This window comes from Paenarthrobacter sp. NyZ202, assembly GCF_049860755.1.
GTDB lineage: Bacteria > Actinomycetota > Actinomycetes > Actinomycetales > Micrococcaceae > Arthrobacter.
This window is the reverse complement of the sequence record NZ_CP187556.1, coordinates 2170721-2283392: the sequence shown is the minus strand read 5'-3', so window position 1 is coordinate 2283392 and position 112672 is coordinate 2170721. Positions and strand designations below refer to the sequence as shown.

The following is a 112672-nucleotide window of genomic DNA, read 5'->3' as shown; positions in this document are numbered from 1 at the left end:
CCCTGCGCACGCGCTACCTCCGACACCGCCAGCCATTCCTGCCCCGCGAGGGGGCTCGCTGCCGACAGCCCTGCCCTGGTACCGGAGGTCAGCAGGTAGCTGGGGGAACCGGTTCCGGGCACACGGCGGGCAATCCTGTCGGGAAAGGCCAGGGCGACCACGAAGCCAAGGGCCTGCCGTGGAGTTACTGCCGGTTTCGGCCGGTGGTGCCCGACGGCGGCAGCATCCTGGCGTACCATCCCCGCCATGCGCTTGACATCGTCGCTGAAGCGCCGGGCCGCAGCGTCCTTGCCATCGCGAAGTGCCGCAAGCAGCCGGGTGAGATCGGAGTCAGGGGCCCGGTAGTCTCCGGCGACCAACGCCACAGTTTCTGCCGCGGCCTGATGGTCCACCATCGCTGAACCGTCAATCAGTGCCCGCGCCAGACGCGGATCGGCCGGAATCCTGGCCAGGGTTTGTCCAAGCGGGGTGGCAGCCCCGGCGGAGTCAACAGCACCCAGCTCCCGCAGGACTTCCACCGCGTCCTCCATGGCGCCGCGCGGGGGCGCGTCGGGGAGGGCCAGGCCCTTGCCCTCCGGCGTGCCCCAGCAGGCCATGACCAAGGCGGCAGCGGCCAGGTCGCTCACGACGATCTCCGGTGTCTGGTGGTCCGGCGCGGCAGCAAATGCCTGCTGGTCATAGCAACGCACCACCTTGCCCGGTCCTTGTCGGGCAGCACGCCCGGCACGTTGGTCCGCTGACGCCTTGGAGCACGAGACTGTGACGAGCCCTGTCATGCCCCGCGAGGAATCCCTGCGCGGTTCACGGGACAGCCCGGAATCGATGACCAGCCGGACGCCCGGAACCGTCAGCGAGGATTCGGCCAGCGCAGTGGACACGATGATCCGGGGCAGGCCGCCGGGAAGACGCCCGGAAACTGCCTTGTCCTGCTCCCCGGGACGGACCTGGCCGTGCAACTCCAGGACATCGACCGAAGAGCCGAGAGTGTGGCGCAGGGCTGTTGCAACCCCTGATACCTCGCGGACACCGGGGACAAACACCAGGGCATCGGCAGCCGGCTCGTCAACCAGCAGCGCGCTGAGGGCCGAGGCGGCCACCCCGGCCACATGGTCAAGGAAAGCCCGGGTCACGCCGCGTTCGTCCAGCCGTGGCGCGCTGGCCGGGGCCCAGCTGACCTCGAGGTGGTGCAGTGCGGAGGGCGAGTCAACCACCGGAACCGGCGCGCCGCCGTCGTACCTTGACTGTCCCAGCAGCGCAGCGAACCGTGGCGCATCGAGCGTTGCGGACATGGCCACCACGGTGAGGTCGCCGCGAAGTTGGCTGACGTCGGCCACCATTCCCAGCAGGAGGTCGGTCTCAAGGCCGCGCTCGTGGACCTCGTCCAGCACCACGGCGTGGATGTCCTCCAGACCCGGATCGGCCAGCAGCCGGCGGAGCAGGATTCCCGGCGTCACGAACTCCACCACCGTATCCTTGCCCGCTTTGCTCTCACCGCGGACCGTGTAGCCAACACGTCCGCCGAGCCGGCTTCCGTCCAAGGCGGCGAGGCGCCGGGCGGCCGAACGCGCGGCCACCCGGCGGGGCTGGGTGACCACCACACGCGGGCCCCGCCCCGGCCTCATGCCCGCCGCCAGGTTGGCGACCAGGGGCGGGACGAGGGTGGTCTTCCCGCTGCCCGGAGGTGCTTGCACCACTGCCATGCCTCCGTCGCCCTGCTGCTGCAAAGCCTCACTCAAGGTATCCACAGCGGCGCCGAAGGCCAGGCCCTCTCCGATGGTGTCCAGTCCGAATATCACCCCACCATTGTCCCCGGCCTGCGCCGGGCGGGGGGTCAGCCGATGGTGGAGGTGTCGATGACAAACCTGTAGCGGACATCGGAGGCGAGGACGCGTTCGTAGGCGTCGTTGATCCTGCTTGCCGGAATGACCTCGATCTCGGCCCCGAAGCCGTGTTCGGCGCAGAAGTCGAGCATCTCCTGCGTCTCACGGATGCCACCGATCATGGAACCGGCGAACCGGCGGCGGCCACCGATGAGGGCAAACGCGTTCACCGGCAGCGGCTCCGCCGGGGCGCCGACGTTCACCAGCGTCCCGTCAAGGGTCAGCAGCTGGAGGTAGGCGCTGATGTCGAGGGAGGCACTCACAGTATTGATGATCAGGTCGAAGGTACCTGCAAGCTGTTCGAACGTGGCCGGATCGCTGGTGGCGTAGTAGTGGTCGGCGCCAAGTTTGAGGCCGTCTTCCATCTTCTTGAGCGACTGGGACAGGACGGTCACCTCGGCACCCATGGCGTGGGCGATCCTGACCCCCATGTGGCCCAGGCCGCCGAGGCCCACAATGGCCACCTTCTTTCCGGGGCCCGCTCCCCAATGGTTGAGCGGGGAGAACGTGGTGATGCCGGCGCAGAGCAGCGGGGCCGCCACGTCCAGGTCGAGGCCGTCCGGGATGGTGACGACGAAGTCCTCGTCCACCACAACGTGCGTGGAGTAGCCGCCCTGGGTGATGGTTCCGTCACGGTCGACAGCCCCATACGTCCCGATGTTGCCCTGCAGGCAGTACTGCTCTTCGCCTGCCACGCAGTTGGCGCACTCCTTGCAGGAGTTGACCATGCAGCCAACGCCAACACGGTCGCCGGCTTTGTGCCTGGTCACGGCCGATCCGACGTCAGTGACAATGCCGGCAATTTCGTGTCCGGGAACGAGGGGATACTGCTGCGGCCCCCAGTCACCGCGGACGGTATGGATATCCGAGTGGCAGATCCCGGCGAATTTGATGTCGATCCGGACATCGTGCGGGCCCACTTCCCGGCGCTCAATGGTGGTGGGGATCAGGTCGCCTGTTGACGAAGGGGCAGCATACGCGTGGGCGGTAGGCATGTTTCTCCTGCTGGAAGGTCAATGATGGATGGTTCCATTCTTGCCTCATCATTCCGGCGGTAGGGAGTCCCTGCTGTAACTGGTACTGGGAGGACCACCCACAGGACTGTCGGGAAAGGATCCCCTGGATGCCAAGCGCTCCGGGGGATCCTTCCTGCGGCGTACTCAGCCGCCTGGTGCAGCAGCCGTCCTAGCGGCCACCACCACCGATGACCCCGGCCTCGACTGCCTTGGTCACTGCATCCGCTTCAGCCTGCGTGAGCTTGCCGTCCGTAACGGCCTGGTCCAGCCTGGTCTTGAGCGCCGCCGAACGCTCGGCCTTGGCCTCGGAACGGATCTCCTCCAACGCCGTGGTCACCTTCGATTCCTCCACGCCCAGTGCCTCGGCCAGGGACTTGGCCAAGGCCGCGTCCTGCGCCGTGCGGTCAGGCTTGGTACCCTCCGCGGGAGGCGTGGTCGGCTTGTTTGCCTCGCGGAACGCCTGGAGCGCCTCGGTGACCTTTGCTTCGTCCACACCCAGCTTGTCTGCGAGGTCGGCAGCAATCCGGCCACGGTCATGACCGTGACCTCCTCCGGGCCTGCCCTGGCCGTCGGTGGGGGCCGTGGCATCCGTGGACGACGAAGCCGTTGGCGTCGGGGTGGTGGTTGCCGAGGCAACACTGGTGACGCCCATTGCGGCCCCCAGGGCCAATGCGCCGGACGCGATGCCCAACGCGATTCTCTTGGTGGTTGACATGTATCTCTCCTCGATGGACGGTAGGGGCGATCCTGCGCCGCCCTGTACCTACCTTCCAGCGGCCAACCAAGGCACTGCTGTTTCCAGGCTGTCATTTTCCTGTGAAGGCCGGCCGGTCCCGTGAGAGCCGCTGTCCACCGGGAATGTGAGGATCACGTCCTGGCGTCGAGGGCTGCCAGGAGCCGTTTGACCGCGCCTCCCAGGTTCCAGTCCACGGCCAGCTCCGTGAGTTCCTCCCGGGCCCGGCCCGTGACCGGCCGCAATTGCGCTCCTGCTTCAGTAAGGGTGGGAACGTCAAGGTCACGCACAACACCCACGACGGCGGGTGCTGCTTTCAGGTAATCGGCTGCGGCTTCGAGCTTGGCCCGCACGGCAGCGGACAAACCGCCGGCGGGATCGTTTGCCGCCTCGAGCAAGCCTGCAAGTGACCCGTGCCCGGCGAGCAAGGAAGCAGCGGTCTTCTCTCCGATGCCCGCCACTCCGGGCAGCCCGTCCGACGCATCTCCCCGCAAGGTGGCGAAGTCCGCGTACTGCCGAGGGAGCACACGGTACTTGCCGACCACCACGACATCAGTGACTACCTCAAGGTTCTTCATGCCGCGTGCTGTATAGATGACGCGGACATCCCGTTCATCGTCCACCAACTGGAAGAGGTCGCGGTCACCTGTCACCACGTCCACGGGCATGTCCGCTTGGCTCGCGTAGGTCCCCACGACGTCGTCGGCTTCGTGGTCGTCCACGCCCACGGTGGCGATCCCCGCGAGGTCCAGGACGTGGCGGATCAGGGGAATCTGGGCTTCGAGGGGGTCGGGAACGGTTTCAAGGTCCGGTGCACCCGTGACAATCTCTGCCACGCGGTGGGCCTTATAGCTGGGTATCAGGTCCACCCGCCACTGGGGGCGCCAGTCGTTGTCCCAGCAGGCCACCAGATGGGTGGCTTCGTAGTCGGTGACGAGTCTGGCAATCATGTCCATCAGCCCGCGGACGGCATTAACGGACGTTCCGTCCTGCCGGCGGATGGAATCGGGCACGCCGTAGAAGGCGCGGAAGTACAACGAGGCAGTATCCAGAAGCATCAGGCGAGGCATAACTGATCCTGACACGTCCGGCCGGCATGCGGGGGTAGGCAGCGGGTGCCGCGTCGCAAGAAGAGGAGAAGACTTGAACGACGTTGTGACGGGCATTACGATTGTTTGAGCGATAATAGAACTGACCGTTCTATTATCGAACACATCCACAATAAGTGCCCACAAAGAAGTGAGGAAAGCCCGTGCAGTTCCACCACCACGGTTATGTATCCGGTGACCCGCGAGTTGAGCCGGCAGCCGGTGTCGGCGTTGACCGCCCTGCCGACCTTCCGGACGAGGTTGACGTCCTCATCGTGGGCACCGGCCCGGCGGGTATGCTGACCGCGGCCCAGTTGGCCCAGTTCCCTGACATCACCACCCGGATCATTGAACGCAGGCCCGGCCGTTTGGCAATCGGGCAGGCCGACGGTATCCAGGCGCGGAGCGTGGAGACGTTCCAGGCCTTTGGTTTTGCCGAGCGGATCATTGCGGAGGCGTACCGGATCACTGAGATGGCGTTCTGGAAGCCGGACCCGGCGGACCACACCAAGATCGTGCGCAGCGCCCGGGCCGTGGATGATCCTGCCGGGATCAGCGAGTTCCCGCACCTGATCGTCAATCAGGCCCGGGTGCTGGACTATTTCGCCGAGTTCGCGGCCAACTCCCCCGCCCGGCTGAAGCCCGACTACGGGTACGAGTTCAAAGGCTTGCAGGTCACTGGCGAGGGCGAGTACCCGGTCACGGTGACGCTGCTCCACACTGCCGGGCCGAACGAGGGACAAGAGCGCGTGGTCCGGGCCAAGTACGTCGTCGGTGCTGATGGTGCAAGGAGCAAAGTCCGTGAATCCATTGGCTGCCACCTCGCCGGCGACCAGGCGAACCATGCCTGGGGCGTCATGGACGTGCTCGCGGTCACGGATTTCCCGGACATCCGGACCAAGTGCGCCATCCAGTCCGGAACCGGTGGCAGCATCCTGCTGATCCCCCGCGAGGGCGGGCACCTGTTCCGCATGTACGTGGACCTGGGGGAAGTCGCCGCCGACGATCACGGTGCGGTCCGTAAGACGACGATTGAGCAGATCATCGCAAAGGCCAATGACATCCTCCACCCCTACACCTTGGATGTCCGCAACGTCGCCTGGCACAGCGTGTACGAAGTGGGCCACCGCCTGACGGACAGGTTCGACGACGTCCTGCCGGCCGAGCGCGGCACGCGCACCCCGCGGGTGTTCATCACCGGCGATGCCTGCCACACCCACTCCGCCAAGGCCGGGCAGGGCATGAACGTGTCCATGCAGGACGGGTTCAACATCGGCTGGAAGCTCGGCCACGTCCTGGAGGGCCGGTCCCCGGAATCATTGCTGGATACCTACTCCGCTGAACGCCAGGTGGTGGCCAAGAACCTGATCGACTTCGATAAGGAATGGTCCTCCCTCATGGCCAAGAAGCCCGAGGAATTCAAGGACCCCACCGAACTGGAGACCTTCTACACCAGCACCGCGGAGTTCCCTGCCGGTTTCATGACCCAGTACGCACCCTCCATGCTGGTCGCCGAGGCCAAGTACCAGGATCTCGCCACCGGCTTCCCCCTGGGCAAACGCTTCAAGTCCGCGCACGTGCAACGGGTCTGCGATACCAACCCGATGCACCTGGGCCACCACGCCAAAGCCGACGGCCGCTGGCGGATCTACGTCTTCGCCGACGCCAACCCCGCAGGTGCCCCCGGTGCCGTGGCGGACCTGGCCCAGTGGCTCGAAACCGCACCCGACTCACCTCTGGCGGCCACGCCGTCGAACCTTGACCGCGACGCCTGGTTCGACATCAAAGTCATCTACCAGCAAGACCACACCGGCGTGGACATCAACGCCGTCCCCGCGGTGTTCAAACCCACCGTCGGACCCTTCAAGCTCACCTACCTCGAAAAAGTCTTCGCCACCGAACCCGGCAACGACATCTTCGAACAACGCGGCCTCAGCCGCGACGGCGCCATCGTCGTCGTCCGCCCCGACCAGTACGTCGCCAACGTCCTGCCCCTCACCGCAACAGCGGAACTCGGCGAATTCTTCTCGGCACTCAGCCCGGCCCACAGGCCTGCCGCGGACATCTCCACGGACCAGCTGAGCCACGCTTAGACGCAGGAAACGCAACGGGAACCCGGCCGGTCCCTTCACGGGGCCGGCCGGGCGTTTGTGACAAGACCCCGGCACACCACATTGCTACATTGGGGGGCATGCGATCTGCCGGGGGAAGTTCAGGAAAAACGTACGGACGGGCCGTGCAAGGCGTGGCTCTTGCCCACACCCTGCTGCTGGCAGGGACAGTGCTCACCGGCTGCAGTTCACCCCAAAGCCCTGAGGCAGTCCCTACGGGTCCCCCGTGTGTTGTTGCAACGGATCTTGTCCCGGCGACGGGCGTGCTCTCCGGTGTGAACCTCGACTGGCAAAACGGCACCGTTGCCGAGTACGCCTCCAGGCTTGGACGACGCCCCGCCGTCGTGGTCTACTCAACAGCCTTCCCGCTGCCGGAGGACGGCAAACAGAACGTTGATGCCGCCGTCGGGCAGATCAAAGCCAACGGCGGCATCCTGCTGCTGACGCTCGAACCGCATGACGGCCTGGACGCCGTCACCCCCGGCAAGGCCGAAGAACTGGCGCGGCAACTGGCTGGTTACAACAACGCCGGGGTCCCCGTAGTGGTGCGGTTTGGCCAGGAAATGAACGGTGGCTGGTTCCCATGGGGCCAGCAACCCGCCGCCTACATTGCGGCCTTCCGGACTGTCGCCGATGCCGTGCACAGGATCGCACCCGGAAGCGACATGATGTGGGCACCCAACTATGGCGGCGGCTATCCGTTCGACGGCGGCCAGTACCGGGCCAAAGCCGGCACGATGGACGCCGGCTCCCTCGATACCGACGGCGACGGAGCAGTGACCGTGGCGGACGATCCGTACCGGCCCTATTACCCGGGAGACGACGCCGTGGACTGGGTGGGCATGTCTCTTTACCACTGGGGAACCACGTACCTTTCCGGCACCAACGTCGTCCCTGAAGAGGGCAAATTCCTGCAGCAACTCACCGGCACCTACAACGGCGTCGGCGGCGACGAACGGAATGTTCCCGACTTCTACGCCGACTACGGCACGGCACGCAACAAGCCGGTGGCCATTCCGGAAACCGCGGCACTCAGCATCCCATCGCGAGGTGGCGACGACGAACTCGCCATCAAGCAGGCGTGGTGGCGGCAACTCTTCGATCCCGCCATCCCCCGCGACTACCCTGCCCTGAAGATGGTCAACTGGTTCGAGTGGGAAAAACTCGAGGTCGACCTGGACGTCAAGGCCGAAGTCAACTGGACGGTAGCCAAGGAGGACACGGTCCGCGACGCATATATCGCCGACCTTCCCGAATGGTTCACTTCCGCTGCGGAGCCACAGGCCTGCACGCCGGTCGGCTGAAGCCCACGGGCTGCCGGCTGCAGGGCCAACCGTAAGGGAATGGCTATGTGTCCCTATGGAAAAGGCGCGCCGCCAGCGCGAGAATGACTGGGTGGACCGTCCTTCCGCAGGTGCCGGTGACACCCTGAATGATGCCGCCAAAAAGATCCAGCGCGTGTACCTCACGTTGACTCTGGGGAACACCCTGGCGGCGTCCTTCATCTGGGGAATCAACACCCTGTTCCTTCTGGACGCGGGGCTGAGCAACCTTGAAGCATTCGCTGCGAACGCATTTTTCACGGCAGGCATGGTGCTGTTCGAAGTTCCCACCGGAGTTATCGCCGACGGCTGGGGACGGCGCACTTCGTTCCTCCTGGGCACCATTACCCTGGCCGTATCCACTTATCTCTATTACGTGCTCTGGCAGATATCGGCGCCATTTTGGATGTGGGCCGTTGTTTCCGTGCTGTTGGGATTGGGCTTCACGTTCTTCTCCGGAGCTGTCGAGGCCTGGCTGGTGGACGCCCTGCGGTATTCGGGCTATGAGGGAGGCCTGGAGGGCGTCCTCGGCCGCGGCCAAATGGTCCAGGGGGTGGCCATGCTGTTCGGTTCCGTGGCGGGCGGCGTGATCGCGCAGGCCACCGACTTGGGCCTGCCCTTCCTGGTGCGGGTTGCGGTTCTGGGCGCCATGTTCGCGGTCGCCTTTGCCTTAATGCACGACGTCGGGTTCTCGCCTGAGCGCTCCACGCATCCATTACGGGCCACACGGGCCGTCCTGTCGGCGTCGATCGACAACGGCTTGAGGAATCCGCCGGTACGGTACGTCATGCTCGCCGCTCCGTTCAGCGCCGGCGTCGGCTTCTATGTCTTCTACGCCCTGCAGCCGTACCTCCTGGACTTGTTTGGCGACCCAAAAGCGTATTCCGTCGCAGGACTCGCCGCCGCCATCGTGGCCGGTTCCCAGATTGTCGGGGGTTGGCTGGCGCCGCACGTGCGGAAGCTGTTCCACCGCCGAACCTCGGTACTGCTCGTGGCCGGAGGGCTCGGCGGCGCCATCCTGCTGGTCCTCGGTTTCACCCGTATCTTCTGGGTCGCCCTCGCCCTCCTGGCCGTATGGGCGATCGTGGGGGCCGGGGCCATGCCCGTCCGGCAGGCTTACGTGAACGACATGATTCCCTCAAAACAGCGCGCGACTGTTCTCAGCTTTGACTCGCTGATCGGATCCAGCGGCGGCGTTGTGGTCCAACCCGCACTGGGCCGGGGTGCGGATCTCTACGGATACCCGGCGTCGCTGGCCATGGCGGGAGTGATCGAAATGATGGCGTTGCCCTTCCTTGTTGCCAGCCGGCGCCAAGGAGCCGCCGCCGATCAGGCCAGCACGGAATCAGCGGCGTCGGGGGAAGAATCGCTGGCCTGACTGCGTTCCATCAGGGCATCCCGGATGCATGGTTCACGCAGTACGGAGTCCACGGCCTGGCCTCCAGCCGGCCTTCGGGTATCTCCGCCCCGCAGACCGCGCATACGCCGTAGGTTCCCGCCACGATGCGGTCCAGTGCGGCTTGGATCTGCGCCAATCCTGCACGGCTCTGTTCGCGGAGCGTCCGTGCCTGGGACAGCTCAAAGGCGATGGTGCTGCCTTCGGGGTCGTGTTCGTCGTCCACATTGGAGTCCTGCCGGGCAAGGTTCACCGAGGTGATGTCCTTGCCCAGCGCGCGGATCAAGGCTTCCTTGCGGTCCCGTTCCTCCGCCAGAAGGGAACGGAACTTCCCTATATCACGCATGCTCACGGCTCCTGGTCAGGCTTTCGGCGCCATCATATGGCCGGTTCTGCCTATCTTCCACTCCGCTGCATGTCTTCGGGACCGCGGATGACCCGCGGGACGTACTCCAGAAGCTGGGACCGACCATCAAAGGTCCGGCTTTCCACCAGGTCGAGGGCAACGTCCGGGTACCCGTCGAAAATCCGTTCGCTGCCGGTCCGGCCCGTAATCACAGGGAAGATCACCAGGCGATACCTGTCCACCAGCCCGGCGGTCAGAAGCGAGCGGCACAGTCTGAGGCTGCCCAGGGTGCCCAGTGTGCCCGTCCTGGTCTCCTTCAGCTTCCGCACCGCCTCCACGGCATCGCCCCTGACGAGTTCAGTGTTGGGCCAGGCCAACGGTTCCGTGAGCGTTGACGAGAAGACGATCTTGGGCATGTCCTCCAATCCTCCCAGGCTGGCGCCTTCTTCATCGGAGAACCCGGAGCCCTCCGCGGAGGCCTGCCGGGACAGGCTGGACATCACCCGGTAGGTGTTGGCGCCCATGAGGGTGGTGAGGTCCTTCTTGCCTTCCTCCTCCAGCCAGGCCAGGTACTCCGGACCTTCCAATCCCCACCATCCGGGCCATCCCTCACCGGATGCATAGCCATCCAGGGAAATAATCAAGTCGATCATCAACTGCGCGGGTGAGCCCATCATTCACTCCTTCTGTGACGCTGGATTGGCCTGCTTCCCGTCATGCCTTTTCCACCCAGGAAGCACGCCAGTCGGGAGCTTCGAAAGGTTCGCTCCAGTAGGCCGTTTCCCGGGCGATCCGGCCATCCCGGAACTCGAAAATAAACACCGTCTCGTACCGTGGGCCGCCGTAGTCCAGCGTCGCCTCGGCCACCACCAGGTCCCCGTCACCGAGCATTCGGCGTGGAGTGATGTCCGGCAGTTGGGGAAAGGCGCTGTAGATGGCCCGCCGGTTCGCAGCCCCGTGGACTGTTTCTCCGGACTGGGGCCAGTGCATCACGGCATCGTCATGGAACAGCTCGTCCATGACCTCGATGCGGCGTTCATTGATGCATTGGATCAGCCGGTTCACGACGTCCTGGTTCTCCGACACTTCAGCCATGGCCTGGACCTGTTCCGCAGAGGTGGATTGGTACCTGGCATTGTCCTCCACGGCACGCGAAACTTCCACGCCTGCCGGGCGGCATATTCCTGCCGCACCCGGTCCACACGGGAGCGCCACAACAGACGGGCAAAGTACCGGCTTCACATGCCCGCTCCGGGGCGATACTCAGGCCTGGTTTTCCCCGCCTTTTTCGGCATAGGAGGCCGAGACCCGCCGGTAGACCGGCGTCAGGAACGCCAACAAGGCTGCGACGATCAGGATGACGCCGGCTATCAGGAAGACCAGGGCAATTCCCCGTGACGTCCCTTCGCCCAGCAGCGGTTCCAGTTGGGCGGCCCCTTCACTGGACCGCGCATAGGGAATGATCCAAACCTGGGCTATGGGGGCAATCAGGAAGGCGGTGATCGGAGCCGCCGCCGACTCGAAGGCCATGGCGAAGCCGAACACCCTTCCCTGCCTGTTCAGCGGAACCACCTGCTGGATGACGGTCTGTTCAGCGGCCTCCACTACAGGCACCAGGCACAGGTAGAGCCAGATCCCCAGGACGTAAAGCCACGCCCATTCCCGCAGTGTGAAGACCGCCCCCAGCAAGCCCATCAGGACCACAGCGATCAACATGGTCCTGAGCGGGTTGGAGCCGAGGCCGAACTTGCCAATAAGCGCCCCGCCCACAATGAACCCGGTAGCGCCCACGGCAAAGAAGGTTCCCCACAGTTCGACGGGGAACATTTCCAAACCGTAGGGGTCCATCAGTGCCATGTAGACACCGCCGACAAAGTTGTTGAACGTCGAAAACAGGATCAACGCGAAGAGCCCGGAGATGGCCAGCACCGCAGCGAAGGACCCACGAAGGTCGAAAGCTCCATGGGCGTCGCCGGCAGCCGCACGGACTTCCTCCGGCATGCGGAGCGTGAGCAGGTGGAGGAAGGCGGCAGCGGTCAGCACGAGGGAAACAACAATCGTCCAGCCCATCCCCAGCAGCCCTACGGACAGTCCGGACAGCACCGAGGTCACCACGAACATCAGGCCCTGCACCATCCCGACCATGCCGTTGGCATTCGCTCGCCGCTCGGGTTCGATGAGGATCGTCACCGTGGTGGACAGTGCGATGTTCCGCATGTTCTCCACCACGGCACCCACCAGGATGATCACGGTGAACAGCCAGAACCACGGCTGGGTGAGGTCCAGGAGCGAAGCTACAGGAGTCACCAGGAACATCACGCCGGAAATGACGAACATGACCAGCGTGAAGCAGGCGGCGAACCGCATCACGGCGAGTTTCCGGTAGCGGTCAACAAAGGTGCCGAAGCTGATGCTGGACAGGGCGATCAGCAGCATATACGCGCCGCCCACTACACCCGTGGCAATCACGTTCCTGGTTTCCAGGTACACCCAAAAAGTCAGTGCGAACCAGAGGAAGCTGGTGGTGATGTTGGCGGCCGCCGTGTTGACCAGAATGGCTGCGAACGTACGGGACCTTTGCTGCGGGGTACGTAGGGAAGTATCGACGGCGGCAGGATCGGCCAGGTGGACACCATCACCTTCCGGGGCAGTCGCTGATGCGACGCCTCCGTCCTCGTCGGACAGAGCATTATCCGTGGAGGCGCCGGAGTGGGCCGGTTCCTGCTGGGTCATGGGTCCCAGTGTAATGACAGGCCAGGGAACGGTCACTGCCCCACAGCAAAACGCTAGGCCGGGCAGGCATCCTTCAGGGCCTGGACCGATTCCGCCGGAACCTCGTCGCCGGCCTTGGCAATATTGTCCAAGGCCGTGGTGATGTCGCTGGGAACCCCCGCGGTCCGGGCGGCCTCCACAAGGCCTCCCAGGATCCTCTTGTCTTCCACACTTACCAAGCCATCCTGCACTACGGCACAGATCTGGCGGGTCACCTCATCCGCTGCCGCGGTGGCCACCTTCGAGGCGGCCTCACTGGCAGCGTTTCCGGCGGCTTCCTCCACGGCACCGCAACCGGTCATCAAGATCAACAGCGGGACGGCGGACAGGGCTGCAAGACGGCGCTTCATGGTTCAAAGCCTAGCAATCCCACGCCTCCGACGTTTATCCACCGGCCGCCATGGGTATGCAGTTGATAGTGTGCCCCCATCCGGTGCCCGCCGTGGGGCCCTGGCCGGGCCGCCACCGGACCCGGAAGCCACAGGACAGGAGGACTCTTTTGAACACCGACGGACTTAAAGCCGCTGCCCAGGAAGCCGGCGCCGTGGATCTTCTGCTGATCCGGCACGGCGAGAGTGAGGGCAACGTCGCCGCGACCCAGGCCCGGCTGGCCGGGGCGGAAGTCATTCAGGTACCCGCCCGCGACGCCGACGTGAACCTCTCCGGAACCGGCGAAGAACAGGCCCGGGCCCTGGGGTCGTCCCTTGCCCGGATCGCGGAAGAGTTCCGTCCGGACGCCGTAGTCTCCTCGCCCTACGCCCGGGCGAGGCAAACAGCGGAGATCGCCGTGGGCGAGGCAGGTTGGCCCGTGAAGGTCCGGACGGATGAGCGGCTGCGCGACCGCGAACTCGGCATCCTTGACCGGTTGACCCGGCTGGGCGTGGAAAAGCGCTACCCCGACGAAGCCGAACGGCGGCTGTGGCTCGGCAAACTCTACTACCGCCCGCCGGGCGGTGAATCGTGGGCGGACGTTGCCCTCAGGCTGCGCTCCGTCCTGGCCGAACTCAACAACCTGGGGTCGGGCCACCGCGTGATGGTGGTATGCCACGACGCTGTGATCCTCCTCTTCCGGTACATCCTCGAAGGCATGACCGAGAAGGAGGTCCTCGACCTCGCCGCCGGAACGTCGGTCCTGAACGCTTCCATCACCCGCTATGTCAGGCCCTCCGGAGCCGGCCCCTGGACCCTGGAAAGCTTCAACGTGGCCGATCACCTGGCCGAACAGGGCGTGGCCATCACCGAACACGCAGGAGATGCCAGTGTCCACCCCCAGTAGACGTCCCGACCCCACTCCCGTGACCCCATCGCTCCTGCGCGACTGGCCCCTGCCCGCGCCGGGCGAAGACAAGTACTCCCGCGGCGCCGTCCTGGTGATCGGCGGGGCACGCGCCACACCAGGTGCCGCCATCCTGGCCGGAACCGCCGCCCTCCGGGCCGGGGCAGGCAAGATCACCCTCGCTGTGGCCGACTCCGTTGCGCCGCACGTAGGCGTGGCCCTGCCCGAATGCGGCGCACCGGGGCTGCCCGAAAATGCCAACGGTTCGGTGACCGGGGAGGGCCTTGACCGGATTGCCTCCTACCTCGAACGTTCCGATGCGGTCCTGATCGGACCTGGACTCGACGATCCGGCGCTCGCCGTCACTCTGCTGCGCCGGCTGCTGGAACGGGAGGATGCGTCCGGGCGTGGTGGCCCCGAGGCGGGGCCCGCCGTCGTCATCGACGCCTACGCACTAGGCGCCCTGCTGGAGCTGGAAAACCTTCTTGAGCCCTGGCGTGGGCGCATGATCCTCACGCCCAATCCGGCGGAAGCAGGGATCCTGCTGGGCCGTGACGTGCAGGAACTGGAAAGGGACGTCGCCGACATTGCAGGGCGCTTCGACGCAGTGGTCAGTTGCCAGGGCGTCATGGCCCGGCCTTCAGGCCAAGGTGGCGAAGAAGCCGGACTGTGGAAGATCACCACGGGCTACGGCGGCTTGGGAACATCAGGCAGCGGTGATGTGCTGGCAGGAGCCATCGCCGGCCTCCGGGCCCGCGGCACAACCGCTGCGCAGGCGGTCTGCTGGGGGACGCATCTGCATGCCGCGGCCGCGGACAGGCTGGCAAGCACCATGGGCCCCCTGGGCTTCCTGGCCCGTGAAATCGCGGACCAACTGCCCGCGCTCATGGTCGAACTCAACACCTGAACCACCCGGATCACCCGAGTTGGTGATCAGTTGGGCTCCTCCGGTGCCTCAGCCACGCGCTGGTCATTGTGGATGATGCCCAACTGTTCCAGGCGGGCTGACATGCCTGCGCCGTCCGGAGCATAGATCCACGGGATGCCGGGCAGGGGCTGGCCCTCGGACTTGGAGCGGCCACCGGCCAGGACGGCCTCCCCCACCGACAATTGGCGGATGGCGATGGCCCGCACTTTGTCCGGATGGTGCTGGGCGAACTCGGAATAGATGGCCTCGTCGTGCTGGCCGTCGTCTCCCACCAGCAACCATTTGATCCCCGGGAAGTCCTCAGCCAGGCGTTCCAAGGACGAACGCTTGTGCTCCCGGCCGCTGCGGAACCAGCGATCCGGGGTCGGCCCCCAGTCAGTCAGCAGTTTGGGGCCCGCCGGATACAGGTTGCGGGACAGGAAACGTGCCAGCGTCGGCGCTACATTCCATGCGCCTGTGGACAGGTACAGCACCGGCGCGGACGGCACGGTGCGCACGATCCGCTCGTACAGGACTGCCATGCCAGGTGTCGGGGTACGGGCATGCTCATTCAGGACGAACGTGTTCCACGCCGCCAGGAACGGCCGGGGCAATGCCGTGACCATCACCGTGTCATCGATGTCGGACACGACCCCGAAATCCGTATCATCGGCCACGATCTGGACCGGTGCCTCCACCACGGAATCGCCCGAACCCAGGGTGATCATGTGCCAACCCGGTTCCAGCGCCGCAGGAATCCGGGCGTCCACCACTCCGCCACGGTCGGCGCGGACCTCAAAATCCGTGCCCGCAACCGTAACCCGCACCGAAGCGTGGGGAACCGGCGCATTGGTGAAATTCCGCCACCCACGCATGCCCTCATGAAGCGGCTTCAACGGCCCCTCGTTGGTGGGGCCGGACGTTTCAGCGACATCGCGGGGGTCACCCAGCACGATCCGCGCCAACACCCGCACCCAGGACGTACTGCCGTAGCCGGTGTACGGGATCACCGTCTGCACCCGGCCACGCCTCAACGCAAGCCTGGTCTGGAGACCCAGCCACGCGTCGTCGAGCCTTAACGCCAGATGCCGGCGCTTGGCGGCAGACGCCTCGCGCTGGCCGGTGGGGTCGCTGCCGGATTGGTCACGGGGGTTCAGTTCGGGACACATGCGTCCAGTCTGGCACGCCAGGGCCGGCTCAGCGTGTTCATCCTCCAGCCCGGGCGAGGCAGTGGCCGGTCTGGAAGCGACGGGGGTTCGTTGCTAGCGTGTGCGCATGAGCCCGTCGAAGACTCCCCCAGAGATCCTTGACATCGAGGGAACCGAAGTCAGCATCTCGAGCCCGGACAAAATCGTGTTTCCCGACGCCGGCATCACCAAACTCGACCTCGTCAGGTACTACCTCGCCATATCCGACGGTGCCCTCCGCGGCGCAGGGGGCCGCCCCATGGTCCTGAAACGCTTCCCCAAGGGAATCGACGCCGAACCCTTTTTCCAGAAACGCGTGCCCGAAAACCATCCCCCGTACATTGAAACAGCCACGCTGCGGTACGCCTCCGGAACCTCCGCCGAAGAAGCCGTGATCCGCGACGCGGCCGGCCTGGCCTGGGTGGTCAACCTGGGGTGCCTCGACCTCAACCCGCATCCTGTCCGCGCAGAAGACCTCGACCATCCCGACGAACTGCGCATCGACCTCGACCCCATGCCCGGCGTGGACTGGGCCCAGATCATCGATGTCGCCTACGTGGCGCGCGAAGTGCTGGACGACATGGGGCTGGTGGGCTGGCCGAAGACCAGCGGATCCCGCGGACTCCACATCCTGGTGCGGATCGCCCCCCGGTGGAGTTACCGCGAGCTCAGGCTGGCAGCGGAGACCTTGGCGCGGGAAGTGGAAAACCGGGCACCCGGCCTGGCAACGGCCAAGTGGTGGAAGGAAGAGCGCGGCGAAAGCGTGTTCGTGGACTTCAACCAAAACGCCAAGGACCGGACCGTGGCCTCCGCCTACTCCGTACGCCCCCGGCCTGATGCGCGCGTATCCACTCCCCTGGCCTGGAGCGAAGTCGCCACCGCCCGTCCCGAACAGTTCACTGTCGCCACCGCACCCCTGCGCTTCGCAGAACAGGGCGATCCCCACCAGGCCATTGACGACCACCCCGGCTCACTCGACAACCTCCTCGCCCTGGCAGCCGATATGGGACCGGCAGAGAAGGCGCCGCGTGCCGGTGACGGTTCCGGCCGCCGTCGATCCGTCATGCCCCTCATAGAAGTGGCACGGACCAAAACCAAACCCGAAGCGCTCGCAGCCCTTGAGGAATGGAAGGACATGCACTCCGGTGTGGTTTCCCACCTTCACCCGGCGGACGTCCTGGTGGACGGCATGCGCGGGTCGAGTTCCCTCTGGTACCGGGTGCGAGTGAACCTGCAGCACGTCCCGGAAGATGTGCGCCCGCCGCAGGAAGAACTGCTGGCCACCTACGATCCATTGGCCGGCAAGGAGTGGCCCGGCCGTTGACCTGAGAGTTCCCAGCCACCCCGCCACAAATGATAAGCAACCTGTCTATAGTGGGGACAGGAGCATCACGTGGAGGAAGGCGGAGACTATGCGTCGTATGGGAGCAGCATCGGCAGCGCTGGCTGCCCTTGTACTGTCGGGATGCGCCGGGACGATTCCGGCTGACCCTGACGGCACGCTGGACCGGGTGGAGAACGGCATCCTGCGGGTAGGCGCGAGCCCCAACGGGGAATGGGTCACGCTGTCCCCCTCCGGCCAGCCCCAAGGACGGGATGTGCAGCTGATCAGTGACTTCGCCGCACGCCTTGGCGCCCGCGTGGAGTGGAGCACAGGGACTGAACATATCCTGGCCGAACGGGTCGAAGAGGGAGAGTTGGATGTCATGATCGGCGGTCTCCGCAAGGACACCCCTTGGGAAAAGAACACAGGGTTGACCCGACCTTACGCCGAGTCCCTGGACACTCAAGGAAAGAAGCACCAGCACGTCATGCTGGTTCCCAAGGGCGAAAACGCGTTCCTGCTGAAACTGGACACGTTCCTGAAGGACGCACGTGGTGCCCGGTGAAGGCCACCGACATCCGCGCCCGGCAGGCGTCACTGCGTTTCGGACACACCGAACTGCCTGCCGAGCAGCAGGCTGCGCTCCGCAGGGCCGTCCGGTTCGAGTGGATCACCATAGCCTTCCTTGCCGTGTCCACCGGGATGATCTACCTGCTCCTGGGAAATTCACAGGCCATGAAGGCGGCATGGGTGGAAGACGTGCTCTCCTTCCTGCCTCCCTTGGCTTTCCTGGTGGCCGTGCGCGTGATCCGCAGACGTCCAAGCGCCGAACATCCTTACGGATACCACCGCGCCGTCGGCGTTGCCCACCTCGTGGCAGCCGTGGCGCTGGCTGTCATGGGCACCTTCCTGGTGGTGGACTCGGGCATCAGCCTGCTGACCGCCGAGCATCCGACCATCGGCGGGTTCGACTTCTTCGGGCAGACCATCTGGCTGGGCTGGGTCATGATCGTTGCCATGCTCCTCACTGCCGGACCACCTGTGTATCTGGGGCACGTGAAGATGAAACTGGCCAAAGCCCTCCACGACAAGGTCCTCTACGCCGATGCCGACATGAACAAGGCAGACTGGCAGACTGCCGTTGCCGCAGCAGCCGGCGTTGCCGGCATCGGCATCGGCTGGTGGTGGGCGGACGCAGTGGCCGCCTTGATCATCTCAGCCAGCATCCTGCGGGACGGCGTCCGCAACACGAAAGCCGCCATCACGGCCCTGATGGACAAAAGGGCGCGGACCTACGACGACACAGAACCGCACCCGCTGGGCGCCCTGGTGGACGGATACCTTGCGGGCCTGGACTGGGTGGAAGAGGCCAGGTCGCGCGTGCGGGACCAGGGGCATGTCTTCCATGTGGAGGCTTTTGTGGTCCCGGCCCACCGCATGCCCACCCTGGACATGCTGGAGGCTGCCCGGAAGGAGTGTTCCAGCCTCGACTGGAAGCTGAAGGACCTGGTGATCATCCCGGTGCCTGGCCTTCCCGCAGAATTGTTACCCGGTGTTGGCAGCGAAAGAACGGCCTGATACATGGGCCTGGAGCGTGGCCCAGCCGGCGCTTACAAACGCCCCTTGAGGATCATCTTCCAATAGAGCCGTGGAAACAGGTCACGGTCTATCCACCAGGAAAGCCGGCTCTCCTTCCAGGTGGGCACCTTCGGAATTGTGGGCATGGGCCGCAAACGGTCGTCGAACTCGGCGAAAACCACAGTATTGCGCGACACCGTGAAAGGGCAGACAGAGTATCCGTTGTACTTCCGGCCGGGCTCACGACCCTTCAGCACGGCCGACAGATTCCTTGCCAGCACGCTGGTTTGTTTCCGCAACGCGCCGCCGGCCTTGGAGTTGGTGGTGGCTGCCGCGTCCCCGAGTGCCCAGACGTCGGGATACCGCTGGTGGCGGAGCGTCCGCGTGTCCACCTCCACGAAGCCGCCGGCATCCCCGACCGCGGACAAGCCGGTTCCCCTGAGCCACCCGGGCGCCGATTGCGGAGGGACGGCATTGAGGACGTCATAGCCGAGGTCCTCTGTGGCGCCGGTGACAGTGTCCCGGATCGTCGCAGTCCGTCCAGCGGAATCGACCGCTACGAGTTCACTGTTGGTGCGAAGCTCGATGCCGTACTCCGCAATCTTCCGCTCCAGCTCCCGGTCCACCGCGGGTACCCCAAAGACTGTGGGGTAGGGCTGTACCATCACCACCCTTATTTCACTGAGCACCCCTTGTTGCTTCCAGTAGTCGCAGGCCAGGTACATAGGTTTCTGGCTCGCGCCGGCGCACTTGACCGGCCCTGCGGGCATCGTGAACACGGCGGTCCCGGACCTCAGCGCGCTCAGGAGCGTCCAGGCTTTGGGTGCCAGCTCGAAGTCATAGTGGGAGGAGCCGTGGGGTGAATGCACGGCCTCAGCAAGGCCAGGTACGGCGTCCCAACGGTATTCCAACCCAGGACAGACCACCAGGTGCCCATAATCAACGGCGGACCCGGAACCGAGCGCCACGGAGCGCGATTCCGGATCAACGCCCGAAGCCCGGTCCCTGATCCACGTCACTCCCCGGGGGATCACGGACTGCTGGCTGCGGATGGCTTCCTGCGCCCGGGCGCGACCTCCGGCTATGTGGGAAAACAGAGGCTGGTAGAGATGGTGGTCCTTGGGCTCAATGAGGGCGATGTCCTTGACCCCGTACCGAGCCAGCCTGGCCGCCAGCGACACTCCGGCGTTGCCGCCGCCGATGATGACCACCTCATGACGGCGCGCCATGCGCTACTTCTTCTCCGTGAGCGCAGAGGCCTCGTGAGCCGCCCTGGCGCCCGTCTTCTCCGACTCCACTACGTACTGCGGCTCGTCCTCGCTGGCCCGGTGCGTGTTGCCGTCCAATTCAAAGTCGGTGGTCTTCTTCTCCACAATTTTTCCGTGGGTCTTGCCCTGAGAGGTGTTCCATTCGACCTTGGTGCCCTTGCTGAGTGCCATGACTGTCCTTCGTGTGGTGTCCGCTCACGTGCCACTCAATACTAAGCATGGTGATGAATTGGCGGTAGGCTCGTGGAACGCGGAGAGGTGGCTGCGGCACCCTCCCACAGCCGCACACGGAAGCAGGAAGCATTTGACCGCCATCGTCAGTACTGCCAGTCCAGCCGACGACCTCACGGGGCTGCTCGGCATTGCAGCCCAGGTGATCGAGGCCATGGGCGAATGGGGCGTGGGTTTCCTGACCTTCCTGGAAACGGTGTTTCCGCCGGTTCCAAGCGAGGCGATCCTTCCGTTGGCAGGCTTCCTGGCAAGCCAGGGAAGCCTGACCATGATTCTTGTCTTTGTCACCAGCACCCTGGGCGCCTACGCAGGTGCCTTGCTGCTGTACTGGCTTGGGTTCAAAGCAGGACTGGAGCGATCCATCCGACTGCTCTCCAAGCTGCCACTGGTCGACCGCGAAGACTTCGAGAAGGCCGCGGACTGGTTCGAACGCCACGGCAAGTCAGCGATCTTCTTTGGGCGGCTTCTGCCTGGCGTCCGTAGCCTCATCTCCTTGCCTGCGGGCGCAGAGCGAATGAACCTGATGACATTCAGCCTGTTTACCCTGGCCGGAACCAGCATTTGGAACGGCCTGTTAATCGGGCTGGGAGCACTGCTTGGCAAGCAGTACCACCTTGTTGACCAGTACTCGCGCTTCCTCAACTACGCAATCTACGCAGGCCTTGCCGGGTTCGTCGTGTGGCTGTTCGTACGGAGCCGCCGGAAGCGGAAGGAGCGCGCCGGGTAACGCAGAGCGGCCCGGCGGGACGCGTCCCGTTTGCGAAAGAAGAAGCACGACGGCGGGTTCCCGCAGCGACGGACAACCCCTGACATTGACATGTTCCCAAGGCGCGCGTATTGTCAACAATCGTCAATCCCAATCGTCGACAATCGACGTGGTTTCCTTCCCTTTACGTCAGCGTCGACGCTATTGAGCACGAAGGAGATTCAGATGAGCACCACCCACGTGGCAGCCACTCTCATTGCCCCGGACCCCCGGAGCACGCGACAGGCAGACGCAGTTATCCAGTCCATCAGCCTGCCCGGCACCGGCTTGCCTGTCCTGGACCCCGCCACAGCCGAGACTATTGCCTACGTCGAAGACTGTGGCGTCCAGAATGCACTTCACGCTGTTGGAGTCGCCGACACCGCGGGGGCAAGCTGGGCCAGGAGCAGCCTTCGCCAGCGGGCAGACATACTGCACGCCTGGTACGAGATCCTTGTCTCGCGCACCGAGGATCTCGCGCACCTTATTTCACGCGAAATGGGCAAGCCGCTGGCCGAGGCTCGGGGCGAGGTCAGGTACGGCACCGACTTCGTCCGCTGGTACGCAGAAGAAGCGGTACGGCCGGCCGGGAACTTTCGGGACACCCCCGACGGCGGGGCAAGCCTGCTGACGCGGCGCTCTCCCGTTGGACTGGCGGTACTGATCACGCCATGGAATTTCCCCCTGGCCATGGCCACCCGGAAAATCGCGCCGGCATTGGCGGCAGGATGCCCTGTCGTCATCAAGCCTGCAGCCCTCACTCCCCTGACGACGCACTTTGCCGTCCAACTCGCCATTGAAGCAGGTGTGCCCGAAGGCTTGATCCAAGTCATCACGACATCCAATTCCAGGGCCTTCAGCGAAGCCGTCCTGCTCGATCCCAGAGTCCGGAAGGTTTCCTTTACAGGATCAACGCCCGTCGGCCGTCAACTCCTGCAGCTTGCTGCCCGGAACGTACTCCGCAGTTCCATGGAACTCGGCGGCAACGCACCCCTCATCGTTTTCAACGACGCAGACCTTGACCGCGCCCTGGAAGGCACTTTCGCCGCTAAGTTGCGCAACGGTGGACAGTCCTGCATAGGGGCAAACCGCATCTATGTCCAGGACGCAATAGCCGATGACTTTGCGGAAGCCCTGACCGAACGCTTTGCACAAGTCGCCGTAGGAAGCGGGCTTGGACAACAGACCGGCCTCGGCGCACTGATCGACAACCGGGCGGTAGCCCAGATGCAAGCCTACTCCGACAATGCGGTGAATCTGGGCGCCAGCCTGCTGACCGGCGGGCACGGCTACGACTCCCCTGGAAATTTCTTCGCCCCGACAGTCCTGGACCACGTGACCGAAGACTCCGAGGTTGCCCGGTCAGAAATTTTTGGTCCCATCGCCGCAATTCAGCGCTTCAGCACGGAGGACGAAGTGGTGACCCGTGCCAACGCTACGGAATTTGGCTTGGCCGGTTATGTCTTCACAGAGAACCTCGACCGGGCGTTAAACGTCGCGGACCGCCTTGAGACCGGAATTGTGGGAATCAACCAAGGGGTCCCGTCCGACGCCGGCGCCCCCTTCGGCGGCATCAAGCAGTCCGGCCTTGGCCGCGAAGGAAGTGCTGAAGGCCTCGAAGAGTATGAAAACATCCGCTTCTATAACGTAGCGCGGCGCGCCACATCCTAGCGTCTCTGACGCAATGAGACCGGCGCCCTTGGTGGCGCCGGTCTCCACTGTGCCCCGCCAGGGGCAGCGAATCCGCTGGACTCCACTGCAGGTACCAGGACAGCAACCCGACGTGGAAGAGCGAACGCCGCTGCAGGATGTCGAAGAATCGTTGACAATCTACGACTTGGCGCGTATTGTCGACAATCGACGGGGCGCGCTGAACAGAGACCCTGGCCCACAAGAAAATTCTCGTCGACAATCGACTAGATCTACAATTGGAGGAATCGTGGTATTCGAAAACAAGCCAAAATTCGTTACGTTCGACATGAACGGAACGCTCATAAAATTTGCGATCAACGATGCTACGCGCGACGTCTTGGGCGATCGACTGCCCGCAGAGGCATCGGACGAGTACTTGCGGCTTTGCAAGGCGTACCGGATCGATGAGTGCACCGGCGAGTACAAGCCATTCCACCAGATAGTCGCCGACTCCATGGCGCGCGCATCACGCAAGGTGGGCATTGAGTTCCGCGTCGAGGACGCCCACGAGGTCTACGACCGGATTCCCACGTGGGGTCCTTACCCCGGCGTCACCGAAGCGCTGAACCGCTTGGCAGAAGCTGTGCCCCTGGTCATCATCACCAACAGCGACACGGCGGTGGCCGAGCGCCTCGCCGCCAACCTCGAGGCCCCGTTCGAGGTCATCATTACCGCCGAGCAAATGGGCATGTACAAACCGCGGCTCGGTGCCTTCGAGTACATGTTCGACAAGCTTGGGGTCACCCCCGATGAGATCGTGCATGTCTCGGCCAGCCCCATGTACGACCACCGATCGGCAGCAATCTTGGGCATCGGGAAGAAGGTGTACGTCGACCGTGGCTTCGAGCACGACGAGCACTGGCTCGGCTATGAGCGGATCACCGATATCGCCGACCTTCCCGCCCTCTTTGGTCTACCACGTTCCGTTTCCTGAGCGACGGAAGCGAACAGGTGACTTACGGCAGGGCGGCGGGATCATGAGCCTTCCATTGCCTCAAACAGTCCGGGGCGGGACTGCTTCGGAAAGGTTGGCGAACCTGGGATTGGAGCTCCCAGTGCTGGCTGCCAATGCCTACTACGTAGACCACAACCAGGTGGGGGAAAGCATTCACATTTCGGGTCAGCTGCCATTTCGGGATGGTGAGCTGCTGTGCCAAGGCGTCGTCGGCCGGGATGTTGACCTGGAGACAGCCAAGGAGCTGGCCCGTCACGCCGCGTTGAATTGCCTCGCCGCTGCTGTCCAGGCCGTCGGCGACCTTGACAGGGTCCGCGTGGTGCAGATGCTGGTGTTCGTAGCCAGTCCGCCGGACTTTGGTTTGCAGTCCAAGGTTGCCGAAGGGGCGAGTGAATTGCTCATCGAGGTTCTCGGCGAAAAGGGACGCCACTCCCGCACCGCCATCGGAGTCGCCGGCCTGCCACTGAATACTCCTGTTGAGATCCAGATGGTCTGCACCGCCGCCTCTTAGGCGGGACCGGTTGTTCGGGACCCGCCGTCGCGGGCCCCGAACAACATCATTTCGAAGACCACAGAACGATCGGCTTCGAACCTTCACCAAAAGAATCATGAGGAGTAAGCGTGAACCGGCTTCAACGGGCACTGGCCGCACTGGCTGCCAGGATTGACACCCCCGCGCCCATCATTTTGGTCGACGTGATGCAGGACAATATTGACCGCATGCAGGCTTTCGCCAACAAGCGCAACCTCGAAGTGCGTCCGCACGTCAAGACACATAAGTGCGTCGAGATCGGCCGGCGCCAGGTCAAGGCAGGCGCCGTTGGCATTACCGCCGGCAATGTGGGCGAGGCAGAAGTCTTCGCAGCGGCAGGGTTTGAAGACATCTTCATTGCCTACCCGATCTGGCCTTCAGGGACCAAGGGAGCACGGCTCCGGAAGCTTGCCGTCACTACGCGGCTACGGGTCGGGGTCGACAACTTTTCGGCAATCAATGCCATCGCTGAGGCTATGGGTTCTGATGCCGGACGGCTGGAGGTCGTGGTTGAGGTTGATTGCGGTGCCCAACGTTCCGGTGCGCCCCCGGAGTCCGCCGGCGACCTCGCCGTCGCCGCCCGCGAGAGAGGCTTGGTACCAGTGGGCGTCTTCACCTACCCCGGCCATGGAAGCTCCGGCCCTGACGCCCGCAAGCGCGCCGCAATGGACCAGGAAGCAGCGCTGACCGCCGCCGTGCGCAGCTTCAGAGCCGTAGGCATCACTGCCACTGTGGTCAGCGCAGGCTCCACACCCACCATCGAATATGCCACTAGCAGCATCATTACCGAAATCCGGCCCGGTGAGTACGTTTTCAACGATTTGAACAACACCAGGCTTGGCGCCTGCGCCGAGGACCAAATAGCACTGTTCGTCGCCGGCACGGTCGTCAGTGATTGGGTTCCCGATCAAGTCATCCTCGATGTGGGCACCAAGGCATTGAGCCGGGAAGGCAACGCAGAAATCGGCTTCGGTGCAGTGCCCGGCACTCAGGCGATCCTGTCCAAACTCAACGAATATCACGGCTTCCTGCCGTTGCCCTCGGGTTTCCAACCCCCGATAGGCACAGTGCTGCCGGTCATCCCTAACCACGTTTGCCCCGTTGTGGTCAACTTCGAGGAATACATCATCACCGACAGTACGGGTTCCACCTGCGAACGCTGGGCCGTCGACGCCCGCGGCTTCCTCAACTAGGCACGGCGGACAGGAACGACTCGACGGCCTGTCCACAAATTCCCAACCAGGAGAATCAGACATGAGACTAAGCAAAGTTACGGCCCTGGTCACCGGCGCCAACAGCGGAATCGGGCAAGCGGTATGCTCACACTTCCGTCGCGAAGGAGCCCGCCTCATATTGACCGGCCGCAAGGCCCGGATTGACAGCGCACAACCAGACGACCTGTATGTCCCGGGAGACCTTAACGACGAAGACTTCGTCAAATGTCTCGCCCGCGAGGCTGCTGAAACGTACGGCACCGTCGACGTCGTCGTACTGAACCACGGCCTGCAGGTCAGCGGACCCCTGACAGGGATGTCCTACGAAGACGCCAGGAATGTGCTGCACAGCAACCTGTTGAGTTCATTCCTGGTGATGAAGCACTTTGCGCCGTTGATGCCGGCCACCGGAGGATCATTTGTCCTGGTCAGTTCGCGGCTCGGGATGGTGGGCAAGCCGGACGAAGTTCTGTACTCCGCAGCCAAGGGCGGCCTGATCATGCTCGCAAAGGGCGCAGCCATCGAGTGGGCTGAGCGAAACATCCGGGTGAACGTCGTCGCCCCCGGCCTCACGGCTACTCCCGTCATCGAAGCGTCATTCCAGCGAAGGGAGGATCCCGAGGCCTATCGACGCCACCGTGAAGGGCAGATTCCCCTCCAACGTCTGGCTGCTCCCAAGGAAGTGGCCGATGCGGTCCTCTTCCTCGCCTCTGCGGAATCCTCCTACGTTACCGGTGCCACGTTGCCCGTCGATGGCGGATATACCGCGTTCTAATGATCTTCCCCACACAACAAGGACCAAAAATGACAACCGTCGCGGCAAAACCCCGCAATGGGGACCTCGGCTTCTGGATGGCCGGACTCGAAAAGAACAGGCGCCCCTACCCCCGGTTTGCTGGGGAACAGTCTGTTGATCTGGCAATCGTGGGTGCCGGTTACACGGGGTTGTGGGCGGCATACTTCGCCAAGAAGCTCGACCCCTCCCTCTCGGTTGCGGTTTTCGAAGCAGAGCAAATCGGATATGGAGCCTCCGGCCGGAACGGCGGGTGGCTGTCAGCGATGCCCGCAGGAAACAGGGCCCGGTTTGCCCGCGCGTCAAAGGGCGGTATCGAGGCGAGCCGGGCATTGCAACGGGAGTTCGTTGCCGGCGTCGACGCCGTCCTGGAGATCCTGCGGGCGGAAGGCATCGACGCCGATCAACGCAAGAGCGGCGCGCTGGTTGCTGCCCACACGAAAGCCGGGCTTGGCAGGCTCGTGGCCAGACGGGACGCCGACTGGAAATACGGACTGACCGACGACGATGTCTACCTGATCGACCGTGAAGAGTTCCAGGAACAAATCAACATCTCCACTGTCTACGGGGGCCTCGTCTACAAGCACTGTGCCCGGCTTAACCCGGCAAAGCTGGTCCACGGATTAGCAGAAACCCTCACGTCCATGGGGGTCAGGATCTTCGAGGGCAGCCGGGTCGGCAGCATCAACGGAAATACACTGACACTGGACAACGGACGGGTGACCGCTGAAAAGACCTTTATCTGCACTGAAGGATACTCCGGACCACTCCTCGGCAGCAGGAGCCTGATACCCATCAACTCCTCGATGATTGTGACCAAGCCCCTCCCGGACGAAGCATGGCGACACATCGGCTGGAATGGACCGCAGTGCCTCAGCGACTCCGCGCACACGTTCATCTACTCCCAGAGAACAGCCGATGGCCGCATTGCCATCGGAGGCCGAGGCAAACCCTACCGGTATAACTCCGGGACGGGCGGTGCAGGTTCAACGGCCGGGTCCACCGTTGACCTGCTGTCCACCAAGCTTCGTACCTTCTTCCCCGGCATCGACTTCCAAGTCGACCACGCGTGGTCCGGGGTTCTCGGCGTAACCCGTGACTGGAACGGGGGCGTTCAATGGGACCAAGCATCAGGGATCGGTTCGTCAACCGGTTACGCCGGGCACGGCGTCACCGCGGCATACCTCGGCGGCAGGACACTGGTGGAGCTGGCATTCGAACAGAAAACGGAGCGAACATCACTTCCCTGGGTGGGATATCGCGCACCCAAATGGGAGCCCGAGCCCATTCGCTGGTTGGGAGTTCACGGTATGTACAGCCTCTTCGGTTTTGCCGACAAGTGGGAAGAACATCGGGGTTCAACCACAACGTCGCTCCTGGCAAAGTTCGGCAGCAGGCTGGCGGGCCTCCACGAATAACCGCGCCCAGGTATGAGGAACGTTGGACGATATAATCGACAATCGACAGAGAGGTGGCCTGATGGACAACAAATTCGCGTGGCACGAACAGCGCACCACCACGCCTGACGGCGTCTACCGTGTCCTGCGCACTGCCATCCTGGACGGGACGGTGCCTCCGGGGGAACAGTTGCGTGAGACCCACATCGCCGCCGACCTGGGTATCAGCCGCTCTCCGCTCCGTGAGGCATTGACACGCCTTGAAGAGGAGGGGCTGGTGGTGAAGGTTCCGTTCAAGGGATCGTTCGTTGTGGAGGTGAGCGCCCGTGACATCGCCGAAATCGCGTCGATTCGAATGCTCGTGGAGCCTTACGCCGCCGAACTCTCCGCCACAGAACTACGCGGGCCTGGGCGACTGAGGCTAAAGCAGACTATCGAGGAGCTTTATCGCGCCACCGATACCAACGATATTCCTGCGAGCATTGACGCCCACCTCCGTTTCCACAGGCTGTTTTATGAGTTCTCAGGGAACAAGACATTGCAAGCCCTGTGGAACGGCTGGGAGAACAAGCTGCGGCTCTATTTCGCCGCCGACCATCCAACTTACAACGACCTCCATGAACTCGCCGTTGAGCACGAAAGGCTCGCTGAGCATGCCCTCGAAGGAGACGTGGCAGCCTTTCGCCGGGAGATGGAGAAACAGTTCCATAACGCACTCCAAGGCGAAGAAAATACGGACCGCTCCTGAGTGGCTGCGGCCCGGGCCCTCCATGCGTATCAGCTAAGCGGCTCGGATTGAACGTAGGCCTTGGCATGTGAAGGCATTCGGTTTCCTCTCACTCAGAGGGTCGTCGTGGCGCCTTCCATGCCGGCTTTTCGCCAGCATGCGTGGTCCAAGCCGCTGACAGCCCTCCCCCGCCGACCGTCAGGAGCAACAGCCCGCCCACCAGGTTGAATGCACCGTTCGCGAAGACGCAAGTAGCGATACCTGTCATGGCAAGAAATACCATCACGGTCGTGAAGGCACGCACGTCACGCCAGCCTTAGTTGGAGGGGAAGTTGTAGGAGGCGCCGGAGGCGTGGTGGGTTTCGGGCCAGCGGGAGGTGATGACTTTGCCGCGGGTGTAGAAGGAGACGCCTTCGGGGCCGTAGATGTGCTTGTCGCCGAAGAGGGAGGCTTTCCAGCCGCCGAAGGAGTGGTAGGCCACCGGGACGGGCAGGGGCACGTTGATACCGATCATGCCCACGGTGACTGAGCGCTGGAACTTCCGTGCCGCGGCGCCGGAGGAGGTGAAGATCGCGGTGCCGTTGCCGTAGGGGTTGGAGTTGATCAGCTTGATGCCCTCTTCGAGCGTGTCCACGCGGACCACCACCAGGACGGGGCCGAAGATCTCCTCGGTGTAGGCGGTCATTTCGGTTTTGACGTGGTCGATCACGGTAGGGCCGACCCAGAAGCCTTCTTCGTGGCCCGGGACCACCAGGTGGCGGCCGTCCACCACCATGGCAGCACCGGCTTGCTCGGCTTCGGTAACGATCTTCACGATGCGTTCCTTGGAGGCCGGGGTGATCACCGGGCCCATTTCGGCGCCGGGTTCGGTGCCGTTGTTGACCTTCACGGCCAGGGCACGCTCTTGAACTTTCTTCACCAACAGATCGGCAGCGTCCCCGACCGCGACGGCGACCGAGATCGCCATGCACCGCTCCCCTGCCGAGCCGAACGCGGCAGCGGCGAGGTGGTCCGCGGCGTTGTCCAGGTCAGCGTCCGGGAGCACGATCGCGTGGTTCTTCGCCCCACCCAAGGCCTGGACACGCTTGCCGTGCTTGGTGGCGGTTTCGTGGACGTATTGGGCGATCGGGGTGGAACCGACAAAGCTGATGCCGTCCACGTCCGGGTGGGTCAGGAGGCCGTCGACGGTTTCCTTGCCGCCGTGCAGGACCTGGAACACACCATCGGGCAGGCCGGCTTCCTGCCAGAGCCTGGCCAGCAGCAGTGACGGGGACGGGTCCCGCTCGGAGGGCTTGAGGATGAACGCGTTACCGGTGGCGATCGCCATCGGGGCCATCCACAACGGCACCATCACGGGGAAGTTGAACGGGGTAATACCGGCCACCACACCGAGCGGTTCGCGGAAGGAGAACACGTCGATGCCGGTGGAAACCTGGTCCGAGTAATCACCCTTCAACAAAGAAGGAATGCCGCAGGCGAATTCGATCACTTCCAGGCCGCGGCCGATCTCGCCCTTGGCGTCGGAGAGGACCTTGCCGTGCTCGGCCGTGATCAGCTCAGCGAGTTCGTCCACGTGCGCTGCGACCAGTTCGCGGAACTTGAACAACACCGCGGTGCGCTTGGCCAGGGAAATGTCGCCCCAGGAATCAGCGGCTTTGCGGGCAGCGGCGACCGTGGTGTTCAGGTCGGCCTCGTTCGCCAGGCGCAGCTCGGCGGTGACCTGCCCGGTCGCAGGGTTATACACCGGCTGGGTCCGGTCACCCTCACCGGAGGACTCAGCACCGTTGATGAAATGGTTGATAGTGGTCAAAGTGGTCGTCGACATCGACAGTCTTTCGTGATGGCAGGCAGGGTGGGCGTCAGGCCGGCACAAAGCCGAGTTCCTTGTCCACTTGGTTAAGTAGCGGCTTACCGAGGCTGAACCGCTTGAGGTTCTCAACGAAGAGCTTTCCCAGGTCGTCCAGGTAGTTCTCCGTGTCACCGCTCATGTGTGGCGTGATGATGACGTTCTCAAAACTCCAGAGCGGGTGCCCGCCGGGAAGCGGTTCCGGGTGGACGACGTCCAGGGCGGCACCGGCAATGTCTCCGGCGGCCAGGGCACGGACCAGGGCATCTGTGTCCACCAACTCTCCGCGCCCTACGTTAATCAGGTGCGCACTTGGTTTCATGGCCGACAGCACCTCGGCAGAAATCAAGTGTTTGGTAGCCATAGTCAGCGGCGCGGCAAGAACCACGTAATCGAATGCGGGGACCACATCAGCCAGGTCAGCAGAGGAAAAGACGACGTCGAAGGCATCGTCTCCAGCGCGGTTGGTACGGGCTGCGCCGCTGACTTCCATGCCAACAGCACGCAAGAGTCTACCGATCTCCCGTCCGATGGACCCCGTTCCTACAACGAGCACGGACTGGCCCTCGATTTTCCTGGACGTCCGGTGCCGCCACCGCTCCCCCTGCTGGAGCCGGTAGGACCCGTGGGAGTCCTTGGCCAGATCCAGGACGAAACCCAGTGCAAACTCAGCGATGGCCCGGCTGAGGACGCCCCGGGAGTTTGTATAGACGACGTCGCTGGTCACCAGTTCGTCGAACATCAGTTGGCTCACCCCGGCAGCGGATACATGGACCCACTTAAGCGAGGACGCTGCGTGCCAGTTCTCCCGCAGCGCCGGCGAGAACGAATGCCACTGGTAAAGGACATCCGCCCCAACCATCGCTTCGGCCAGTCCCTCAGCGGTGGTGGGGCGCACGTCAGCCAGCTCGCGGACTTCATCCAGGCGGGGTGGCATTGCTTCCCGGTACAGAACAGCAACAACCGGTCGCTTGGGTGCCGGATCCCTGCTCATGATGATGACGACGCCGGTACTGCCGCGGGCGTGCTGGCGATTGCAGCGTCGAAGGACGGAACGGCATCAATGACGTCGATGGCTGCCAGGACCGCAGCCGTGAACTCGGAGGTGGAAGAGGTACCACCAACATCCCGGGTTCCCAGCCCTTCACGGAGGACCGACTCGAACGCCGCCTGCAGGTGCCTGGCTGCTTCCGGGTGGCCGAGGTGTTCCAGCATCATCGCCCCGGACCACATCTGGCCGACAGGATTCGCAAGTCCCATGCCCGCAATGTCCGGCGCTGAACCATGAACCGGCTCAAAGAGCGACGGGAAGTCGCCTTCCGGATTGAGGTTGGCGCTCGGAGCTACGCCTATGGACCCTGTCACGGCGCTGCCCAGGTCCGACAGGATGTCCCCGAGGAGGTTGGATGCCACGATTACGTCGTAAGTCCACGGCTTCAACACCAAGTGGGCGGCCAATGCGTCCACCAGTTCGCTGTTAAGGGTTACTTCCGGAAAGAGCCGTGCCGTCTCTTCAACAATCTCGTCCCAGAACGGCATGGTGTGGATGATGCCGTTGCTCTTGGTGGCGGAAGTCAGTCGTCGGCCCCGTGCGGAAGCCTGGGATGCCGCGTAGTGTGCTGCCCGGGAGACTCCCAGGCGGGTGAAAATCGTCTCCTGTACGGCGGTTTCGTGCGGCTGCCCGCGGTAGATGCGTCCGCCGATTTCCGAGTACTCCCCCTCATTGTTCTCACGCACAATGAGGATATCGATCGGTTCCTTCGACGCCAGCGGCGACTTCACGCCGTCGAGCGTTTTCACCGGACGCACGTTGATGTACTGCTGGAATTCACGGCGTATGGGGATCAACAGCCCCCACAGCGATTCCGCGTCGGAGACCTGCGGTGAGCCGACTGCGCCCAGGAAAATGGCATCATGCTGTGCAAGCTGCTCAAGGCCATCCTCAGGCATCATCCGGCCGTGGCGCAGGTAGTAGTCCGAACCCCAGTCGAAGTGCGTGAATTGCAGGTCCAGGGAATGAAGCCGGGCGATTCGTTCCAGGCACTCCAGCGCGGCGGGAACAACTTCCTTGCCAATCCCGTCACCGGCAATAACGGCAATTTTGTGGGTGGTCATACTGCTCCGATCGTGGTTGCAGCGAACTGCTGCCAGCCTGACGATGATTCAGGCAATTGGATGATGGTGTTCTTTGGTTCGGTCATTTCACGAACCGTATGCTTGACGCCTTCCCTTCCTACGCCGCTGCGCTTGAAGCCGCCGAAGGGCATCGAGTCGATCCGCACATCACTGGTCTCGTTAATAACCACTGATCCCACGTGGAGCTTTTCCGCTATCGCCAGGGCTTCGCTGAACGATTCTGTGAAAACCCCGGCTTGAAGCCCGAACTCGGTGTCGTTGGCCGCACGAACAGCATCCTGGACCTCGATGAATGGGAGAACGCTGACCACCGGGCCGAAGACTTCTTCCCGGATCACACGGCACGCGGACGGTACGTCCGTGAGGACAGTTGGCGCATAGTGCGCACCATGCCGGCGTCCGCCGACGTGGACGGTGGCACCAGCGGCCTTCGCCTCCTCCACCCAATCCTCGACGCGCCGCGCTTCTGCTTCGCTGATGAGGGGTCCGATATCTGTTGTGCGTTCCAGCTTCGGGCCGGACCGCAGCGCTTTGGTTCCGCGCACAACGTCATCAAGGACCCGGTCGAAGAGCGAAATGTGCACGTACACCCGCTGGACGGACAGGCAGTTCTGGCCAGCCACGCCGAAAGCCCCCGCCACGATCGCCTGCGCAGCTTCTCCTGCGTTCGCATCCGCGCAGACGATCGTGGCATTGTTGCCGCCAAGTTCCGAGAGGATTTTCTTGGCGCCGGCGGATGAAGCAATCCTGTCCGCCGTTTTTGGCCCTCCGGTGAAAGAGATCAAGTCCACCTGGGGGTCAGTCACAAGGGCCTCGGAAACGCCCGGGCCCGAAACGATTGCAGCCACCCGCCCGGCGGGTACTCCAGCGTCCAATAACAACTGAATGAAGGCCAGCCCTGTCAGGGGCGTTCGTCCGGAAGGTTTAAGCACGACGCCGTTGCCTCCGATGAGCGCCGGCCCCAGCTTATGCGCCACCAGGTTCAGCGGATCGTTGAACGGCGTGATGGCTGCAACGATTCCCACAGGCTTGCGGTTGTACCAACCAAGCTTTCCCGTGCCTGCCAAGCTGTCTTCGAAAGCCAGGGTCTCGCCCTGGAGCTCTACGGATGCAGCAGCGGAAAGCCGGAGCGTCTCGATGCAACGGAGGACCTCGCGTTCGGCTTCGTTGATGGTCTTGCTGCTTTCTGCAGCAATGATGGTGGCGAAGCGCACCGCCTGTCCGCGAAGCAATTCAGCCGCCTTTTCCAAAGACTCACGTCGCTGGCGCAGGGGCCAATCAACCTCCAGTAAGTGCCGGTGGATGTGGGCAACGGCGCGCCGCACGTCCTCCGGGGTGGACGAACATACGGTTCCCAGCAGGAGCCCGTCTTCAGGGTCCCGGACTTCGACGGTCATGTCCGTCGTTTGCCAGGTTCCTTCATGGAAGGCGCCTCCCTGCAGGTCTGCGACCTGTGTCCGCTGATAGGCGGTCTCTCCTGCGGATTTTGGCCGCAGCCCACCCACGGTTGTCTTTGTCGTCATCCGAAGCCTTACTGGTTGATACTTGCTGTGTTGCCTGAAGGGGGTTACTTCACGCGGTCGATGATCTTGGCTGCCGCGCCGATGAAGGGCAGGAACCACGGCGGGCCGAAGTGGCCCGGCACCGGGGGGTTCTTCAGGTCGCCCCAGACGTTCGCGGATTTGTCCCCTCCCATGTAATGCGCCATGCGCTTGCCCATGTGGGCCGCCATTTGGACACCGTGCCCGCTGTAGTTGAGCGAGTAGAACAGTCCATCGTGCTCCCCGGCGTGGACCATCTGGTCCATGGAAAGGTCCACCAGGCCGCCCCAGATGTAATCCACCTTTGCGTTGGACAGGTACGGGAAGAGTTCGAGCATGGCCTTGCGGAGAATTGTGGCACTCTTGACATCCGAGTCCGGGCTGGAAAGCGCGAACCTGGCACGGCCCCCGAAAAGAAGCCTGTTGTCCGGGGTGATCCGGAAGTAGTAGGTCAGCATCTTGCTGTCGGAAGCCATCCGGCGGTTCGGCAGGATCCGGTTGACCACGTCTTCGGGCAGCGGTTCGGTACAGATGATGAAGCTGCCAACAGGAATCACCCGGCGCTGCAGCCACGGGGTGACGTTGCCCGTGTAACCGCTGGTAGCAACGAGGACCTGCTTCGCCCGTGCGATGCCGCGCGTCGTATGCACGTCATGGACCGTGCCGTTGACCCGCTTGAGTTCGGTCACGCCCGCGTTCTCGCAGATCTGTGCGCCGGCGTTGGCTGCCGCGCCGGCCAGGCCGTGGGCGAACTTGCCCACGTGGAGTCCGGCTCCCAGGGGGTCCATCATGGCGCCCTGGTAGAAGTCGGTTCCGATCTCGCTGTGGATATCCGACTTCGGAATCAGCGTGACATGGTGGTCCACGAGCTTGGCCAGCAACTCCTGGGACTTCCTGAAGCCGTCGTTGTGCGACTCGTGGTAGGCCAGAGAGAGCTTGCCGAAGCGGTTGAAGTCGCAATCGATCGCGTAGTCATGGACCAGCTTCTCGATGCTGTCGATCGCGTCGTTGTACTCGCGGAAGTACTCCGCGGCACGGGCCTCGCCGTACCGCTTGACCGCGGAGCTGAAACCGATGGCGAGCCCGGTCGTGGCCATTCCACCGTTGCGACCGGATGCCCCCCAGCCCACGGTGTGGCGTTCGAAGACCGCGACGCTCGCGCCCTGCCGGGCGAACTCAAGCGCAGCGGACAAGCCTGTAAAGCCGGCACCGATAACCGCGACGTCGACGTTATCCGGCACGGGCGTGCTGCGGTAGTCACCGGAAGGCTCGGCTGTGTCCAGCCAGTAAGGGATGAGTTTCACGGGATGGCCTTTCGCCTCAGGGAATCAGGGTCAGAGACCGAGGTGCTTGTTGATCTCGTCGAGGGACTTCACGCTGAACATGTCGTAGCCCGTAGTGACAGGGTCATAGCCACGGTCGAGCAACACAAGGTTCCGGAAGCCCAGGTCGTGCATCGGATGCACGTCATAGCGGGTGTGCGAAGAAATGTGGAGGAAGTCCTCAGGCTTGGCGTTCAAGGTGTCCAGCATGTACTCGAAGGCCTGGTAGCGCGGCTTGTAGGCCTGTGCCTGCTCCGCGGTCAGCACTGCGTGGAATTCGGCGCCGAGCTTGGGGATGCTGATGTCCAGGAAGCTGTCATCCGCGTTGGAGAGAGCCACCAGCTTGTAGTTGTCGCCCATCAGCTTCAGCGGTGCCGGCACGTCATCGTGAGCAACCCAACCGCGCACGGCATCTGCAAACGCCGCCCCTGCACCTTCAGTGGGTCCGATTCCCCAACGCTTGCACACCCTGTCGAAGGAGTCCTGCAGGATCTGCTCGTACGGCTTGTAGTCACCAAGGACCTCGTCAAACCGGTAGCCACGGAACTGCCTCTTGAACTCCGGCCACTGCTCCTCGGAAATGCGACCATCCAGCAGTCGACGTGTAGTTGGATCGATGTCGAAGTTGATGAGCGTGCCGTAGACATCGAAGGAGATGTACTTCGGGCGGAAGTTGGTCTCTGCCATGGGAATTTCCGTTCATTCGGGAGGCGGGGCGGGTCTGCCCTGGATATGGACATGTTCAACGGGAGCGAACCAGACCGGGCTGGAGCGGCCACGGGGTTGCTGCCGGATATCTCGACTGTAGAAGCCCGAATTGTAAATTGTCAACAGTTTTAGGTGATCCCCGCGGATAGGGATCCCTTTGGGAGAATCGAAGAAAATCTCAGTGTGAATTGTTGACAATCTACCGTTTTGGAGGTTGCATTGCTCTTAGACGCAGGAGAGATCCGCATCACATTCACGCTCCGCCGAACATCGACGGGACCACATAATCCTCCTGGTGACTGTCAAATCCTCCCCCAGCTGAAACCCTCGAAGGGAAGCATCATGAAGACCATATTCAAAGCGCAGACTACGGCTGCAGGCATTGCCCTGCTGCTTGCTTTGAGCGCATGCGGAGGTGCCGCGAGCAGCGACTCGGCGGACACCAGCCAGACCAACAACACCAGTGACATCTCCGAGGGTGTCCAGCCTGACCAAGCCGCGGTGGCATTGTTGCCGCAGTCATACAGGGACAAGGGTGAGCTGACGGTCGCCATGGACCTTCACTACCCACCCACGACGTTCCTGGCCGAGGACAACAGCACGCCGATCGGCTTGAACCCGGACATCGCCAGGCTCATCGCCAAGAAGCTGGACTTGAAACTGAAGTTCGTGGACACGAAGTTCGACACGATTGTTCCCGGCCTGGACGGCGGACGTTTCGACTTCACCGCCACCACGATGTCCAAGACGGAAGAACGACTGAAGGTCCTGGACATGATCGACTACTTCAAGGCCGGCACGTCCGTTGTGGCAGCTTCGGGGAACCCGCTCAACCTCACCGTTGAGACGCTTTGCGGAAAGAACGTTGCAGTGACGCAGGGCTCCACCGGACAGCTCAAGCGCCTTCCGGCACTGAGCGAGCAGACCTGCACTTCCAAGGGTCAGCCGGCAATCAACGCCGTGACGCTTCCCAACGTCCAGGAAGCGCTCACACAGCTGCACTCCAAGCGCATCGACGGCATCCTCTACGACACAACCGCCCTCGGCTGGGCAGCCAAGCAGCAACCGGACGCCTTCACCATGATTGGTCGAGTCAACGTGGGCTCCAGCGACCTCACCGCCGTAGGCCTGAAAAAGGATTCCCCACTGACGCCCGCCCTTCAGGCAGCGATCCAGTCCGTCCTTGAAACCCAGGAATACAAGGAAGCTCTCGCAAACTGGGGCCTGGAATCAGGCGCCATCACCGACGCCAAACTGAACTAGCAGGTTCATCATGAAGCAAGCAACCCTTGACCGAAGCAAACAGACAATGAACGGAATGGATTCCGCCCTGAAACCGCGACTGAAGCGGCGCAGCACGTTCGAGTACGTGGCCTGGGCAGTTTCGATCCTCGTGGGCGCCGGCATGCTCTACTCCGTAGCCACCAACCCGAACTTCAAATGGGGAACGGTAGCGAAGTATTTCACGGCGGAATCCATCCTGCGCGGACTGATGCTTACGATCTTCCTTACGGTGGCCAGCATGGCCCTCGGTACCCTGCTGGGACTGCTCCTTGCCATCATGAGGGCATCAAGCATCAAACCCATCGCCATCGCCGCGGGCGCCTACATCACACTGTTCCGTGGAACGCCTGTGCTGGTGCAGCTCATCTTCTGGTTCAACATCTCTGCCCTTTACCCGAATCTGTCAATCGGTATCCCCTTTACTGACATCGGCACCGCCATTGATACGAACGCCTTGATGGGTCCGATCACCGCAGCGCTGGTGGGTCTGACCCTGAATGAAGCCGCCTACATGGCAGAAATCATCCGTGGCGGATTCTCCGCCGTGGGCAAGGGACAGATCGAAGCCGCAGACTCCTTGGGGATGAGCGGTGCCATGAAGATGCGCAAGGTCATCATCCCCCAGGCAATGCCCTCCATCATCCCCGCCACCGGCAACCAGGTGATCGGCATGTTCAAGGAAACCTCCCTGGTCTCCGTCCTGGGCGTGGCCGAACTGCTCCAGAGCGCCCAGCTGATCTACGCCCGCACCTACGAGACCATTCCGCTGCTGATTGTGGCCAGCCTCTGGTACCTCGTCATGACCCTGGTGTTGAGCTACCCGCAGTCCAAGCTCGAACAGAAGTACTCACACACCTCCGTCCGGATCCCCCGCAAATCCAAAAAAGTCACTTTGACCGCACCGGAAGGAATCGCACGATGAGCACCGCCGGTACCATCCAAGCCAGCCGCATCCGAAAGTCATTCGGACCCAAAACGGTTCTCAAAGACGTGGACCTCGAGGTCGCCAGCGGTGAGATCTGCTGCATTATCGGCCCTTCGGGCTCGGGCAAGTCCACTCTCCTGCGCTGCATCAACGGCCTTGAAACTGTCGATTCCGGCGTCCTGAAGGTCAATGGTGAAGACTTCGGGTACTACGAAACCGATCACGCCTACCACGCACTGCCACCAAAGAAGCTGGCACAGCAGCGCACGCGAGTAGGCATGGTCTTCCAACAGTTCAACCTCTTCCCCAACATGACCGCCGCTGAAAATGTCATGTCCGGGCCTGTGCTGGTCAAGCGGGCGGACAAGAAGGAATCGGCCAAACGCGCACAGGAACTGCTCACCAGCGTTGGACTCGGTCAGTTCGGGGACCGCTACCCGGCAGAGCTTTCCGGTGGCCAGCAGCAACGCGTCGCCATCGCACGGTCACTTGCAATGGACCCCGACATCATCCTGTTCGATGAACCCACCTCGGCGCTGGACCCTGAAAAGGTAGGGGAAGTCCTCAGCGTCATGCAGGATCTGGCCAAGAAGGGCATGACCATGGTGGTGGTCACCCACGAGATGGGCTTCGCCCGCGAAGTCTCCGATTCCCTCATCTTCATGGACGACGGCATCGTGGTTGAACGAGGCGACGCCCGCGAGATCCTCAGCAACCCCAAAGAAGCCCGCACCCAAGCTTTCCTGAAGCAGGTCCTCTAACCATGACAGATGGAAAACTCGCCGTCATCGGTCTCGGCAGCATCGGGAGTATGGCCCTCTGGCAGGCCTCCCGCCTCACGGACTCCGTTACCGGATTCGAAGCGCAACATCCCGCCCATGGACGCAGCGCCGTGGGTGGTGATACGCGCCTGTTCCGCATGATCTACAAGGGGCATCCGGGCTACTACCCCATCATGCAGCGCTCCAAGGAACTCTGGGCTGAACTCGAGGCTGAAACCGGCCAGGACATCCTCATCCGCTGCGGAGGGCTCTCCATCGGAGCGGCCAACGGGGGCTACCTCGCCAGCGTCCTCGAAACCACCGGGATTACGGGAGCAGAGCATCATCTGCTGTCCCACCGGGAATTGGCCGAACGCTACCCCCAGCACAACCTGCGGCCCGACGACGTCGCGGTCTTCGACCCGAATTCCGGCGCCCTGCGAACCGATCGGGCCGTCACCGCAGCCATTGCCGCGGCCCAGGCCAATGGCGCAACGGTCCGCACCAATACGGCAATTGACAGCATCACCGAAACAGAGAACGGCGTCGCCATCACCGCCGGTGAAGAGTCGTGGACATTTGAGCAGGTTATTGTCGCCTCGGGGGGTTGGTCCCGGCAGCTGCTGCCGGCGTACGCAAAGGAACACGTCGAACCACGACGGGTCTTCCTTTCGTGGTTCGTTGCCCGGGAGCCCAAGGAGTTCGCGCCCGAACGCTTCCCTGTTTTCAGCCGCATCTATGAAGACCGCTCCATGTATGGGGCGCCGGCCGTGGATGGGGCCACCGTCAAGGCCACCCTTGACGGGCGCGGCAGGCCGGCCCTGGATCCCGCCGCCATAAACCGCGAACTGTCCGTGGAAGAAATCGCCGAAACCATGGAAACCGTGGCCGAGTTCTTCCCCGGCCTGGTACCCACAGTCGTTCGCTCGGATGCCTTCCCGGAACTGTTCACCAGTGACCGGAATCCGCTTCTGGGATACGTGGGAGACACCGGCAGGGTCTATGCCGCTACAGGCTTCTCCGGGGCAGGATTCAAAATGGCCTCCGGCTACGGCGAAATAGCTGCGACCGAGGCACTCGGCAAGCAGATCTTCAACGGGTTGGAGTTCCTCCGGCCCCAGCGCTTCAACCCCCGCTGAACAAACCCCGCCAAGCAATAGGCTGTGACCTGCATCGCCTATTGTTGACAATCTACAGTTACTAAGAAAGTATGACGACATGGCAACTCTCAGCCCCATCCTGAAGCAGGCGACACCCGTAGTGGTCGACCATGCGGCGGGCAGCTGGATCCACGCTACTGATGGCAAGAAGTACCTCGATTTCACCACCGGAATTGGTGTCACCAGCACCGGTCACTGCCACCCCGATGTGGTCGCCGCAGCCCGCGAACAGGTCGGTAAAATTGTGCACGCCCAGTACACCACCGTGATGCACAAGCCCCTGCTGGAGCTCACGGAACTCCTTGGCGACGTCCTGCCCCAAGGACTGGACAGCGTCTTCTACGCCACCTCCGGTTCCGAAGCCGTGGAAGCCTCCATCCGCCTGGCGCGCATGGGTACGGGCCGACCGAACATCATTTCCTTCCAGGGTGGCTTCCACGGCCGGACTGTTGCTGCGGCGTCACTGACCACGGCAGGAACCAAGTTCCGCTCCGGATTCTCTCCCCTTATGAGTGGCGTCCACGTAGCACCATTCCCCCACTGGTACCGCTACGGCTGGGACGAGGCCACCGCCGTCGACTTCGCGCTGAAGGAACTGGACCACCTGCTGATGACCATCAGCAACCCCAGCGACACCGCAGGCTTCATCATTGAACCGGTACTTGGCGACGGCGGTTACATCCCCACACCGCCGGCCTTCCTGCAGGGCCTCCGGGAAAGGGCAGACCGTCACGGCATCGTGCTGATCATTGACGAGGTCCAGGCCGGCGTCGGGCGCACAGGCAAGTTCTGGGGACACGACTGGGCCGACATTCGCCCCGACGTCGTCATTACGGCCAAGGGCCTGGCAAGCGGCTTCCCTATTTCGGCCATTGCCGCGACATCCGAACTCATGGGCAAGGCCTGGCCTGGATCCCAAGGTGGCACCTACGGAGGAAACGCAGTCGCAGCTGCAGCCGGGGTGGCAACCCTGGGCGTCATTCGGCGCGAGAACCTCGTGGAGAACGCCCTGCTCCGAGGTAACGAGTTGCGGGCAGGGCTGGACAAGCTGCAGACCGAGTTCGCCGTCATCGGCAACGTCCGAGGGCGCGGCCTGATGCAGGGCATCGAGTTCACAGCACCTGACAATATTCCCGACGCAGTAACCGCACTTGCCGTGCAGCAGGCGGCCATCACCGAGGAACTCCTGCTTCTCACCTGCGGTCCCCACGGCAATGTCATCCGGGTGATTCCGGCGCTCAACGTCACCGCCGACGAAATCCAGACCGGTCTCGCCAGGTTCACCCAGGCACTCAAAACGGCCACTTCCTGACCACCTGCTCACCGAAAGAAACGGCATGAATCCTTCCTTTGATCCCAGCAACTTGCGGACAGACTTGTTCATTGACGGGGCCTGGCACAAGGCCACGTCCGGGGCCACGTTTGCTGTGGAGAACCCTGCCACCAACGAGGTCATTGCGCACGTCGCCGACGGAGGCCCTGAAGACGCCGTCCGTGCTATTGAAGCGGCCGGACGCGCGCAGGAAGGTTGGGCCAGGTCCACGCCGCGCGAGCGGGCTGACATCCTGCGCCGGGCCTTCGAACTGGTCACCGCAAACACCGACAAGCTCGCGGCGATCATGACCGCTGAAATGGGCAAACCCCTGGCCGAAGCCCGCGGCGAGGTGGCCTACGGCGCCGACATGCTGCGGTGGTTCTCCGAGGAAGCAGTACGCGTCGGCGGCGACGCTACCGGTTCGGTGGACGGCAACACCCGGATCCTGGTCACGAAAGAACCCGTTGGCCCTTCGGTCCTGGTCACGCCCTGGAACTTCCCGCTGGCGATGGGGGCCCGCAAGATCGCCCCGGCGGTCGCGGCCGGCTGCACCATGGTCTTCAAACCGGCAGAACTGACGCCCCTGACTTCCCTGGCCCTGGTGGAACTCTTCAAGGAGGCCGGATTGCCCGACGGCGTACTCAACGTGGTCACTACCTCGTCCGCTTCCGCTGTGGTCAGGACGTGGACGGACAGCGGAATTGCCCGGAAGATCAGCTTCACGGGCTCCACTGAAGTGGGTAAGGTACTGCTGCGGCAGGCGGCAGATAATGTGATGCGGTCCTCCATGGAACTGGGTGGAAACGCACCCTTCATTGTCCTGGCCGATGCTGACATCGAGAAGGCTGTGGACGGGGCCATGAAAGCCAAGATGCGGAACATGGGCGAGGCGTGCACCGCCGCGAACCGGTTCTTCGTCCACCGCTCCGTCCTGACCGAGTTCAGTGAAAAGTTTGCCAAGAAGATCTCTGAACTTCGCGTCGGAAACGGGGCACAGCAAGGCACAGACGTGGGACCGCTCATCGAACAGAAGGGGTTGGACAAAGTCCAAAGCCTCGTCGATGACGCAGTATCCAAGGGCGCACGCGTACTTACCGGCGGCGCCCGCCCGGAGGGACCAGGCTACTTCTACTCCCCCACGGTTTTGGTGGACGTACCTGCCAACGCTGAGTTGATGAGCACCGAAATCTTCGGCCCCGTTGCTGCGATCTCCGCTTTCGACAGCGAAGAGGAAGTCCTGCAGAAGGCCAACGACACCGAATGGGGCCTGGTGGGCTACGTCTTCACCGAAAGCATGGACAAAGCCTTGAAGTTCTCCACCGGTCTGGAAGTGGGCATGGTGGGAATCAACACCGGCCTTGTTTCCAACCCTGCAGCACCCTTCGGCGGAGTCAAGCAGTCCGGCCTCGGACGCGAAGGTGGAAAGGTGGGCATCGATGAATTCCTGGAGTACAAGTACACGGCCATAGCGGTCTAGTAAATTCAGTGTGTCAACGTAAGAGATAAGGGGATGTCATGGCGGCACCGGAGACGATGTTCGTATTGGAGGGCCGGCCTACTGCACAGTTGATCGCCGATCAATTAAGGGAGCTCATAGTCCAGGGAGCGTTCAGCCCGGGACAACAGGTCAATGAATCTGCGCTGGCCAGCCAGCTCAGCACCTCCCGGGGCCCTCTTCGGGAGGCTTTGCAGCGGTTGTGCCAGGAAGGAATTCTGGTCAGCAAACGGAACCGCGGGGTGTTCGTTGCCGAACTTTCCGAAGACGACATCCGCGAAATCTATGCGGTGAGGGAAGCTGTTGAGCTGGCTGCCGCCACTACGCTCCTGGACTCGGGACAAGACAAAATTTCCGACACCTGCCGTGTGCTTAAAGGAATCATCAAGAACATGGCAAAGCAGGTTGCCGCTTCCGACTGGCAGGCGCTGGCCCGGCTGGACATGGAATTCCACACTGCCTTTGTCTCCGGCACGGGGAACACGCGGCTCATCAGGATCTATCAGACCCTGGCAGCGGAGACGAGGATGTGCATCCTCAGCCTTGAGGTTGCCTACCCCCGGATAGACGCGCTCGTCCAGGAGCACCAGCTGATACTTGACCATTTGGAGGCCGCGGATCGCCAGGGCCTGCAAAAGGCCATCAAACGGCACATGCAGAAAGCTGTAGAGGACCTCACCTCAAAGCCCGAGATCACGGAAATTACCGCTTAACAACTCCCACCGCGGAACACTGAGGTGTCAGCATCCAAACTGAGCCTTGAAAAGGGCCTCTGCCTGGTATTGACCGGGCAGGGGCCCTTTCTCGTCAGGTCCTTGGCGTTCAACTCTAGAACTGTAGAACTGTTGACAATAATGAGCCTCCACGCTTGAATTGATCAGGACGAGAGCTGCATCACAATCAGCCGTCCAAAGCGGGCTTCACCTCCCATGCCCCGACGACGCGGCTTGGGGCGCACTTGAGAAACCCACCTCACGCAGCACGGGAAGCACCTTGAGAAACCACCTCGGGCGGCACCGCCCCTGGTCCCACGAAGGGAAGCAATATGAAGGTCATCACTGGATTCCAAACGGCGGCTGCCGGACTGGCTGTCCTGCTCGCATTGACCGCTTGTGGCGGCACGGCTACCGGCTCCCAGGCCGCAGACATCCCCAAAACACAGAACACCCGCGACATCTCAGAAGGCGTCCAGCCCGATGAAGCTGCCGTGGCGCTACTACCCCAGTCGATGAAGGACAAAGGTGAACTCACTGTCGCCATGGATTTGAGTTCCCCGCCGATGACATTCCTTGCCGAAGACAACAGCACCCCGATCGGCGTGAACCCCGACCTGGCCCGTTTGGTAGCCAAGAAGCTGGGGCTGAAACTGAGGTTCGAAAACACAGCCTTCGACACCATCATCCCCGGCATTGATGGTGGTCGGTACGACTTCACGGCAACCACAATGTCCGCCACCGAGGAACGCCTCAAAGTCCTGGACATGATCAACTACCTCAAAGGCGGGTCGGCCATTGCTGTACCCAAAGGCAACCCGCAGAACCTGAGCAACGGCGCCCTCTGCGGCAAGAGCATCGGCGTAACCAAGGGCTCCACGCAGCAGCTCAAGCACCTCCCCAACGTCTCCAAGTGGACTTGCGAAGAGAAGGGCAAACCTGCCATCAACCCAGTCACACTGCCCAATGTCCAGGAAGCCTTGACCCAGCTCGACTCCAAGCGCATTGACGGTGTTTTCTATGACGCCAGCGGGCTGGCTTGGGCACAGGTCCAGCAACCCGAGCACTTTGTCGTTCTTGAGCCCAGGATGGACACACGCACAGACACGAACGTCGCCATGGGGTTGAAGAAGGGCTCACCGTTGACGCCGGCCTTCCAGAGGGCCATACAGTCCATGTTGGAGTCGCCTCAATACAAGGAATCCCTTGAGTATTGGGGGCTCGGCGACTCTGCCATCACTGAGGCAGCAATTCGCTGATCCGACAAAACCTCTCGAATGGTCTACAGTCCTACAGTTGAAACCACTGTACGATGTAGCAATGATCGAGCAGATAAAAATTGTCCACTCATCCACGGTGCAACAGGTCGCAGACGGCCTCACCGCGATGATTCTCAGCGGAGGGCTTAAGCCCGGTGAACGCTTGAGGGAGAGTCTGCTGGCCGAGAAACTGGGCCTTTCCAGAAATACTGTCCGCGAGGCCGTCCGCATTGTCCAAGCGGGCGGCCTCATTCGGCATCGCGCCAACCTGGGTTCAATCGTGTGGGATCCCACTGACGCCGAGATCATGGACGTCTACAACGCGAGGTACCACCTCGAGACCACTGCAGCCCGGAGTATTACCGAAGCCACATCGATGGATGAGGTACATGCGGCCATGGAAGAATTCCGCGGGGCGTTGAAAACGGAAGACCCTTTCAAGATCGTTGAGAAGGATCTTGCGGTCCACAGCGCGATCGTGGGACTTCTCGGCAGCCAAAAGTTGAACATCTTCTATCAGCAACTGGTGACCGAGCTGAGGTACTTCATGTTCGTGCTCTCGGTTGAAAACCACGAATACGAGGATCCCGATTCCCTGGAAGCCGAACACCAGAACATCGTTGACGCCCTGGACTCCCGCAACCCCATTCTGGCAGAGAAGGTTCTCTCGGACACGATCATCCAGTACCGGGAATCCATACGTCAGGTGGTTGCCCAACGGCACTCCACCAGTTAGACAGCACAATGCCCGGACGGGGAACACCCCCGTCCGGGCATTTTTGGGTTCGCAGGGTACGGATTACCTGGCCGACACCATCAGAGTCCGAGGTGCTTGTTGACCTCATCCAGGGACTTGACGGTGTTGTAGTCGTAACCTCCGGTAATGGGATCGTAGCCACGGTCCAGCACCCAAAGATTGCGGAAGCCCATGTCATGCATGGGGTGCATGTCATAGCGCGTGTGTGATGCGATGTGGAGGAAGTCCTCCGGCTTGGCATTCAGGGTGTCGAGCATGTACTCGAAGGCCTGGTAGCGCGGCTTGTAGGCCTGTGCCTGCTCCGCGGTCAGCACTGCGTGGAATTCGGCGCCGAGCTTGGGGATGCTGATGTCCAGGAAGCTGTCATCTGCGTTGGAGAGAGCCACCAGCTTGTAGTTGTCGCCCATCAGCTTCAGCGGTGCCGGCACGTCATCGTGGGCACCAAAGCCGCGAACCGCATCGGCCAACTCTGCACCGGCACCGGGGGTGGGCCCGATGCCGAAAAACCTGCAAACCCTGTCGAAGGAATCCTGCAGGATCTGCTCGTAAGGCTTGTAGTCACCAAGGACTTCATCAAACCGGTAGCCACGGAACACCTTCTTGAACGCAGGCCACTGCTCCTCGGGCAGGCGGCCGGCCAGAAGGCGGCGTGTGGTGCTGTCCGTGTCCCAGTTGATGAGTGTGCCGTAGATATCGAAAGAGATGTACTTAGGCCGGGAATTGCTGTCTGCCATGAGACTTCCGTTCTTGATAGGGAGGGGGCTACTGACTCGCAGGGCCTCTCGAGGAAACTGCAGGCGTTAGGGCTACGTGGTTCGTGTTCCCCCACGCCGTTGATTTGATACTAGGGATCAGAACTGCAAATTGTCAACAGTTCTACAGTTGACCTATCGGCAGAAATTGGCCTAATCTTTGTAAAACTGTTGAACAGCAGGACACTTTTTCTTGCTCAGTCCTCCAAGTCTCAGGAGCCAAGTACATGGAAACAAGCGCAGACTCCGCCTTCTTTGATGCCGTGGCATTCGAGAGCGGACTCTTGACAGCGATGCCCCAACTCGCAGAGCCGATCGTCCTGGACTTGCTCCACAGGCACTACGGGCTGAAGGGCAGTCTGATACGCATTCCCACCGAGAAGGATGAAACTTTTCGCTTTCAGGATGACGACGACACCTATTTGATCAAGGTGTCATCGGCGGACGAAAACCCGGACATAGTCCAGTTCCAGACCGCCTGCATGGCGCACTTGGAAAAGGTCGCCCCGCAACTTCCGGTTCAGCGCATCGTGCCCGACTGCAACGGGGGCCTGCAAGTGCTCCTCGAGACCACCGATGGCTCCTTTGATCGCGTACTGAGGGTAATGCGATTCATGCCCGGAGACCTGCTGGCGAACCACGCCGCTACTGTTGGCCAATTGCACTTGCTAGGTTCGCGGCTTGCCGATCTGGGCTTCGCACTCCAGGACTTTGACCACCCCCGTGCTGACCGGCTGCTCCTCTGGGACCTCAAGCATTTCCATAGGATGCGCCCCCTGCTTGAGTACGTCGAGGACGAACCGAAACGCGCCCTTGCCGAGCGAATTTTCAATCAATTCGACACAAGGGTCGTACCATTCCTGGACAGCTTCGCCACGCAGGTTATCCACGGAGATTTCAGCCCCTTCAATGTTCTCGTCGACCCGCTGCATCCCGGATACGTGACGGGCATCATCGACTTCGGGGACGCTGTGCGCACCCCTGTGATCTTTGATGTCAGCGTCACCATGGCAAATCTTCTTGGGACGGATGCTGACAGTCCGTGGGATCAGGCGCTGCATCTCTTGAACGGTTTCCTCAGGGTCCGCCCGCTTTCGACGCGGGAATTGGACGCCCTTCTTGTCGCCGCCCAAGCACGACTCCTTCTGCGTGCCCTGATCACCCAGTGGCGGGCGAACCAGCTACCCCAACGACGCGAGTACCTTCTCTCCCATTCAAAATCGGACTGGGACCGCCTCTTTTCCACTGCCGCTGCCCCAGCGCCCACACTCAGCACCAAGCCCTGAACCCCAACACCACGTTCATTCAAGGAGACACCATGAGCACCGCCGCAAAAGCCATTCGTCAACCATCGCAATCCATGGTCAATGGCTTCGATCCCGCCCGGCTCAATGAACTTCCCGAACCGTTGCAGAAGAACATTCGACGCCGCGACCGCAGCCTGGGTCCCGGCTACCGGCTCTTCTACGACGAACCACTGGAGATCGTGCGCGGAAAAGGCGTGACTTTGTTCGACAGGGACGGCAATGAGTACCTCGACGTTTACAACAACGTCCCGTCCGTCGGCCACTCCCACCCCCGTGTCATCGAAGCCGTGCACCAGCAGATGCAGACCTTGAACACCAATACCCGCTACATCCAGGAGCCCATCCTCGAGTACTCCGAACAGCTCCTCTCTACGTTCCCTGCCGAACTTGGCCATGTCATGTTCACCTGCACGGGATCCGAAGCCAACGATTTGGCCATGCGGGTGGCAAAATATGTGACCGGCAACCAGGGCATCATCGTCACCGCCGGCGCGTACCACGGGCTCACCGCGGAGGTGTCGTCATTTTCACCATCATTGGGTGTCGGCGTTCCCCTGGGTCCAAACGTCCGGGTCATTGATGCGCCGGACGCCCTGCGCTACTCCTCCGACACAGTCTCCCTGGAGGATCACCTGCGCGAGCAGGTCCGCAGTGCCATTGCGGACCTCCACCGGCATGGCATTGGTGTAGCAGCTTTCATCGCAGACAGCATCTTCTCTTCGGACGGCGTTTACGCCGGCCCGACCGGCTTCCTCCGTCCGATAGTGGAGGAAATCCACGCGGCGGGCGGGTTGTACATCGCCGACGAAGTGCAGCCGGGTTTTGGCCGCACCGGTGAGGAATGGTGGGGCTTCCAACGCCACGGAATCATCCCGGACATCGTCACCATCGGCAAGCCGATGGGTAACGGCATCCCGGTAGCGGCTGCGATTTTCAAGCCCGAACTCCTCGTGGACTTTGGCAAGAACATCCGCTACTTCAATACGTTCGGTGGGAACTCAGTAGCCATCGCCGCGGCTCAGGCAGTCCTGGACGTCATTCGCGAGGAAGCACTCCTCCCGAACGCCCTTGAGGTCGGCAACAAGATCGTCTCTGAACTAAAGGCATTCTCCCAGGACGTGGAACAAGTCGCGGAAGTCCGCGGAAGCGGTCTCTTCATCGGAGTTGATCTTGTCACCGACCGGTCCACGCTCTCCCCCAACGGGAGTGCAGCAACGGAAATTGTGAATTCCCTGCGACGGGATCGGATCCTCATCTCCGCGTGCGGCGCCCAGGGGAACGTCCTGAAACTCCGCCCGCCGATGCCGTTCTCCAGCAATGACGCCGATCGGCTCCTGGAAGGTATGGAGAAGGCTTTCACGACTTTGAGGTAGGCCTCCGCCACTGATGATCCCCTCCAGCGCCAGAACCCACGGATACAGACACAACGGCCCGGCTCCTTTGCGGAGCCGGGCCGTTGTGTTTGGCGCAGTCAGGCGGGAAGATCCGCCACAACCCACATCTTGCGAAGAGTCTCGTGGATGGTCCAAGTACCGGTCCATCCAGCCGGCGTCACAAACAGCGACCCCGGACCCACGTCGAAACTCGTGCCGTCTTCCTCGGTGATGGTGGCCGTGCCACTCAGAATCTGGCAAATCTCGTCATAGCCAGGCCGGGTGCTGGTTGATACACCTGGAGTGGCCTCCCAGATTCCTGTTTTGAGGCCTTCGCGAGCCCAAAGCCGCAGCGAGACTTCGGTCTGTCCGGGCGTAATCGAGGTGGGCTTGGGAGTGTGTTCTCCCGGGTTGACGGTGTTTGCGTTGCTCATGACGGTGGCCTTGACCATGCCGCTCCTTCCGGGCGCTTTGCCCTGATAAACCGTGCCCGCCGTCGTTGGAAAGGCACTATCCCATCCTAGCAATTGTCAACAATTGACGATAGCCTTGAGTATGGCTTTTTTCGATTCTCCCAGCGCCCGAAGCCGGCGAACCGCGCTTTGGACCTCGCTGGAACCGGGCGACAACGTACTGCTCCGCATGCACGGCTTTGTTCATCTTCGAGGCACTGTGGATGACCGCACCGAGGACGGATCCACTATTTGGGTTGTGGACCGGCTTGGGGATCGGCGCTTGTTCCACATTGATGATGATTTTGAGCTTGACCTGGCCCCCGCGCCAGGTCCCTTCCGGCCCTAGCGGAGGGATCCGCGCAGGAGTAGCGTCTGGATGAGATACCGCACCCCACCGCGGACATCTCCCTGATGTTTGCGGCACTCCCCGGGAGGTAAGACCAATGGCGGGATGGAACGCTGACACTGCAGCGGGACCGCTTGGGCCGGGAACCGTCACCTTGGTGGAAGGTACGTCTTTCTGCATCTCCTTGCCCAATGGCGACATCCAGGCTGATCATCCGCACGGCCTCTTCTTTCAGGACACCCGCGTGCTCTCCGAATGGCGTCTCACCGTCAATGGGCAGCGACTTGAGCCGCTCACAGCGCAGGCCCCGGAGCCTCACCGGGCGGTGTTCGCTGCCCGGGTTACCCGCGCAGAAGGATACGCCGACAGTCCCCTCGTGGTAGAGCGCATCCGCGAGCTCGGTTTTGGCATCGCGGAGCACATCACGGTGCACAACCACTCGACCGAGCCTGTGGAATGCCGGGTGATGGTGGAGGCCTCCGCCGACTTCGCTGATGTCTTTGAAGTCAAAGAAGCGCGCGTTCAGAGGCAGTGGTCCGGGAGCCGGCATGTTCATGCCACAGGACTCAGCATCAGCGCCGAGTGGCAGCAAGTCCGGAAGTCCGTCGTCGTGAGCTCAGACGCCGCCACGGCGGCGCCCGAAGGCTTGCACGCCACCGTGACTATTCCGCCAAGAGGGTGTTGGAGCGCCACCTTGGAGGTAAGGCCGGAGGACAGCAACAGGCCCGGGGAACCTCGCCCGGACCAGGGCGGTCTGTCCCCCAGCGACCGGCGCAGGCAGGAATGGGTAGCGAGAATCCCCATCCTTCGCATGGGAAACCACGGCATCGAGCGGACGCTTCGGCGCAGCTATGACGATTTGGGTGCCCTGCGCATTGAAGACCCGGCCCACCCGGAACGGGTGGTGGTGGCCGCAGGCGCGCCGTGGTTCATGACCCTCTTCGGCAGGGACTCATTGTGGGCTTCGGAGATGGCGATGCCGGTTGACCCCTCCCTGGCACTGGGCACGCTCAAGACATTGGCGGGCCGCCAAGGAACCCGGGTCGATCCCGTGACGGAGGAAGAACCCGGGAAGATTCTCCATGAAGTCAGACTGGATGTTTCCAGCAACCTCGCGCTTGGCGGAAAGTCCACGTATTACGGGAGCGTCGATGCAACTCCATTGTTCGTCGTGGTGCTGGGATCTGTCAGCCGTTGGGGATTCGCCAAGGAGACCATTGCCGAGCTCCTGCCGCACGCCGACCGGGCCCTCGAATGGATCCGTGATTACGGGGACAGGGACGGAGACGGTTTTGTGGAGTACCAGCGCCTGAATCCGGAGGGGTTGATCAACCAGGGATGGAAGGATTCATGGGACGGGATCAACTTCGCGGACGGAACCCCGGCCGAACCGCCCATCGCGCTTTGTGAAGTTCAGGCTTATGTCTACGACGCGTATATGGCGCGGGCCTGGATGGCGTACGACGCCGGCGACGCACCTTTGGCTTCGGACCTCGCCCGGCGCGCCGCTGACCTGAAAGCCAGGTTCAACGAGCAGTTCTGGATGCCCGACCGCGGCTATTACGCCATTGCACTGGATGGCAAGAAGCGTCAGGTGGATGCATGTGCATTCAACATGGGCCACTGCCTTTGGGTGGGTTTGGTGGACGACGACAAGGCACCAAAAGTCGTCGAACGGCTGATGTCGCCCGAGATGTTCAGCGGCTGGGGCGTTCGGACCCTGGCGACGGACATGGGTGCCTACAATCCCGCCAGCTACCACAACGGCTCGGTATGGCCCCACGACAACGCCGTCATCGCTGCAGGGTTAATGCGATATGGCTTCATCGACGAGGCACAGCGCATCGCTACTTCCCTGTTTGAGGCAGCCGACTATTCAGGCGGACGCCTACCTGAACTTTTCTGCGGCTTCAGCCGGGACAAGTACGGCGAACCGGTTCCCTACCCGACCGCCTGCTCGCCGCAGGCCTGGGCTGCAACCACCCCCATCCAACTGATCACCAGTCTCATGCGCTACGACGCGCATGTCTCGCGCGGCGGATTCTGGATGGATCCGCACCTCCCACCTTCCTTCGGCGATCTGCACATCACCAACGCCCCTCTGGCCGGGGGACGAATGACGATCGACATCACCGAGTCCGTTCCCGAAGTACGGGGGCTGCCCGAAGGCATGATGTTCCACCAAGGACACCGCCCGTGGCTGGCTGAGCTGGTGGAGCAGGCAGGTCGCATGAACAACGGGACGGCCGGAATCCTTAGAGCGCGGAAATGACGGCACCAGCAGTGCCTCCACTGGGCGCACCGGAGCGAAGAATCCACAGAACGGGCGCTCCGCCGCGGGCAGGCATTACCTCGCCCTTGGCGATCAACCGGGTGCCCAAAGGATCCCCTGCTATCGACCACCAACCCGACACGGGGCAATAATGCCCCGTGCGTGAGGTCTCCGCACGTACAACATGCGTCCCCGCCGCAGGCCTTTTCTTCATGACTTACCCTTCTTCTCCGGACTCAGGGAGCCCTGCTTACTGATGTCAGTTCAGCATAGCAATTGTCAACAATTGACGATAGACATGAAAGGAAAGAAGAAGCACGACGGCGGGTTCCCGGCACGTGCAGGCCGGGAACCCGCCGTCGTGCAAACGGCGCTAGTGCCCCTTGAACGCCTCAGCCAGCCACCAGGAACCGCCGTCCGAGGCAATCCGCGCATCGATGACCAGCGGCACATCCCGCGATCCGGCCAACCAGGCCTCCACCGCTCCAAGGTCTGCCACATTCTTCACCGTCACTGCAGCGGCTCCGTAGCCCCGTGCAATGGCGGCGATATCGGTGGCGGGAAAGCGGACGATCTCCAGTTCCTCGTCGCTGACGTCGAAGTGGTGCACCTCCGCGCCGTAGCTGGAATCGTTGTACACGATTGCGACGAGCGGGATCCGTTCACGCACCAGCGTTTCGAGCTCAGCAATTGACATAAGGAATCCACCGTCGCCGGCACCAAGGACCGGAAGCCGGTCCGGCCTGGCTTTGGCGGCACCGATGGCCGTGTACAAGCCCAGGCCAATCGACTGGAATGCCTGCGTGAAGCAAAAACCGAACTCATCCGGAACGGAAAGATAGGCGCTGGGGTACCCCATGAAGTTTCCCGAGTCGATGGAAACAATACGTTCCGCGGGCAAAATGCGGTCGAGTTCGCGGCTCAGCACCCTCGGATCGATGGCTTGGGCGGTGGAAAGATCCTCAGTTTGCTCACTGTTCCAGCGGGCATGCTTTGCGATCTCGGCTGCGAATTCTGGCGTGCGGAGTCCAGTCGCCCCGTGCCCCCATTCCTGCAGGAGCGCCTGAACGGCTTTGGCGGTTTCAGCACTGTCACCGAGGACCCCAAGGTCGATCGGCCGGTTCGCCCCCAGGGCTGCGTCCTCCACATCCACCTGGACCACCTTGGCGTCGGCGCCGATCAAAGATCCATGGCGCATGGTCCACATGTTCAGCGCGCAGCCCCAACCGACGATCAAATCTGCCTCGGAGATCGTTTTGGCCGTGAAGGGGGACGAAAAGCCTCCGGAGATTCCGAGGCTGAACGGATCACCTTGGAACAGCCCGTGCGCGACGGCGGAGGTCGCCACCAAGGCGCCCGCCGTCCCGGCCAAGGCGGCAATCTCCGCTCCGGCGCCCCTGCCGCCGCGGCCTGCAACAAAAACCGGCCGTTCGGCGTTGCGGATGAGATCGGCCAACGCTGCCACGGCCGCCGGCGCGGGAGCAAACCTCTGGGAAGCGGCAAGTGACGCGGGTGGAACTGCACTGCCGGCGACCGGCGCGGCCTGGATGTCGGTGGGCAATGAAAGCACCACGGTCCGGCGCTCGTTGACGGCCTTGCGGTACGCCCGCACGGTATCGGCGACGGCACTTGCGGACGAATGGATTCGTTCAGCCACCGCCCCTACGCTGCGGGCCAGCGCATCCTGGTCAATCTTGAAGTTTGACCCAACAGCGGCGGCGGCCGTATCCGCTGTCACCACGATCATGGGCGTCCGGCTTTTGGCGGCTTCGCCGATTCCCGTGATGGCATTGGTCAGCCCACAGCCCTGGTGTGTGGACACAACCCCTACCGTGCCCGACATCCGGCCAAAGGCGTCGGCCATGGTCGCAGCTCCTCCCTCATGGCGGGCGGCGGTATAGGGAACGCCCGCTTTGCGGAGCGCATTGGTCACGGCGAAGTTCCCACTGCCGACCACCCCGAATACGTGTCCTACGCCAAGGCGCGCGAGGGTGAATCCCACAAGTTCACTGACGTTGCGGGGCTCCAGTGCGGAGAGGTCCCCCGCCGGCTGGCCGGAGGCCGTAAGCCTGTTGGTGGTCACGGTCATGGGTTTTCTCCTTCTAACAGGCTGGGAAAGGCAGGGACGCACGGACGCCGTGCGTCTGTGCCGTTGCTGAATGATATTGACTTCTTTTTGCGATCGTCAATGGGTCGAGATATTAAGACGGCGGGCGGCCTTGCCAGGAGTCGACAAGATCCTGTTTGATCTCAGCCCCTACTTCCTGCAGCTTTTGGGCCAGCAGTTGGGCACTGAGGGCGATGGGCCGGTCCGCATGGAACATCAGTCCTACCTGTTGTGCCAGCCCTGGCAGCCGGAGGTCCAGCATCCGCAGGCCCTCCTCGGCTGCGGCCATGGACTCCGGCATCAGGGCGAGGAAACCCGCTTCCGCCACCAGCGTCCGCAGGGTGGCCGGTGTGGATGATTCCACTCGCTGGTAGGGAGTATCGAGCCCGGCATTCCGGAAGTTCTCCTCCAACTCGTCCCTCAAGGGCGTATTGGCAAGTGGCAGGACCCAGGGGTAGCCCACCAGGTCCTGCAAGGCAGGGTCCTGCAGCGCATGCGCCGGATGGGAGGGTGCAGCCACCACCCGGAAGTCCTCCCGATAGAGGGGCACAAGCCGCAGCCGCGAAGTACTGGGGTGGTCAGTCACACGACCCACCAACAGGTCCAGGTCCCCGTTGCCGATTTCCTGGATGAGGGTCTCGGGCGGTGCTTCCCGCAACCGGACCTCCACCTTCGGCCTTTCCACGGTGAACCGGGCTATGGCCCGGGGAATCAGGAGGTTCGCCCCGGTGACATGTGCCCCTATCCGCACCAGGCCGACATTGGGATCGGTGAGTTCATCCACCCTGCGGCGAAGCGTCTCAAGGTGGCCCACCACGGCTTGCGCATGGTCAAGGTAGGCCAGACCGGCGGGCGTCGGCACCATCCGCCGCCCGGTCCGCTCGAACAAGGCAGCCCCAATAGCCCGCTCAGCTTCCCCGAGTGCGCGGCTGAGTGCCGGCTGGGTGAGGAACAGCTCTTCGGCGGCCCGCACCAGGCTGCCGTGTTCGGCGATGGCAAGCACGATCACCAGATGGCGCAACTTCACGTGTGTGGTCAACAGCCCCCGAAGGTCCATCCACTCATCCTAGGTGCGGGCTCCCGCTGCGGTCTTGTGGCGCGGAAGGGCGACATCGCGGTCCCAGTCGGCGGCTTCCCGACCTGCTGCTTTGAGGACGTGTTTACGTACCTTGCCATTCTCTGTTTGCGGAAGCTCCTGCATTACCCGCACGAAGCGGGGTATCGCAAAGGACGCCAGACGCGGACGGCAAAACTCGGTCAGCTCGGCAAAATCCAGCGGCGAGCGCAGGGTAAGGGCCGCCATCACTTCATCTTCACCCAACTCCGAATCCACGGCGTAGACGGCTGCTTCCTGAACGGCTGGATGTTGGCGCAGGACGTGCTCCACTTCCATGGAGGAGATATTCTCGCCGCGGCGGCGGATGACGTCCTTGATCCGGTCCACGAACCGCACCCATCCGTCATCGTCGATCACTACCCGGTCCCCGCTGTGGAACCAGAGGTCCTGCCATGCGTTGGTGGTGGCGTCGGGCATCGCATGATAGCCCGTCGCTACAGCATGGGGCTGGTCGCTCCTGATGAGCAGTTCCCCCGCCACGCCAGGCGGAACCGGAACTCCGTCCGTGTCGACCACCCGGATTGTGAAACCCGGGCGGACCTTGCCCATGTACCCCGCACGCCACTGGTCTGGTGTCGATCCAATGACGGAGTTTGTCTCGGTCGACCCATAACCATCCAGGAGCTGGACACCAAACCTGGTGTTGAAGGGCTCCACGAGCCGGGCGGGGGTGGCCGGGGACAGCGCCAAGCGGATCCTGTGACCACGGTCCCCGGGCGAGGGCTCCTTGCCTGCAAGAATTCCCACCATGGCACCCAGGAGATAGGTGACCGTCGCCCCGGCGGAGGCTGCATCCATCCAGAACCGGGAGGCTGAAAAGCGCGGACCAAGGACGTACTCCCCGCCACATTCAACGGCTTGCATGAAGGCGTTCAGGGCGTTGGTGTGGAACAGCGGCAAGCACGTATAGAGGACGTCGTCCGGGCGCAAGCCAAGTTGGTCAGTCATGTTGGCCGCCCACCAATAGAACTGCCCCTGCGGGCACAGGACGCCCTTGGAAACCCCCGTAGTTCCAGAGGTGTAGAGAATGGCGGCGGTAGCCGCTGGAGCGGCATCCACCGGCTCCACGGGCTTCCCCGGCGCGGGAAGGGGTTGCACCTTGAAGGAGGCCCCGCGATCGATGCCGGGGCCATCAATGACCCAAGCCGTTTCCAAGGCTTCCGGAGCAACGGCAGCCAGGTGCGGCAGATACCCGGACTCCGTCACTACCAACCGGGCTTGCGAATTCTCCAGCACGTGCCGCAACTGTTCCCCTCGGCTTGCTGTGTTGACCGGAACGGCGACGGCACCGATCCAGGCGCATCCGAGGATCAGGTCAAGGAGTTCCGGCCTGTTGGAGGACATCAGCGCCACCGCCTGCCCCCGCTCGATGCCCGCATCGACCAGCATGCCGGCGGCTTCGGCGACAGCCTGCACCATCGTCTGGCTGTCGCGGGCCACGTCGCCGCATCGGAAAAGGGGGGCGTCCGGGGCATTCCGGGCCCGTTCCAGGAGCATCTCCGGGATGGTCAGCGGACGTTGCCGCCGCGTGGACATGGTGAAGGTCATCGGTGTTCCTCGTTAGCGTCAATGGTTGGTGGAATATACGCGTGGACGCCCGGTGTGGCATCACTGCTGTTGGTGAGCGGCACGGTCTGTCCAGGTGATGCGCCGGAACCGGTGAGTCGGGCAATCAGCCGCGGGCCGCCGTCGGGACTTACTGTGGCAATCACGACGCCGTTGGACAGTGTGGTGGTTGTCTCCACCGTTGCTTTGGCTACTGCGACGTCGGAGAAGCTGTCGCCCCCGCATTCGGGACAGAACAACCGGTTCGGGAAGAGGCGGGCGGCACAACTGAGGCATTCCTGGATCACGGCGCTCACAGGGCACGCTCCAGGACGGTCATGGTGGCGCAGGCGCCGTGGCGGTACAGAACCATGCCGTAACCGCTGACCACCGCGTGGCGTGCTTGGACCTGACGGCGGCCTGCGGTGCCTCTGAGTTGCCTTGCCGCCTCCACGAGCCCGTGCATCCCGCCTGAAGCTCCGGCCTGCCCGGCAGAGAGCTGGCCACCGGAGGTATTGAGCGGGAGTTCGCGGGTAGCGATGCGGCGCTTGATGAAAGTGGAGGGGTCTTCATCCGCAGGAAGCACTCCGAGATCGGCCAATTGGGCGACTACCATCGCGGGGTAATCGTCGTAGGCACTGACAAGGTCCACGTCCTCCGGCCCGATCCCCGACTCTTCCCAGCCCAGGGCAGCAATGCCCCGAAGTCCGGTGGACAGCCCGTCACCGGCCTGTTGATCGGAGTTGTAGGAAGCGCGCGCAGAGATGACTTTTGCGCGGGGCGTGCCGCCACCTGGATCGGCAACGAGGACCACTGCGTCGGCTCCCGTCACGGGCGGCACACAGTCGTAGCGTCCCAGCGGCTCAGCGACGAGCGGTGCGTTGAGGTAGTCGTCCATGGAGAGGACGCCCCTGTAAACGGCGCCCGGGTTGAGTCCGGCCCACTCGCGCTGGGCCACGGCGATGCGGCCATAGTCTTCCCGGGTGAGCCCCAGGGCCTCCATCTGCCGTGTGGTGAGCATGGCGAACAGGGCATTCGGACCGCTCATGGGCAGCGGCGACAAATGGTCCCGCGTCGCGCTGTTGTAGTTGGCAACCAGTTTGGAGAACGCCGGCCCGTCCATGAGGTCGCCGGCAGCGAGGACAATGACCCTGGCATCCCCTGCTTGGATCGCACGCACTGCGTGCTGGAGCAGTCCACCGGCGCTCGCGCCGCCGTTCGTATCCTGCATCAGCCAGGTCAGCCTGAGGCCCATCCTCCATGCCAGATCGACGGCGTGATCAGGACCGAGCGTGAAGCTGGCAACGCCAAAACCGTCAACGTCCGCCGGGGTGAGGCCCGCTTCCGCCAGGGCTTCCCGGACTGCGTTTGCGATGACCCGGGACGTCGTCGTCCCTGGTTGCGGATGGCGGGTATAGGTGGATTGACCCGTTCCGATGATGGAGACCGTCATATCGGTCCTTTCAAAGTGGATGGAAAGCCGAAGCCGGCTGCCTCTAGGAGACGCGCTCGGGCGTCGTACGGTCACTGTGGTTCCGGCCGACGGTTCCCCGCCGCGGCCCGCAGGCCAGGACCGCAACAAGGGTTACCGCCACCAGCCCGATGACATACAGGGAAACCGGGACGGACGAGCCGAAGTTCAGCAACAGCGCCGTTGCGATCAGGGGCGCGAGTCCGCCGGCGAAGACGGCTGCGACTTCATGCGCGATCGCCATCCCCGAGTAGCGGACTTCGGCGGAGAACAGTTCATGGAAGAACGCCGGCTGGGTACCAATCATGGCGCCATGGCAGACACCGTTGGCAAGGAGGAAGGCAAGGATCACCACAGCAGGAGTGTTGGCGTCGATCATGGCGAAGAACGGGAATGCCATCAGCCCCATCCCCACGGCGCCCATGGCGTACACGACGCGGCGTCCAATGAGGTCGGAGAGGTAGCCGAAGAAAATGTACGTTCCGAAGGAAGCCAGCATTGACACCGCAACGGCCAGCAGCAGGAGTCCCTTGTCCACTCCCACATGAACGCCGTAGACGATGGAGAAGGACAGGAAAATGTAGGACCCGCCGTTCTCGGCGACGCGTAGGCCCATGGCAATGAGGATCTCGCGGGGATGGGCACGCAAGGCCTGGATGGCTGCCAGCTTGTGCTGCGGATGGCTTTGGCGGGCTTCATTGAACTCCTGGGACTCCGGCAGTTTGAAGCGGATGTACGCACCAACGCCAAGCAGCAGGACACTGACCAGGAACGGCAGGCGCCAGCCCCACGCCAGGAACTCCGGTTCCGGCATCAGTTGGACCAGGAAGAAGGCCAGGGAGGACAAGACGAACCCCAAAGAGATCCCGCCTTGGCTGAAGGCCGAGAGCATGCCGCGCCGTGAGTCGTTGGAATTCTCACTGATCAACAGGACACCACCGCCCCATTCACCGCCTGCTGCTATGCCCTGCATGATCCGCAGGAGGATCAGGAGCGCCGGAGCGAGCAGCCCTACCTGGGCGTACGTGGGAAGCAGACCCATGAGCGCGGTGCTGACGCCCATGATCGACAAGGTCAGGACAAGGGAACGCCTGCGTCCGAGCCGGTCACCTATATGGCCAAAGATGACGCCACCCAGTGGCCGGGCGGCAAACCCCACGGCGAAGCCGGCGAACGCTGCCATGGTGCCCACCAGCGGGTCGGTGTCCGCCGGGAAGAACAGCCGCCCGAACACCACGGCCGACGCCGTGGCATACAGGAAAAAGTCGTACCACTCGAGTGCGTTCCCCACCAGGGAGGCAACAACGTAGCGGTGGACCCTGGGGCGCAATCCCTGGGGAGGGACGTGAAGATCGGACATTGTCTGCTCCTTGATGGCTGAAAACTGAAAGGGGTCCCGGGAAGGACCTGTGGCCGCGGACCGGACTGCTGTAAAAAGCGACGGTGCATTTCACGGTTGGCCGCCCGCTGTGATGCGGATTACGTCTTGTTCCTTCAGTCTCCCCCGCCTGGTCCAACGCCGTCGAATGCCTATACCGGCAGGGCCTATGCAGGTTCCGGTAAGGCAGTCATTTCTTCGGCGGAGACCGTTCCAGAGCGTGCGGCGCAGTGCTAACGTCGCGTCCATTGGTTTCGGCGCAGTTTCTCCGGGCACCAACCGGGCCACCCACTGCACCACCTATTTGGAGGAACTTCCATGAAATCCAGCAATGCCAGCACCACAGCTACGGGCGCCGCGGCCCGGTTCATCGATGACCTCGGCGCGGGCCGCATCTCGGTCATCGACCTCACGACCCCTCTGTCCGCAGATACCCCGACCCTGGAACTGCCCTCCCCTTTTGCCAACCTCATTGACTTCTCCCTGGAGGAAGTGTCCGCCTACAACGAGCCGGGCCCGTATTGGAAGCACCACAACATCCATACCGGTGAGCACATCGGTACGCACTTGGATGCACCCATCCACTGGGCAACAGGACGGGAAGGCAAAGATGTGTCCAGGATCGAACCGGCCCGGCTGGTGGGTCCTGCCGCGGTATTGGACATCACTGCTGAAGCCGGGGACGACAGCGATTTCCTGGTGGACATCAATCACCTTCACGCCTGGGAAGCCGAACACGGCGCACTGCCCCATGGGGGCTGGCTCCTGATCCGCAGCGGCTGGGAACACCGCTCGGGCACGCGGCAGGAATTCCTGAACAACGACGCCCAGGGACTGCCCCACTCCCCCGGGCTGACCGGCGAATGTGCCCGATGGATTGCTGAAGAGACCGGCCTTTCCGGAATCGGGGTGGAGACCGTGGGCATTGACGCCGGCATCGCTGCGGGACAGCAGCCCCCGTTTCCCGCCCACCATTTCCTGCTGGGCAACGACAAGTACGGCATCACGTCCCTGCGGAACCTGGGAAAGCTTCCGCCCGTGGGCGCCGCTTTGATCGTGGCACCGTTACCGATTGTCGGCGGCACGGGAAGTCCCGCCCGCGTATTCGCAGTGCTTGACGATCCTGCCCAGTAGCATGGGTCCCACCAACGGAAGGGGCCCCATGCTGATCTGTGCAACCTGTGCCGTGGAGCGGGACGAACCTCTGCCGGATCTTTGTCCGATCTGCACGGATGAGCGCCAGTACGTTCCAGAGGATGGACAGCGGTGGCTCACCCTGGACGGGTTATCCGGCGAAGGCCACAAAGTCACCATGGCAGAGAACGAGCCCGGGCTGTTCGGCCTCAGTACCGGGCCCAAAGTGGGGATCGGGCAAACCGCCCAACTGGTGGTAACGCCGGCCGGGTCGCTGCTCTGGGATCCGGTGGGGTTCGTTGACGATGCCGCCGTGGAAGCTGTTCTTGCGCAGGGGCCCGTGCTGGCGATCGCTGCCAGCCATCCCCACATGTTCGGTGTGCAGGTGGAGTGGTCACACCGCCTGGGGAACGTCCCCGTCCTCGTCTCCGAGGCAGACCGGCAGTGGTTGGGACGGCACGATCCTGCCATCCAGACCTGGTCCGGCAGCAAGACCATCACCGAAGGGCTCACCCTGCACCAAACCGGTGGCCACTTTCCCGGCAGCGCCGTGGCGCACTGGGCAGCCGGCGCAGAAGGCGAAGGGGTGCTGCTGACCGGCGACAGCGTGTTTCCGAACCCGGACCGCACTTCTGTTGCGTTCATGCGCAGCTATCCCAACCGTTTGCCGCTGTCCGGTGCCGTGGCGCTGCGGGTCGCAGCCCAGCTTGGTACGTTGCAGTCAACCGCATCTACGGCAACTTCAATAATGTCATCGCTGACAGAGCCAGGGACGTGCTGCAGGCCTCTGCTGAACGGCACGCCGCATGGTGCCGTGGAGACTTTGACCACTTGACGTAAGTCCCGGGACCTTTGGGGCCGGCCGAAACCGGAGGTCTTATCCAGCCCCAAGCTGACGGAAGGGTACGACGGCGGGCGGCCACCCGCCGTCGTACCCTTCCGTTGTGCGGGCCCGTCAGTGGTGCAGTTGCATGCGTTGCAGGACTGTGGCGGAAATTTCCTCCACGGACATGGAGGCGGAGTTCACGTACGGGATGTTGTTGGCCCGGTACATGTCCTCGGCATTGCGAAGCTCGAAGGTGCACTGGGCCATGGAGGCGTAGGCGCTTCCGGGACGGCGCTCCTGGCGGATCTGGCTCAGCCGTACCGGCTGGGAGGTGAGGCCGAAGCACTTTTTCGCGAACGGCAGCAACGGCTTGGGAAGCGTCATGCTCTCGAAATCTTCCTCGACCAAGGGAAAGTTCGCAGCCAGGATGCCGTGCTGGAGGGCCAGGTACATGGTGGTCGGGGTCTTGCCGCAGCGTGAGGGTGCGATCAGGATCAACTCGGCGCGTTCCAGCGCCCGGAGGGACTGGCCGTCATCGTGTTCGATCGCGTATTCGACCGCTGCCATGCGCGACTGGTACCGCACCTGGTCCCCCACACCGTGCGCTTGGCCCGGCAGGCCGTTGGCCGGGGAGCCGAGCGCCTGCTCCAGCTGGCCGATGTGGGCACCGAACAGGTCGAAGAAGTGCCCGGAGCTCTGGGCAAGAACGGCACGCACGTCCGGGCTGACGGTGGTGGAGAAGACCAGCGGCCGGGGCCCCGTGGCAGCCACCCGGTTGATGGCAGCCACAACATCGCGTGCCTGGTCGACCGTGGTGATGAACGGAATACTCCGGCGCTCCAGCCGGTGGGACGGGAACTGCGTCAGCAGGGTGTTGCCGAGGGTCTCAGCGGTGATGCCCGTGCTGTCGGAAAGGAAGAACACCGTGGGGGCCGGCTGGGCGCCCGCCCCCACGGCATGCCGGTCTGCCATTTAGACAGCCGCGCGGCTGCCGGACCGGGCCAACCGCAGCCAGGTTTCGGTCACGGCATCGGGATTCAGCGATATAGAGCTGATTCCCTGTGCCAGGAGCCATTCGGCAAAGTCCGGGTGGTCGCTGGGTCCCTGGCCGCAGATCCCGACGTACCGGCCCTTGGCCCGGCATGCGGAGATGGCCATCTCGAGCAGCTTGGTCACAGCGGGGTTCCGCTCGTCGAAACCGTCTGCAACCAGTGCGGAGTCGCGGTCCAGTCCCAGGGTCAGCTGCGTCAGGTCGTTGGAACCGATCGAGAAACCGTCAAAGTACTCCAGGAACTCGTCAGCGAGCAACGCATTGGCCGGGAGCTCGCACATCATCACGATTTCCAACCCGTTGTCGCCGCGACGCAGCCCATTCTCCGTCAGCAAGTCAATGACACCGCGTGCCTCGTCCAGGGTCCGCACAAACGGAACCATGAGCTTGATATTGGTCAGGCCCATCTCGTTGCGCACGTACTTCAGGGCTTCACATTCGAGTTCGAAGGCCTTCCGGAAGGACCCGGACAGGTACCTGGACGCACCCCGGTAGCCGATCATCGGGTTCTCTTCTTCAGGTTCGAACGCCGGGCCGCCGATCAGGTTGGCGTACTCGTTGGACTTGAAGTCGGACAACCGGATGATGACCGGCTCCGGCGCGAACGCGGCAGCGATCGTTGAGATGCCCTCAGCCAGCCGGCGGATGTAGTAATCGCGGGGACCGTCGTAGGCGGCGGTCTTCTCCCTGATCTGGCGCACCGTGAAGTCGTCCAGGCCGGCCGGACGCTCCACTTCACCGTTGACGGCCAGCAGCGCATTCGGGTGGATACCGATCTGGCGGTTGATGATGAACTCAAGCCGCGCCAGGCCCACACCATGGTGCGGGAGGCGGGCGAAGCTGAAAGCCTGCTCCGGAGTGCCGACGTTCATCATGATCTTTACCGGCGCTTCCGGCATGGTCTCGAGGCTGGTCTCCTGCAGCGTGTACTCCAGCAGTCCCTCGTACACGAGTCCGGCTTCACCCTCCGCGCAGGAGACCGTCACCGGGGTGCCGTCCTTGAGGATCTGAGACGCGTAGCCAGTGCCAACGACCGCAGGGATCCCCAGTTCCCGGGCAATGATCGCGGCGTGGCAGGTCCGTCCGCCACGGTCAGTGACGATCGCAGCGGCCTTCTTCATGATCGGTTCCCAGTCCGGGTCCGTCATGTTCGCCACCAGGACATCGCCCTCCTGGAAGGACGCCATCTGGTCAATCGAGGACAACACCCTCACCTGGCCGGCGCCGATCCGCTGGCCGATGGCACGGCCCTCAACCAGCACCGTGGACCGCTCGGCGAGCTTGTAGCGCGAAACTGAACCGGCAGCCTTCCGGGACTCGACCGTTTCGGGGCGGGCCTGCAGGATGTACAGCTCCCCGTCCACGCCGTCCTTGCCCCATTCAATGTCCATGGGACGGCCATAGTGCGCCTCAATGGCCAGCGCATGCCGGGCCAACTGCTCCACTTCGGCATCGGACAAGCTGAAACGCTGCCGCAGTTCGGGGGCCACCGGGACGAAATCCACGGTCCGGCCCACTTCCTGGGAGTCGGTGTAAACCATCTGGATAGCCTTCTCGCCAAGGCCCCTCTTCAAGATGGCGGGACGCCCGGCGGCCAGGCCGGGCTTGTGGACATAGAACTCATCCGGGTTGACTGCCCCCTGGACCACGGCCTCGCCCAGTCCATAGGAAGAGGTAATGAACACAGCGTCCTGGAACCCGGTTTCAGTGTCCATCGTAAACATCACGCCTGAGGCGCCGATGTCCGAACGCACCATCCGCTGCACGCCAGCGGACAGGGCCACCTCGGAATGCGTGAAGCCGTGGTGCACGCGGTAGGCAATGGCACGGTCGTTGTAAAGCGAAGCAAAAACATCCTTGATCGCCACCAGGATGTTCTCGATTCCACGGATATTCAGGAACGTCTCCTGCTGCCCGGCGAACGAAGCGTCCGGCAGATCCTCGGCCGTGGCGCTGGAACGCACGGCCCACGAAACCTCCCCGCCATGTTCCTGCGTCAAGCGGGTGTACGCGGCGCGGATTTCTTCTTCGAAGCCGGCCGGGAACGGAGTTTCACGGATCGCGTCACGGATCTGCTGGCCAACCCGGGCCAAAGCGGCCACGTCGCCGCTGTCCAGGCCTTCCAGCATGGATTCGATCCGGCCGTCCAGACCGGACTCGCTCAGGAACCGCCGATACGCATCGGCCGTCGTCGCAAAACCGTCCGGAACCTTCACGCCCGCCGAGGCGAGGCTGCGGACCATTTCGCCGAGGGAAGCATTCTTGCCGCCAACCTGGTCAAGGTCGGACAGGCCAAGATCAGAAAACCAGAGAACGTCAGTCATAAATGGTGTCCTTCGTTGGGCACGCGCTGACAAGCGCTGAAAAATAGGGTGATGCAAGACTGGTCGTATCGGCCGGAAAGAAGCAAACAGATGTGACCAGCGCAACTTAACGCAGCCGTCATGTTGCGCCATGACTTGTTGAATGCCCCTGCGCCCCGTAAAAGCACCCGGGAACAATCGCGCAACCGGCAAACCCTCGACACAGCGCGGTGGGTGACGATAGAGATTAACGATGGTAACCGTCGGCTTTCACGCATCGCATGAACAGATCAGTCCCGGCCAATTGCTCAAGGACGTCCAGCACGCCGAACGTGCCGGTTTCGACGCCGCCATGTGCTCGGACCATATCGAGCCGTGGTCCTCACGCCAAGGACACTCCGGTTTTGCCTGGTCGTGGCTGGGGGCGGCACTGGCTTCCACGGGCCTGCGGTTCGGGGTGGTAACCGCGCCCGGGCAGAGGTACCACCCCGCCATCATCGCGCACGCTTCCGCAACTCTGGCCAGCATGTTCCCCGGCCGCTTCTGGTTCGCACCCGGCAGCGGTGAAAATATGAACGAACACATTACGGGTGACCCATGGCCACCCAAGGACATCCGGCAAGCCAGGCTGGAAGAGTGCGTGGAGGTCATCCGCCGGCTCCACCGCGGAGAGGAAGTCACCCACCGGGGGCTGGTGTCCGTGGAGCAGGCAAGGATCTGGGATGTTCCCGACTCCCCGCCGCCGTTGATCGCACCCGCCATCAGCGTGGACACGGCCCGTAGGGCCGCCGCATGGGCGGACGGCCTGATCACCGTGAACCAGCCCGCTTCCAAGCTGCGGGAGATGCTGGCGGCGTACCGGGACAGCGGCGGCCAGGGGAAAGCGGTGCTGCAGGTGCACCTGTCCTGGGCTCCAAAAGAGACGGAAGCAGCCGCACTCGCCCTCGACCAGTGGCGAACCAACACGTTCGCGCCGCCCATTCCGTGGGACCTCCCCACAGCGGCGCACTTCGACGGCACGGCAGAGCACGTGGGTGAAGAGCAGGTCCGCAGCGCGGTCAACGTCTCCGCGAGCCCAGGGCAACACGCGGAGTGGCTGGCCCGATACGTGGAGTTGGGCTTCGACGAACTGTACCTGCATTTCGTAGGCCAGGAGCAGGCGCCCTTCATCGAGGCGTTCGGCTCCGATGTCCTGCCGCAGCTGCGCGGCCGCGGAAGCGATACCGGCGCAACCGCCTCTGAACCGCAGCAGGCCACGGCAGCTGCCCAACCGGCGTCGGGCATTGAGCCATGAAGACTGCCCAAACGTCCGATCTGTGGTGGAAGAACGCCGTCATCTACTGCCTGGACGTGGAGACCTTCCATGACCACGACGGCGACGGCACCGGAGACTTCGCCGGTCTGGCGCAGCGGGTGGACTACCTCGCCGCGCTCGGTGTGACCTGCATCTGGCTGATGCCGTTCTACCCGTCCCCGGACCGCGACGACGGCTACGACGTCACCGATTTTTTCGGCGTCGACCCCCGGCTGGGCACGCTCGGGGACCTCGTGGAGTTCATCCGCGCGGCCAAGGACCGGGGCATGCGGGTCATTGCGGACTTTGTAGTGAACCACACCTCGGACCAACACCCCTGGTTCGTCGAGGCACGGAAGTCGGTTGACAACCCCTACCGCGACTTCTATGTGTGGCGGCAGGACACTCCCCCGGACACGTCCTCGGAGGTCGTGTTCCCAGGGGAAGAGAACTCGCTGTGGACGCAGGATGAGGGCACCGGTGAGTGGTACCTCCACATGTTTGCCAAGCACCAGCCGGACCTTAACGTCACCAATCCGCGGGTCCGGGAGCAGATCGCGAAGGCGATGGGGCTGTGGCTGGAACTGGGCCTGGACGGTTTCCGGCTCGATGCCGTGCCCTTCTTCCTGGAGACACGGGGACAGCCCAAGGACGAAGCAGCGACCATCGATCCACATGGTTACCTGTCGGCACTCCGAAGCTTCGTCAGCAGGCGCAACGGCAGCGCCGTGCTGTTGGGAGAAGTGAACCTGCCCTACAAGGAACAACTTGAATACTTCGGCGGACCGGAGGGCAACGAGCTGAACATGCAGTTCGACTTCATGTCCATGCAGCACCTCTACCTGTCATTGGCCCGGCAGGATGCCCGTCCGCTGGCGGAGAACCTCAAGAGCCGGCCGGCCATCCATCCGGACAACCAGTGGGCGATGTTCGTCCGCAATCATGACGAACTCACCCTCGACAAACTCAGTGAGGGTGAGCGGCAGGAAGTCTTCCAGGCATTCGGGCCTCGGAAAAACATGCAGATCTACGGCCGGGGACTGCGCCGCCGGCTTCCGCCAATGCTCGGCGGTGACCAGGATCGGCTGCGGATGGTGTATTCGCTGATGTTCTCATTGCCCGGGACGCCCGTGCTTTTCTACGGCGAAGAGATCGGCATGGGAGAAGACCTGCGGCAAAGAAGCCGCGCCGCGGTTCGCACGCCGATGCAATGGAACAGCGAAAAGAACGGCGGATTCTCCACTGCCAAAAGCTCGGAGCTGGTGGCTCCGCCGGTGCGCGGCGAGTACGGACCGGACCGTGTCAATGCGGCCGCCGGCAAACGTGACCCTGATTCTCTATTCACATTCATGGCCACGCTGATTGCACGTTACCGGGAGTCACCCGAACTGGGTTGGGGCCAGTTCGCAGTGATCGAACAAGACGAACCTTCCGTGCTCGCCCACTCGCTGACCGCCGACGGCGGAATGCTGGTCCTGCTGCACAACTTCGGTGAGGCTCCGGTGAAGGTACGTGGACGGATTGGGCCGGAGGACGGTCCGCGGCAGGCCTACCGGGGAGCTGTGCTGCTTGACCTGCTCGACGGCGGCAACGCGCCTTTGCATCCGGACGGCAGCTTCTCGGTTGACGTGGGAAGATACGGCTATCGCTGGTTCCGGGTCCACCGCAGGGGCGACAGACTGGCACCGTAGGACTGCCGCTGGTCTGAGGACGAGCTTGGCGATGATGCGATGACCGGAGGGCTCAGGTTCCCGGCAACAGCCGGCCCGCCGGGCAGGAAAGGAAACAGTGCAACCCGAACTTCCAGGCGACGCCGCGGCGCTGGCACAGCGGCTGCGCGAAGGAACCGCCTCCGGACATCGCCGGATCATTGGACTGGTGGGCCCTCCCGGCGCAGGAAAGTCCACCCTTGCCGGGCTTCTGAGAAAGGAGCTCGGTGACACGAGTGCGGTGGTGCCCATGGATGGTTTCCACTTGGCGAATGCCATCATTGACGGCACACCGCTCCGGGAGAGGAAAGGGGCCATTGACACCTTTGATGCCGGAGGATACCTGTCGCTGCTGGATCGGCTCCGCCGCAACGACGAAGACGTCGTGTACGCACCTGCGTACCGGCGGGGCCTCGAAGAGCCGGTAGCAGCCTCCATCCCGGTGTTTCGGAGCGTGACCCATGTCCTCACGGAAGGCAACTACCTCCTCGCCCGGGAAGGCCGGTGGAGCAGGATCCGGGGCTTGCTGGACGAAGTCTGGTTTGTTGAAACTCCCCCGGCCCTCCGCATCCCCCGCCTCATCCAGCGCCACATGGCCTCGGGGATGGAACAGGCCGCAGCCGAAGCCTGGGCACACGGTCCCGACGAAGCCAACGCCCACTACGTCGAAGGCACCAAGGCCTTGGCGGACGTGGTCATCAAATGGTCATGAACAGACCGGGGCACTGCCCCATCCCGTGACACGACACGTCACGCCAGCCAGCGCCACCAGCGTGGGCGTTCCGGTTCCGGGGTCATGTCCGGCTCCGGCTCCTCACCCAGGGCAAGTGCGGCCTCGACGAGGTCAGTGGCCGTGAGGGTGGTGAGGGGCTCACGCTCAAGGGAATCGAGGCTTTGATCTTCATCCCGCGACAACCGCAAAGCCTGGCGGTTGAGCGCCTGTTCGAACAGCGTCCGGGCGAACCGTGCGTTGCCGGAGTCTTCGCCTGCGTGGAGCCCTGCAAGGATGCGGCGCAGCATATGGTCAGCATCGGCATCCAGCGTGTACTCATGCTGGGCAAGCATCCGGTGGAAGATCGTTTGGAGTTCATCCACCGAGTAATCGGGGAAAGTGATCTCGCGGGAGAAACGCGAGCGCAGTCCAGGGTTGGAAAGCAGGAAGGCTTCCATCAGGCGCGGGTACCCCGCCACGATCACGACAAGCCGGTGCCGGTGGTCCTCCATCCGTTTGAGCAGGACTTCGATCGCCTCGGGACCGAAGTCCATCCTTCCGTCCTCCGGGGCCAGTGCATAGGCCTCGTCGATAAACAGCACCCCGTCCAGCGCACGCCGGATGACCCTGTCTGTTTTGATGGCGGTCGCTCCGACGTACTGCCCCACCAGGCCTGAACGGTCGACCTCCACCAAGTGGCCTTTTTGCAGCAAACCGACTGCGCGGTACATCTCGGCCAGGAGCCGCGCAACGGTGGTCTTGCCTGTTCCCGGGTTTCCGAGGAACACCAGATGTTGGGATGTGGCTACTTCCGGGAGGCCATGTGCCTTGCGACGGGCCTGGACCTGGAGCAAAGCGACGAGCGCCCGCACCTGTTCCTTCACGGTCTCCAGGCCCACCAAGGCATCAAGCTCGGCCTGGACCTCGGACAACGGCCTGGCCGGCTGGGGCCGGGCACCAACGAGTTCACCGACCAGGTCGTCAACGCGTTCCGAACCTGGCAGCTTCAACTGGTTAGCCAGATGGCCGATGGTTTCACGCAGCTCATCAAGCGGATTGCGGCCGGCAGCCATATACCAACTGTAGTACCCGCATCCCGCCAATGACCGGAAACCGCCAGACACCCATGGTCAAGGCTGCGTGCGGCCTGGCCCGGGTTGGCGGGTTACATCTGTTTCGTCGGGATCGTCCCCCGGCGACGCGGCCGCCTCTGGCGCATCGTGAACTTTCTTCGGGATCTTGCCCTCAACGTCCGCGGGAACCGGAGGGTCTTTTTCTTCGTCAGTCGACATGGACCAAGCCTAAACGCCGCAGGGGTTCACTAGTGTTGAGGAAACCCTGGAGGAGGGACCACTCATGCACAATGCCGCCAGCAGCGCCGCCGCGGACCGGCACTACGACCTGATCATCATCGGTGCCGGATCCGGGAACTCCCTTCCCGGGCCCGAGTTCGAAGACCGGTCGATAGCGATCATTGAAAAAGGCCCCTTCGGCGGCACGTGCCTCAATGCCGGCTGCATCCCGTCGAAAATGTACGTACACACTGCCGACACCGCACTCCAGACCCTTCGATCCGGGCGGCTGGGAATTCAGGCAGAGGTCAAGTCCGTGGACTGGCCCGCACTGGTGGACCGCATCTTTGGGAACCGCATCGACCCGATCGCTGCTTCCGGGGAAGAATATCGCCGCGGGTCACGGACTCCTAACATCGACGTCTACGACCGGCACGCGGTCTTCGTTGGAGAACGTACCCTCAGCACCGGGCAGGGTTCCCACCGGACAACCATCTCCGCCGACCAGATCGTCATTGCCGCCGGCTCGCGGCCCTATATCCCGGCGGCCATCAGCGCATCCGGCGTGCGCTACCACACCAATGAGGACATCATGCGCCTGCCGCAGCTGCCACGGTCCATGGTGATCATCGGCGGAGGCTATATCGCCATGGAGTTCGCCCACGTTTTCGACGCCCTCGGCACAACGGTCACGATCATCGCCCGCTCAACGCTCCTGCGGAACCTGGACCAGGACCTGCACGACCGCTTCAACGAACTGGCCGCCGAACGCTTCACTGTCCGGTTCGGTCGCACCGTTGTTGGCGCCGACGCTACAGACACCGGCATAACTGTCCGGTTGGACGACGGCTCCTCCGCGAGCGGGGAAGTACTTCTGGTAGCCACCGGGCGTGTCCCGAACGGGGACCTGCTGGACCTGCCTTCCGGGGGAATCGAGATGACGGACTCCGGGCGGATCAAGGTCGATCAGTACGGCCGTTCGATTTCCGCCGCCGGCGTCTGGGCACTCGGCGATGTCTCCTCGCCTTACATGCTCAAACACGTCGCCAACGCCGAGATGCGCGCCGTCCGCCACAACCTGTTGAACCCGGAGTACCTCAAGAGCATGCCACACGACCATGTTCCTGCCGCCACCTTCACGCACCCCCAGATTGCAACTGTCGGAATGACCGAAGCCCAGGCCCGGGAGCAAGGACACAATGTGACCATCAAAGTCCAGGAGTACGGGGACGTCGCCTACGGATGGGCCCTGGAGGACACCACCGGAATCTGCAAGCTCATCGCCGACCGGGACAGCGGCAAACTTCTCGGCGCCCACTACATGGGCCCCCAGGCATCAACCCTGATCCAACAGATGATTACCGCCCTGGCCTTCGACCTCGATCTGCGCCACTTCGCCGCCAAGCAATACTGGATCCACCCCGCCCTGCCCGAAGTCACCGAAAACGCACTGTTGGGTCTCGAATTCAACGAGCCGGACCACGCCGCCATGGGTTCCGTACAGGCCGCTTCGTGAAAGACATCGTGCACCGCGCCGGCCGATCACTGCCCGTTCGTCCAGCTTGAGCGCGCTATCGGGTCAAGCGCGCCCTCCAGCGGGTGGATAGGCTGGGTGCATGGCGACAGTTATTCTCGTACGGCACGGCCGCACCACAGCCAATGCCACCGGACTGCTGGCCGGGCGGGCCCTTGGCGTCAGCCTGGACGATACCGGTCGTGAACAAGCGGCCCGCACCGGAGAACGGCTCTCGGCTGTGCCTGTCGCGGGGGTGGTATCGAGCCCACTGGAGCGTTGCCTGCAAACCGCCCGGTTCATCCTTGACCGGCAGCCTGGCTCACCCTATGCACCCGTCGACCCCGACCTCACCGAGTGCGACTACGGCCAATGGCAGGGTCGCCCGCTCAGCGACCTCGCGGCCCAGGAATTGTGGCCCCTTGTACAGTCGCACCCGTCCGCCGTCGTTTTTCCCGGCGGTGAATCCATGGCCGGTATGCAGGCCCGGGCAGTGGCAGCGGTCCGCCGGCATGATGCAGCCTTCGAAGCGGAATTCGGACCGGGGGCGGTGTGGGTGGCCGTGAGCCACGGTGACGTCATCAAGTCGATCCTCGCCGACGCCCTCGGGATGCACCTTGACCTGTTCCAGCGAATTAATGTTGGCCCCGCGTCCGTATCGATCGTCCATTACGGCGCTCAGCGGCCGAGCGTATATGCGACCAACACCGAGGCCGGCGACCTGTCGTGGCTGGCGAACGGCCTGCAATCCGGCGATGCTCCCGTTGGCGGCGGCGCAGGCCGGAAGACGCCGTAAACCGCATGTGCCTAGAATACTCACATGCCTACGCGTGTTCATGAGTTTGCCTGGCCTGACCGGGTGGTCATTGGCACCATCGGCCGTCCAGGAGAGCGAACGTTCTACCTGCAGGTCCGCGCAGGGAAGCAGATCGTGAGTGTTGGCCTCGAGAAGCAGCAGTCGGCACAGCTCGGTGAGAAGATCGACGAACTGCTCGACCAGCTCATAACCCTTGAGGACAACCCCTTCAGTGTTCCTACGGGCACTCCCGTGGAACTCGTCGACGATGACCCGCTCGAGGCTCCCCAGGAGCAGTTCCGCGCCGGCACAATGAGCCTTGGCTGGGACCCAACCACTGCCCAGATTGTGGTTGAGGCCTATCCCCTTCATGACGCCGACGATGTTGACGAAGCCGCTGAAGAGACAGAAATGCTGCTGGTGCGGATGCCTGTCGGTACAGCCCGGGCATTTGCCAAGCGTACGCGCGAGATCGTAGCCGCAGGGCGTCCAACGTGTCCGCTTTGCGGTTACCCCATGGACGCCGACGGGCACACCTGCGCCGTTCCAGAGGCCTGATGCCGGCACCGGACCTGGTTAACGACGAGCTGTCGCTCACCGGTCGCATCACGACAGCCTCGAACGCTACTTTCCTGGGCAGCATCGGCGACCTGCCTGTCGTCTACAAGCCGATAGCAGGCGAAAGCCCGCTGTGGGATTTTCCCCAGGGCACCCTGGCGGGCCGGGAAGTCGCCGCTTACCTGGTCTCGGAGGTTTTCGGTTGGGACATCGTGCCGCACACATGGCTGCGCGATGGTCCTTTGGGCCGGGGAATGGTGCAGCTCTGGAAGGACCAGGATCCCGGCCACAGCGCCGTGGACCTGGTGGACAGGGAGCATGTCCCCGCGACGGGCTGGAAACAAGTCCTCGAAGGCCAGGACGAGACCGGTCGAATGGTCGCCCTGGTTCACGAAGACACACCGGCCCTCCGGCGCATGGCGGTCTTCGACGTGATCGTCAACAACGCCGACCGCAAGGGCAATCATGTTCTCGCCATGTCTGATGGGCACCGGCACGGGGTGGATCATGGGCTCACCTTTCACAGCGATCACAAGCTTCGCACGGTCCTGTGGGGGTGGCTGGGTGACGCCCTGACCGCCGATGAACACGAAGGCGTTGAACGTGTCAGCGAAGGGCTGCGCGGTGGGCTGGGCCAGGATCTGGAGGGTTTGCTCAGCGCCGGCGAAATCGCTGCGCTCACGGCCCGCTGTGCGGTATTGCGCTCGTCCGGGCGGTTTCCGGCTCCGCACGGGCAGATGCCGGCGGTACCGTGGCCGTTGTTCTAGTGCTTTGCCTTTAAAGGCGGACGACGACACAGTGCGTGTCGTCGTCGGCGGTTCCGGCGTTCCACCAGAACATTCCGGGGGTTTAAGCTGCCGTCGAAAGCGTTACGTAGTTGCCGCCGACGGGTCCGGCGGTTACAGCGGGAGCGCCGGCTACCTTGACATAGCTGGCTGGGATGACAGGCGGGATGTTCCGGTTGCCGGGGACTGTGACATAGGAACCTTCAGAGCGGACCTGCGACGTTCCGGCGGGGAGAGTTACGTAGCTGCCCTTGCGCAGTGCAGGGGTAACGGCCGCGGTTTCGGTAGCGGAATGGGTTGTTACGGGGCGTTCAGCCAATACGGTCATGGGGGTCTCCTTGGGTTCAGGAACAGGGCGGTTCTGGTTCCGGCGCCGCACAAGCAGGAGGGCTTTGGGGTGTGTGCCGTAGCCCTGCCCGCCCGGGAATGTTCACCGGCGCGGTATTCGCGAGGGCTGCTCTGGCCTGTACACAAGTCTAGATCGTTATTTTGATCTACTCAAAATAAAGTGGGGAGATTCACGAATCACCAGGGTCAGGGGTATCCCGTACTCACGCAGATTGGCCGTGGTCAACCCGACTGGCCAAGGCTGACCATCAGGTTGATCGCCACCGCGACCACAAAGGTGCCGAAGAAATATGAGAGCAAAGCGTGCCCCAAAGCAATCCTGCGCGAGGGAGTGGATGACTCGCTGACATTGCTCGCGTTATATGACATGCCGATGGAAAATGCCGCATAGGCAAAGTCGCTGTACGACGGGTCCTCGTCCTGGTTGAAGCTGAAGCGGTGCTGGTCGTCGTGGTAGTACATCCTGGCGTACTTGAACGCATAGACAGTGTTGACGAGCGCCCACGCGAGTATCACGCCCAGAGCCGCCAGAACCGCCGCGGCTATGCCTATAAGGTCCTTCTGCTGGCTGCGGATCAACGCGAAGACGACCGCCACCAGGCTGACGAACGTCGCTGCCGTGATGAGGGAATCGACGAGACGTCGGGAACGGCCTTCCTGGCGGGCGAGTTCACCCGTGGCCTCAGGCCCCGCGGGCCAGGCCTTGGACCACGCCCAGACCAGGAAGACGCCGCCGGCTACAGCCCATCCAATCAGGGGCGCGAGTTCGGGGGCGCCGAGCAACGCTGGAACAATCGCTATGACCAGTCCAATGACAGCCGAAACCAGAGCCTTGCGATCAATGTGCGACATGACAGATATTGCCCTCCAGAGCCCCGGGGGTTCAGTGCCCCCATTCTACGCGGACACGCGCAGGTCCTTCATGGCTCATTTCAAGGGGACCGGATCAAGCCTTTCGACGTCTCAGCCGGGAGCTGACGGCCCGGGATGGCCGAGATCAGAGCCCTCGTGTATTCCTCCACAGGGTTCACAAGGACGTCCAAGGCGTCGCCGATCTCCACGAGCCTGCCCGCTTTCATTACTGCCACGCGGTCAGAGATCTGCTGCACCACGGCGAGATCGTGCGAGATGAACAGATAGCTCAGCGACTCGTGTTCCTGCAGTTCCACCAGCAGGGACAGGATTTGGGCTTGAACCGACACGTCCAGCGCAGAAACTGCCTCATCGAGCACCACGAGCTCCGGTTTCAAAGCGAGTGCCCGGGCAATGGCCACGCGCTGTCGCTGACCACCGGAGAGCTCCGACGGCTTCCGGGAACCATAGTCGGAGGGCAGATGAACTTCCTCCAACAAGGAACGTACCCGGTCACGCCGCTCAGCAGACGAACCTTCAGAGAACGCCCGGAGCGGTTCGGCGATGATGTCCTCCACGGAAAACCGCGGATCCACTGAGGCGTAAGGGCTCTGGAACACCACCTGGAAGCGCCTCCGCAACTGGCGCAAGCGCTCACCCCTGACCGAGGCGAGGTCCACGCCGTCGAACACCACCGAACCGGAGGTCGGCTTCTCCAATCGCAGCAGCAAGCGGGCCACAGTGCTCTTTCCGGAACCGGACTCGCCCACCAAAGCCAGCGTCTCGCCACGGCGGATGTCCAGGGAAACGTCATCCACAGCGGTCAGTAAACGCGCGCCACCGGCAGTCCTTGGCAGGGAAAAGACCTTGCGCAGCACGTTTGCTTGCAGCAACACCTGACCAGCCGCCGTCGGGCCTTTCCCCGAAGCGCGCACGGGTGCGGCAGGTCGGAGCCGCCGCGGACTTAGCCCCGGAGCCGCGTCAATGAGCTGGCGTGTGTACTCGTGGCGTGGATTGCCCAGGACCTCGGCGGCCGGCCCCTCCTCCACTATGGCGCCCTGCTTCATGACGATGATCCGGTCCGCCCGGTCGGCAGCAACACCTAGGTCATGCGTGATCAGGAGGACGGCCGTGCCCCGTTCGGCGGTCAGGGCCGCGATGTTGTCCAGAATCTGGCGCTGCACCGTGACGTCCAAGGCGCTGGTGGGTTCGTCGGCGATCACGAGTTTGGGCTGGGCAGCCAAGGCTGTGGCGATCAGCACGCGCTGCCGCATGCCGCCCGAGAACTGGTGCGGGTATTGCCGTGCGCGGGTGGCGGCATCGCGGATGCCACTCTCCTGCAATAGCTCAACCGCCCGGCGTCGAGCCTCTTTCCGGGGTTGCAGGCGGTGAATGGTCAGGGCCTCCGCTACCTGCTCGCCCACCTTCTGCAGCGGGTCGAGCGATGCCGTCGGGTCCTGCGGAATCAGCCCGATTTCCCTGCCCCGCACGCCCTGCCACTCCTTGCGGGTCAGCGCGGTGAGGTCCGCGCCGTCGAAGCTAATGCTGCCGGAAGCGAACCGCGCATTTCCGGGAAGCAGGTTGATGATGGAGTGCGCGGTGGTGGTTTTGCCCGATCCCGACTCCCCCACGATCGCCACAACCTCGCCGGCATTGACCTCGAACGATACCCCTGAGACGGCAGTCTTCGGTTGGCCGTTGACCAGGTAATCGACACGTAACCCCTCGACCTTCAGCAGCGGACTCATTTCCGGTTCCTTTCAGCGTCCTGGAACGCGTGCGAAATGCGGTTGGTGGACAGCACGACGGCGGCAATCACCACGCCGGGCAAGGTCACCAGCCACCACGCAGCAACCAGGTAATCGCGGCCTCCGGCCACGAGCGAACCCCATTCAGCTGCGGGCGGCGGAGCACCGAAGCCGAGGAAGCTCAGCGACGAAATGGACAGCACAGCCATGCCGAACTCCAGCGCGGACAGCGCCAGGACCGGGCCGGCCGCATTGGGCAGGATGTGCCGGATCAGGATGCTGTGCCAGCGCACCCCGGCCGAACGGGCAGCCTCGACGTAGACGGCGGTGCTGACGCGGAGGGCCTCGGCGCGCATGATGCGGGCAAAGTTAGCCACGCTGGCAACACCCACGGCGACGGCAACGTTGATGGTGCCAAAGCCCAGGACCGTGATCAGGGCCAGCGAGAGCAGCAGGCTTGGGATGGCCAGGAGGACGTCCATGACGCGCATGATCGCATCGTCCACCCAGCCCCGCAGCGAGCCGGCGAGCAGCCCCAGCGCGGATCCGGCAACGAGTCCCACCGCAACGGCCACGGCAGTTGCAGCGAGGGACGTCGCCGAACCATGCACCACGCGGGAAAACAGGTCCCGGCCCAGACTGTCCTTGCCGAACCAGTGCTCGGCGGACGGCGGTTTGAGCCGGGACGAGGGAACACCCGCGTCCGGTGGCCACGGCGTGAACGCTGTCGGGATCAATGCCCACAGGATCACGGTGGCCAGGACCAGCACGGACAGCACCAGCCCCGGCCGGACGGCGGCCCGGCGTGCCAGGGATCGCCAATCCAGGGCCTTCCGGACCCCCGGGAACAGCCCCGGCGCCGGGCGGTCTGCTTCCGTGGTGTCCTCCGGGAAGGTGGCCTGTTGCGGGAGCCCAATGACGGAGTGGGAATCCGCGGCAGTTCCCACGCGGGTATCAAGTTGCTGCGACATGCCGGCCTCCTAGGCTTTGGCCCCGCGCGCCGTATTGATGCGTGGGTCCACGAGTGGGTAGATGAGGTCAACGATCAGGCTGGTGATCACAAAGATCGCTGCTGCCAGGACTACGAGTGTCTGCACTACGGGGATGTCCCGGCTGTTCACTGCGGTGACGGTCAGCCGGCCGATCCCTGCCCTTGAGAACACGGTCTCGCTCACCACGGCGCCGGCCAGCAGGTTTCCCACGAGTATGCCCAGCATGGTCAGGGTGGGGATGGCCGCGTTCCTCAGCGCATGTCCAAAGTTGATCAGCGCTTCGCTGGCACCTTTGGCCCGGATCTGTTCGATGTACGGCTCCCCGAGTGTCTGGTGGAGGCTGCGGGTAAGCAACTGCGCGATCACGGCTGCGGTGGGTATCGCCAAAGTCAGCGCCGGCAGCACAAGGCTCTCGCCGCCGTCGTTCCCTATGGCCGGGAACAGACGCAACCGGAAGGAGAAGAACTCAAGCAACAGCAGACCGATCCAGAACGTGGGCACCGCGATCCCCAGCGGGGGCAGCGAGGAGAACGCCGTGCGGATCCAGCGGTTGCGGCTGAACGCCGCAACCACCGCCAACACGCTCCCCAGGACTACGGCCAGGGCGAACCCGGCAACGGCCAGTTTGATGGTTTCCGGCAGGACCTCGGCCACGGTTGCGGTCGCAGGAACTCCGTTCTTGATGGAAACGCCAAAGTCCAGTTGGAGGGCCTTGACCAGCGCAATGAAGTACTGCTCGTGGAGGGGCCTGTCCAGCCCGTACTCGCTGCGCAGCTTGGCCACGAGCGCGGGGTCCACGGCGTTCTGTTCGTCGCCGCTGGCCATAATGCTCACGGCGTCGCCGGGCAGCAAGTACAGGATCAGGAAGGACACGGTGTAGGCGGCCCAGAGGACAAACGCTCCCTGCAGCAACCGCCGGCCGATGTAGCGGATCATGGGGTGCCTACTTGCTCAGCCAGGCGTCGTAGAAGTCCAGGCGGCTGGAAGCTTCGAACTTGAGGTCGTGGACCTTCTCGCTGGCCGAAATCGTGGTGGACAGTTCGTACAGCGGGATGGAATGGGCGTCCTTGATCAGGGCTTCCTGGGCCTGGTCCACCAGCTTCTGACGGGCGTCCTTGTCCAAAGCCGCAGCCTGCTCCCCCAAGGTGTCGTCGACGGGAAGTTTCTCGCGAAGATTGCTGCCGCCGCGGGCCGTGTTGGAGGCAAAGACGGTGCGCAGAACGTCCGGATCGCTTCGGGTCAGGTTGCCGTAGGAGAAGTCATAGGTCTTATCCGCCTGGGCCGCCGTGACATCGGCAATCGTGGTGAACTTCAACTGCAGGTCCACGCCGATGGCTTTAAGTTGCTGCTGGACAAGCTCCAGGACTTCCTTGGGTGACTGCCAGTACGTGACCTTGAAGGAGAGCTTCTCCCCGTTCTTCTCGCGGATGCCATCGGCACCTGGCTTCCATCCGGCGTCGTCCAGGAGCTTCCTGGCCCCCTCCGGATCGTGGGCCAGCAACGAGCTGAAATCCTTGAAGTACGGGGTGGTGTGCGAGAGCACGCCCTTTGCCGGCTGGTCGGCCTCCGTCAAGAGGGTCTTGGTGATTTCCTCGCGGTTGATCGCCTTGGAGATCGCCTGGCGGACAGCTGTTTCCTTCAGCTTGGGGTTGGACTCGTTGGAGTACAGGTTATAGACCACGCCCGGGTTGGCACGGGTCTCGTTCCAGAAGCCGTTCCCGTTGAACAACTGGATGTCCGCGGCAGAGATCGCCGCCGTGGCATCGATCTGGCCGGACTGCAGGCTGCCCGTGCGGTTGCCCGCCTCCGGAATGATCTTGAACGTCACCGAGTCAAGGTAGGACTCGCCCTTGTTGCTGTTGGTGGAGGACGGCCAGCTGTAGCCGGCCCGACGCTCCAGGACCGCTTCCTTGTCCACGGTGTAACTCTTGACGTTGAAGGGGCCCGAACCCGAGAACTTGCCGGCGCAACGGTCCGCCTCAGACAACTGGGCCGAGGCGGGAGACAGGAGCCCCAGAGTGAAGGTGGAGGTGGCCTGCAGGAACTGGGCGTTGGGCTTGGAGAAGTCCACCACCACGGTTTTCGGATCCTTCACGGTAATGGCGCTGACGTCGCTCAGATACGTGGAGCCCAGTGTTGCCTTCGCACCGAGGGCCTTGATGGCTTCGAAGTTGGTCTTGACGGAAGCGGCATCAATCGCAGTTCCGTCCGCATAGGTGGCTCCCGTGCGCAGGGTGAACGTGAAGCTCGTGGCGTCCGCGTTGTTCTCGAATTTCTCTGCAAGCCAAGGAACGATTTCGCCGGTCTTCGGGTCCTGCGAGGTCAACGAGGCCACGGTCTGGCGGGCAATCGCGATCGCGTCGTTGTTGCCCACCTGCTGCGGGTCGATGCAGCCACGGTCAACGGAGACCGCGAAGTTCAGGTTCCCACCCGGCACGGGTGAGGCTGCCGCACTTTGCTGCGTACCGGCGTCGGCCCCTCCACCGCAGGCGGAGGCAAGGAGTGCGACGGCTCCAAGGACACCGACGACGGCGGCAGGCTTCTTTGTGCCGCGGGCTGCGGACAGTTTGGGGATTCTCATGCGACGTTTTCGCTTTCAGTGAGTTCGGGGCTGGTGAGTGAACCGCGACGGGTGAGGGGCTCACGGAGCCCGAGGTTTTCGCGGAGGGTGGAGCCTTCATATTCGGTGCGGTAGACGCCGCGGTCCTGGAGCCTGGGGACAAGTTCGTTGACGATCTCGTCCAGGCCGGTCGGGACAATCCAGGGCGTGATGTTGAAACCGTCCACGGCTCCCGCGTGGGCGTATTCGGCGAGCTTGTCCGCGACGTCGTCGTAGGAGCCCACCAGTCCACGGCCGTTCAGGCGGGAACGGGCAGCCACGAATTGCCGGATGGACTGGCCCTTGTCTTTGGCCTCATCACGCCACTGGGTTGCGAGCTCCTTGGCGCTCTTGCCGTGGAAGGCGTTGCCGCGCGTGGGGTTGGTGACGTCCACCACCGGGTCGATGTCCGGGAGCGGCCCGTCCGGGTCATACCCGGTGAGCGTCCGGCCCCAGAACTGCTCAAGGTACGCGATCGCGGTTTCCGGGCCAACCTGTTGTGAACGGACCCACTGGTGCTTCTCCTCGGCTTCGGCGGCTGTGGCGCCGAGGATGAATTCCTGGCCGGGGAAGATCTTCACGTCATCGGCAGGGCGGCCGGCTTTGAGGGTCCTGGCCACGATGTCCTCGCGGAACTTCTTCGCGTCCTCCAGCTCGGGGTGGGCCGAGAAGATGACGTCGGCGTTCCTCACCGCGAAGTCGCGGCCGTCCGGTGAATCGCCTGCCTGGAACAACACGGGGTGGTGCTGGCTGGAGCGGGGTAGGCGTCCGGTGATCTCGACGTCGAAGCTTTGATCCTTGCGCTGTACCGGACTGATGCTGCCCTCAGCGAGCCAGCGGGCCTCGTTCCGGGACCCGGCGATTGCGCCGTCAGCCCAGGAATCCCAGATGGCCTTGGCCGTCTGGACGAACGCTTCGGCCCGGACATAGCGGTCCTCGTGCTTGAGGAACCCGCCGCGCCTGAAGTTGGCACCGGTCCATGCATTGTCCGTCGTGACGATGTTCCACGCAACCCGGCCACTCGACAACAGATCGAGGCTGGCGAGGCGGTGGGCAAGGTCCGCAGGGTCGTTGTACGTGGTGTTCTGCGTGGCCACCAATCCGATGTTGGTGGTGATGGCTGCCAGGGCGGCCAGGGCGGTCTGCGCGTCCGGCCGCCCTGCGACGTCCAGGTCGTGGATCCTGCCCAGGTGTTCGCGGAGGCGGAGGCCCTCGCCGAGGAAGAAGGCTGTAAAAAGGCCTCGTTCGGCTGTCTGTGCCACGCGGCGGAAGGATTCGAAGTCGGTCTGCGAGCCGCTGGCCGGGTCCTTCCACACCGTGGTGTGGTTGACGCCCTGGAAAAAGACACCGAACTGGATCCGGCCGTTGCCTGCGATGCGGTGATGCTTGGTCATGGTTCTGCTCTCTGCCTTGTTCTTGGCCTTGTTCAGGCTGCGGCGTAGCGGTTGGCGGGGCGTGGAAGGCGGAAAATTTCGCGCAGCGTCGTGCCTGGCTTTGGCGGCGTTACGAGCCCGGACTTGTGCAGTTCAGGCAGCACCTTGCGGGCAAGCTCCGGCAGGTCGATGTCCAGCACTGCGGGCTTGAGGCGCACGCCGTCTGCGGCTGCAAAGAGCGCCGTGAGGAGTTCCACGAGCCCATCGGGATCGCCCACGTAGCGCGCTCCGCCCTGCCACTTTTCGTGGGCATCAAGCTCCGCAAGCCGGCTGGCTGCGGTTTGCCCCCGGGCGTCCAGGATCACATCCAGTTCAACGACCGTCCGCTGCGCACCTGCCGCCGCTGCCTCTTGTGCTGCCTGGGCCAGGTCGTCGGCCGTGCCGGCGGAGACCAGGGCCACGTCAGCTTCGACGGCGGGAAGCAGGCTTGCGGGGGCGAACACCACCAGCTGGCCCTGGAGTGGACGCGGAATGATGGACGGGCCCTTCACGGCGAACCGCTCGCCTTCAAAATCGGCATAGTGCAGCTTTCCGCGGTCCAGGTAGCGGCCCGTGGCAACGTCGCGGATGACAGCGTCATCTTCCCAGGAGTCCCAGAGCCTGCGGTTGGCCTGGACAACATCGGCTGCCTCGCTGATCACTTCGTCCCCGGGAAGCGGCGTGCGGCCCACGGACCGGGCTTCCGCGGCAAAGTTGTCCGCGTTGACCAGCCAGCCGGCCCGGCCGTGCGAGGAGTAGTCGAGACTGGCCAGCTGCGTGGCAAGGTGGAACGGCTCGGTGAAGAGCGTCCCTGCTTCCGGGACCAGTCCCAGGGAGCGGGTGACGGGCGCGGCAAAGGCTGCCCGCTGGATGGCATCGAGGCGCACGGGAATTCCGGTGGTTCCTTTGTCCACCACCCGGCTGTCCTTGAAGGTAGCCAAGTGGAAGCCGGCAATATCGGCGGCCTGGACAGTCTCCCGGATCCGCTGGCCCCCCAACAGTGCCTGCGGATCATGGAGGGCCTTGCGCCACGCAGCCGGGTGGGCCCCATCGCCGTCGAGCTCCAAAGCAACTACACGCGAACGGAAATCAGGATTGGAAGGCATGGTTCTCTCTTTTCAGAGGCCGCGGTGCGGCCGGTTGACATTCGCTTGCCGCTTTTGCGGCCAGGTCTGTTTCCGGAGCACCCCGCCACACAATGCCTGAGGGTTGCCGCAGCGCGAGCCGGTCCTTGGCGCGCTGACTCTTGACCTGGGATTGAATCTAGGAGCGTGTCCAAGGAATGTACAAACCGGCCCGACGCGGGAAGTCAACCCGGGAAACACCGCGTCAAAGGGCTGCCAAGTTCGTCATTTTTCACCGATCCGGGAGTCCTGTGTGACTTTCCGTTGCGTGGGATTGAGCCGGGTTGAGTCCCGTTGAGCGCGGTGACAGAACAGCTTTGGCCCGGCCTTGAGGCTCCGTAGTGTCGTGCTATGCCAAAGCCTCCCGGGACCCTTGTGCAGGTCCACGATCCCAGCCTGATGTCCGCCACCCAGAGCTCCATCCGCCCGTTGGTCCCATGACCGTCCACGAATCAGTCCTGGATGCCATTGGCGCCACTCCCCTGCTCCGCCTGAACAAGCTCGGCGGCGGGGTGCGTCCACGCATCTACGCCAAGCTCGAGTTCCAGAACATCGGCGGCAGCGTCAAGGACCGCGCCGCGCTGTCGATGATCCGTGCGGCTGAAGAGTCCGGACTCCTGGAGCCCGGCGGCACGGTCGTTGAGGGTACCAGCGGCAACACAGGTATCGGGTTGAGCCTTGTGGCCGCGCAGCTGGGCTACCGCTCGGTGATCTTCGCACCCGCCGCCACCGCCGCCGAGAAGATCAGTTTGCTCCGTGCCTACGGTTCGGAGGTGCACTTGGTGGCTGATTTCGTGCCACGCTCGGACCCGGCCCACCTCGCTAACCGGGCGGCGGCGTTCGCAGCCTCTACCCCGGGCGCATGGCTCGCACTGCAGTACGACAATCCCGCCAACCCCGCCGCCCATTTTGCGGGGACGGGACCCGAGATCTGGGCCGACACCGAAGGGGCCGTGACCCACTTCGTCGCAAGCGTCGGAACCGGCGGGACCATCAGCGGCACGGGACGGTACTTGAAGCAGGCCAGCGAGGGGGCGGTGCAGGTCATCGCCGCCGACCCGGAACACTCCCGCTACGGCGGAGGCAACGGATCCCTCAAATACACCGAAGGTGCCGGGCATCCCCTGCACCCGGACTCCGTTGAAGACCTCTGGCCCGAGGCCTTCGACACCGCCTTGGTGGACAAATACTTCAGCATCAGCGACCGGGACGCCATCTTCACTGCCCGCCGCGCTGCCCGCGAGGAAGGCTTGTTGATCGGCGCCACCGGCGGCACAGCCCTGGCTGCAGCACTGCAACTCGCCGAAACCCTGGACGGACACCACACGATCGTGGTGGTGGTGCCGGACTCCGGCCGGAACTACCTCTCCACCTATTTCGACGACGCCTGGCTCACCTCGCTCGGCTTCCTGGAACCCACGACGCCGGAAGGAACCGTTCGCTCGCTGCTCGCCACCGCGCCTGCCGGGGTCCAGCTCCTGGCGAGTACCCTGACAGCGGCGGAGGCCGCCGTCGTACTTCATGCCCGCCAGGTGGCTCCCGCCGAACCGGCATTCCTGGTTCTGGACCGCGGCGACACCTTCGGAACCGTCCACCCGCGCGAGGTAGCGGCAGTGGTGACGCTGGAGTCGTTGAGTGCTGTGGACGATGCTTCCCCGGCCGTTACCGCGGGACTCGGGTACCGCACACTGGCAGCGGGTCTGCCCGCCCGGGAAGCGGCAGGTTCCGGGGTCGTTGCAGTGCTGGTCGATGGCCGGATATCCGCTGCGTTCCGCGGGCAGGCACGCGCATGAACGCGCCTCCTGTAGCCAAGCGAACCACCGTCAGCCTCTTTCAGCCCATCACCCTGGGACGGCGGACGTTCGCCAACCGGCTGTGGCTTTCCCCGATGTGCCAGTACTCCGCAGCGGACGGCGTTCCGGGACGCTGGCACCTGGTCCATCTCGGGGCACGGGCGTCGGGCGGCTTCGGCCTGATCTTCGCCGAAGCCACGGCCGTTTCTCCGGAGGCACGGATCTCCCTGGGCGACGCAGGGCTGTGGAACGACCACCAGGAGCAGGCCTGGCAGGACATCGTCGATTTCGTCCACGAACGCGGGGCCAGGATCGGCATCCAGCTTTCCCACGCAGGCCGGAAAGCGTCCCTGCGCTTGCCTTGGGAGGCGGCACCGGGCGCCCTGCCCCTTGAAGACGGCGGTTGGACTCCGCTCTCTGCCTCCCCCTTGGCCTTCCCGGGATCGCCCGAACCAACGCAGGCCACTGAAGCGCAATTGCAAAGGATCGTGGACGACTTCGCCTCCAGCGCCGTCCGTGCCCGCGGTGCCGGGTTCGACGTCGTCGAAATCCAGGCCGGGCATGGTTTCCTGCTGCACTCCTTCCTCTCGCCGCTCTCCAATGAACGCACGGACCAATACGGCGGCCCGCTCCGAAACCGGGCGCGGTTGTTGCTGGCAGTTGTGGATGCTGTCCGGGATGTCCTCGGCAGCACGGGCCCCTCGCTCTTCGTCAGGCTTTCGGCAACGGACTGGCTTGAGGACGGCCTCACTGTCTACGACACCGCTGAGGTATCAGGTTGGTTGCGGGAACATGGCGTGGATTTGGTGGATGTTTCCAGCGGCGGCCTCCTCCCGGCCGAGATTCCGCTCGGTCCCGGATATCAAGTGCCCCTCGCCCAGCACATCGGTGCCAAAGCGGAAGTGCCGGTTGCCGCCGTCGGACTTATCACGTCGCCGCAGGAAGCGGAAGAGATTGTGGCCTCGGGTACTGCCGACGCGGTTTTCGTCGGGCGGGCGGGGCTGGCAGACCCGGGGTTCGGGCTGCGGGCCGCGCACGAACTCGGGCACCAGCCGGCGGAAGAGCTATGGCAGAAGCAATACGTACGCGCGATCTGGAAGTAGGGGATTTCCATGAGCAAGTTTGCACTCGGTATTGAATTGGACGGCGACGGAGCCCACCCGGCTGCCTGGCGCCACGCCAACCACCCGCCGACGGAACTGTTAACGCCACAGCGCATCGCCGCCGTCGCGTCGAAGACAGAAGCCGCCGGTTTCACGTTCGCCACGTTCCGTGAAGGCACACTGCACGGCAGCCCCAACGTCACGGGACGCCTGGACACCACGGGAGTTGCGGCGTTCGCAGCTGCCGCGACGGACCGGCTGGGTCTGGTTCCGGCCATCAACACGATCCACGCGGAACCCTTCCACCTGGCCAACCAGCTCGCCAGCCTGGACTGGGCAGCGCGCGGCCGCTCAGGCTGGCTGGCCGAGGCGTTGGAGTCGCCAGCGATCGCCGCGGGCTATGGTTCTGAACCGGTCCATGACCGCAACGCGGTCCAACGCGAGGCCGCGGAGGTAGTCGCGGCTGCACGTCGGCTATGGGACACCTGGGAGGACGGCGTCTTTATCGCCGACACCGCCAACAACCGCTTCCTGGACCTCGACAAGTTCCACTACGCGGACTTCGCAGGCGAGTTTTTCTCCATCAAGGGACCGTCCATCACACCCCGGCCACCGCAAGGCCGGCCGGTGGTGTTCGGTCGTCCCGGGCAGTTGGCTGCTGAGCTGCCGGACGTCGTAGTGGTCAGTGCCGCCACTGTCGCCGGTGTCGCCACTGCAGCGGCGGACCAACGACGGCGGGGCGTCCTTCGCGTTGTGGCTGACCTCGAGATAGTGCTCGACGCCGGCACTTTCCTGGCCGACGAACGTCTCCGCGCGCTGGACGCGGCTTCCCCGTGGCCGGCAGCGCCGGATGTATTGCGCTTTGTGGGGGACGCGGGAGGGTTACGCGTCCTGCTGACTGAGCTGTCCGGCGTCGTGGATGGCGTCAGGCTGCTGCCCGGCGTCCTGGACATCGAACTGGAAGTGCTCGCCGCCGAGGTAGTCCCGGGCCTCATCTCCAACGGGGTCTTTGTTCCACCGGCCGCAGGGAGCACGCTCCGTGAATCCCTGAGCCTGCCCGAGGCCGTGAACTCGTTCGCCACCAGCAAGGAGCCAGCATGAGCATCGATTATGTCCGTCCGAAGGCCCGTATCCATTTGGCGCTGTTCCAGCCCTTCAGCCCCAACTACGACTGGAGCAAAGCCGGGCGCCTGGAGGACTACTACGACTTCGACAAGTACGCCGAACTGGTCCAAAGCGCTGAGCGCGGATTGTTCTCCACCGTGTTCCTTGGGGAAAGCCTTCGGCTCCGGGAGCACCTCGGGAAACTGAACGACATCGCCATTACGGGCCGGCCTGATGCCCTGGTGTTATACGCATACCTGGCAGCGAAGACCAGCAATATCGGGCTCGTTGCCACACTCAACACCACCTATTCGGACCCGGTGGACCTGGCCCGCCGCCTGGCCACAGTGGACGTACTCACGGCCGGGCGGGCGGGCTGGAACATCGTCACCACGGACAACGCCTGGACCGGCGGGAATTTCCGTCGAGGCCGTTTCCTGCCCAACTCGGATCGCTATACCCACGCCGAGGATTACGTCGCTGCGGTGCAGGAACTCCGGGACGGCTTCCCGGCCGGCTCCATCGCGTCATCGCGGGACGCAACTGCGTGGTCGTCCGAACCCCGGCACGTCCGGCGGGCAGGAAAGTTCAGCAGCATCGACGCCACACCGCAGGTTCCGGGAAGCCCGCAAGGCCAGCCCGTGTACTTCCAGGCCGGGGATTCCGCCGAGGGCCGGGACTTCGCCGCACGTCGGGCCGAAGGAATCTTCACCCACCACATCGAATTCGACGACGCCGTGGCCTTCACCGCCGATATCCGGCGTTGCGCCCGCTCCTACGGCAGGCCTGGCGACGACATCAAGATTTTCCTCGGTGCCAACCTGGTGGTCGCCGAAACCGACGCCGAAGCCATCGAAAAGGCCGCCTACTATAAGGAACTCGCCCTCAACGACCGCGCCGTCCTTCAAGCGATCGAGAGCGTGTGGGGCACGGACCTTTCTGCGCTTGACCTGGATGGTCCCCTGCCCTCCTTCGACCCCGTGGCCTCCCGTCAAAGCCACACCCACGGCATTCTCCACACCGGCCATGAACCCACAGTGAAATCGCGGCAGTGGCGGGCGCTGGCCGAAGAGCGCAGTTTCAGCATCCGGCAGTTGGTCCATCACCTGTCGGAGCGGCGGGGGTTCGTTGGCTCGGCCTCCACGGTCGCGGACCAGTTGGCGCACTACGTCCGCTCGGATGCCTTTGACGGCCTCAACGTCACCCCGCATGCCTTCCCCGACGGGCTGGGCGACGTCGTGGATCTGCTGGTTCCCGCGTTGCAAGAGCGAGGCGTCTACCCCTCTGCGTATCCGGGAAGCACCCTGAGGGAAAACCTCGGCCTTCCCGAAACCGTCGCCCACCGTGTTCCCGAACTCTCCCGACCCGACCTGGAAGAAGCAGCCTCATGAGCAACCTCACGTCCATCAGCTTCCTTACGCCCGGAAACTATCCGGACAACGATCCCAGCCGCGGCCTTGAAGAAACCCTCCAACTCTTCGAACTCGGTGAGCGGCTGGGGTACAACGGCGGCTGGGTCCGTCAGCGGCACCTGGAACACGGCATCTCCTCGGCCACGGTCTTCCTCGCGGCAGCCTCGCAACGCACTTCACGCTTGGAACTGGGCACCGGCGTCATCCCGATCGGCTACGAGAGCCCGTTCCGGCTGGCTGAGGACATCTCCACAGCCGATGTCCTGTCCGGCGATCGCCTTCAGATCGGCCTGAGCGCCGGCACACCGCCTCACGCGGAACTGCTGGGGGACAAAGTGTTCGACGGCGACTGGCGCACTTTCGACGTCTCGCACCGCCGGATCGAGCGCTTGTTGGAGAACCTCGAAGGCACTTTCCTGGGCGGTGTGGACACAGTCATCCATTCGCCGGGAAACGTCCAGCGACCCCGCCTTCAGCCCTACAGCCCCGGGTTGCGGAACAGGATCTGGTATGGCTCAGGCTCGGCGAAATCCACGGAGTGGGCCGCCGCGCAGGGGGTGAACCTGGTGGTGGGAAACATTGTTTCCGGGGAGTCCAGTGATGTGTTCGCCGAGGCGCAGGGCGCGAATATATCCCGCTACCTGGCCGGCTACCGCGGCACCCAGGCGCCGCGCGTCGTCGTCGGGCGGGTGGTGGTCCCGCTTGACGGCGCCAGCGTAGAAACCCGCTTACGCTACCGCGCCTATGGCGAGAGCCGGTTCGAACGAACCCTGCAACCCCACGGCGAGCGCCGCACACTGTTTGCGCCTGACCTTGTGGGCACCAGCGAGCAGATCGTCGAGGCGCTCCTGGCCGACCCGGTGGTCGCTGAAGCCACGGAGCTCCAAATCAACCTGCCCTACGAGTTCTCTGTTGAGGATTACGTGCAAATCCTGACGGACTTCGCCAACAGGATCGCCCCTGAACTGGGGTGGCTGCCGCAGGTCACGGCCCCGGCGGTGGAGGTCACGGCCTGAGGCTGGCCGCACCGCCGGTAACAACAGGAGCCCGACGGCGAGTGGTCGCCGTCGGGCGTGAGCACGACAATCCCTCCGGACGGGGTGGGTTGTTCCTTCCGTCCCGGGTCAAACTTTCTACCCGAATGGGATACTAAGCCATGGCCTATTCCTCGGGCAGTGAGACTCCTGGTGTGGTGGCAGTGGTGGGTGCGACCGGCCGGCAGGGATCGGCCGTGGTCCGTCACCTCCTCAAGGACGGGTGGCACGTACGCGCCCTGACCCGAAACCCATCCAGCGACGCTGCACACGCCCTGCGCGCGCTCGGCGCTGAGGTCCAGCAGGCCAACACCGAGGATCCCGGCTCTCTAAGGACGCCATTCGAAGGGGCTCACGGGCTTTTCAACGTCCAGAACCCCATGACCAGTGGAATCGACAGCGAAATCCGGCAAGGCAACAACGTGGCGGCGGCCGCAGCTGAAGCGGGCATACGCCACGTGGTGTACGGGGCTGCAGGGGTCAGCGATCAGCCGACAGGCGTCGGCTCCTGGGACTCGAAGCTTGTCATCGCCCGGCGTTTTCGCGAATTGGGACTGCCACTCACCGTGCTCCGACCAATGGCATTCATGGAACTGATGACGGACAGAGGTTTTTACCCACAGTTTTCCACTTGGCACCTGATGCCAAAGCTGATGGGCCCTGCCCGGCCCGTGGGCTGGCTGTGCGTTGACGATTTGGGCGCCATCGCCGCCAGGATGTTCGCCGACCCTGAACGGTGGAGGGGCGCGGTGCTGGGACTGGCATCCGACGTGCGGTCAATAGATGAGTGCCGCACCCTATGGCAGGAACAGACCGGGCGAAAGCCCCGCGGGCTGCCGATGCCGGAGAAACTGTTTGAACGGTTCGTTGGGAAAGACCTCACCACCATGTGGCGATGGCTGCGCACCGGGCAGTTCGATATGAGTACGCAGGCAACACGCGAGGTCCTGCCGGAAGCCCGGACCATTAAGGAATGGCTGATACAGCGACCACAGTGAGCGGTGCTGAGCAGGGCCGGACCCCGAAGGTTTGGGGGCCGCCACTGGGCCTGCAATCAGTCGAGCAGTGCTACGCCGAACTCAGCGACGACGGCCCGCAATTCCTGGAGGTAGCGCTGGGCTTGGTCGGTGAGCGGAATCGAGGCGTGGCCGATCCAACCGATCTCGATGCGTTCATCAACGTCAAGCGGGATGGCGACGATCTCCGGGTCGAGTTGGCCGCTGATAATACCCGTGGAGATCGTGTAGCCGTGGAGCCCGATCATGAGGTTGAAGATCGTGGCACGGTCAGAGACCCGGATCTCCTGCTTGCTGGACAGGGTGGAGAGAATTTCCTCGGCGAAGTAGAAAGAGTTATTCGCACCTTGATCAAAAGTCAGCCGCGGCAAGCCGGCGAGATCGGCGAGGGTCGCACGCTCTTTTGAGGCGAGCGGGTTGTTCCGTGAAATGAAAATGTGAGGATCGGCGAGGAAAAGCGGTGTGAACGCGAGCCCGGAATCCCGGAGCAGCTTGTCGATGACCTTCCGGTTGAAATCGTTCCGGTAGAGGATGCCTATCTCGCTGCGGAGCGTCCGGACATCCTCGATGATGTCCCAGGTGCGGGACTCACGCAGCGAGAACTCGTATTCGGCTACCTCCGCGGCCTTGACCATCCTGACGAAGGCATCCACCGCGAACGAGTAGTGCTGCGTAGACACCCCGAGCAGACGTCGCGTTGGTGGCCTGCCAAGGTAGCGCTGCTCGAGGAGGGCGAACTGCTCGACGACCTGCCTCGCATAGCCGAGGAACTCCACCCCGTCGGCGGTGAGGGTAACCCCGCGGGCGGAGCGAACCAGGAGCGCACGGCCTACCCTGGCCTCAAGGTCCTTCATCGCTGCGGACATTGTGGGCTGCGCTACGTAGAGAAGATCGGCAGCAGCGGAGATGGATCCCTCCGCTGCAACTTCTATGAAATAACGGAGCTGCTGCAGGGTCAGTCCGCTCGAAAGCTGTGGCATAGGAAAACTCTATATCAACTCATAGTGACGCCTAGTTACCCGATACCTCCGGAAGGGTTGCACCATGGATACATCCCCTTTTGAAAGGCCGTCTCCGGCCGATCATCGATAGATTGGCAGCACATGGCAGACGACTTCACCTTCAGCATCACCACGACCCGCTTCGACGAGGACTACACCCCGTCGGCAGACTCCCGGATTACGACGAACTTCGCCAACCTCGCTCGGGGCGAGCACCGCCAGGAGAATCTCCGCAACGCCTTGACCATGATGCGGCGCCGCTTCAACGATCTCGCAGACTGGGACAACCCTGACCGGGACCGCTACACCGTCGAGCTTGAGATCGTCTCCGTGCAGATAGAATTTACTGCGGAAGGCACGGATCAGCGGTTCCCACTGTTCGAGGTTCTCGACATCCAGATCGTCGACCTGCACAACGGGGTCCGCCACCAAGGGATCGTAGGGAACAACTTCTCCTCCTATGTCCGCGACTTCGACTTCAGCGTAGTACTGCCAGCGGCAGCTGCGGACTCAGGCAAGCCCACCGTTCCCGAGGACTTCGGCGATCTTCACGGCAAACTGTTCCAGCACTTCCTCAACTCCCCGGAAGGCCAGGAACGCTTCCCGCAGCCGCCAGTGGTCTGCATCAGCGTCTCCACGAGCAAGACGTACCGGCGAACCGGGAACCATCACCCGGTCCTGGGCGTCGAGTACCAGCAGGACGAGTTCTCGCTGACGGACGCGTACTTCGCAAAGATGGGGCTGCAGGTCCGCTACTTCATGCCACGCGGCAGCGTTGCGCCGCTCGCCTTCTATTTCCGCGGCGACCTGCTCAACGACTACTCCAACCTGCAGCTCATCGGCACGATCAGCACCATGGAGACGTTCCAGAAGATCTACCGCCCGGAGGTCTACAACGCGAACTCCGCCGCCGCAGCCGTCTACCAGCCGAGCCTGGGAGAGCAGGATTACTCGCGGACCCAGATCGCTTACGACCGCGCCGAACGCAGTCAGCTCGCGGTCACGCAGGCGAAGTACACGGAGGAGCACTTCATCACGCCCCACAAGGACCTGTTGGACCAGTGGAACGCCCAATACCCCGCTCTCGTCAACTGACCCACGGAGAATCGTCAATCATGAACACACTTTTGCCTACCACCGTTGTCGGAAGCCTGCCGAAACCATCGTGGCTTGCGCAGCCGGAGACGCTTTGGTCCCCTTGGAAGCTGGAGGGAGATGCGCTGCTCGAGGGCAAGCAGGATGCGTTGCGCATTGCCATCCACGAGCAGACCCGGCGCGGCATCGACATCGTCAGCGATGGCGAGCAAACCCGCCAGCACTTCGTCACGACCTTCATTGAGCATCTCAGCGGGGTCGACTTTGAACAGCGCAAGACCGTGCGTATCCGCGATCGCTACGATGCCAGCGTGCCGACCGTCGTCGGACCGGTTCGCCGCGAGCAACCGGTATTCGTCGAAGACGCAAAGTTCCTCCGCGCAACCACCGACCGGCCGATCAAATGGACTCTTCCGGGTCCCATGACGATGGTGGACACGCTCTACGATGACCACTACAAGAGCCGCGAGAAGCTGGCCTGGGAGTTCGCCGCGATCCTGAACGAGGAGGCCAAAGAACTGGAAGCGGCCGGCGTGGACATCATCCAGTTCGACGAGCCCGCGTTCAATGTCTTCCTCGATGAGGTCAAGGACTGGGGCGTGGCTGCGCTTGAGAGGGCAGCAGAAGGACTTCGCACCGAGACCGCCGTGCATATCTGCTACGGCTACGGGATCAAGGCGAATAATGAGTGGAAGGCGACGCTCGGCTCACAGTGGCGCCAGTACGAGGAATCATTCCCGCTGCTGCAGAGCTCCAGCATCGACATCATCTCGCTGGAATGCCAGAACTCGCACGTGCCCATGGACCTCATCGAACTCCTCCGCGGCAAGAAAGTCATGCTTGGGGCCATCGACGTCGCAAGCGAGACCATCGAGACCCCGGAAGAGGTTGCCGACACCCTCCGCAAGGCCCTGCAGTTCGTCGATGCGGACAAGCTCATCCCCAGCTCCAACTGCGGCATGGCACCGTTCCCCCGGGACGTCGCACTGGCCAAGTTGAGTGCTCTCAGCGCAGGGACGAACATCATCCGTGAGGAACTCGCCGGCTCCTCCCCCAGGGTGTCCTAAGGATGTTTCACGCCTACCCCACTGACACGTGGCTCAACGGTCCACAGCAAAGCTTCCCGTCTTCCCTCTCGGCAGAAGACTTCAAAGCACTGTTCCGTGGCCACCCGGGCGGTGTCGCCGTCATCACGGCGGATGCCGGTGAAGGACCGGTGGCACTGACGGTATCGTCGGTGGTCTCGGTGAGTGCGGAACCTCCGTTGCTGATTTTCTCGGTCTCGGCATTGTCCTCTGCGTCCGAGGTGCTGTCGCGCGCGGAAACCGTCGTCGTGCACCTGCTGGACGCGCACGACGTCGACCTGGCGAAGTTCGGAGCGACGCCCGGCGCCGACCGCTTTGACCAGACGCACCGCTGGTCCGCCTTGGAAACCGGCGAAGCGGTGTATGACGATGTCCGCGCTTGGGTGCGCTGCGCCGTCGTCGATCGCATGGAGGTGGGAACGTCCACGATCATCGCCGTTCACGCCCTGGAGTCCCGCGTGATGCGTGACGTCCAAGTCGGCGAACCCGGCGATGCCTTGGTCTACCACAACCGTTCATGGCACCGCTTGGGCGAGCATTCCAAGCTTGCGGGCTGAGCGCCGGGCTTAGTCCGGGGCCGAAAGCCCATCTGTTCACGACGGCGGGAGGATACCTCCCGCCGTCGTCCTCGTTAACGTCGGAGCGGCCATCGACTTCCTGAATGGCCAGGAAGCAACTCTGACTGGCTTCAACGCTGGTCGCTGGCATCCAATTGTCACCACTCGGTGACACAATGATCGGGAAGGGAGTGCACCATGACATCCAGGACCAGCATCAGCTCACCGGCCTCAGCCGGAGCGATCATCCGTACCCGCCGCCAGGAACGCGGGTTCTCCCAAAAGGCCCTCGCCGACAAGGCAGGGGTGTCCCGAAAGTTCCTTATAGATCTCGAAGCCGGTCATGAACGCCCCGAACTCGGCAAAACCCTCGCCGTCATGGCGGCCCTTGGCCTGTCACTGGAAGCCACCGACCCCATCCCCCGCGGCAGCGACCATGACCCCGCCCGCCGCGACTACACCCAAACCTTCAACGAACTGATTGCAAGCCGCGACTTCGAGTTCGCCATCAAGATGCTCGCCGACTACGCAACCGGCTCTCTCAGGGCCGGCAGACCGCTTCTTCAACGAAGCCCCCGGCTCAGGGACCCGCATTGGTCCGCCGCTCTCGCCGGCATCACCAACTACACTGCCCACCGGCTCGGCCAGACTGCACCGTCCTGGACCAAACGCATCAAACCCCTCGACGCGGCATGGATGCCAGCAGAGTCCTACCGGCACGTCCGCGAACCCATGAAGCAACTCACCATGTCCGAAACACCGGAAGAACTCGCCGCCATGAACGTCTTCATCCGCGAACGTAGCCTGGCCGCCGCATGAGCGCCGGAGAAATCAACGCAGCACAAATCCTCGCCCTCCTCCAAGAACTCGGCCGCCGCCTGCAACAGCGCGACATCCACGGCGACATCAAACTCGTCGGCGGCGCAGCCCTCATCCTCCAAGGAATCGACAACCGCCCCACCGCCGACATCGACGCCAGTTACGCCGACAAGACCGCTGTCGACGCCGTCGTCGCGGACATGGCCGCGGATTACGACCTCGCGCCCGGCTGGCTCAACTCCAACGCTACGGCTTTCCTCCCGGAGAACGCCGGCTGGGTCAAATCGAACACCTCGACGGACTTACCATCCAAGCAGCAGACCCCGAAACACTTCTGGCCATGAAGATCGCCGCCGAACGGGACAAGGACATCCTCGACATAGCCCGGCTCCTCCGCCGGCTCAACATCACCAACGCCAGCTACGCTGTCGACCTCGCCTACAACAAATACGGCGAGCACTCCATTCCCCTGTCCGCAGGCCGGGACAACTACCTCATCGTCGTCGACGACGCCCTCGATGCCGCCACCACCCTCGAGCCCGAAGCCGAGGAATGAATCATCGACCATGCAAGATCGGCGCTTGATGAATACGGAATGCCGTTTAGCTCAGTAATGGGCGGAAATGGCGCACCTTGGACCCTGGAGAGTGATGCATCGCTTCCTGTCGGAGTGATAGCCATTAGGATAAACCGGTGAGCATTCTGCGCGCCGCTCTTGAGGCCCGCCGCCTCCAGGCGTCGGATCCCGCTTGGGCCATGCTCCGCGCGCGTAACGCTCCGGTCGCGATCGCGATCCTCGAAAAGCAACTCGGCGGTGACGTCTGGCGAGTCCCTGCTCCGGTCCTCTTCGAACGGACCGAGGACGACCTTGAAGAGCTTCGCTCCCACAGCTTCGAGCTGCCCCAAACAGCCCAGCAGTATTGCGCCGAATGGCGCTCGGCAGGGATCCTCATCCGTCGCGCGGCCGAGGACGCGCGAGAGGAGACGCTTGAGCTCTCCCAGGTGCGCTCAACGGGCGACCATCTTGGTCGTTGACATCGGTAGCGAAGCAGACCAACAGTTTGCCGCACTCGCAGCACTAAAGCGTGAAACTCCAAACGTACTCCTCATCAAAGGCGCGTCCGATGCTGTTCCAAGACTGCCGCGATTCCCCGATCCAACCCCAATGCAGTGCTCGTTGGTGCCGTCGAAGCACGGCTAATCGACAGCGCCAAATATGGTGAGCTTGCCAATGCGCTCAGAGCACGCAACGAGGCTGTACACCGGAAAGCGTCGGTCCACATAAAAGAAGCAACCCGCTATGTCACTCTGATACTCGACGTAGTTAAATCGTTGCCAATGGCTGAGGACTCGGCTCAACGCGACTAGAACTCGGTCTCACCCTGCCATTCACTGGCATGTTCAAGCTGCTTATGGACAAGACAAAACATCTCAACTCCACCTCAACATCATTACGGATCTATGGTTCAGGGTTGATATGGCAAAGAAGTGTCGACTCTGTCAATATCCATTAGGGCATTGTGAATGCCGCGGGGCCCGACTCCCATAAAACCGTCCGACGTGCCGCAGCCATCTTATGAGTGATAACGAATCTGAACCAGCAAGCTAGGCATTGCGGCCCGTAGTTCTAAGGCAGGTGCCTGGAACGCGCAACTGGGATCATGCCGCTTCGCAGCTTGACACATGCTTCCCACCAGCGCGCCAGGATCTTCCGGGTGCGCCTGTCGTTCGGTCTCATGCAACGGTTGCGATTTTCGACGCCGGGATGAAGCGGCCCTGCAGCTCAAATATCCGCGCCACGCATCATGGTCCCGGACGCATGTCCGCCCATGAATGAGCACACCTAGATCGTCAGACGAAGTCGGTCATGAATACGCTCACCACAAAGACCCCGCCGACCTGCTCAGCTTCATCGGCCACACCCTCGGGTTCTGGCCACCAGAAAGCCTCGTCTGCATCACCCTCGACAAAAGCAAAGTCGGCGCCACGCTACGCATCGACCTCCCCAAACAACCAGGCCAGGAGATCCACTTCGCCCGCATCGTCACCGCCTACCTCGAGCAAATCCTCTTCGCCCAAACGGACTCAACACCGAACTGGTCACGCATCGAATGGGCCAAGGACTTGCTCCTTCACGTGTACACCAGGACCAGCCCGGAACACGCGGCACCCATCCTCACCACTATCAGCTACATCAACTGGTGGGAAGGCAGAGGATCCAAAGCCCACCAACACCTCCAACTCGCCCTCGACACCGACCTCGGCGACCGATTCGCACGCCTCACCGACCACACGCTCGGAGCCGGCATCATGGCAGACTGGAACACCAACAAAAACACCGCCGAAAGTATCCACCTTGAGATGCCCTGACCTGGAGGTGTCTGGCTAACGCGGAGCCGTCGGCTTGCGCCTGATTACTGGGGCACAAACGAGTGACGTTACAGCTCGACGGAAATGCCTATATCGGTGCTGAGCTCGTCGATGCCGTGACCGCGAGAGAGCTCGGCTTGTCCAGGCTCGTCTGAACAGATGGAGCCATTCGCCTCAGGACTGAAAGCGCCACGACTGCGAACGACACGACAAGTTGTGGGAACGACAATGCAGAAAATGTGCCCGCAACCCATCGGCTGCTGACCGGACCTGATGAAGATTGCCAACGACAGCGGCGGACGACCTTCCTTCAGCCACGTCTTGCTCTTCCGCGTCAAAGGCCCAGATGCTGGCAAAGCCAGCTTTCCAAAGTCTCCGGTCAGTCCGGCTTCGCTGACCCCGATTCCGGTTCGCCCAGCCGCAGAAGGTCATCACCGGCAGCCATCAGATCTTCATCGTGTGTGGCTACAACTACCGTGGCACCGCGCCGGGCCTCTTCCTTGAGGAAATTGATCACAAGCTCACGATTTCTGCGATCCAACGACGCTGTCGGTTCATCGGCAAGGACGATATCAGCCGCGCGAAACATTGCCCGCGCCAGTCCAACACGTTGCTTCTCGCCCCCGCTCAACCGCGCCGTTTGCTCCTTGCCACGACCGGACAAGAGAACATGCTTGAGGACATGTTCCAGTCGTTCACGGTCGGACTGAGGTAACCCGAATACACCCCGGCGCCCAACTGTCACGTTGTAGCCGACACTGGCTTCTTCAATGAGCCCATAATCCTGGAAAACGAAGGCAACGTGATTTCTCCAGAACCGGCGCCGTTTGGAATCATTCCATTTCTTGGTCTCTTGGTCGCCGACGACCACGCGACCACTCTCGGCCCGGCTCAATAGCCCGAGAACGTTCAACAGCGTTGTCTTGCCACTTCCGCTGCTGCCGGCAAGAACAAGCATGCGCCCTGGTTTGGCTTCCACAGAAACCGAGTTCAAAACGGACTTCCCATCAATGACCACAGAAACACTGTCAGCCAGCAATTGCATCTGTTCTATCCCCTTCGTGCGAGCGTCGTACGGAAAGTAGTCGTAGCCGCCCACTGATGCATGGACCAGGCAACAGCGAAGTAGGCCAGCGGCGCAAACGCGGAAATCCACATGCTGGAGGGATCCTGCATGTCGAATGACAAGGCCATGACAACTCCGAACAACGTCGCTGCGATCGACTCCCATAGAAGCCTTGGCAGGAGTATGGAGCTCCACGAGTTCCCGGCCACGCGTTGGACGAACCAACGGCGCCGCCGTAGGAGTGCGAAGATCCAGGCAGTTACTGCCACACACATCACGAGCGCCAGCGCGGCCAAGGCTACCGCCGATGCTCCCAATTGGGCGTTCCTTTGCTTGGATTGCGCATCGTAAAGGCCCAAGTCGGCTATTCGATCAATCGAGAGGATGGCTGCCGTCATGTGCCGTTCCTTCACGAGCTGAGAAACTCGTTCAGGATCCGTGAACACCACATTGCCACGGCTCACCGCCGACGCCAGGAAAAAGTTGTCGAACTGGGCCACGTCTCTAACCGCCAGAATAAGCGGGTGCTTACCTACCGCGAGCGTCCCTGCCATGCTTCCTGACACCACAATGTCCACGTCGCTGGTGTTTTCGTAGATTTGAACGTCCGGTCCCTGACGGTTCAGAGTCCAGAGCCTCAGAGTTGGGGCCAATTTGCCCTTGACGGATTCCGGCAGGTCGTCGAGTGATTGCACAGCGGTGACGGGACCCCACGATGCACCTCTGGCCCCATTGACGGAATCAAGGTACCGAAGATCGGTGAGGATAAGACTGTCGTATCCCATAGTCTTCAAATCCCCGAGGGCAGCCTCATCGACAAGATTGACTGTATTGGAACTCAGGGACATCGAAAACAGGGCGGCACCGTTGCCTACCATGTCCCTTGTCAATCCTGCGAACGCTACCTCTTCGGCTTCGCTTGGACGGTTCGCGATGCGGAGGGTCACGCCATCCCCCATGGATCCCCATGTCGCTCCTAGCGAACTGGCTGCTGATGCATTTGTCACAATGCCGGATACAGTGGGCAAAATCGCAGCCACGATCATCACGGCCACTACTTTCAGCAACTCGCTGAAAGCCCATGAACCCCTCTCAGACGGCCGGCGCGCCGCGATGTCACGGACAGCGGGAAGAGTGAGCAGTCCCAGGAGCAGAGCCACAACGGCTGTGAACGCCGCCAGAACACCCGTAAACAGCGCCAAGGTGGAGATGAAGTACGCGAGCCGCCCAAAGCCTGCCGCCAACACCACGACCACAGCAATCAAATAGGCGCCTAAAGCCGGCAGTGCCAACGCCCCAAACAACGAACGTAGGTCTGCGAATACAACATGCGATAACCGCATGCCAGCCATGATGCGCAGCTCCCGACCTCGGGCTCGCAGCACGTACCACGACAATATCGTCGCCCCCAACAACAAAATGGCCGCAGACATCGGGACCCATGCCCCGACAGTGAGCAGCGCGTAGGCCAGCAACCCAAGAGATGTCTTCTCGGTAAGTACAACATCGGCTTTCAATTCGTTGCTCATCCAAGTCCGGAATGACGCAGCCTGTATAGGGCTTGCGGAAAGACCGTAGACGCCATTAAGTGACGTGATGCCGAGATCGCTGGATTTGCTCATCGAACCACTCATCGTTGGTGAGAACCAGTCAATGTTGGTGTTCTGGATCTTCTCTGACCCGAAGGAAAAAACAACGCGCTTGTTGAGGAAATCATCTGGCGCACTTGCCACACGTACGATGCCTACTCCAGTTGCATCGGCGTAGGAGTCCAGCTTGGTAACTATTTGATCTCTGGACAGCGGGCTTCCGTCGTAACGAACTGAAGCAACAAAATCAGAATCCGGCAGTCCATCAAGATCCGCTGCAGCTGTATAGACACCAGCGACCAGCGCAATCAGCGCCGCGATCGCCGCAGCCGCAAACCGGACCAAAATCTTCAACATCATTGCACCCTACGGCCGGTGCTGCAACGCACCTGCCTGCGCTGCAGCACCAACCCCTCTTCAGCAGCCGTTGATACCGTAGTAGGCGCGATTGTTCTGGAAAATCGTCGTCGGCTGGGAGTTGTTTGACCACGTACCTGCAAGGGCGTTCGGCGATGACGAATAGCCCCAATCGTTCTAGGTCGACGAACTATGGCACAGGTTTTGCTGGAAGTAGTCTGAATACAGATGCACGCCGCCGGTGACGCCGTAATTCCAACCTCCTCCTTCGGCCGGATAGAAGGTGGAAGCTAGCGCAGCCCCACCTCCGGCTACTGAAAGACCAAGCGCCAATACACTACCTGCAATGCATCGATGAATATTCATGATGAATCACCGCGTTAATATTTCTCGTATGTCCCAACACAGCCCAAATTCTGCGCCGGCATCCATCGTTAGATCACCAAAGAGTCCCTCCACCACCCGTCCCTCGAGGCGCTACGGGACCGCCCCGATGCCTGGAGGAAGCGTAAACGCAGGTGAATGGAAGGATCAAGCCATACGAATCACATTTTTCTAATTGGCTGGAAAATACTTCAATTTGTGCATTTCCCGGCAAATTCGCATAAGTGGTGCAAGGACTGATTTCGTGACGGGATGCCCCAAAAGTTTCTTTATATTACCTAAAAGCCCGCCATCCACGCCCACGCCCGCCCCCATTAGCTGCACATACCAGACGCCCTATCCTGATCGCATGACCAGCCACGAGCGGCACCCATCGCCTTCACTGCGTCCGCGACTTGACGTGGTGCTGGCCACAGCCGTGCCCGCGCTGCCGGGCGAACGCTCTCCCGGGCGGCAGCTGGTATGCCCCGAAGTTTGATGGCGACCGCTGGCTGATGGTCGCCGATGAAACTGTGACTCTCTGGCAAGTAACCTCACGATGACCTTTCCAGATCTGATGACCGCCAATGCGCACCAGTTCCCTGAAAGCTGCATCGTCGACGGCGAGCCCGTCACCGGGAACAACGACTAGCTGGACTTCGACGCCCTCCAACGAAGAATGGTCACAGCCAAAGCTGCCTTGGCCGCGCTGATGTCCACGTGGCCTGCATCCTTCGCGGCCGCGGACGTGCTCGCTGTGGGCGGAAGGACACGGGGTCTGACCGTCATCGCCGCAATTTTGATCCAGAATGAGATCTCTGCTAACTGCCATCAAGGGCCAAGGACAAAGCTGCGCGCCGTTAAGCGGTCAGCTTCCTCGCGGAGCGGAGCAAAGCGCGCAGTTCATCTATGGCGATCGGCATTATTGCTTCCAACCCTGGGTCTGCGCCCAAAAGTATGGGTATCTCTTTGCACTCTTCAACTGCAGAGTCCCAGTCAGATTCGACAGGTGAAGTTCCCGATGGTCGGCAACTGCACGCCCCCGACACGGATTACGGGTGACATAGCCCAGCATCTCTGCCGTGTTCATCGAAGCTGAATTGAGGCCGCGCACATTCTTGATCGTCTTGGGCTACTGTCCCTTGGCCATCATCGAATTCACCCAGTACGCAATCATCCGGTAGTCCAGCTTGTCGACAGGCACGTGGCCGATGACCTTCTGCACATGAAGGTCCAACATGGTCTGGTACGTCTTCACGGTCCCTCTCGACGGTCGGACCAGCAGGTCGTTGTGCTCTTGGATCACTTCGCCGACAGTCGGAATTACCGCCCTGTTATCCAGGAGTGCTTGCTGCGCGATTTCGACGGATTGGCCAATCGCATCAAGCAACCGTTTCAGAGTTTCGGCCTCGGACTCGGACTCGACGGTGATGCCCTGTTGCTTCCGGACCTTGGAGTCGCGCCAGACCGCCATGAAGGACGAAGAGCCGTCCTTTTTGACGCGTTTCCGGATACTAGCCACAAAAAAATGCTAGTTCGGTAACAACAGATTTTGAGGTTTTGTCAGCAGTCAGGGGCAGATTGGCCCTGACCTGCGACAATACGGTGCCCGAGGTGGGACTCGAACGCGATTTCTTCCCTTGTTAGTGCTGGGAAGCGGCGGAAACATGCGGAATCCGGGCCAGTCCGGCCCAAGTGCAACCCGATCCGAAGCCCAGGGTGTGCACATTGTGCACACCCTTATTTCCTCACCTCGTCGTACGGGCAAGACGGCTACAGTCGCCGATCGCTCCCGTCGGTTCGTCAGGCGATCTGGATTCGTTCGTCGCCGAGTTCAACCTCGACGCGAAGCCGGCCGCCCAGCGCCTCGACATATTTCCGCAAGGTGTCGACCTGGGCACGATCAATGTCGCCGTGTTCGATGCGAGACACCCGGTTCTGGCTTACGTGCAAACGCCCAGCCAGCTCAACCTGCGTCAGCTCCGAGGCTTCGCGGAGTTCCCGAAGACGGTAGGCCCGGACTTCATCGAGCATGCGCTTCTTGTGGGCATCCACAGCAGTCCGATCAACAGGACGCTCTGCCAGTAGTTCCTCAATGGATTTCGCCACTATGCCTCTCCTTTCAGGATCCTCAGATGATCGTCGAATAGGTCATCCGCAATCGGAATGTTCGTCTTGTACCACTTGGTCCAGTTACCCGCCTTGTCCCCCGCCACTAGCAGGATCGCCCTCCGCTCCGGATCAAAGGCAAATAGGATTCGCAGTTCCGATCGCCCGCTTGATCCCGGCCGCAACTCTTTCATGTTCCTATGCCGTGAACGAACCACCGTGTCGACCAATGGACGACCAAGTTGAGGTCCGCGCTCGGCGAGAAGCTCTAACGCAGCAACGATCTGCTCATACGAGTCTTGGTCAACACCTAACAACCACGGCTCCACGAGTCCCACGTCGACAGTCCACATCGAGTCCCATCGTACAACTCAGGCGTTCTACAACTCAAATGCTATATTGCGGTCCGTCACTTGTTGGATTTGCAGGATCGACGAGCCGTCATTGGCATGAGGGTTGTGTCCAGGCAGTGCGTCGCCGAGGATACGACCCGTTAGGCGATGATGTCGTCGTGCTCTGGGCGAGGATTCATGCATCCCCAAGGCGCTTCAGCAGCCCGGCGTCGTGGCCTAAGACAAAGTCCAGGCCCGCGCTGATTTCTTGCCTACGCCGGTGACGCGGGGCGTCCGAACCGGCAGCTTGACCAAGGGGTCAGACAACTACTCACCCACACGTACATACGAACCAGCCCCGAACACGCAACACCAATCCACACCACCATCGGCTACATCAACTGATGAGAAGGCAGAGGATCCAAAAGCACACCCACACCCTCCTGTGGTTGAATGTGTCCCACTGAGAAGACCCATTAGCTATTTCGTTAAATCTTTTCATATTTGTTCTGTGTTGGTAAGTCCCCTCACCACGGGTCAGCCCTGCTTTACGGGAAAGTCAAAGACGAGAATGCCGTTTGGCTGCAGGTGCGGACCAACGAACTGCTTGAACTCGTGGTGCGCTCGGTCATAGCAATCAGGATCGGTGATCAGTGGCTCGCCAAGATAATAGTTTCTATCTCCTTCTGAGCCGAACGTGACGATGAAACCCTGCTCGAGCCCGCGGTGAAGGCCTTCCGGGCTGTTCTGGGGGCCGGACTCGATACTGAGGATGTACGTCTGTCCGCCCCTGGTGGATGTCCGCAGGGCATGAAACCGGTCTTCGATCTCCTGACGCTGGGCCTGGGATGTTGTCTCACGGAACTGGAACAGGACGATGTGCTTGATCACGCCTGGCCGGTAATGGGGCGCAGTGATGACGGCGTCACGTGGGGCTTCCGGGGTTGATGCTTCTGTCAATGCATACCTACTTTGCTGTCAGTCCGCCGTCGATTGTATAGATGCCACCGGTAGCGTAAGCGGAATCGTCGCTGGCCAGGTAGACCATGATGCCTTCGACGTCCGCGGCAGTGCCAGCCCGCGTCGAAAGGACCTCGCGAGTTGGCATTTGATGACAATGCCTGAGCCAAACATTGTCATCAAATGCCATCTCGCGGGGGCGGGAAGGGGATTTACTGGGCGGCGTCGAAGCCAGCGAGCAGCCGGCGCGAGGCAGTGACCATGTGCGAACGCATGCTCTTTGTCACAGCTTCGGCATCCCGGGCCTTCAGCGCCGTGTAGATAGCCCTGTGTTCCTTGAGTGCGGCTTCAGCGTGCCCTTCGTCGGTGAGGGCCCGGTCCACCCAGATCCGCAGCAGGGAACGAATGCTCTGGAGGAGCTCCTCCAGGACCGTATTTCCGGAGGCAGTGGCGATCTCCCGGTGAAAGGCTGCGTCGGCCTCGACGAAGGCCGCCAGGTTGTCCAGGTTCTTTTCCATGGCGTCCAAGTCGGCCCGCATCCGCTCCAGGGCTTCGTCGGTGATGCGAAGTGCCGCCAGTTCGACGGCCTGGATTTCCAAGCCGCTCCGAAGTTCCACGAGCTCCCGCGTCCTGGGCTCCCCCAGCATCAAACCCCAGCTAAGCGTCCGCGGCAAGAGCTCGGAGACGCCGTCGCGCAGATACGTTCCGGAACCCGGCCGGACGATAACGATGCCGAGGATCTCCAAGGCCGCCAGGGCTTCGCGGACTGCTGACCGCCCGACGCCCAAGGACGCTGACAGCTGACGCTCCGCGGGAAGGCGCGTCCCGGGCGCGATGTCGCCGCTGGTGAAGTACGCGAGCAGTCGCTCAGCCACTTCGGACACCACGGAACCCTGCTCCATGGGGGCCAAAGCTGCCGTCATTTGGGCCGCTGCGGCGGCGGGGTTTACAGGCATCTTCACAGCGTAGCAACCGGATGACCAATCAATACTCATCAACCGGTTGACCAATTTAGCTTCCAGGCCTATGGTTTAAATCACAAGCTTCGCCAGGCTGCGCCCCAAGCGGCCTTCGCATGAGTCAGCCCCCGAATCCAACGCAGGATCAGTGGGGATACCAACATCTAGGAGTCAATGTGGACACCACACAATCGGTGGTAGAGAAATCCGCAATCAAGAAGGTGGCTATCCGGCTGGTGCCGTTCGTCGCCTTGATGTTCTTCATCAATTACCTGGACCGGACAGCCATCTCCTTCGCCGGCCCCAACGGCATGAACCAGGACCTCGCCCTTTCCGCGGCCCAGTTCGGCTTCGCGTCCGGGGTCTTCTTCATCGGCTACATCCTGCTGGAAGTCCCCAGCAACCTGGCCCTCCACAAGTTCGGTGCGCGCCGCTGGCTGGCCCGCATCATGGTCAGCTGGGGCATCGTTTCCCTGCTCTTCACCTGGGTAGGCAACGTTGAGCAGCTCTACATCCTGCGCTTCATCCTCGGTGTTGCCGAGGCCGGTTTCTTCCCCGGCGCCATTCTCTTCCTGAGCCTCTGGGTTCCCTCCAAGCACCGCAGCAAGATCCTTGCCCTCTTCTACCTGGCACAGCCGCTGACCACTGTGATCGGTGCTCCCCTGGCCGGTGCACTCATCCAGCAGCACGGCGTGTTCTTCGGCCTCGAAGGCTGGCGCTTCATGTTCTTCGGCGTGGCGGTGCCCGCCATCGTCGTCGGTGTCATCGCCTGGTTCTACCTCGCTGACAACCCTGCCAAGGCCAAGTGGCTCACCGCCGAGGAAAAGACCTGGCTGACCGGTGCCTTGGAGAAGGAAAAAGCCCAGACCGCAGCCAGCAACAAGCACGTCAGTGTCCGCACCGTGTTCGGCAACGGCCGCGTCTGGATGCTCTCCCTGATCTACTTCGGCTTCATCTACGGCCTCTACGCCTTGGGCTTCTTCCTTCCGACCATCATCGCCGGCTTCGAAGGCCTTTACGGCGCCAAGTTCGACGTCTTCCAGAAGGGCCTGATCACAGCCATCCCGTACCTCCCGGCAGCGTTCGCCCTGTACTTCTGGTCCAAGGACGCCACCAAGCGGGGCGTGAAGACCTGGCACATCGCCCTTCCGGCACTCATCGGCGGCCTCAGCATCCCGCTGGCCCTCTTCGCAGGCTCCCCCGCAGCGACCATCGCCGTCATCACCATCACGGCCATGTCCATCTTCGCGGCCCTGCCGAACTTCTGGACCGTACCCACCCAGTTCCTCACCGGCGCGGCAGCTGCCGCAGGCATCGCCCTGATCAACACCGTGGGCAACCTGGCAGGGTTCAGCGCCGGCTACATCACCGGCTGGCTCAAGGACTTGACCGGCAACTACACGGTTCCCATGTTCGTGGTGGGCGGCTTCATGTTGCTCTCCTCGATCCTCATGGTGGTCCTCAGCCGCCAGGGCAAGACTTCAGAGGGTGTAGCCGCCGAGGCCCTGGATCCCCAGGGCGCCGGGCACCACGTCGAGCCGTAGCCGCCCCACAAGCCGGGGCGCCCTCCCGAAGGGCGGGCGCCCCTCTCCAACCACACGCATTTTCCAGACCAAGAGCTCCAGGAGCCCCGCATGACCCGCTTGTTCAATGAACCCGCAGCTTTTGCTGACGAGATGATCGAAGGGTTCGTCGCATCGCACGGCCGTTGGGTGCGTCGCGTCTCAGGTGGTGTCGCCCGGAGCACGCGTTCGACGCCGGAGACGGTCGCCTTGGTGATCGGGGGCGGCTCCGGGCACTACCCTGCGTTCGCGGGTTTGGTGGGTCAGGGTCTGGCCCACGGCGCTGCGATGGGGAACCTGTTCGCCTCCCCGTCCGCGCAGCAGGTGTACAACGTGGCCAAGGCCTCGGATAACGGCGCGGGTGTTTTGCTCGGTTACGGCAACTACGCCGGCGACGTCCTGCACTTCACCCAGGCCCAGGACAAGCTCCGGGCCGAGGGCATCGATTGCCGCAGCATCGCCGTCACGGACGACATCTCGTCGGCACCACTTGCGGAGAAGCACAAGCGCCGCGGGATCGCCGGCGACCTGACCGTGTTCAAAGTCGCCGCCGCGGCCGCCGAGGCCGGCTATTCCATGGACGCCGTGGTGGAGATCGCCCAACGCGCCAACGACCGGACCCGGTCCTTCGGTGTCGCCTTCACCGGTTGCACGTTGCCGGGCGCGGACCAGCCGCTCTTCTCCGTTCCGGCGGGGCGAATGGCGGTAGGCATGGGCATCCACGGCGAACCTGGCATTGGAGAGACCGACATCCCGACAGCGGATGAGCTCGCCGAACTGCTGGTCAAAGACCTCCTGGCCGAGGTCCCGGAGGGCGTAATCGTCCAAGGCGCCCGGGTGGTGCCGATCCTCAACGGCCTGGGCAGCGTGAAGTACGAAGAACTTTTTGTGGTCTACCGCCGCGTGGCCCAGCTGTTGGCGGAAGCCGGGATCGAGGCGGTGGACCCGCAGGTCGGCGAGCTCGTGACCAGCTTCGACATGGCCGGAACTTCCCTGACCCTGTTCTGGCTCGACGCCGAACTCGAGGAACTGTGGCTGGCCCCGGCGGATGCCCCGGCTTTCCGCCGGGGTGCCATCACCGCAAAGGCGCTCGACGCCGACGAACTCGCCTTCGACGCTGAGCAGCTGGCCGTGATCCCTGAGGCCACGGACGAATCCCGCTCCGCCGCCCAGTCCGTGCTGGCCGCCCTGGATGCAGCCAAGGCCGTGATCGATGCGAACGTGGCCGAGCTGGGCAGGATCGACGCGATCGCCGGCGACGGTGATCACGGTATCGGCATGGAGCGCGGCATCCACGCCGCATCAGCTGCCGCGGCAGACGCCGTCGTACGCGGTGCCGGCGCCGGAACCGTACTTAACCTGGCCGCCGATGCCTGGGCCGACAAGGCCGGTGGCACCTCAGGTGCGCTGTGGGGCATGGCCCTGCGCGCAGTCGGAGCCGCCGTGGGTGATCACGAGGCACCGAACGCCGCCGCGGTCGCCGCCGGAGTGGCCGAGGCGAAGCGCTCCATCATGGACTTCGGTAAGGCCAAGGTGGGCGACAAAACCTTGGTGGACGTGCTGTCACCGTTCAGCGATGCCCTCACTGCACGGGTGAACGACGGCGGCTCCCTCCGGGACGCGTGGGGCGCAGCCGCGACCATTGCCGAACAATCCGCCGAAGCCACAGCGAACCTGCTGCCCCTTACGGGCCGGGCACGCCCGCACGCGGAAAAGAGTCTGGGAACCCCTGACGCCGGTGCCATCTCCATGGCGCTGATCGTCCGGGCGATCCACAACACCCTCATTGGTGAAACCACCGCTAAGAACACTGTTAAGGAGAACGCATGAGCGCCGCACTGCGCCTGGTCATCGGATCGGACGATGCCGGATTCGAGTACAAGGAAGCCCTCAAGGCTGATCTGGAAGCGAACCCGCTGGTTGAATCGGTAACCGATGTTGGGGTGGACGCGACCTCCCACACCCCATACCCGTCCGTGGCCATCGCCGCCGCTGAACTGATCGCCGCCGGCAAGGCTGACCGTGCCCTGCTGGTCTGCGGCACCGGGCTCGGTGTGGCGATCGCAGCGAACAAGGTCCCCGGTGTCCGCGCCGTCACCGCCCACGATTCCTTCTCGGTGGAGCGTTCCATCCTTTCCAACAACGCCCAGGTCCTCACCATGGGCCAGCGCGTCATCGGCCTCGAACTCGCCCGCCGCTTGGCCAAGGAATGGCTGACGTACACGTTCGACGAAAGCTCCGCCTCGGCAGAGAAAGTCACCCTGATTAAGGACTACGAGGGTGTCACGTCCTGCTAACGCTGTAGCTGCAAAAGCGGTGATCGGCGTGAGCCTGAAAATGTACTTCGGGTATCAGCGCTCCGTGGATTACTGCCGCGATATCGCCACGATTGCCGTGAGGCACCCGGCCGTGCAGAGCGGTGACATTGAGCTGTTCGTCCTGCCGATCCTTCCAGCCCTCCCCGAGGCCGCCCGTATCCTGGGCTCTGCGCATGTGGGCACGGGAGCGCAGGACATCTTCTGGGAAGACGAAGGCGCCTACACCGGCGAAGTCGGCGGCAAGACCGTCGCCGAGCTTGGCGGACGGTACGTGGAAGTGGGGCACGCGGAACGTCGCCGGATCTTCGGCGAGGACGATCGCGTGATCGGACTCAAGACCGCGGCGGCCTACCGCAACGGCCTCACCCCGGTGCTTTGCGTCGGCGAACTGACTGCGGGCTCACCCGAGGAAGCCGTCGCACAGTGCATGGCCGAGATCGACGCCGCGATCAACCGCGCCGGATCCCTCGGCCCCACCGGCCGGACCATCGTGGCCTACGAGCCGCAATGGGCCATCGGCGCACCCGAACCAGCCACCCCGGAGTACATCAGCGCGGTCGTCCGCGGCCTCGATGAGCATCTGAGGTCCCTCCCGGGCCAGGAAAACAGCCGGGTCATCTACGGCGGCAGCGCCGGACCGGGCCTGATCACGGAACTGGACACCGCCGTCGCCGGTTTGTTCCTGGGCCGCTTCGCGCACGACCCCGCAGCGCTGAAGACAATCCTGGACGAAACCGCCGCGCGTCTGGCCAAGCAGGAGGTGGCAGCATGAACGGCGCTTCCCAAAGCAAAATAGGACTCAGCAGCTACGCCTTCTTCTGGCAGCTCTCGGACCAGGTCAGCAAGCCGCTGAGCATCCACGACGCCCTGCGCCGGGCCGCGGAAATGGACGTGGACCTCTTCCAGATCTGCGACTACGCACCGCTGGAGGACATGAACGACGCCGACCTCGCCGCCGTCCGCGCGACGGCCGACGAAGTAGGCATCGCCCTTGAGGTCGGAACCAAGGGCATCCGCCCCGAACACCTGCGGAAGTTCCTGCACATCGCGCAGGTTCTGGGTTCGGACCTGCTGCGGACCATGTTCAACGTCCCCGGCCACGCCCCGGACAACGACGAAGCGGTAGGGATCTTCACCGACGTGCTCCCGGAGTTCGAGGCAGCCGGGGTGCGGATCGCCGTCGAGACCTACGAACAGGTACCCACGAAACGGATCCTGGACGTCGTCAAGCGCGTCAACAGCCCGTACCTCGGTATCTGCAGCGACCCCGCCAACACCGTGGCGGCGCTGGAGACGCCGCGTGAGGTGATTGACGCCGTCGGGCCGTATGTCCTGAACATGCACATCAAAGACTTTGCGTTCAGCCGCAAACAGGGATGGGTCGGGTTCACGTACTCGGGCGCACCCCTCGGCGAGGGCCTTCTCGACTACGACTACATGGTCGGGAAGATCCAGCCCAAAACCAGAAACATCAACCAAATCGTCGAGCACTGGCTGCCGTGGCAGGACTCCGAAGCGGAGACCATCCGCCTCGAAAACCAGTGGACCCAACAAGCCCTCACCTACCTAAGGAGCAAATGAAATGACAACAAAAACCTTGACCATCGCCGTCATCGGAGCCGGAGGCAAGATGGGGATGCGCGTTTCCCGCAACCTCCAAAAGTCCAATCACACCGTCTTCTACAGCGAGAACTCCCCCGCCGGCCAGGAACGCGTCCAGGCCGAAGGCCGTGAAATCACCGCGACCGACGACGCCGTCAAAGGCGCCGACGTCGTGATCCTCGCCGTGCCGGACACCGTCCTGGGCATCGTCTCCGAGGGCGTGGTCCCGCAGATGAAGGCAGGCTCGATCCTCCTGACCCTTGACCCGGCCGCCGCCTACGCCGGACTGCTGGCCAAGCGCGAGGACGTAGTCCAGGCCGTCGCCCACCCGTGCCACCCCTCCGTGTTCCTGGAGCGCACCACCAAGGAAGAATGGGCCGACACCTTCGGCGGCGAAGGCGCACCCCAGAACGTGGTGGCAGCCATCGACGACGACGCCCCCACCGCCACCCGCGATGCAGCCGAAGCCGTGATCCGCACCATCTACGCACCCGTCATCGACGTCCACTGGGTCACCGTCTACCAGCTCGCCGTCCTCGAACCCACCCTCGTGGAAACCGTGGCCTGCATGATCGGCACCCTGCTCAACGAAGCACTCCACGAGACCGTCCACACCGTCGGCGTCCCCGAGGAAGCTGCCAAGGCCATGCTGTTCGGCCACGTCCAGATCGCCCTCACCAACGCCCTGCGCGGTTCCAACCCGTTCTCCGAAGCCTGCGAAATCGCCATTCAGTACGGCAAGGACACCATCATCAAGGACGACTGGAAGAAAATCTTCGACGACTCCGAACTCGACAACGTCATCGCCAAGATGCTGAAGCTGGACGCCGTCAAGCGCTAGGCACCACCCAGACGTAACGAGAGCGGGCCGCGGCGATTGCTACGGCCCGCTCTTGAAGTCCCCACGATGGTCAGCTGACTTTCGGGGGAGGAACTGCGCGAGGATGACCCGAACCTGCCACGGTCCTGGCTACTCACGTCAAGGGAAGCGGGGCCTTGGTGAGTTCTCGCGTCAGCTCCCAGATTCGCCGCCCGTCTCCAGGGCTTCGCAGGCTGGAAGAAAGTTTCCGTTCCACAGGGAATCCGCCAAGCCCGCCGATGCCCCGCGGGGCGAAGAGTTTGCCACCTTGTTCGCCCGGTGTAGTGGCGGCCATCAGGGCGGACTGGCCGGCGCTCACAACTGTGCCCAGGATGCCCAGTCGGGAGAGAGCGCTGATGAGCCGCCGTGCGGGCACAGCGTCAACGCGGCCGATCTCGGGGCGGGCGGCGAGCAGGTTGGTGGGAGCGACTCCGGGGTGGGAGAGGTTGGCGGTTATGCCCCAGCCCTCGGCTTTGCTGCGTCGGTCCAGTTCCAGGCCGAATAGGCCGTAGGCAATCTTCGAGTGAGAATAGGCTGCCATGCCGTCGTAGGAGCGCTCCCCATTCAGGTCGTCCCAGTTCACCGCACCGCGGTTAGCGGCGATGCTGAGCTGCAGCGTGACGCGCGCGCGTCCTTCTTGGAGCAGCGGCAGGAGATGGCCGATCAGCGCAGCATGGCCTAGATGGTTGGTGCCGAACTGCAGCTCGAACCCATCGACGGTGGTCTGCCGGACGGGCGGATTCATGACACCGGCGTTGCCGATGAACACATCGATTGGCTTGCCTTCCTCACGCAGCGTTGCACCCAGTGAGGCAACGGATTCGAGCGAGGAAAGGTCCAAGGAGCGAAGTGAGACATCGGCTTGCGGAGCCCACACACGGATAGCTGCGAGGGCTGCCTCGCCCTTTTTGGGGTTCCGGACAGGGAGGACGAGTTCGGCTCCTGCAGCGGCGAGCCGGGTAGCAATGGAGAGTCCCATGCCGTCGCTGCCGCCGGTGAGGACGACGCGTTTGGGGACGGTGATGTCGTTGGGACGGCGTACCACGATGGCTTGCTCCTTTTTCCAGGTAAAGAGGTCTGCACCCAGCATCAGGCATACCTCCTGAACCTATCCACGGCCTGACGATCCGTGGCTCAGAGTCATTGGCTACGGTACAAAGGGTGTAATAAGGAGGGGCATATGCTGATCGATAGGGCCGGGCTGGCGGCGTTCCTCCGCCACCGACGTGCGGCACTTCAACCTGAAGACGTGGGGCTTCCTCGCGGGCAGCGCCGGCGAGTCGAGGGACTGCGTCGCGAGGAGATGGCGGCGCTGTGCCACATG

108 protein-coding genes, 1 pseudogene and 1 riboswitch (2 of these 110 cut by a window edge) are annotated in these 112672 nt (G+C 63.0%); of the genes and pseudogenes, 59 read left to right on the top strand and 50 right to left on the bottom strand.

Going from position 1 to position 112672, the window contains the following annotated elements; genetic code table 11:
* The 4 genes from hrpB to ACPFL9_RS10560 all read right to left on the bottom strand — a co-directional run.
* Positions 1-1796: the 5' portion of an ATP-dependent helicase HrpB gene (gene hrpB / locus ACPFL9_RS10575; protein ID WP_426002524.1), read on the bottom strand. 835 nt of this gene lie to the left of the window's left edge; the window shows 1796 of its 2631 coding nt (coding positions 1-1796); its start codon is at positions 1794-1796; its stop codon lies beyond the left edge, outside the window.
* Positions 1797-1831: 35 nt separating this feature from the next.
* Positions 1832-2875 (bottom strand): NAD(P)-dependent alcohol dehydrogenase, encoded by a 1044-nt coding sequence (locus ACPFL9_RS10570; RefSeq protein ID WP_426002523.1) that lies wholly within the window; start codon positions 2873-2875, stop codon positions 1832-1834.
* Positions 2876-3065: 190 nt separating this feature from the next.
* On the bottom strand, positions 3066-3611 hold the full coding sequence (locus ACPFL9_RS10565; RefSeq protein ID WP_426002522.1) for a Clp protease N-terminal domain-containing protein: 546 nt from the start codon (positions 3609-3611) through the stop codon (positions 3066-3068).
* Between the two features lie 152 nt (positions 3612-3763).
* The gene (locus tag ACPFL9_RS10560) at positions 3764-4699 is read right to left on the bottom strand and encodes a 5'-3' exonuclease (RefSeq protein WP_426002521.1); all 936 of its coding nucleotides are present in this window, start codon (positions 4697-4699) and stop codon (positions 3764-3766) included.
* A gap of 182 nt (positions 4700-4881) precedes the next feature.
* Between ACPFL9_RS10560 and ACPFL9_RS10555 the strand changes: the two genes are divergently transcribed.
* The 3 genes from ACPFL9_RS10555 to ACPFL9_RS10545 all read left to right on the top strand — a co-directional run bounded on the left by ACPFL9_RS10555 (position 4882) and on the right by ACPFL9_RS10545 (position 9528).
* On the top strand, positions 4882-6810 hold the full coding sequence (locus ACPFL9_RS10555) for an FAD-binding monooxygenase (RefSeq protein ID WP_426002520.1): 1929 nt from the start codon (positions 4882-4884) through the stop codon (positions 6808-6810).
* Between the two features lie 143 nt (positions 6811-6953).
* Entirely contained in the window at positions 6954-8132 is a 1179-nt protein-coding gene (locus tag ACPFL9_RS10550; RefSeq protein WP_426002519.1) for a glycoside hydrolase family 26 protein, read from the top strand.
* Between the two features lie 124 nt (positions 8133-8256).
* A complete protein-coding gene (locus tag ACPFL9_RS10545) occupies positions 8257-9528 on the top strand; it encodes an MFS transporter (RefSeq protein WP_426007528.1) in 1272 nt (423 codons plus the stop codon).
* Positions 9529-9538: 10 nt separating this feature from the next.
* On the opposite strand, the gene ACPFL9_RS10540 is transcribed toward ACPFL9_RS10545, so the two are convergent.
* From ACPFL9_RS10540 to ACPFL9_RS10520, 5 genes are all read right to left on the bottom strand, one after another.
* Positions 9539-9892 carry a TraR/DksA family transcriptional regulator gene (locus ACPFL9_RS10540; protein WP_426002517.1) on the bottom strand — a complete coding sequence of 118 codons (354 nt, stop codon included), beginning with the start codon at positions 9890-9892 and terminating at the stop codon, positions 9539-9541.
* A gap of 50 nt (positions 9893-9942) precedes the next feature.
* The gene (locus ACPFL9_RS10535) at positions 9943-10569 is read right to left on the bottom strand and encodes a dihydrofolate reductase family protein (RefSeq protein ID WP_426002516.1); all 627 of its coding nucleotides are present in this window, start codon (positions 10567-10569) and stop codon (positions 9943-9945) included.
* A gap of 37 nt (positions 10570-10606) precedes the next feature.
* Positions 10607-11056 (bottom strand): nuclear transport factor 2 family protein, encoded by a 450-nt coding sequence (locus tag ACPFL9_RS10530; RefSeq protein ID WP_426002515.1) that lies wholly within the window; start codon positions 11054-11056, stop codon positions 10607-10609.
* 99 nt (positions 11057-11155) lie between these two features.
* Positions 11156-12625 carry an MFS transporter gene (locus ACPFL9_RS10525; RefSeq protein WP_426002513.1) on the bottom strand — a complete coding sequence of 490 codons (1470 nt, stop codon included), beginning with the start codon at positions 12623-12625 and terminating at the stop codon, positions 11156-11158.
* A 53-nt stretch (positions 12626-12678) separates the two neighbouring features.
* Positions 12679-13014 carry a hypothetical protein gene (locus ACPFL9_RS10520; protein WP_426002512.1) on the bottom strand — a complete coding sequence of 112 codons (336 nt, stop codon included), beginning with the start codon at positions 13012-13014 and terminating at the stop codon, positions 12679-12681.
* A gap of 149 nt (positions 13015-13163) precedes the next feature.
* Between ACPFL9_RS10520 and ACPFL9_RS10515 the strand changes: the two genes are divergently transcribed.
* Complete coding sequence (locus ACPFL9_RS10515) at positions 13164-13940, top strand: histidine phosphatase family protein (RefSeq protein WP_426002511.1); 777 nt, start codon at positions 13164-13166, stop codon at positions 13938-13940.
* Entirely contained in the window at positions 13924-14847 is a 924-nt protein-coding gene (locus ACPFL9_RS10510; RefSeq protein WP_426002509.1) for an NAD(P)H-hydrate dehydratase, read from the top strand. The genes ACPFL9_RS10515 and ACPFL9_RS10510 overlap by 17 nt, the downstream gene beginning before the upstream one ends.
* Positions 14848-14873: 26 nt before the next feature.
* Here the strand turns inward: ACPFL9_RS10510 and ACPFL9_RS10505 are convergent, their stop codons facing one another.
* Positions 14874-16016 (bottom strand): App1 family protein, encoded by a 1143-nt coding sequence (locus ACPFL9_RS10505; RefSeq protein WP_426002507.1) that lies wholly within the window; start codon positions 16014-16016, stop codon positions 14874-14876.
* 106 nt (positions 16017-16122) lie between these two features.
* Between ACPFL9_RS10505 and ligD the strand changes: the two genes are divergently transcribed.
* The 3 genes from ligD (at position 16123) to ACPFL9_RS10490 (ending at position 18936) form a co-directional block, all read left to right on the top strand.
* Entirely contained in the window at positions 16123-17358 is a 1236-nt protein-coding gene (gene ligD, locus ACPFL9_RS10500) for a non-homologous end-joining DNA ligase (protein ID WP_426002506.1), read from the top strand.
* Between the two features lie 88 nt (positions 17359-17446).
* Positions 17447-17923 carry a transporter substrate-binding domain-containing protein gene (locus ACPFL9_RS10495; protein WP_426002504.1) on the top strand — a complete coding sequence of 159 codons (477 nt, stop codon included), beginning with the start codon at positions 17447-17449 and terminating at the stop codon, positions 17921-17923.
* The gene (locus ACPFL9_RS10490; protein ID WP_426002503.1) at positions 17920-18936 is read left to right on the top strand and encodes a cation transporter; all 1017 of its coding nucleotides are present in this window, start codon (positions 17920-17922) and stop codon (positions 18934-18936) included. The genes ACPFL9_RS10495 and ACPFL9_RS10490 overlap by 4 nt, the downstream gene beginning before the upstream one ends.
* A 32-nt stretch (positions 18937-18968) precedes the next feature.
* Here ACPFL9_RS10490 and ACPFL9_RS10485 read toward each other — a convergent pair whose 3' ends face one another.
* Positions 18969-20165, bottom strand: a complete 1197-nt coding sequence (locus ACPFL9_RS10485; RefSeq protein ID WP_426002501.1) for an NAD(P)/FAD-dependent oxidoreductase — start codon at positions 20163-20165, stop codon at positions 18969-18971.
* A 3-nt stretch (positions 20166-20168) separates the two neighbouring features.
* Positions 20169-20375, bottom strand: a complete 207-nt coding sequence (locus tag ACPFL9_RS10480; RefSeq protein WP_426002499.1) for a DUF2945 domain-containing protein — start codon at positions 20373-20375, stop codon at positions 20169-20171.
* A gap of 133 nt (positions 20376-20508) precedes the next feature.
* Here ACPFL9_RS10480 and ACPFL9_RS10475 point away from each other — a divergent pair, with 133 nt between their 5' ends.
* The 8 genes from ACPFL9_RS10475 to ACPFL9_RS10440 all read left to right on the top strand — a co-directional run bounded on the left by ACPFL9_RS10475 (position 20509) and on the right by ACPFL9_RS10440 (position 28511).
* A complete protein-coding gene (locus ACPFL9_RS10475) occupies positions 20509-21162 on the top strand; it encodes a DedA family protein (RefSeq protein ID WP_426002497.1) in 654 nt (217 codons plus the stop codon).
* A 204-nt stretch (positions 21163-21366) separates the two neighbouring features.
* A complete protein-coding gene (locus ACPFL9_RS10470; RefSeq protein WP_426002496.1) occupies positions 21367-22851 on the top strand; it encodes an NAD-dependent succinate-semialdehyde dehydrogenase in 1485 nt (494 codons plus the stop codon).
* Positions 22852-23119: 268 nt separating this feature from the next.
* Positions 23120-23806 (top strand): haloacid dehalogenase type II, encoded by a 687-nt coding sequence (locus ACPFL9_RS10465; protein ID WP_426002495.1) that lies wholly within the window; start codon positions 23120-23122, stop codon positions 23804-23806.
* A gap of 121 nt (positions 23807-23927) precedes the next feature.
* Positions 23928-24338 (top strand): RidA family protein, encoded by a 411-nt coding sequence (locus tag ACPFL9_RS10460; RefSeq protein WP_426002493.1) that lies wholly within the window; start codon positions 23928-23930, stop codon positions 24336-24338.
* A gap of 110 nt (positions 24339-24448) precedes the next feature.
* The gene (locus ACPFL9_RS10455) at positions 24449-25552 is read left to right on the top strand and encodes an alanine racemase (RefSeq protein ID WP_426002492.1); all 1104 of its coding nucleotides are present in this window, start codon (positions 24449-24451) and stop codon (positions 25550-25552) included.
* Positions 25553-25613: 61 nt separating this feature from the next.
* Positions 25614-26348: an SDR family NAD(P)-dependent oxidoreductase gene (locus tag ACPFL9_RS10450; RefSeq protein WP_426002490.1), complete on the top strand. Its 735-nt coding sequence runs from the start codon at positions 25614-25616 to the stop codon at positions 26346-26348.
* Positions 26349-26377: 29 nt separating this feature from the next.
* Entirely contained in the window at positions 26378-27784 is a 1407-nt protein-coding gene (locus tag ACPFL9_RS10445) for an NAD(P)/FAD-dependent oxidoreductase (RefSeq protein WP_426007461.1), read from the top strand.
* A gap of 61 nt (positions 27785-27845) precedes the next feature.
* Entirely contained in the window at positions 27846-28511 is a 666-nt protein-coding gene (locus ACPFL9_RS10440) for a GntR family transcriptional regulator (RefSeq protein ID WP_426007459.1), read from the top strand.
* A 295-nt stretch (positions 28512-28806) separates the two neighbouring features.
* Here the strand turns inward: ACPFL9_RS10440 and ACPFL9_RS10435 are convergent, their stop codons facing one another.
* Genes ACPFL9_RS10435 through ACPFL9_RS10410 form a run of 6 tightly spaced genes read right to left on the bottom strand, consistent with a single transcriptional unit; the run spans position 28807 to position 36022 of the window.
* Complete coding sequence (locus ACPFL9_RS10435; RefSeq protein WP_426007458.1) at positions 28807-30315, bottom strand: CoA-acylating methylmalonate-semialdehyde dehydrogenase; 1509 nt, start codon at positions 30313-30315, stop codon at positions 28807-28809.
* A gap of 34 nt (positions 30316-30349) precedes the next feature.
* Positions 30350-31330 carry a D-2-hydroxyacid dehydrogenase gene (locus tag ACPFL9_RS10430; protein ID WP_426007457.1) on the bottom strand — a complete coding sequence of 327 codons (981 nt, stop codon included), beginning with the start codon at positions 31328-31330 and terminating at the stop codon, positions 30350-30352.
* Positions 31327-32451, bottom strand: a complete 1125-nt coding sequence (locus ACPFL9_RS10425) for a tartrate dehydrogenase (RefSeq protein ID WP_426007456.1) — start codon at positions 32449-32451, stop codon at positions 31327-31329. The genes ACPFL9_RS10430 and ACPFL9_RS10425 overlap by 4 nt, the downstream gene beginning before the upstream one ends.
* Entirely contained in the window at positions 32448-33995 is a 1548-nt protein-coding gene (locus tag ACPFL9_RS10420) for an aldehyde dehydrogenase family protein (protein WP_426007455.1), read from the bottom strand. Before ACPFL9_RS10420 ends, ACPFL9_RS10425 begins: the two co-directional genes overlap by 4 nt.
* 44 nt (positions 33996-34039) lie before the next feature.
* Positions 34040-35317 carry an NAD(P)/FAD-dependent oxidoreductase gene (locus ACPFL9_RS10415; RefSeq protein ID WP_426007454.1) on the bottom strand — a complete coding sequence of 426 codons (1278 nt, stop codon included), beginning with the start codon at positions 35315-35317 and terminating at the stop codon, positions 34040-34042.
* Positions 35318-35347: 30 nt separating this feature from the next.
* Entirely contained in the window at positions 35348-36022 is a 675-nt protein-coding gene (locus tag ACPFL9_RS10410; RefSeq protein ID WP_426007453.1) for a haloacid dehalogenase type II, read from the bottom strand.
* A 363-nt stretch (positions 36023-36385) separates the two neighbouring features.
* Here ACPFL9_RS10410 and ACPFL9_RS10405 point away from each other — a divergent pair, with 363 nt between their 5' ends.
* From ACPFL9_RS10405 to ACPFL9_RS10365, 9 genes are all read left to right on the top strand, one after another.
* Positions 36386-37306 (top strand): ABC transporter substrate-binding protein, encoded by a 921-nt coding sequence (locus tag ACPFL9_RS10405; RefSeq protein ID WP_426007452.1) that lies wholly within the window; start codon positions 36386-36388, stop codon positions 37304-37306.
* A 55-nt stretch (positions 37307-37361) separates the two neighbouring features.
* Positions 37362-38249: an amino acid ABC transporter permease gene (locus ACPFL9_RS10400; protein WP_426007451.1), complete on the top strand. Its 888-nt coding sequence runs from the start codon at positions 37362-37364 to the stop codon at positions 38247-38249.
* Complete coding sequence (locus tag ACPFL9_RS10395; RefSeq protein WP_426007450.1) at positions 38246-39013, top strand: amino acid ABC transporter ATP-binding protein; 768 nt, start codon at positions 38246-38248, stop codon at positions 39011-39013. The genes ACPFL9_RS10400 and ACPFL9_RS10395 overlap by 4 nt, the downstream gene beginning before the upstream one ends.
* A 2-nt stretch (positions 39014-39015) precedes the next feature.
* Complete coding sequence (solA, locus tag ACPFL9_RS10390) at positions 39016-40152, top strand: N-methyl-L-tryptophan oxidase (protein ID WP_426007449.1); 1137 nt, start codon at positions 39016-39018, stop codon at positions 40150-40152.
* A 79-nt stretch (positions 40153-40231) separates the two neighbouring features.
* Positions 40232-41485, top strand: a complete 1254-nt coding sequence (locus tag ACPFL9_RS10385; protein ID WP_426007448.1) for an aspartate aminotransferase family protein — start codon at positions 40232-40234, stop codon at positions 41483-41485.
* Positions 41486-41510: 25 nt separating this feature from the next.
* A complete protein-coding gene (locus ACPFL9_RS10380; RefSeq protein WP_426007446.1) occupies positions 41511-42965 on the top strand; it encodes an NAD-dependent succinate-semialdehyde dehydrogenase in 1455 nt (484 codons plus the stop codon).
* Positions 42966-43003: 38 nt separating this feature from the next.
* Complete coding sequence (locus tag ACPFL9_RS10375) at positions 43004-43696, top strand: GntR family transcriptional regulator (protein WP_426007445.1); 693 nt, start codon at positions 43004-43006, stop codon at positions 43694-43696.
* Between the two features lie 332 nt (positions 43697-44028).
* Entirely contained in the window at positions 44029-44955 is a 927-nt protein-coding gene (locus tag ACPFL9_RS10370; protein ID WP_426007444.1) for an ABC transporter substrate-binding protein, read from the top strand.
* Between the two features lie 61 nt (positions 44956-45016).
* Positions 45017-45691: a GntR family transcriptional regulator gene (locus tag ACPFL9_RS10365; protein ID WP_426007443.1), complete on the top strand. Its 675-nt coding sequence runs from the start codon at positions 45017-45019 to the stop codon at positions 45689-45691.
* A gap of 80 nt (positions 45692-45771) precedes the next feature.
* Here the strand turns inward: ACPFL9_RS10365 and ACPFL9_RS10360 are convergent, their stop codons facing one another.
* On the bottom strand, positions 45772-46446 hold the full coding sequence (locus ACPFL9_RS10360) for a haloacid dehalogenase type II (protein WP_426007442.1): 675 nt from the start codon (positions 46444-46446) through the stop codon (positions 45772-45774).
* Between the two features lie 245 nt (positions 46447-46691).
* Between ACPFL9_RS10360 and ACPFL9_RS10355 the strand changes: the two genes are divergently transcribed.
* Both ACPFL9_RS10355 and ACPFL9_RS10350 read left to right on the top strand, forming a co-directional pair.
* Positions 46692-47750 carry a phosphotransferase gene (locus ACPFL9_RS10355; RefSeq protein WP_426007441.1) on the top strand — a complete coding sequence of 353 codons (1059 nt, stop codon included), beginning with the start codon at positions 46692-46694 and terminating at the stop codon, positions 47748-47750.
* Between the two features lie 32 nt (positions 47751-47782).
* On the top strand, positions 47783-49144 hold the full coding sequence (locus ACPFL9_RS10350) for an aspartate aminotransferase family protein (protein ID WP_426007440.1): 1362 nt from the start codon (positions 47783-47785) through the stop codon (positions 49142-49144).
* Between the two features lie 98 nt (positions 49145-49242).
* Here ACPFL9_RS10350 and ACPFL9_RS10345 read toward each other — a convergent pair whose 3' ends face one another.
* Positions 49243-49596 carry a cupin domain-containing protein gene (locus tag ACPFL9_RS10345; RefSeq protein WP_426007439.1) on the bottom strand — a complete coding sequence of 118 codons (354 nt, stop codon included), beginning with the start codon at positions 49594-49596 and terminating at the stop codon, positions 49243-49245.
* A 446-nt stretch (positions 49597-50042) separates the two neighbouring features.
* On the opposite strand from ACPFL9_RS10345, the gene ACPFL9_RS10340 reads away from it, so the two are divergent.
* Complete coding sequence (locus tag ACPFL9_RS10340) at positions 50043-52217, top strand: glycogen debranching N-terminal domain-containing protein (protein WP_426007438.1); 2175 nt, start codon at positions 50043-50045, stop codon at positions 52215-52217.
* A 373-nt stretch (positions 52218-52590) separates the two neighbouring features.
* Here the strand turns inward: ACPFL9_RS10340 and ACPFL9_RS10335 are convergent, their stop codons facing one another.
* The 6 genes from ACPFL9_RS10335 to ACPFL9_RS10310 form a co-directional block, all read right to left on the bottom strand.
* Positions 52591-54306 (bottom strand): thiamine pyrophosphate-binding protein, encoded by a 1716-nt coding sequence (locus ACPFL9_RS10335; protein ID WP_426007436.1) that lies wholly within the window; start codon positions 54304-54306, stop codon positions 52591-52593.
* 112 nt (positions 54307-54418) lie between these two features.
* Positions 54419-55381, bottom strand: coding sequence for a LysR family transcriptional regulator (locus tag ACPFL9_RS10330; protein ID WP_426007434.1), 963 nt, complete (start codon positions 55379-55381; stop codon positions 54419-54421).
* Positions 55382-55390: 9 nt separating this feature from the next.
* Positions 55391-56989 (bottom strand): ATP-dependent acyl-CoA ligase, encoded by a 1599-nt coding sequence (locus ACPFL9_RS10325; protein WP_426007433.1) that lies wholly within the window; start codon positions 56987-56989, stop codon positions 55391-55393.
* Positions 56986-57303, bottom strand: a complete 318-nt coding sequence (locus ACPFL9_RS10320) for a Zn-ribbon domain-containing OB-fold protein (RefSeq protein WP_426007431.1) — start codon at positions 57301-57303, stop codon at positions 56986-56988. The genes ACPFL9_RS10325 and ACPFL9_RS10320 overlap by 4 nt, the downstream gene beginning before the upstream one ends.
* Positions 57300-58439: a thiolase family protein gene (locus tag ACPFL9_RS10315; protein ID WP_426007430.1), complete on the bottom strand. Its 1140-nt coding sequence runs from the start codon at positions 58437-58439 to the stop codon at positions 57300-57302. Before ACPFL9_RS10315 ends, ACPFL9_RS10320 begins: the two co-directional genes overlap by 4 nt.
* Positions 58440-58482: 43 nt before the next feature.
* The gene (locus tag ACPFL9_RS10310; protein ID WP_426007429.1) at positions 58483-59817 is read right to left on the bottom strand and encodes an MFS transporter; all 1335 of its coding nucleotides are present in this window, start codon (positions 59815-59817) and stop codon (positions 58483-58485) included.
* A 336-nt stretch (positions 59818-60153) separates the two neighbouring features.
* Between ACPFL9_RS10310 and ACPFL9_RS10305 the strand changes: the two genes are divergently transcribed.
* Together ACPFL9_RS10305 and ACPFL9_RS10300 are read left to right on the top strand one after the other, a co-directional pair.
* Positions 60154-60969 (top strand): cyclase family protein, encoded by an 816-nt coding sequence (locus ACPFL9_RS10305; RefSeq protein ID WP_426007428.1) that lies wholly within the window; start codon positions 60154-60156, stop codon positions 60967-60969.
* 28 nt (positions 60970-60997) lie between these two features.
* Positions 60998-61809: pseudogene (locus ACPFL9_RS10300) on the top strand (MBL fold metallo-hydrolase).
* Between the two features lie 115 nt (positions 61810-61924).
* Here the strand turns inward: ACPFL9_RS10300 and ACPFL9_RS10295 are convergent.
* A complete protein-coding gene (locus tag ACPFL9_RS10295; protein WP_426007427.1) occupies positions 61925-62767 on the bottom strand; it encodes a pyruvate, water dikinase regulatory protein in 843 nt (280 codons plus the stop codon).
* Positions 62768-65170 carry a phosphoenolpyruvate synthase gene (gene ppsA, locus ACPFL9_RS10290; protein WP_426007426.1) on the bottom strand — a complete coding sequence of 801 codons (2403 nt, stop codon included), beginning with the start codon at positions 65168-65170 and terminating at the stop codon, positions 62768-62770.
* Positions 65171-65402: 232 nt separating this feature from the next.
* Here ppsA and ACPFL9_RS10285 point away from each other — a divergent pair, with 232 nt between their 5' ends.
* From ACPFL9_RS10285 to ACPFL9_RS10275, 3 genes are all read left to right on the top strand, one after another.
* Positions 65403-66443, top strand: coding sequence for a TIGR03885 family FMN-dependent LLM class oxidoreductase (locus ACPFL9_RS10285; protein ID WP_426007424.1), 1041 nt, complete (start codon positions 65403-65405; stop codon positions 66441-66443).
* Positions 66440-68134, top strand: a complete 1695-nt coding sequence (locus ACPFL9_RS10280; protein ID WP_426007423.1) for an alpha-amylase family protein — start codon at positions 66440-66442, stop codon at positions 68132-68134. Before ACPFL9_RS10285 ends, ACPFL9_RS10280 begins: the two co-directional genes overlap by 4 nt.
* A 97-nt stretch (positions 68135-68231) precedes the next feature.
* Positions 68232-68864 (top strand): nucleoside/nucleotide kinase family protein, encoded by a 633-nt coding sequence (locus tag ACPFL9_RS10275; RefSeq protein ID WP_426007422.1) that lies wholly within the window; start codon positions 68232-68234, stop codon positions 68862-68864.
* A gap of 38 nt (positions 68865-68902) precedes the next feature.
* On the opposite strand, the gene ACPFL9_RS10270 is transcribed toward ACPFL9_RS10275, so the two are convergent.
* Complete coding sequence (locus ACPFL9_RS10270) at positions 68903-69937, bottom strand: AAA family ATPase (RefSeq protein ID WP_426007421.1); 1035 nt, start codon at positions 69935-69937, stop codon at positions 68903-68905.
* A gap of 57 nt (positions 69938-69994) precedes the next feature.
* Positions 69995-70156 carry a hypothetical protein gene (locus tag ACPFL9_RS10265; RefSeq protein WP_426007420.1) on the bottom strand — a complete coding sequence of 54 codons (162 nt, stop codon included), beginning with the start codon at positions 70154-70156 and terminating at the stop codon, positions 69995-69997.
* 64 nt (positions 70157-70220) lie between these two features.
* Here ACPFL9_RS10265 and mtr point away from each other — a divergent pair, with 64 nt between their 5' ends.
* From mtr to ACPFL9_RS10245, 4 genes are all read left to right on the top strand, one after another.
* Positions 70221-71672, top strand: coding sequence for a mycothione reductase (gene mtr, locus ACPFL9_RS10260; RefSeq protein WP_426007419.1), 1452 nt, complete (start codon positions 70221-70223; stop codon positions 71670-71672).
* A 100-nt stretch (positions 71673-71772) separates the two neighbouring features.
* A complete protein-coding gene (locus tag ACPFL9_RS10255; RefSeq protein ID WP_426007418.1) occupies positions 71773-72465 on the top strand; it encodes a histidine phosphatase family protein in 693 nt (230 codons plus the stop codon).
* A gap of 24 nt (positions 72466-72489) precedes the next feature.
* Positions 72490-73023, top strand: coding sequence for a DUF3090 domain-containing protein (locus ACPFL9_RS10250; RefSeq protein ID WP_426007417.1), 534 nt, complete (start codon positions 72490-72492; stop codon positions 73021-73023).
* On the top strand, positions 73023-73790 hold the full coding sequence (locus ACPFL9_RS10245; RefSeq protein ID WP_426007416.1) for an SCO1664 family protein: 768 nt from the start codon (positions 73023-73025) through the stop codon (positions 73788-73790). The genes ACPFL9_RS10250 and ACPFL9_RS10245 overlap by 1 nt, the downstream gene beginning before the upstream one ends.
* Positions 73791-73872: 82 nt before the next feature.
* Here ACPFL9_RS10245 and ACPFL9_RS10240 read toward each other — a convergent pair whose 3' ends face one another.
* The 8 genes from ACPFL9_RS10240 to ACPFL9_RS10205 all read right to left on the bottom strand — a co-directional run bounded on the left by ACPFL9_RS10240 (position 73873) and on the right by ACPFL9_RS10205 (position 82865).
* Complete coding sequence (locus tag ACPFL9_RS10240) at positions 73873-74136, bottom strand: hypothetical protein (RefSeq protein ID WP_426007415.1); 264 nt, start codon at positions 74134-74136, stop codon at positions 73873-73875.
* A 242-nt stretch (positions 74137-74378) separates the two neighbouring features.
* On the bottom strand, positions 74379-75008 hold the full coding sequence (locus ACPFL9_RS10235) for a DUF1345 domain-containing protein (RefSeq protein WP_426007414.1): 630 nt from the start codon (positions 75006-75008) through the stop codon (positions 74379-74381).
* A gap of 80 nt (positions 75009-75088) precedes the next feature.
* Positions 75089-76756, bottom strand: a complete 1668-nt coding sequence (locus ACPFL9_RS10230) for a dipeptide ABC transporter ATP-binding protein (protein ID WP_426007413.1) — start codon at positions 76754-76756, stop codon at positions 75089-75091.
* A complete protein-coding gene (locus ACPFL9_RS10225) occupies positions 76753-77727 on the bottom strand; it encodes an ABC transporter permease (RefSeq protein WP_426007412.1) in 975 nt (324 codons plus the stop codon). The genes ACPFL9_RS10230 and ACPFL9_RS10225 overlap by 4 nt, the downstream gene beginning before the upstream one ends.
* A 9-nt stretch (positions 77728-77736) precedes the next feature.
* Positions 77737-78684 (bottom strand): ABC transporter permease, encoded by a 948-nt coding sequence (locus ACPFL9_RS10220; RefSeq protein WP_426007410.1) that lies wholly within the window; start codon positions 78682-78684, stop codon positions 77737-77739.
* A gap of 7 nt (positions 78685-78691) precedes the next feature.
* Positions 78692-80329: an ABC transporter substrate-binding protein gene (locus ACPFL9_RS10215; protein ID WP_426007409.1), complete on the bottom strand. Its 1638-nt coding sequence runs from the start codon at positions 80327-80329 to the stop codon at positions 78692-78694.
* On the bottom strand, positions 80326-81741 hold the full coding sequence (locus ACPFL9_RS10210) for an NtaA/DmoA family FMN-dependent monooxygenase (RefSeq protein ID WP_426007408.1): 1416 nt from the start codon (positions 81739-81741) through the stop codon (positions 80326-80328). Before ACPFL9_RS10210 ends, ACPFL9_RS10215 begins: the two co-directional genes overlap by 4 nt.
* A gap of 32 nt (positions 81742-81773) precedes the next feature.
* The gene (locus tag ACPFL9_RS10205; protein ID WP_426007407.1) at positions 81774-82865 is read right to left on the bottom strand and encodes an LLM class flavin-dependent oxidoreductase; all 1092 of its coding nucleotides are present in this window, start codon (positions 82863-82865) and stop codon (positions 81774-81776) included.
* A gap of 36 nt (positions 82866-82901) precedes the next feature.
* Positions 82902-83011: riboswitch (SAM riboswitch) on the bottom strand.
* Between the two features lie 309 nt (positions 83012-83320).
* Between ACPFL9_RS10205 and ACPFL9_RS10200 the strand changes: the two genes are divergently transcribed.
* The 6 genes from ACPFL9_RS10200 (at position 83321) to ACPFL9_RS10175 (ending at position 90327) form a co-directional block, all read left to right on the top strand.
* The gene (locus tag ACPFL9_RS10200) at positions 83321-84676 is read left to right on the top strand and encodes a PLP-dependent cysteine synthase family protein (RefSeq protein WP_426007406.1); all 1356 of its coding nucleotides are present in this window, start codon (positions 83321-83323) and stop codon (positions 84674-84676) included.
* Positions 84673-85779: an NADH:flavin oxidoreductase/NADH oxidase gene (locus ACPFL9_RS10195; protein ID WP_426007405.1), complete on the top strand. Its 1107-nt coding sequence runs from the start codon at positions 84673-84675 to the stop codon at positions 85777-85779. Before ACPFL9_RS10200 ends, ACPFL9_RS10195 begins: the two co-directional genes overlap by 4 nt.
* Positions 85780-85788: 9 nt before the next feature.
* Positions 85789-86880 (top strand): LLM class flavin-dependent oxidoreductase, encoded by a 1092-nt coding sequence (locus tag ACPFL9_RS10190; RefSeq protein WP_426007404.1) that lies wholly within the window; start codon positions 85789-85791, stop codon positions 86878-86880.
* Positions 86877-88274, top strand: a complete 1398-nt coding sequence (locus tag ACPFL9_RS10185; RefSeq protein ID WP_426007403.1) for an NtaA/DmoA family FMN-dependent monooxygenase — start codon at positions 86877-86879, stop codon at positions 88272-88274. The genes ACPFL9_RS10190 and ACPFL9_RS10185 overlap by 4 nt, the downstream gene beginning before the upstream one ends.
* A complete protein-coding gene (locus ACPFL9_RS10180) occupies positions 88271-89311 on the top strand; it encodes an LLM class flavin-dependent oxidoreductase (RefSeq protein ID WP_426007402.1) in 1041 nt (346 codons plus the stop codon). Before ACPFL9_RS10185 ends, ACPFL9_RS10180 begins: the two co-directional genes overlap by 4 nt.
* A 140-nt stretch (positions 89312-89451) precedes the next feature.
* A complete protein-coding gene (locus tag ACPFL9_RS10175; RefSeq protein WP_426007400.1) occupies positions 89452-90327 on the top strand; it encodes an NmrA/HSCARG family protein in 876 nt (291 codons plus the stop codon).
* Between the two features lie 56 nt (positions 90328-90383).
* On the opposite strand, the gene ACPFL9_RS10170 is transcribed toward ACPFL9_RS10175, so the two are convergent.
* Entirely contained in the window at positions 90384-91325 is a 942-nt protein-coding gene (locus ACPFL9_RS10170) for a LysR family transcriptional regulator (RefSeq protein WP_426007399.1), read from the bottom strand.
* A gap of 123 nt (positions 91326-91448) precedes the next feature.
* Here ACPFL9_RS10170 and ACPFL9_RS10165 point away from each other — a divergent pair, with 123 nt between their 5' ends.
* The 8 genes from ACPFL9_RS10165 to ACPFL9_RS10130 all read left to right on the top strand — a co-directional run bounded on the left by ACPFL9_RS10165 (position 91449) and on the right by ACPFL9_RS10130 (position 97272).
* Positions 91449-92441 (top strand): DUF1852 domain-containing protein, encoded by a 993-nt coding sequence (locus tag ACPFL9_RS10165; protein ID WP_426007398.1) that lies wholly within the window; start codon positions 91449-91451, stop codon positions 92439-92441.
* Between the two features lie 20 nt (positions 92442-92461).
* The gene (locus tag ACPFL9_RS10160; RefSeq protein ID WP_426007397.1) at positions 92462-93508 is read left to right on the top strand and encodes a methionine synthase; all 1047 of its coding nucleotides are present in this window, start codon (positions 92462-92464) and stop codon (positions 93506-93508) included.
* 2 nt (positions 93509-93510) lie between these two features.
* Positions 93511-94083 carry a flavin reductase family protein gene (locus ACPFL9_RS10155; protein WP_426007396.1) on the top strand — a complete coding sequence of 191 codons (573 nt, stop codon included), beginning with the start codon at positions 93511-93513 and terminating at the stop codon, positions 94081-94083.
* Between the two features lie 198 nt (positions 94084-94281).
* Positions 94282-94902: a helix-turn-helix domain-containing protein gene (locus ACPFL9_RS10150; protein ID WP_426007395.1), complete on the top strand. Its 621-nt coding sequence runs from the start codon at positions 94282-94284 to the stop codon at positions 94900-94902.
* Positions 94899-95246, top strand: coding sequence for a DUF6036 family nucleotidyltransferase (locus ACPFL9_RS10145; RefSeq protein ID WP_426007394.1), 348 nt, complete (start codon positions 94899-94901; stop codon positions 95244-95246). Before ACPFL9_RS10150 ends, ACPFL9_RS10145 begins: the two co-directional genes overlap by 4 nt.
* A complete protein-coding gene (locus ACPFL9_RS10140; RefSeq protein ID WP_426007393.1) occupies positions 95243-95458 on the top strand; it encodes a hypothetical protein in 216 nt (71 codons plus the stop codon). Before ACPFL9_RS10145 ends, ACPFL9_RS10140 begins: the two co-directional genes overlap by 4 nt.
* 137 nt (positions 95459-95595) lie before the next feature.
* Entirely contained in the window at positions 95596-95937 is a 342-nt protein-coding gene (locus ACPFL9_RS10135) for a DUF3375 family protein (RefSeq protein WP_426007392.1), read from the top strand.
* Between the two features lie 798 nt (positions 95938-96735).
* A complete protein-coding gene (locus tag ACPFL9_RS10130) occupies positions 96736-97272 on the top strand; it encodes a DUF4192 family protein (protein ID WP_426007390.1) in 537 nt (178 codons plus the stop codon).
* 379 nt (positions 97273-97651) lie between these two features.
* On the opposite strand, the gene ACPFL9_RS10125 is transcribed toward ACPFL9_RS10130, so the two are convergent.
* The 3 genes from ACPFL9_RS10125 to ACPFL9_RS10115 all read right to left on the bottom strand — a co-directional run bounded on the left by ACPFL9_RS10125 (position 97652) and on the right by ACPFL9_RS10115 (position 100650).
* Positions 97652-98317, bottom strand: coding sequence for an ABC transporter ATP-binding protein (locus ACPFL9_RS10125; RefSeq protein WP_426007389.1), 666 nt, complete (start codon positions 98315-98317; stop codon positions 97652-97654).
* Between the two features lie 5 nt (positions 98318-98322).
* Positions 98323-100287, bottom strand: coding sequence for a hypothetical protein (locus ACPFL9_RS10120; protein WP_426007387.1), 1965 nt, complete (start codon positions 100285-100287; stop codon positions 98323-98325).
* Between the two features lie 174 nt (positions 100288-100461).
* On the bottom strand, positions 100462-100650 hold the full coding sequence (locus tag ACPFL9_RS10115) for a lactococcin 972 family bacteriocin (protein WP_426007386.1): 189 nt from the start codon (positions 100648-100650) through the stop codon (positions 100462-100464).
* 367 nt (positions 100651-101017) lie between these two features.
* Here ACPFL9_RS10115 and ACPFL9_RS10110 point away from each other — a divergent pair, with 367 nt between their 5' ends.
* The gene (locus tag ACPFL9_RS10110) at positions 101018-101146 is read left to right on the top strand and encodes a hypothetical protein (RefSeq protein ID WP_426007385.1); all 129 of its coding nucleotides are present in this window, start codon (positions 101018-101020) and stop codon (positions 101144-101146) included.
* Positions 101147-101295: 149 nt separating this feature from the next.
* On the opposite strand, the gene ACPFL9_RS10105 is transcribed toward ACPFL9_RS10110, so the two are convergent.
* From ACPFL9_RS10105 to ACPFL9_RS10075, 7 genes are all read right to left on the bottom strand, one after another.
* Positions 101296-101436: a hypothetical protein gene (locus ACPFL9_RS10105; RefSeq protein ID WP_426007384.1), complete on the bottom strand. Its 141-nt coding sequence runs from the start codon at positions 101434-101436 to the stop codon at positions 101296-101298.
* A gap of 343 nt (positions 101437-101779) precedes the next feature.
* The gene (locus ACPFL9_RS10100; RefSeq protein WP_426007383.1) at positions 101780-102169 is read right to left on the bottom strand and encodes a hypothetical protein; all 390 of its coding nucleotides are present in this window, start codon (positions 102167-102169) and stop codon (positions 101780-101782) included.
* A gap of 281 nt (positions 102170-102450) precedes the next feature.
* Positions 102451-102756, bottom strand: a complete 306-nt coding sequence (locus ACPFL9_RS10095) for a helix-turn-helix domain-containing protein (protein WP_426007382.1) — start codon at positions 102754-102756, stop codon at positions 102451-102453.
* Positions 102756-103094 (bottom strand): type II toxin-antitoxin system RelE/ParE family toxin, encoded by a 339-nt coding sequence (locus ACPFL9_RS10090; protein ID WP_426007381.1) that lies wholly within the window; start codon positions 103092-103094, stop codon positions 102756-102758. Before ACPFL9_RS10090 ends, ACPFL9_RS10095 begins: the two co-directional genes overlap by 1 nt.
* Before the next feature lie 531 nt (positions 103095-103625).
* Positions 103626-104048 (bottom strand): Dabb family protein, encoded by a 423-nt coding sequence (locus tag ACPFL9_RS10085; RefSeq protein ID WP_426007380.1) that lies wholly within the window; start codon positions 104046-104048, stop codon positions 103626-103628.
* Positions 104049-104055: 7 nt separating this feature from the next.
* Positions 104056-104196, bottom strand: a complete 141-nt coding sequence (locus ACPFL9_RS10080) for an SDR family oxidoreductase (protein ID WP_426007379.1) — start codon at positions 104194-104196, stop codon at positions 104056-104058.
* Positions 104197-104260: 64 nt separating this feature from the next.
* On the bottom strand, positions 104261-105004 hold the full coding sequence (locus ACPFL9_RS10075; protein ID WP_426007378.1) for a FadR/GntR family transcriptional regulator: 744 nt from the start codon (positions 105002-105004) through the stop codon (positions 104261-104263).
* Positions 105005-105183: 179 nt separating this feature from the next.
* Between ACPFL9_RS10075 and ACPFL9_RS10070 the strand changes: the two genes are divergently transcribed.
* From ACPFL9_RS10070 to ACPFL9_RS10045, 6 genes are all read left to right on the top strand, one after another.
* The gene (locus ACPFL9_RS10070; protein ID WP_426007376.1) at positions 105184-106551 is read left to right on the top strand and encodes an MFS transporter; all 1368 of its coding nucleotides are present in this window, start codon (positions 105184-105186) and stop codon (positions 106549-106551) included.
* Between the two features lie 90 nt (positions 106552-106641).
* Positions 106642-108399, top strand: coding sequence for a dihydroxyacetone kinase family protein (locus ACPFL9_RS10065; protein ID WP_426007375.1), 1758 nt, complete (start codon positions 106642-106644; stop codon positions 108397-108399).
* A complete protein-coding gene (locus tag ACPFL9_RS10060; RefSeq protein ID WP_426007374.1) occupies positions 108396-108866 on the top strand; it encodes a ribose-5-phosphate isomerase in 471 nt (156 codons plus the stop codon). The genes ACPFL9_RS10065 and ACPFL9_RS10060 overlap by 4 nt, the downstream gene beginning before the upstream one ends.
* Positions 108850-109659 (top strand): triose-phosphate isomerase family protein, encoded by an 810-nt coding sequence (locus ACPFL9_RS10055; protein WP_426007373.1) that lies wholly within the window; start codon positions 108850-108852, stop codon positions 109657-109659. Before ACPFL9_RS10060 ends, ACPFL9_RS10055 begins: the two co-directional genes overlap by 17 nt.
* The gene (locus ACPFL9_RS10050; RefSeq protein ID WP_426007372.1) at positions 109656-110468 is read left to right on the top strand and encodes a sugar phosphate isomerase/epimerase family protein; all 813 of its coding nucleotides are present in this window, start codon (positions 109656-109658) and stop codon (positions 110466-110468) included. Before ACPFL9_RS10055 ends, ACPFL9_RS10050 begins: the two co-directional genes overlap by 4 nt.
* Position 110469: 1 nt before the next feature.
* A complete protein-coding gene (locus ACPFL9_RS10045) occupies positions 110470-111330 on the top strand; it encodes a phosphogluconate dehydrogenase C-terminal domain-containing protein (RefSeq protein WP_426007371.1) in 861 nt (286 codons plus the stop codon).
* 133 nt (positions 111331-111463) lie between these two features.
* Here ACPFL9_RS10045 and ACPFL9_RS10040 read toward each other — a convergent pair whose 3' ends face one another.
* Positions 111464-112438 (bottom strand): SDR family oxidoreductase, encoded by a 975-nt coding sequence (locus ACPFL9_RS10040; protein ID WP_426007369.1) that lies wholly within the window; start codon positions 112436-112438, stop codon positions 111464-111466.
* A 93-nt stretch (positions 112439-112531) separates the two neighbouring features.
* Here ACPFL9_RS10040 and ACPFL9_RS10035 point away from each other — a divergent pair, with 93 nt between their 5' ends.
* Positions 112532-112672, top strand: partial view of a helix-turn-helix transcriptional regulator gene (locus ACPFL9_RS10035; RefSeq protein WP_426007527.1) — the start only. The gene runs 699 nt beyond the window's last position; the window shows 141 of its 840 coding nt (coding positions 1-141); the start codon lies at positions 112532-112534; its stop codon lies beyond the right edge, outside the window.

Excerpts from the sequence above, each read along its gene's own strand:
- ACPFL9_RS10435 (WP_426007458.1), bottom strand. The coding sequence starts at position 30,315 with ATGTCGACGACCACTTTGACCACTATCAACCATTTCATCAACGGTGCT.
- ACPFL9_RS10180 (WP_426007402.1), top strand. The coding sequence starts at position 88,271 with ATGAGCAACCTCACGTCCATCAGCTTCCTTACGCCCGGAAACTATCCG.
- ACPFL9_RS10495 (WP_426002504.1), top strand. The coding sequence starts at position 17,447 with ATGCGTCGTATGGGAGCAGCATCGGCAGCGCTGGCTGCCCTTGTACTG.
- ACPFL9_RS10385 (WP_426007448.1), top strand. The coding sequence starts at position 40,232 with ATGGCAACTCTCAGCCCCATCCTGAAGCAGGCGACACCCGTAGTGGTC.
- ACPFL9_RS10345 (WP_426007439.1), bottom strand. The coding sequence starts at position 49,596 with ATGGTCAAGGCCACCGTCATGAGCAACGCAAACACCGTCAACCCGGGA.
- ACPFL9_RS10045 (WP_426007371.1), top strand. The coding sequence starts at position 110,470 with ATGACAACAAAAACCTTGACCATCGCCGTCATCGGAGCCGGAGGCAAG.
- ACPFL9_RS10565 (WP_426002522.1), bottom strand. The coding sequence starts at position 3,611 with ATGTCAACCACCAAGAGAATCGCGTTGGGCATCGCGTCCGGCGCATTG.
- ACPFL9_RS10355 (WP_426007441.1), top strand. The coding sequence starts at position 46,692 with ATGGAAACAAGCGCAGACTCCGCCTTCTTTGATGCCGTGGCATTCGAG.
- ACPFL9_RS10110 (WP_426007385.1), top strand. The coding sequence starts at position 101,018 with ATGACCAGCCACGAGCGGCACCCATCGCCTTCACTGCGTCCGCGACTT.
- ligD (WP_426002506.1), top strand. The coding sequence starts at position 16,123 with ATGAGCCCGTCGAAGACTCCCCCAGAGATCCTTGACATCGAGGGAACC.
- ACPFL9_RS10335 (WP_426007436.1), bottom strand. The coding sequence starts at position 54,306 with ATGACCGTGACCACCAACAGGCTTACGGCCTCCGGCCAGCCGGCGGGG.
- ACPFL9_RS10560 (WP_426002521.1), bottom strand. The coding sequence starts at position 4,699 with ATGCCTCGCCTGATGCTTCTGGATACTGCCTCGTTGTACTTCCGCGCC.
- ACPFL9_RS10405 (WP_426007452.1), top strand. The coding sequence starts at position 36,386 with ATGAAGACCATATTCAAAGCGCAGACTACGGCTGCAGGCATTGCCCTG.
- solA (WP_426007449.1), top strand. The coding sequence starts at position 39,016 with ATGACAGATGGAAAACTCGCCGTCATCGGTCTCGGCAGCATCGGGAGT.
- ACPFL9_RS10310 (WP_426007429.1), bottom strand. The coding sequence starts at position 59,817 with ATGTCCGATCTTCACGTCCCTCCCCAGGGATTGCGCCCCAGGGTCCAC.
- ACPFL9_RS10270 (WP_426007421.1), bottom strand. The coding sequence starts at position 69,937 with ATGGCTGCCGGCCGCAATCCGCTTGATGAGCTGCGTGAAACCATCGGC.
- ACPFL9_RS10440 (WP_426007459.1), top strand. The coding sequence starts at position 27,846 with ATGGACAACAAATTCGCGTGGCACGAACAGCGCACCACCACGCCTGAC.
- ACPFL9_RS10225 (WP_426007412.1), bottom strand. The coding sequence starts at position 77,727 with ATGTCGCAGCAACTTGATACCCGCGTGGGAACTGCCGCGGATTCCCAC.
- ACPFL9_RS10350 (WP_426007440.1), top strand. The coding sequence starts at position 47,783 with ATGAGCACCGCCGCAAAAGCCATTCGTCAACCATCGCAATCCATGGTC.
- ACPFL9_RS10380 (WP_426007446.1), top strand. The coding sequence starts at position 41,511 with ATGAATCCTTCCTTTGATCCCAGCAACTTGCGGACAGACTTGTTCATT.
- mtr (WP_426007419.1), top strand. The coding sequence starts at position 70,221 with ATGCACAATGCCGCCAGCAGCGCCGCCGCGGACCGGCACTACGACCTG.
- ACPFL9_RS10360 (WP_426007442.1), bottom strand. The coding sequence starts at position 46,446 with ATGGCAGACAGCAATTCCCGGCCTAAGTACATCTCTTTCGATATCTAC.
- ACPFL9_RS10130 (WP_426007390.1), top strand. The coding sequence starts at position 96,736 with ATGAGCACACCTAGATCGTCAGACGAAGTCGGTCATGAATACGCTCAC.
- ACPFL9_RS10040 (WP_426007369.1), bottom strand. The coding sequence starts at position 112,438 with ATGCTGGGTGCAGACCTCTTTACCTGGAAAAAGGAGCAAGCCATCGTG.
- ACPFL9_RS10375 (WP_426007445.1), top strand. The coding sequence starts at position 43,004 with ATGGCGGCACCGGAGACGATGTTCGTATTGGAGGGCCGGCCTACTGCA.
- ACPFL9_RS10145 (WP_426007394.1), top strand. The coding sequence starts at position 94,899 with ATGAGCGCCGGAGAAATCAACGCAGCACAAATCCTCGCCCTCCTCCAA.
- ACPFL9_RS10080 (WP_426007379.1), bottom strand. The coding sequence starts at position 104,196 with ATGCCAACTCGCGAGGTCCTTTCGACGCGGGCTGGCACTGCCGCGGAC.
- ACPFL9_RS10305 (WP_426007428.1), top strand. The coding sequence starts at position 60,154 with ATGAAATCCAGCAATGCCAGCACCACAGCTACGGGCGCCGCGGCCCGG.
- ACPFL9_RS10370 (WP_426007444.1), top strand. The coding sequence starts at position 44,029 with ATGAAGGTCATCACTGGATTCCAAACGGCGGCTGCCGGACTGGCTGTC.
- ACPFL9_RS10315 (WP_426007430.1), bottom strand. The coding sequence starts at position 58,439 with ATGACGGTCTCCATCATCGGAACGGGTCAATCCACCTATACCCGCCAT.
- ACPFL9_RS10520 (WP_426002512.1), bottom strand. The coding sequence starts at position 13,014 with ATGAAGCGCCGTCTTGCAGCCCTGTCCGCCGTCCCGCTGTTGATCTTG.
- ACPFL9_RS10060 (WP_426007374.1), top strand. The coding sequence starts at position 108,396 with ATGAGCGCCGCACTGCGCCTGGTCATCGGATCGGACGATGCCGGATTC.
- ACPFL9_RS10285 (WP_426007424.1), top strand. The coding sequence starts at position 65,403 with ATGGTAACCGTCGGCTTTCACGCATCGCATGAACAGATCAGTCCCGGC.
- ACPFL9_RS10400 (WP_426007451.1), top strand. The coding sequence starts at position 37,362 with ATGGATTCCGCCCTGAAACCGCGACTGAAGCGGCGCAGCACGTTCGAG.
- ACPFL9_RS10245 (WP_426007416.1), top strand. The coding sequence starts at position 73,023 with ATGCCGGCACCGGACCTGGTTAACGACGAGCTGTCGCTCACCGGTCGC.
- ACPFL9_RS10105 (WP_426007384.1), bottom strand. The coding sequence starts at position 101,436 with ATGACGGTCAGACCCCGTGTCCTTCCGCCCACAGCGAGCACGTCCGCG.
- ACPFL9_RS10165 (WP_426007398.1), top strand. The coding sequence starts at position 91,449 with ATGGCAGACGACTTCACCTTCAGCATCACCACGACCCGCTTCGACGAG.
- ACPFL9_RS10125 (WP_426007389.1), bottom strand. The coding sequence starts at position 98,317 with ATGCAATTGCTGGCTGACAGTGTTTCTGTGGTCATTGATGGGAAGTCC.
- ACPFL9_RS10410 (WP_426007453.1), bottom strand. The coding sequence starts at position 36,022 with ATGGCAGAGACCAACTTCCGCCCGAAGTACATCTCCTTCGATGTCTAC.
- ACPFL9_RS10190 (WP_426007404.1), top strand. The coding sequence starts at position 85,789 with ATGAGCAAGTTTGCACTCGGTATTGAATTGGACGGCGACGGAGCCCAC.
- ACPFL9_RS10050 (WP_426007372.1), top strand. The coding sequence starts at position 109,656 with ATGAACGGCGCTTCCCAAAGCAAAATAGGACTCAGCAGCTACGCCTTC.
- ACPFL9_RS10210 (WP_426007408.1), bottom strand. The coding sequence starts at position 81,741 with ATGACCAAGCATCACCGCATCGCAGGCAACGGCCGGATCCAGTTCGGT.
- ACPFL9_RS10525 (WP_426002513.1), bottom strand. The coding sequence starts at position 12,625 with ATGACCCAGCAGGAACCGGCCCACTCCGGCGCCTCCACGGATAATGCT.
- ACPFL9_RS10330 (WP_426007434.1), bottom strand. The coding sequence starts at position 55,381 with ATGGACCTTCGGGGGCTGTTGACCACACACGTGAAGTTGCGCCATCTG.
- ACPFL9_RS10075 (WP_426007378.1), bottom strand. The coding sequence starts at position 105,004 with ATGCCTGTAAACCCCGCCGCCGCAGCGGCCCAAATGACGGCAGCTTTG.
- ACPFL9_RS10430 (WP_426007457.1), bottom strand. The coding sequence starts at position 31,330 with ATGAGCAGGGATCCGGCACCCAAGCGACCGGTTGTTGCTGTTCTGTAC.
- ACPFL9_RS10220 (WP_426007410.1), bottom strand. The coding sequence starts at position 78,684 with ATGATCCGCTACATCGGCCGGCGGTTGCTGCAGGGAGCGTTTGTCCTC.
- ACPFL9_RS10200 (WP_426007406.1), top strand. The coding sequence starts at position 83,321 with ATGACCGTCCACGAATCAGTCCTGGATGCCATTGGCGCCACTCCCCTG.
- ACPFL9_RS10325 (WP_426007433.1), bottom strand. The coding sequence starts at position 56,989 with ATGACCTTCACCATGTCCACGCGGCGGCAACGTCCGCTGACCATCCCG.
- ACPFL9_RS10160 (WP_426007397.1), top strand. The coding sequence starts at position 92,462 with ATGAACACACTTTTGCCTACCACCGTTGTCGGAAGCCTGCCGAAACCA.
- ACPFL9_RS10425 (WP_426007456.1), bottom strand. The coding sequence starts at position 32,451 with ATGACCACCCACAAAATTGCCGTTATTGCCGGTGACGGGATTGGCAAG.
- ACPFL9_RS10235 (WP_426007414.1), bottom strand. The coding sequence starts at position 75,008 with ATGTCGCACATTGATCGCAAGGCTCTGGTTTCGGCTGTCATTGGACTG.
- ACPFL9_RS10265 (WP_426007420.1), bottom strand. The coding sequence starts at position 70,156 with ATGTCGACTGACGAAGAAAAAGACCCTCCGGTTCCCGCGGACGTTGAG.
- ACPFL9_RS10450 (WP_426002490.1), top strand. The coding sequence starts at position 25,614 with ATGAGACTAAGCAAAGTTACGGCCCTGGTCACCGGCGCCAACAGCGGA.
- ACPFL9_RS10155 (WP_426007396.1), top strand. The coding sequence starts at position 93,511 with ATGTTTCACGCCTACCCCACTGACACGTGGCTCAACGGTCCACAGCAA.
- ACPFL9_RS10065 (WP_426007375.1), top strand. The coding sequence starts at position 106,642 with ATGACCCGCTTGTTCAATGAACCCGCAGCTTTTGCTGACGAGATGATC.
- ppsA (WP_426007426.1), bottom strand. The coding sequence starts at position 65,170 with ATGACTGACGTTCTCTGGTTTTCTGATCTTGGCCTGTCCGACCTTGAC.
- ACPFL9_RS10175 (WP_426007400.1), top strand. The coding sequence starts at position 89,452 with ATGGCCTATTCCTCGGGCAGTGAGACTCCTGGTGTGGTGGCAGTGGTG.
- ACPFL9_RS10215 (WP_426007409.1), bottom strand. The coding sequence starts at position 80,329 with ATGAGAATCCCCAAACTGTCCGCAGCCCGCGGCACAAAGAAGCCTGCC.
- ACPFL9_RS10120 (WP_426007387.1), bottom strand. The coding sequence starts at position 100,287 with ATGATGTTGAAGATTTTGGTCCGGTTTGCGGCTGCGGCGATCGCGGCG.
- ACPFL9_RS10570 (WP_426002523.1), bottom strand. The coding sequence starts at position 2,875 with ATGCCTACCGCCCACGCGTATGCTGCCCCTTCGTCAACAGGCGACCTG.
- ACPFL9_RS10170 (WP_426007399.1), bottom strand. The coding sequence starts at position 91,325 with ATGCCACAGCTTTCGAGCGGACTGACCCTGCAGCAGCTCCGTTATTTC.
- ACPFL9_RS10505 (WP_426002507.1), bottom strand. The coding sequence starts at position 16,016 with ATGTGTCCCGAACTGAACCCCCGTGACCAATCCGGCAGCGACCCCACC.
- ACPFL9_RS10540 (WP_426002517.1), bottom strand. The coding sequence starts at position 9,892 with ATGCGTGATATAGGGAAGTTCCGTTCCCTTCTGGCGGAGGAACGGGAC.
- ACPFL9_RS10230 (WP_426007413.1), bottom strand. The coding sequence starts at position 76,756 with ATGAGTCCGCTGCTGAAGGTCGAGGGGTTACGTGTCGATTACCTGGTC.
- ACPFL9_RS10395 (WP_426007450.1), top strand. The coding sequence starts at position 38,246 with ATGAGCACCGCCGGTACCATCCAAGCCAGCCGCATCCGAAAGTCATTC.
- ACPFL9_RS10280 (WP_426007423.1), top strand. The coding sequence starts at position 66,440 with ATGAAGACTGCCCAAACGTCCGATCTGTGGTGGAAGAACGCCGTCATC.
- ACPFL9_RS10480 (WP_426002499.1), bottom strand. The coding sequence starts at position 20,375 with ATGGCACTCAGCAAGGGCACCAAGGTCGAATGGAACACCTCTCAGGGC.
- ACPFL9_RS10115 (WP_426007386.1), bottom strand. The coding sequence starts at position 100,650 with ATGAATATTCATCGATGCATTGCAGGTAGTGTATTGGCGCTTGGTCTT.
- ACPFL9_RS10205 (WP_426007407.1), bottom strand. The coding sequence starts at position 82,865 with ATGCCTTCCAATCCTGATTTCCGTTCGCGTGTAGTTGCTTTGGAGCTC.
- ACPFL9_RS10150 (WP_426007395.1), top strand. The coding sequence starts at position 94,282 with ATGACATCCAGGACCAGCATCAGCTCACCGGCCTCAGCCGGAGCGATC.
- ACPFL9_RS10485 (WP_426002501.1), bottom strand. The coding sequence starts at position 20,165 with ATGGCGCGCCGTCATGAGGTGGTCATCATCGGCGGCGGCAACGCCGGA.
- ACPFL9_RS10445 (WP_426007461.1), top strand. The coding sequence starts at position 26,378 with ATGACAACCGTCGCGGCAAAACCCCGCAATGGGGACCTCGGCTTCTGG.
- ACPFL9_RS10255 (WP_426007418.1), top strand. The coding sequence starts at position 71,773 with ATGGCGACAGTTATTCTCGTACGGCACGGCCGCACCACAGCCAATGCC.
- ACPFL9_RS10420 (WP_426007455.1), bottom strand. The coding sequence starts at position 33,995 with ATGACGACAAAGACAACCGTGGGTGGGCTGCGGCCAAAATCCGCAGGA.
- ACPFL9_RS10365 (WP_426007443.1), top strand. The coding sequence starts at position 45,017 with ATGATCGAGCAGATAAAAATTGTCCACTCATCCACGGTGCAACAGGTC.
- ACPFL9_RS10295 (WP_426007427.1), bottom strand. The coding sequence starts at position 62,767 with ATGGCAGACCGGCATGCCGTGGGGGCGGGCGCCCAGCCGGCCCCCACG.
- ACPFL9_RS10195 (WP_426007405.1), top strand. The coding sequence starts at position 84,673 with ATGAACGCGCCTCCTGTAGCCAAGCGAACCACCGTCAGCCTCTTTCAG.
- ACPFL9_RS10470 (WP_426002496.1), top strand. The coding sequence starts at position 21,367 with ATGAGCACCACCCACGTGGCAGCCACTCTCATTGCCCCGGACCCCCGG.
- ACPFL9_RS10250 (WP_426007417.1), top strand. The coding sequence starts at position 72,490 with ATGCCTACGCGTGTTCATGAGTTTGCCTGGCCTGACCGGGTGGTCATT.
- ACPFL9_RS10140 (WP_426007393.1), top strand. The coding sequence starts at position 95,243 with ATGAAGATCGCCGCCGAACGGGACAAGGACATCCTCGACATAGCCCGG.
- ACPFL9_RS10185 (WP_426007403.1), top strand. The coding sequence starts at position 86,877 with ATGAGCATCGATTATGTCCGTCCGAAGGCCCGTATCCATTTGGCGCTG.
- ACPFL9_RS10340 (WP_426007438.1), top strand. The coding sequence starts at position 50,043 with ATGGCGGGATGGAACGCTGACACTGCAGCGGGACCGCTTGGGCCGGGA.
- ACPFL9_RS10535 (WP_426002516.1), bottom strand. The coding sequence starts at position 10,569 with ATGATGGGCTCACCCGCGCAGTTGATGATCGACTTGATTATTTCCCTG.
- ACPFL9_RS10240 (WP_426007415.1), bottom strand. The coding sequence starts at position 74,136 with ATGACCGTATTGGCTGAACGCCCCGTAACAACCCATTCCGCTACCGAA.